74 protein-coding genes and 1 pseudogene (1 of these 75 cut by a window edge) are annotated in these 96,925 nt (G+C 48.2%); 34 read left to right on the top strand and 41 right to left on the bottom strand.

Going from position 1 to position 96,925, the window contains the following annotated elements; all coding sequences use genetic code 11:
* Positions 1-338, bottom strand: a pseudogene (locus tag B9A32_RS21055) (IS4 family transposase); the annotation flags it as partial.
* A gap of 416 nt (positions 339-754) precedes the next feature.
* Positions 755-1,102, bottom strand: coding sequence for a DUF3088 family protein (locus B9A32_RS05800; RefSeq protein ID WP_084067428.1), 348 nt, complete (start codon positions 1,100-1,102; stop codon positions 755-757).
* A 530-nt stretch (positions 1,103-1,632) separates the two neighbouring features.
* Here B9A32_RS05800 and B9A32_RS05790 point away from each other — a divergent pair.
* On the top strand, positions 1,633-2,856 hold the full coding sequence (locus B9A32_RS05790) for an L-serine ammonia-lyase, iron-sulfur-dependent, subunit alpha (RefSeq protein WP_084067426.1): 1,224 nt from the start codon (positions 1,633-1,635) through the stop codon (positions 2,854-2,856).
* A gap of 122 nt (positions 2,857-2,978) precedes the next feature.
* Here B9A32_RS05790 and queF read toward each other — a convergent pair whose 3' ends face one another.
* The 8 genes from queF to B9A32_RS05750 all read right to left on the bottom strand — a co-directional run bounded on the left by queF (position 2,979) and on the right by B9A32_RS05750 (position 8,319).
* Positions 2,979-3,824, bottom strand: coding sequence for an NADPH-dependent 7-cyano-7-deazaguanine reductase QueF (gene queF, locus B9A32_RS05785; protein WP_084067425.1), 846 nt, complete (start codon positions 3,822-3,824; stop codon positions 2,979-2,981).
* A 473-nt stretch (positions 3,825-4,297) separates the two neighbouring features.
* Positions 4,298-4,957: a 7-cyano-7-deazaguanine synthase QueC gene (gene queC, locus B9A32_RS05780; RefSeq protein WP_084067424.1), complete on the bottom strand. Its 660-nt coding sequence runs from the start codon at positions 4,955-4,957 to the stop codon at positions 4,298-4,300.
* Between the two features lies 1 nt (position 4,958).
* Entirely contained in the window at positions 4,959-5,588 is a 630-nt protein-coding gene (locus tag B9A32_RS05775; RefSeq protein ID WP_232367059.1) for a 7-carboxy-7-deazaguanine synthase QueE, read from the bottom strand.
* Positions 5,589-5,679: 91 nt separating this feature from the next.
* A complete protein-coding gene (locus tag B9A32_RS05770; protein WP_084067423.1) occupies positions 5,680-6,084 on the bottom strand; it encodes a 6-carboxytetrahydropterin synthase in 405 nt (134 codons plus the stop codon).
* 164 nt (positions 6,085-6,248) lie between these two features.
* Positions 6,249-6,380, bottom strand: coding sequence for a hypothetical protein (locus tag B9A32_RS22300; RefSeq protein WP_269749001.1), 132 nt, complete (start codon positions 6,378-6,380; stop codon positions 6,249-6,251).
* 47 nt (positions 6,381-6,427) lie between these two features.
* Positions 6,428-7,003, bottom strand: coding sequence for a C-GCAxxG-C-C family protein (locus tag B9A32_RS05760; protein ID WP_139795725.1), 576 nt, complete (start codon positions 7,001-7,003; stop codon positions 6,428-6,430).
* Positions 7,004-7,008: 5 nt separating this feature from the next.
* Positions 7,009-7,545: a rhodanese-like domain-containing protein gene (locus B9A32_RS05755; protein ID WP_084067421.1), complete on the bottom strand. Its 537-nt coding sequence runs from the start codon at positions 7,543-7,545 to the stop codon at positions 7,009-7,011.
* A 279-nt stretch (positions 7,546-7,824) separates the two neighbouring features.
* The gene (locus B9A32_RS05750) at positions 7,825-8,319 is read right to left on the bottom strand and encodes a MauE/DoxX family redox-associated membrane protein (protein ID WP_212637785.1); all 495 of its coding nucleotides are present in this window, start codon (positions 8,317-8,319) and stop codon (positions 7,825-7,827) included.
* Positions 8,320-8,704: 385 nt separating this feature from the next.
* Here B9A32_RS05750 and B9A32_RS05745 point away from each other — a divergent pair, with 385 nt between their 5' ends.
* The 4 genes from B9A32_RS05745 to B9A32_RS05730 all read left to right on the top strand — a co-directional run bounded on the left by B9A32_RS05745 (position 8,705) and on the right by B9A32_RS05730 (position 15,073).
* On the top strand, positions 8,705-9,115 hold the full coding sequence (locus tag B9A32_RS05745; RefSeq protein WP_212637776.1) for a MarR family winged helix-turn-helix transcriptional regulator: 411 nt from the start codon (positions 8,705-8,707) through the stop codon (positions 9,113-9,115).
* Between the two features lie 208 nt (positions 9,116-9,323).
* Entirely contained in the window at positions 9,324-10,523 is a 1,200-nt protein-coding gene (locus B9A32_RS05740) for an efflux RND transporter periplasmic adaptor subunit (protein ID WP_139795724.1), read from the top strand.
* Positions 10,524-10,534: 11 nt separating this feature from the next.
* On the top strand, positions 10,535-13,672 hold the full coding sequence (locus B9A32_RS05735; protein ID WP_084067418.1) for an efflux RND transporter permease subunit: 3,138 nt from the start codon (positions 10,535-10,537) through the stop codon (positions 13,670-13,672).
* On the top strand, positions 13,673-15,073 hold the full coding sequence (locus tag B9A32_RS05730; RefSeq protein WP_084067417.1) for an efflux transporter outer membrane subunit: 1,401 nt from the start codon (positions 13,673-13,675) through the stop codon (positions 15,071-15,073). It begins immediately after the preceding gene.
* 76 nt (positions 15,074-15,149) lie between these two features.
* Here B9A32_RS05730 and B9A32_RS05725 read toward each other — a convergent pair whose 3' ends face one another.
* The 5 genes from B9A32_RS05725 to B9A32_RS05700 form a co-directional block, all read right to left on the bottom strand.
* Positions 15,150-15,890, bottom strand: coding sequence for a cytidylate kinase-like family protein (locus B9A32_RS05725; protein ID WP_232367058.1), 741 nt, complete (start codon positions 15,888-15,890; stop codon positions 15,150-15,152).
* A gap of 915 nt (positions 15,891-16,805) precedes the next feature.
* A complete protein-coding gene (locus tag B9A32_RS05715; protein WP_084067415.1) occupies positions 16,806-18,515 on the bottom strand; it encodes a uracil-xanthine permease family protein in 1,710 nt (569 codons plus the stop codon).
* 179 nt (positions 18,516-18,694) lie between these two features.
* Positions 18,695-19,933 carry an MFS transporter gene (locus B9A32_RS05710; protein ID WP_170923717.1) on the bottom strand — a complete coding sequence of 413 codons (1,239 nt, stop codon included), beginning with the start codon at positions 19,931-19,933 and terminating at the stop codon, positions 18,695-18,697.
* 582 nt (positions 19,934-20,515) lie between these two features.
* Positions 20,516-21,910: a sigma-54-dependent transcriptional regulator gene (locus tag B9A32_RS05705; RefSeq protein WP_084067413.1), complete on the bottom strand. Its 1,395-nt coding sequence runs from the start codon at positions 21,908-21,910 to the stop codon at positions 20,516-20,518.
* Between the two features lie 64 nt (positions 21,911-21,974).
* Positions 21,975-24,467 carry a GAF domain-containing protein gene (locus tag B9A32_RS05700; RefSeq protein WP_232367057.1) on the bottom strand — a complete coding sequence of 831 codons (2,493 nt, stop codon included), beginning with the start codon at positions 24,465-24,467 and terminating at the stop codon, positions 21,975-21,977.
* A 545-nt stretch (positions 24,468-25,012) separates the two neighbouring features.
* On the opposite strand from B9A32_RS05700, the gene B9A32_RS05695 reads away from it, so the two are divergent.
* On the top strand, positions 25,013-26,560 hold the full coding sequence (locus B9A32_RS05695; protein ID WP_232367056.1) for a trimethylamine methyltransferase family protein: 1,548 nt from the start codon (positions 25,013-25,015) through the stop codon (positions 26,558-26,560).
* A gap of 175 nt (positions 26,561-26,735) precedes the next feature.
* Positions 26,736-28,295 carry a BCCT family transporter gene (locus B9A32_RS05690; RefSeq protein WP_084067411.1) on the top strand — a complete coding sequence of 520 codons (1,560 nt, stop codon included), beginning with the start codon at positions 26,736-26,738 and terminating at the stop codon, positions 28,293-28,295.
* Between the two features lie 365 nt (positions 28,296-28,660).
* Here B9A32_RS05690 and hutI read toward each other — a convergent pair whose 3' ends face one another.
* The 3 genes from hutI to B9A32_RS05675 are packed head-to-tail and all read right to left on the bottom strand — an operon-like array spanning position 28,661 to position 32,981.
* Positions 28,661-29,914, bottom strand: a complete 1,254-nt coding sequence (gene hutI, locus B9A32_RS05685; protein WP_084067410.1) for an imidazolonepropionase — start codon at positions 29,912-29,914, stop codon at positions 28,661-28,663.
* 56 nt (positions 29,915-29,970) lie between these two features.
* Complete coding sequence (locus tag B9A32_RS05680) at positions 29,971-32,007, bottom strand: urocanate hydratase (RefSeq protein ID WP_084067409.1); 2,037 nt, start codon at positions 32,005-32,007, stop codon at positions 29,971-29,973.
* Positions 32,004-32,981, bottom strand: a complete 978-nt coding sequence (locus B9A32_RS05675; RefSeq protein WP_084067408.1) for a MarR family winged helix-turn-helix transcriptional regulator — start codon at positions 32,979-32,981, stop codon at positions 32,004-32,006. The genes B9A32_RS05680 and B9A32_RS05675 overlap by 4 nt, the downstream gene beginning before the upstream one ends.
* A 693-nt stretch (positions 32,982-33,674) precedes the next feature.
* Between B9A32_RS05675 and B9A32_RS05665 the strand changes: the two genes are divergently transcribed.
* From B9A32_RS05665 to B9A32_RS05610, 12 genes are all read left to right on the top strand, one after another.
* Positions 33,675-34,013, top strand: a complete 339-nt coding sequence (locus tag B9A32_RS05665) for a P-II family nitrogen regulator (RefSeq protein ID WP_084067406.1) — start codon at positions 33,675-33,677, stop codon at positions 34,011-34,013.
* A gap of 135 nt (positions 34,014-34,148) precedes the next feature.
* Positions 34,149-35,678 (top strand): ammonium transporter, encoded by a 1,530-nt coding sequence (locus B9A32_RS05660; protein ID WP_232367055.1) that lies wholly within the window; start codon positions 34,149-34,151, stop codon positions 35,676-35,678.
* Positions 35,679-36,197: 519 nt separating this feature from the next.
* Positions 36,198-36,956: a 3-oxoacyl-[acyl-carrier-protein] reductase gene (gene fabG, locus B9A32_RS05655; RefSeq protein WP_084067405.1), complete on the top strand. Its 759-nt coding sequence runs from the start codon at positions 36,198-36,200 to the stop codon at positions 36,954-36,956.
* 36 nt (positions 36,957-36,992) lie between these two features.
* Positions 36,993-39,986 carry a transporter substrate-binding domain-containing protein gene (locus tag B9A32_RS05650; protein ID WP_084067404.1) on the top strand — a complete coding sequence of 998 codons (2,994 nt, stop codon included), beginning with the start codon at positions 36,993-36,995 and terminating at the stop codon, positions 39,984-39,986.
* 370 nt (positions 39,987-40,356) lie between these two features.
* The gene (locus B9A32_RS05645; RefSeq protein ID WP_084067403.1) at positions 40,357-41,292 is read left to right on the top strand and encodes an NADH-quinone oxidoreductase subunit B family protein; all 936 of its coding nucleotides are present in this window, start codon (positions 40,357-40,359) and stop codon (positions 41,290-41,292) included.
* An 11-nt stretch (positions 41,293-41,303) separates the two neighbouring features.
* Positions 41,304-42,896: a nickel-dependent hydrogenase large subunit gene (locus tag B9A32_RS05640; RefSeq protein WP_084067402.1), complete on the top strand. Its 1,593-nt coding sequence runs from the start codon at positions 41,304-41,306 to the stop codon at positions 42,894-42,896.
* A 3-nt stretch (positions 42,897-42,899) separates the two neighbouring features.
* A complete protein-coding gene (locus B9A32_RS05635) occupies positions 42,900-43,379 on the top strand; it encodes a hydrogenase maturation protease (protein WP_084067401.1) in 480 nt (159 codons plus the stop codon).
* A 56-nt stretch (positions 43,380-43,435) separates the two neighbouring features.
* Positions 43,436-46,504: a response regulator gene (locus B9A32_RS05630; RefSeq protein WP_170923716.1), complete on the top strand. Its 3,069-nt coding sequence runs from the start codon at positions 43,436-43,438 to the stop codon at positions 46,502-46,504.
* 51 nt (positions 46,505-46,555) lie between these two features.
* Complete coding sequence (locus tag B9A32_RS05625) at positions 46,556-47,512, top strand: GGDEF domain-containing response regulator (protein WP_139795723.1); 957 nt, start codon at positions 46,556-46,558, stop codon at positions 47,510-47,512.
* Between the two features lie 150 nt (positions 47,513-47,662).
* The gene (locus B9A32_RS05620; protein ID WP_084067399.1) at positions 47,663-48,313 is read left to right on the top strand and encodes a GntR family transcriptional regulator; all 651 of its coding nucleotides are present in this window, start codon (positions 47,663-47,665) and stop codon (positions 48,311-48,313) included.
* 184 nt (positions 48,314-48,497) lie between these two features.
* Positions 48,498-49,826: an efflux RND transporter periplasmic adaptor subunit gene (locus B9A32_RS05615; protein WP_084067398.1), complete on the top strand. Its 1,329-nt coding sequence runs from the start codon at positions 48,498-48,500 to the stop codon at positions 49,824-49,826.
* Entirely contained in the window at positions 49,823-53,053 is a 3,231-nt protein-coding gene (locus B9A32_RS05610) for an efflux RND transporter permease subunit (protein WP_084067397.1), read from the top strand. Before B9A32_RS05615 ends, B9A32_RS05610 begins: the two co-directional genes overlap by 4 nt.
* Before the next feature lie 146 nt (positions 53,054-53,199).
* Here the strand turns inward: B9A32_RS05610 and B9A32_RS05605 are convergent, their stop codons facing one another.
* From B9A32_RS05605 to rsmA, 6 genes are all read right to left on the bottom strand, one after another.
* The gene (locus B9A32_RS05605) at positions 53,200-53,874 is read right to left on the bottom strand and encodes a thermonuclease family protein (RefSeq protein ID WP_170923715.1); all 675 of its coding nucleotides are present in this window, start codon (positions 53,872-53,874) and stop codon (positions 53,200-53,202) included.
* 46 nt (positions 53,875-53,920) lie between these two features.
* Positions 53,921-54,070, bottom strand: coding sequence for a hypothetical protein (locus tag B9A32_RS21565; RefSeq protein ID WP_212637774.1), 150 nt, complete (start codon positions 54,068-54,070; stop codon positions 53,921-53,923).
* On the bottom strand, positions 54,051-55,985 hold the full coding sequence (locus B9A32_RS05600; RefSeq protein WP_084067395.1) for a molybdopterin biosynthesis protein: 1,935 nt from the start codon (positions 55,983-55,985) through the stop codon (positions 54,051-54,053). Before B9A32_RS05600 ends, B9A32_RS21565 begins: the two co-directional genes overlap by 20 nt.
* Before the next feature lie 204 nt (positions 55,986-56,189).
* Positions 56,190-57,419 carry a molybdopterin molybdotransferase MoeA gene (locus B9A32_RS05595; protein WP_084067394.1) on the bottom strand — a complete coding sequence of 410 codons (1,230 nt, stop codon included), beginning with the start codon at positions 57,417-57,419 and terminating at the stop codon, positions 56,190-56,192.
* A complete protein-coding gene (locus B9A32_RS05590) occupies positions 57,416-58,642 on the bottom strand; it encodes an LL-diaminopimelate aminotransferase (protein ID WP_084067393.1) in 1,227 nt (408 codons plus the stop codon). The genes B9A32_RS05595 and B9A32_RS05590 overlap by 4 nt, the downstream gene beginning before the upstream one ends.
* A gap of 307 nt (positions 58,643-58,949) precedes the next feature.
* A complete protein-coding gene (gene rsmA / locus B9A32_RS05585; RefSeq protein ID WP_084067392.1) occupies positions 58,950-59,795 on the bottom strand; it encodes a 16S rRNA (adenine(1518)-N(6)/adenine(1519)-N(6))-dimethyltransferase RsmA in 846 nt (281 codons plus the stop codon).
* Positions 59,796-60,118: 323 nt separating this feature from the next.
* Between rsmA and B9A32_RS05580 the strand changes: the two genes are divergently transcribed.
* Together B9A32_RS05580 and B9A32_RS05575 are read left to right on the top strand one after the other, a co-directional pair.
* A complete protein-coding gene (locus B9A32_RS05580; RefSeq protein ID WP_084067391.1) occupies positions 60,119-60,496 on the top strand; it encodes a hypothetical protein in 378 nt (125 codons plus the stop codon).
* Positions 60,474-63,509: an insulinase family protein gene (locus tag B9A32_RS05575; RefSeq protein WP_332308493.1), complete on the top strand. Its 3,036-nt coding sequence runs from the start codon at positions 60,474-60,476 to the stop codon at positions 63,507-63,509. Before B9A32_RS05580 ends, B9A32_RS05575 begins: the two co-directional genes overlap by 23 nt.
* A gap of 418 nt (positions 63,510-63,927) precedes the next feature.
* Here B9A32_RS05575 and B9A32_RS05570 read toward each other — a convergent pair whose 3' ends face one another.
* The 3 genes from B9A32_RS05570 to panB all read right to left on the bottom strand — a co-directional run bounded on the left by B9A32_RS05570 (position 63,928) and on the right by panB (position 67,055).
* Complete coding sequence (locus B9A32_RS05570; protein WP_084067449.1) at positions 63,928-64,803, bottom strand: Rossmann-like and DUF2520 domain-containing protein; 876 nt, start codon at positions 64,801-64,803, stop codon at positions 63,928-63,930.
* A 179-nt stretch (positions 64,804-64,982) separates the two neighbouring features.
* Positions 64,983-65,987 carry an MDR family oxidoreductase gene (locus tag B9A32_RS05565; RefSeq protein WP_084067390.1) on the bottom strand — a complete coding sequence of 335 codons (1,005 nt, stop codon included), beginning with the start codon at positions 65,985-65,987 and terminating at the stop codon, positions 64,983-64,985.
* Positions 65,988-66,263: 276 nt separating this feature from the next.
* Positions 66,264-67,055, bottom strand: coding sequence for a 3-methyl-2-oxobutanoate hydroxymethyltransferase (gene panB / locus B9A32_RS05560; protein WP_084067389.1), 792 nt, complete (start codon positions 67,053-67,055; stop codon positions 66,264-66,266).
* Between the two features lie 360 nt (positions 67,056-67,415).
* Here panB and hisS point away from each other — a divergent pair, with 360 nt between their 5' ends.
* The 4 genes from hisS (at position 67,416) to B9A32_RS05540 (ending at position 72,498) form a co-directional block, all read left to right on the top strand.
* Positions 67,416-68,678, top strand: coding sequence for a histidine--tRNA ligase (gene hisS / locus B9A32_RS05555; RefSeq protein ID WP_084067388.1), 1,263 nt, complete (start codon positions 67,416-67,418; stop codon positions 68,676-68,678).
* 30 nt (positions 68,679-68,708) lie between these two features.
* Entirely contained in the window at positions 68,709-70,496 is a 1,788-nt protein-coding gene (aspS, locus tag B9A32_RS05550) for an aspartate--tRNA ligase (RefSeq protein ID WP_084067387.1), read from the top strand.
* A gap of 168 nt (positions 70,497-70,664) precedes the next feature.
* Positions 70,665-71,246 (top strand): xanthine phosphoribosyltransferase, encoded by a 582-nt coding sequence (gene xpt / locus B9A32_RS05545; protein WP_084067386.1) that lies wholly within the window; start codon positions 70,665-70,667, stop codon positions 71,244-71,246.
* A gap of 409 nt (positions 71,247-71,655) precedes the next feature.
* Positions 71,656-72,498 carry an HD domain-containing protein gene (locus B9A32_RS05540; RefSeq protein ID WP_212637772.1) on the top strand — a complete coding sequence of 281 codons (843 nt, stop codon included), beginning with the start codon at positions 71,656-71,658 and terminating at the stop codon, positions 72,496-72,498.
* A 71-nt stretch (positions 72,499-72,569) separates the two neighbouring features.
* Here the strand turns inward: B9A32_RS05540 and minE are convergent, their stop codons facing one another.
* The 5 genes from minE to B9A32_RS05510 all read right to left on the bottom strand — a co-directional run bounded on the left by minE (position 72,570) and on the right by B9A32_RS05510 (position 77,339).
* Positions 72,570-72,890: a cell division topological specificity factor MinE gene (gene minE, locus B9A32_RS05535; protein WP_084067384.1), complete on the bottom strand. Its 321-nt coding sequence runs from the start codon at positions 72,888-72,890 to the stop codon at positions 72,570-72,572.
* A gap of 13 nt (positions 72,891-72,903) precedes the next feature.
* Entirely contained in the window at positions 72,904-73,701 is a 798-nt protein-coding gene (gene minD, locus B9A32_RS05530) for a septum site-determining protein MinD (RefSeq protein ID WP_084067383.1), read from the bottom strand.
* A 114-nt stretch (positions 73,702-73,815) separates the two neighbouring features.
* Positions 73,816-74,502 (bottom strand): septum site-determining protein MinC, encoded by a 687-nt coding sequence (locus B9A32_RS05525; protein ID WP_084067382.1) that lies wholly within the window; start codon positions 74,500-74,502, stop codon positions 73,816-73,818.
* A gap of 226 nt (positions 74,503-74,728) precedes the next feature.
* Positions 74,729-76,366 carry a hypothetical protein gene (locus tag B9A32_RS05515; protein WP_084067380.1) on the bottom strand — a complete coding sequence of 546 codons (1,638 nt, stop codon included), beginning with the start codon at positions 76,364-76,366 and terminating at the stop codon, positions 74,729-74,731.
* A gap of 1 nt (position 76,367) precedes the next feature.
* Positions 76,368-77,339 carry a thioredoxin family protein gene (locus B9A32_RS05510; protein ID WP_084067379.1) on the bottom strand — a complete coding sequence of 324 codons (972 nt, stop codon included), beginning with the start codon at positions 77,337-77,339 and terminating at the stop codon, positions 76,368-76,370.
* Between the two features lie 436 nt (positions 77,340-77,775).
* Here B9A32_RS05510 and B9A32_RS05500 point away from each other — a divergent pair, with 436 nt between their 5' ends.
* The 3 genes from B9A32_RS05500 (at position 77,776) to B9A32_RS05490 (ending at position 82,394) form a co-directional block, all read left to right on the top strand.
* Positions 77,776-81,213: a UvrD-helicase domain-containing protein gene (locus tag B9A32_RS05500; RefSeq protein ID WP_084067377.1), complete on the top strand. Its 3,438-nt coding sequence runs from the start codon at positions 77,776-77,778 to the stop codon at positions 81,211-81,213.
* A 2-nt stretch (positions 81,214-81,215) separates the two neighbouring features.
* Entirely contained in the window at positions 81,216-81,578 is a 363-nt protein-coding gene (locus B9A32_RS05495) for a hypothetical protein (protein ID WP_084067376.1), read from the top strand.
* Positions 81,579-81,794: 216 nt separating this feature from the next.
* Entirely contained in the window at positions 81,795-82,394 is a 600-nt protein-coding gene (locus B9A32_RS05490) for a lytic transglycosylase domain-containing protein (RefSeq protein WP_084067375.1), read from the top strand.
* Positions 82,395-82,441: 47 nt separating this feature from the next.
* Here B9A32_RS05490 and galU read toward each other — a convergent pair whose 3' ends face one another.
* The 5 genes from galU to B9A32_RS05460 form a co-directional block, all read right to left on the bottom strand.
* Positions 82,442-83,338, bottom strand: coding sequence for a UTP--glucose-1-phosphate uridylyltransferase GalU (galU, locus tag B9A32_RS05485; protein WP_084067374.1), 897 nt, complete (start codon positions 83,336-83,338; stop codon positions 82,442-82,444).
* Positions 83,339-83,686: 348 nt separating this feature from the next.
* Positions 83,687-84,043, bottom strand: coding sequence for a NifB/NifX family molybdenum-iron cluster-binding protein (locus B9A32_RS05475; protein WP_084067372.1), 357 nt, complete (start codon positions 84,041-84,043; stop codon positions 83,687-83,689).
* A gap of 68 nt (positions 84,044-84,111) precedes the next feature.
* Positions 84,112-84,474: a NifB/NifX family molybdenum-iron cluster-binding protein gene (locus B9A32_RS05470; RefSeq protein ID WP_084067371.1), complete on the bottom strand. Its 363-nt coding sequence runs from the start codon at positions 84,472-84,474 to the stop codon at positions 84,112-84,114.
* Positions 84,475-84,753: 279 nt separating this feature from the next.
* Entirely contained in the window at positions 84,754-85,635 is an 882-nt protein-coding gene (locus B9A32_RS05465; protein ID WP_084067370.1) for an ATP-binding protein, read from the bottom strand.
* A complete protein-coding gene (locus B9A32_RS05460; protein WP_232367053.1) occupies positions 85,632-86,522 on the bottom strand; it encodes a nucleotide-binding protein in 891 nt (296 codons plus the stop codon). The genes B9A32_RS05465 and B9A32_RS05460 overlap by 4 nt, the downstream gene beginning before the upstream one ends.
* A gap of 436 nt (positions 86,523-86,958) precedes the next feature.
* Between B9A32_RS05460 and B9A32_RS05455 the strand changes: the two genes are divergently transcribed.
* Complete coding sequence (locus tag B9A32_RS05455; protein ID WP_084067448.1) at positions 86,959-87,768, top strand: YkgJ family cysteine cluster protein; 810 nt, start codon at positions 86,959-86,961, stop codon at positions 87,766-87,768.
* 116 nt (positions 87,769-87,884) lie between these two features.
* Here B9A32_RS05455 and dapA read toward each other — a convergent pair whose 3' ends face one another.
* Complete coding sequence (gene dapA / locus B9A32_RS05450; RefSeq protein ID WP_084067368.1) at positions 87,885-88,919, bottom strand: 4-hydroxy-tetrahydrodipicolinate synthase; 1,035 nt, start codon at positions 88,917-88,919, stop codon at positions 87,885-87,887.
* A gap of 452 nt (positions 88,920-89,371) precedes the next feature.
* On the opposite strand from dapA, the gene B9A32_RS05445 reads away from it, so the two are divergent.
* From B9A32_RS05445 to B9A32_RS05425, 5 genes are all read left to right on the top strand, one after another.
* The gene (locus B9A32_RS05445) at positions 89,372-90,034 is read left to right on the top strand and encodes a tetratricopeptide repeat protein (RefSeq protein ID WP_084067367.1); all 663 of its coding nucleotides are present in this window, start codon (positions 89,372-89,374) and stop codon (positions 90,032-90,034) included.
* A 498-nt stretch (positions 90,035-90,532) separates the two neighbouring features.
* Positions 90,533-91,861 carry a dissimilatory-type sulfite reductase subunit alpha gene (gene dsrA, locus B9A32_RS05440; protein WP_084067366.1) on the top strand — a complete coding sequence of 443 codons (1,329 nt, stop codon included), beginning with the start codon at positions 90,533-90,535 and terminating at the stop codon, positions 91,859-91,861.
* Between the two features lie 15 nt (positions 91,862-91,876).
* Positions 91,877-93,025 carry a dissimilatory-type sulfite reductase subunit beta gene (dsrB, locus tag B9A32_RS05435; RefSeq protein WP_084067365.1) on the top strand — a complete coding sequence of 383 codons (1,149 nt, stop codon included), beginning with the start codon at positions 91,877-91,879 and terminating at the stop codon, positions 93,023-93,025.
* Positions 93,026-93,131: 106 nt separating this feature from the next.
* The gene (locus tag B9A32_RS05430) at positions 93,132-93,389 is read left to right on the top strand and encodes a dissimilatory sulfite reductase D family protein (protein ID WP_084067364.1); all 258 of its coding nucleotides are present in this window, start codon (positions 93,132-93,134) and stop codon (positions 93,387-93,389) included.
* 24 nt (positions 93,390-93,413) lie between these two features.
* Positions 93,414-94,934 carry a cobyrinic acid a,c-diamide synthase CobB gene (locus B9A32_RS05425; RefSeq protein ID WP_084067363.1) on the top strand — a complete coding sequence of 507 codons (1,521 nt, stop codon included), beginning with the start codon at positions 93,414-93,416 and terminating at the stop codon, positions 94,932-94,934.
* Positions 94,935-95,411: 477 nt separating this feature from the next.
* Here the strand turns inward: B9A32_RS05425 and B9A32_RS05415 are convergent, their stop codons facing one another.
* From B9A32_RS05415 to B9A32_RS05405, 3 genes are all read right to left on the bottom strand, one after another.
* Positions 95,412-95,876, bottom strand: a complete 465-nt coding sequence (locus tag B9A32_RS05415; RefSeq protein ID WP_232367052.1) for a cytochrome c3 family protein — start codon at positions 95,874-95,876, stop codon at positions 95,412-95,414.
* A 101-nt stretch (positions 95,877-95,977) separates the two neighbouring features.
* Positions 95,978-96,760 carry a twin-arginine translocase subunit TatC gene (gene tatC / locus B9A32_RS05410; RefSeq protein ID WP_084067361.1) on the bottom strand — a complete coding sequence of 261 codons (783 nt, stop codon included), beginning with the start codon at positions 96,758-96,760 and terminating at the stop codon, positions 95,978-95,980.
* A protein-coding gene (locus tag B9A32_RS05405; RefSeq protein WP_232367051.1) for a twin-arginine translocase TatA/TatE family subunit crosses the window boundary here: on the bottom strand, positions 96,757-96,925 show its final stretch. It continues 260 nt past the right edge of the window; only the last 169 of its 429 coding nucleotides appear in the window; the start codon falls outside the window, past its right edge — the gene reads right to left on this strand; it ends in the stop codon at positions 96,757-96,759. Before B9A32_RS05405 ends, tatC begins: the two co-directional genes overlap by 4 nt.

Genomic DNA, 96,925 nt, shown 5'->3' with positions numbered 1-96,925 from the left:
CAAAGTTCCTCAAAGACATATTGAAGTTGTTCGAGTCCTCGATCATTAATGGCTTCACAAAAACTGCTGAGACTGATACCACCATCAGGCGCTATGTTATTTTTGGCAAAATCATCTTCTTTCATGCACTGGACAAGATCTCTTGCAGACTCATGCTCTTGAAGGTGATAGAATAATAAAGCATTGAGTTGGTCTTCAAACGTCATTTTCAATGGCCGATACCCCCTTGAATTAAGCGCAGGGGTAGTGAGCAGAATTTTTTGTAAAGGCAGCAGATATTGTATAAAGGATTCAGCATCAAATTTGATCTTTTGTTTTTTGCATTGGGCTATGGGCATTAACTTCTCCTTGTTATAAAATCAATTATAACAAGATAAGTGCCATGCTTAATTAGCTCTCATTTATTAATAAATCAAGTATTTTATATTGTTTTTTTTAACATGCAAGAACCTAACCGGACATCACTGAAAATTTTTGTGTTATAGATAGACTTTCATATAGAAAAGCTACATGATTTATCAAAATAAGAATGAAAGTTTTTTAAAACATTGCAAATAAAGGCTGGAAGCTTAAGTTTACACTTAATGGGGCACCTTAACCGTTCTAACCATTACCAGTATTAAAATTGTAAACTTTAGGGTGTAAAATATTTATTTTACACCCTTTTTTTATTTATCCTTAAAATCCATACTGTATTCTGCAATCACATTTAAGAATATCATTATGGAATATAAATTCTATCCCACCATGCACATCACGGATGGGGTCGAATACCGTCAAATGTTTTACCCAGAAAATCACAGATTCCCACTGGATCATCAATGAAATATCTGCCCGTGGAAAAACTTTTTTTTGCATTTTCTGGGGGCTCTAAATCCCGGCCAAGGACAAGAACCGGACATTCCTGGTTTTCCAATCCCAATTTTTCAACAACCTTTTGACGTGGCCTTTGAAAATCCACATAAACAATATCAATGGTCGCTTTCACCGCCATGGAATAAGCAAAAAAACCTTCCACAACACCGCAACCCGGACAATAATAAGGGCCTTGGCCATCGGAATCCATCCAGGGATTTAACATAAAAAGAATATTTTGTTCCATTTTTATTCTCCTGTTAACAGTTGAAATACACTTCAAATTTTTTTTATAACTGCCGCAGGCAGATCGTATCCGGCTCTGCCCACAACAAAGGTAGAAATATCCCACAGGTTTGCGGAGTGTTTCATATAACCGCCACGGGCGGACCGTATTCTGTCCTCGCTCCGCCCACAAAAAAGCTTGAAATACACCCCTGATTTGCGAAGTGTTGCATATAAAAAATAACGATATAATTTGTCGATATAATCCTCAAGAAGATTTTTCATCAAGTAAAAATGGCAAGATTACCCAACGCTGAACCTAAATAACTAAATTAATAAAATTCATATCCTGATAGTTTTAAACTTGACAGGAGAAATCATCATCTCTATAGTTGAGCTTTTCTTAAAAAGATAATATTTTTTAAATGGAAAACATTATTATTTGAACAAAAAATATCTGAATTCAGCATTGTTATAAAATACCCAAAATCAATTTAACCCAGGTGGCAGGCCCCTATTTTTCTGCTGCCACCATGCACCGGGAGCCGCCCCATGGAATCATTAAAAAAATTATACAGGATCGGTCTTGGTCCTTCCAGCAGCCACACCATGGCACCCAGCCGGGCGGCCAAAGAATTTTTAACCCGATATCCCCATGCTCATGGGTATCGGGTTACTCTGTTTTCCAGCCTGGCTGCCACAGGTAAAGGGCACCTCACTGACAAAGCTATTGAGGAGGCCATTGTGGACAAACCCCTTGAAATTGTGTGGAAAGAGGAAGCCTCATTGGAGCTGCATCCCAATGGCATGCGCTTTGAAGCGCTGGACAAAAACGGAAGTTGCCAGGGAATGAGCGAAGTATACAGCATCGGCGGTGGTGCATTGATGGAAAAAGACTTACCGGCCATTGCAAAGCCTGTCTATCCGCTGACCACAATGAAGGCGTTTTTGGATTATTTTCAAACTTCAGGACAATCGTTCTGGGAATATGTGACCGATCACGATGCACCGGATATCTGGGAACACCTGGAAACAGTATGGAATACCATGACCCGATCTTTGGAACGGGGCCTTAATAAAGACGGCAAACTGCCCGGCAGTCTCGGCCTGGCCCGTAAAGCAAGTGCACTGCACACCAGGGCTGGCATGCTCAGGCCTGATGTGCGTAATGACGGCCTGGTGGCAGCCTATGCCTATGCCGTGGCCGAAGAAAATGCAGACAAGGGTATCATTGTCACTGCTCCCACATGCGGGGCCTGTGGGGTTCTCCCCGCCGTGCTTTACCATTTATCCCTGACATTAAAATCCCGTAAAACAGCTATTTTAAAAGCATTGGCCACAGCCGGTCTTGTGGGCAACTTGGTGAAATTTAACGCCAGCATCTCCGGGGCCGAAGTGGGCTGCCAGGGGGAGATTGGCACGGCCTGCGCCATGGCTGCGGCCGCAGCCACTCAATTGCTGGGAGGAACCGTGGGGCAGATAGAATATGCCGCAGAAATGGCCCTGGAGCACCATCTGGGCCTGACCTGCGATCCTGTGGACGGCCTGGTGCAGATTCCCTGCATTGAAAGAAATGCCCATGCCGCCACCCGTGCCCTGAGCTGCTGCCATTTTGCCCTGTTATCCGACGGGGTCCACAAAATCAGCTTTGACCAGGTCACGGCAGTTATGAAAGAAACCGGACAGGCCCTACCCTCCCTTTACAGGGAAACCGCCGCAGGCGGCCTTGCCAAAGCTTACCGGGCAAACAATGGGTCTAACCGGAACAAAATTTAACATCATTCCCCCTGGATAAAGACTCAAAATCCCCATTAACGGGTATTGGGCTCAAAAAAATATCAAGCTGATTTTAAGGTTGAATCTCTTCAATCATAAGGGACTTAGACCTTATTGGTCATTCACTGCCGGGCAAGCCGGATATTTGAAAAAGGAATCTCATGGCTGGAGCGGCAGGGATTAATATCAAGACCGCCCCGCCGGGTAAATCTGGCCTGCACAGAAAGAAAATCCGGAGCACATTGATGTAAAATATCCATGAAAATAAGCTCAACGCAATTTTCATGGAATCCCTGGTGCTGCCGAAGGGAAATAATATACCGAAGCAATCCTTCGTGATCCATGGCATTGCCCTTATAATCAATCTTCACGGTTGCCCAGTCCGGCTGTCCGGTCACCGGGCAATTGGTCCTCAAAAGATTTGAAAAAAGCGTTTCTTCAACCCCGGCGGAATCGGTTTTCAAATATGACGGATCAAGCGTATACTGGTCAATGTCATCTTTAATCTCAATTAAATCAATGCATATTCCCCGGGGGGCTTTGATATCAAGCATGGCAAAATCCCGGGGCACAAAGATATTTACCGCCACATCCCCCACAGTTGCCCCGCTTAAATCCCTTATAATGGTTTCTTTAACTTTGTCCGTTGATTCAAAACGGGTAAAATTAAACGAATTGAGGTAAAGTTTAAGGGATTTAGACTCAATAATGTTTTCACCGGTACTGGAAAACATTATTTCACCCATGGCCACACAGGGTTTTCCCTTTTGATCCAGCCATGACAGTTCATAGGCATTCCAGATATCAACACCGAAAAAAGGAAGTTCTGTGTTAATCCCCAGGGTTTTTCTGGCATCTTTGCGTGCTACACAAAAAAGCTGGGAAGGATCGTAGGTTTCACTATGAGCGATCTGCCTGCCAAGGGGAATGCCGGAGGGGCTGTTTTCTTGTATGGGATCATTGATCATTTTTTATTTCTTTCTTTTTCATTGTTCGTTGTGACTGGTGGTTACAGCCATGTGGGGTTTTTATTAGAAACTCAACTTTCGGTGTTCGCATTTCGTGGTGGGGTCAGGCTTTCGTTATTGACATTATCGAGGCTTTTTTCGTTGGCAAAGGCCTTGGTCGATAACATCAATAACAAAATCCTGACCCCGTCGGCACACGGACCCCATCGGTACATTTAAAAATGCCGGCTTTGAAATGAAGCCCGAAAGTTGAGTTAGAAAATAAAACTTCTGGACAACCTCAGCAGAGCCCCCCCGAGGGGTAATAGGAACCGGCCAATCGAGCTGTCTACAGTTCCGGGCCGGGACCATTGCCTCTCGGGGGGGGGCGGCATAATACCGTCTTCAATATTCATTCTATGTAACCAAGGTCAAAAAAAATAAAGCCCGTCCGTCCACAGCGGTTATAAGGGCTGGAAAATCTGATGGACAACTCACACAAGATATCGTGTAACATCCAGCCCTTGTTCATGTCGCAGGGCATATTTTCTCTCATCACAGGCCCCGCAGGTACCGCAATGAATCCGACCACCCTTGTAACAGGTCCAGGTTCGCGAAAAATCAACTCCCAGACGTCTTCCTATATCTCCGATGTCCCTTTTATTAAGATGGGAAAACGGAAAACGAATATCAATTTTTCCGTCGGTGCCCACATTCACCGCATGGGCAAAGGCATTGTTAAATTCCGGGCGACAGTCCGGATAAATATGATGATCCCCGGAATGGGAGCCTAACAACACTTCTGAAGCCTCCACAGATTCAGCATACCCGGCGGCAATGGAAAGCATGATCCCGTTTCTAAACGGCACAACAGTACTCTTCATGTTTGATGCCATATAAGCACCATCCGGAACATCTTCGCCACTTGATAAAAGAGAGGATGAAAAAAGTTCATTGATAAAGGGCAGTGGGATAATTTCATGGTCAATCTTGAAGTGTTCGCACAATTCCCGGGCCATGGGAAGTTCCCGGCCATTGTGTTTTGAACCATAATCAAAGCTGATGGCCTCAACTGTTTTCCCCTGCTCCAGGGTATCAGCCAGAAGTACGGCAGAATCCATACCGCCGGACAAGACAATTATTGCATCAACCATGTTAAACTCCTTGCTGGTTGTTAAAAAACAATGTGTGAAGGCGCGGGGAAAAATTATAATGATTTTTTACACAAAAATCCCAGATCCTGGAAGAATGTTCAAGCTGTTCATGCCGCAGCGCCCCCATGGGCATGACCCACACTTTATTTGCAGGAATATGGTGTTCTTTTATAAAGGCATTCACCTTTGTAAAATCATCTTTCACAACAAATTTAAAACAGTGTGCAAGGCTTGTATTTTCAGGAATGAAATGCCAGGTATCGGCAAGATATTTGGGAGAACAGACCTTAAATCCCCTGGAATCCGACGGAATTAAAACTTTACCGCTGGTTTCATATTGAACGGTCAAGCCCTGTTCAATGAGATATTTTTCCAAAAAATTCAACCCGGCATTCCACTGTAGATAAGGCTCTCCCCCTGTGATCACACAAAGCTTGTTTTCCAATGCCACTATCCCGGCAGCCACCGTTTTGATGGATATCCATTCACCCGGTTCCCAGGCATGCCGTGTATCGCACCAGGGGCAAAGGGGGGGCAGGCATTTACTTAATCTTAAAAAAGAGGCAGGTCGTCCCAGAAAAGGACCTTCTCCCTGAATGGATGTAAATATTTCAGAAACTTCAATCATCATATCAGGCAAGGATTCTACCGGGGAAAAACGAAAATCAGGGCCAGGATCAGGGGGTAATGAATTTTGTGAGAAGTTCCCGCCACATTGGGGATCAGACATCAGAGGTCACCGTTGCCCATGAATCCGGGGTTTCATAAAGCACCACACGGGTCAGCGTCAGGTCCCTGGATTTAAGGCAGGGGGAGAGCGCCTTAAAAATATAAAGGGCCATGTTCTCCGCCGTGGTGGGTAAATCCTTATATTCATCAAGATCATTAAGGAAACTATGATCATAACGGTCAATAATGCGGGTTTCAACAATTCTTTTAAGATCTGTAAAGTTGAGGATCATCCCGGTGGGCTGGACCTTGCCGGAAATGGTGATTTTTAAACAATAGGTGTGTCCATGAACCTTGCTGCACTTGCCAAATATGTCATGGTTTTCCCGGTGGGTGAGATTTTTGAGGAACAGCCGATGGGCCGCATCAAATTTAAACTGTCTGGTAATTGTAAGCATAGCCACCTTTTACATGTTGCCCAGGCACCGACAACATGACTTAAATATCATTAGTGAGGGAGAATTTATAAGGCGGGGTTCCACTCGTCCGCCGAAAAAATGAGAAGTATACACCTTTTGAAAAAGGAATCAACTATTTTTTATCACATTCCACGAGCATTGAATCAAAAAACATACCATTTTTCGCAACTTTGAATGCAGAAAACGAATATAACTACCACGGGCAGACCGTATTCTGATCCGGCCCTGCCCACAACAAAGTTTGAAATCCCCCCCTGATCTGCGGAGTATTTCATATAAAAAACAATCTCAGCACACAGAATGGATGAAGGACAATAGATGATCAAAACCACCGGGACAGATACGCCATCATCCCCCCCAGACGACCATGTTTTTTTAATGTTACCGGGCTGTCAAAGGCCTGGAGCAATTCAGGGCGTTTATCCAGAATCAGCAGAGCCGCCATTTCCGTGGCATCTGCTGTTAAACCGGCGCACTGTTTAAAATGTGCTTTTTTATCATGCTTGACCTTCCTGGACAACACCCGGCAACAGGTGGCACCATTGGCAGCTTTAAAAGCATTATGAAGGGCAAGCCCGCTTTTTCGCATCTCCCGGCGATGGGAATAGGGGCGGCTGTTTCCAATGAACAGGCCGGCCCCCAGAACAGCGCCACTTAAGGCACCGCACAGGCAGCCGCTGTCACCCATGGCCACACAAAACGGTGCAGCCATGGCAACGGCCTGCTCTTCGGTTAATCCCCCGTTCAACCCCTTGTTCAAGGCCACAAGCACCGCTTCCGAGCATAAAAGCTGCCGGGTCTCATAGAGATTTCTGGCATACTCCTTCAGGGAAACAACAAGATGGGCCGCAGCGGGATTGCAGTTATCTTCCATGGAGTTGAGTATCAAAGGGGTCATGGCGATTATTTCATGCCTTCCACAGAAAAACCGGCACCCTTCCAGGCAAAAATGCCTCCGGTGTACCGATATACATGCTTATAGCCCAGTTTTGAGGCCCAGGCTGCACCGTTGTGGCTTCGGGTACATTTAACAAAACCGCAATAAATCACAAGAATTTTATCTTTATTTTTTCCCAAAAGATTAACATAATCAGCCTGGGATTTTCCATCTGTTTCTTTGCTGTCCCATTGATCCATATCCGGAATGGGAAACAAAAACTGAACCGCTCCCGGCACATGATTCTTTTTGTAACTGGCTTCATAGGGCATGGTATCCACGATGAGCATGTCCTTACCTTCATCCATCCACTTTTTAAGCTCTTCCGTTGTCACCACATCATAATTGCCCCGCTGGATTTCACGTACCAATTTCACAGCCCCGGCTTCTTTTTCCAGTTCTTTTTCAAATTTATTACCAAACAAGGCAAATGCAGGGGTGGAAACACCCACCACAAGACATGTCAATACCATCCACTTAAAAACCTGTTTCACAAGCTTCATTTTTTCTCCTGTTAATATTCAAAATCATTTTTTATATGAAAAGGCAGCCTCCAAGGCAACCTCAGCAGAGCCGCCCCCCCGATGGGTAATAGGAACCGGACAATTGAGCTGTCTACAGTTCCGGTCCGGGACCATTGCCCATCGGGGGGCGGCGGTATAATACCATTTGGCTCCGCGTCTACGACCCTATATTCGTTGTGTCCCACAGTACATGCCCGTTATATGAAATACTCCGCAAATCCGGGGAGTATTTCAACTTTTGTTGTGGGCGAAACGGGATCAGAATACGGTCCGCCCGTGGCGGTTATATAAAATACTCCGCAAATCTGTCACAAAATCACGCAAAAATCGGGGGGCAATACCTTGATACCTGCGCCAGATGTAAATAAATAAAATATCCAGCAACATGAAAACATCCCGTATAAATGCCTGTCTCAATCCATGAAAGGCTCGGGACTCAGGGTCTTCAGGCCCAAAACATCCACAATCCACATCCAGTCCCATGTGAATACCATAGCCAAGAATTATCATAAAAAAGATGGTTAATCCGCAGATGACAGCAAGACTTCCCCTGATGTCAAAAACAATAAAAAGCCCTGCCACCACCTCAATAAGGGGCAGCAACACCGCCGCAGGAAAAATCAATCCTTCCGGCACAATGCCGTAGGCCTCAATTAAAACGGCAAAAACCCGGGGGTCCATGAGCTTAGTAATTCCGGCATAAATAAAAATAATGCCCAGTGCCCACCTGCTCCATTTATATATCTGATTCATGATTTTCATTTTCAAAGGAGTTACCACAGATACCCATCACGATCCAATTGATAATTATAATGTGCATTCAGACTCAAAATCGATATGCTCTATCATAGATGCATCTCAACACAGCATCGGGTTCAATGTCCTGGTCCGCTTATATTTTTCAAATAAATCCATGGTTAATTTCTCACCCCCCCACACACAACCCATTGTTTAAAATAGAAAAAACTAACAAAAGCATAGTTAAGCCTCATCTTAAAGCTCCTAAAAACAAAATAATGATATTGACCGGTCATTAATTTGTTGCTATAGCAACGTTGCTATGACAACAAAAAACATACAACTCAAAAATTTTGAACTTTTCGACAACCCTGCTTTTCCAAATCGAGATGCCAAAGGAATGATTATTCATTTGATGGATCTTGAAATCGGTGCAGCAATCAGGCGGCGGTTTGAAGCTGCGGGAGCTGCCATTACCCCGGAAAACTTTATGGTATTGGGCGTACTTGCGGCAAAAAATGGAACCCATCAAAGTCAGCTTGCAAGACTCACCCACAAAAACCGCCACAACATGACCCGCATCATCGCATCCCTTGAACAAAAGGGCTATGTCCAGCGACGCTCCGATGAGGGGGATAAAAGGCGGTTGCTTGTGTTTCTCACCGACGCGGGGCGTGCGGTTCTGGAAGAGTATGCCCCCATTGTGGCTGAATTTTCCGCCCTGCTGTTCAACGGATTATCCGAGGAGGAACTTAAGGTGATGCAGCAAGCCCACCTTCGAATCCTGTCAAATTTGGGGTTCAAGTTTTAATAAACCCAGAAACCACAATTGAATTCACACTGAATAGAATTGGCCTCCGGTGCCATTGCCGGGGGCCAATTTTTTTGAGATACGGGCTGTTTGCCCACAATACGAACCCAAGTGCCCATCAGGCGTGGCCATAAGCGGTTCATCATTTACACCCCCGGTTTTATCAGGGGTGTGCATCATAAATTGCTTAAATATTTGGAGAACAATTATGAGGATTGGAATAATAAAATCCCCGTTTTATCATTTACATCTCCCCTCAGGTGTCAAGGGACTGTTTGCTCCCATGATCCTGGGTTTTGTTTTGATTACCTCTTCTGCCATGGCGCAGGAGCCGGGAAAAGCGGGAGGTGGGGCTTTCAAAGCCCCGGTTTCAACCATAACATTGAAAAAACAAGCCATTCAATATACCCAAACCGTTCCCGGGCGGGTCAACGCCTTTAAAGTGGCAGAAGTCAGACCCCAGGTCACAGGAATTGTGCTTGAGCGCTTTTTTGAAGAAGGCGGAATGGTAAAAAAGGGGCAGCCCCTTTACCAGATTGACCCGTCAACCTACCAGGCTGTGTATGATTCCGTCCGGGCCGATCTTCTCAAGGCCCGGGCTCAGTTAAAGGCGACCCGGGCCCGTGAAAAAAGGTATGGCAGACTGGTGAAAGACAAAGCGGTGAGCCGCCAGGAATACGATGATGCCCATGCCGCGCTCCTCCAGGCCCGGGCCGCCGTGGCCGTGGCCAATGCCTCGGTTGCCCGGGCAAAAATCAACCTGGATTATACCAGAGTCTATGCGCCCATCACGGGGCGTATCGGCAAATCAACGGTTACTGAAGGGGCTCTTGTAACGGCCAATCAGGCCAAAATGATGGCTGAAATTACCCAGCTTGACCCCATTTATGTGGACATGCAGCAGGCCAGAAAAAAATTATTTGAACTCAAGAAAAAAAGCAGCCACACCGACAAGGTCATGGTCAGGCTCGATTACGGGGACAACCAGGGGCTTTACGGCCACACAGGAGAACTTAAATTTTCAGAGGTCACCGTGGATCCCACCACCTCTTCCGTGGTGCTGAGGGCGCTGTTTCCCAACCCCACGGAAGAGCTGTATCCCGGTTTTTTTGTGAGTGCTACGCTTTTTCTGGATAAAGCCCAGGTACTTTTAATTCCCCAGCAGGCGGCTATTTTGCAGCCCAGCGGGAAAATGGTGGCCTGGGTGGTGGACAAGGAGAACAAGGTCCGCCCCAAGCCCATTGAAGTGGAGGGGTCTTACGGGAACAGCTGGATTGTGAGCACAGGCCTCAACGAGAACGACACCATTGTCACCGAGGGATTTCAAAGACTTGGCCCCGGCGTTGAAGTGGAAGCATCTCCGGCAACCCTGGCCCTTGCCCATGGGTTTTACAGCACCATGCAATAAGGAAGCATATCATGTCACGTTTTTTTCTTGATCGCCCGGTGTTTGGCTGGGTAATCGCATTACTCATAATGCTGGCGGGGATACTGTCCATCCCCCAGATGCCGGTGGAACAATATCCGACCCTGGCACCGCCCCAGATTTCCGTAAGCACGTTTTACCCCGGGGCGTCTGCGGATACGGTTCAAAACTCGGTCACCCAGGTCATCGAACAGCAGCTGACCGGCATCGATAACATGCGGTATTTCAGCTCGTCCTCCGATGCCACCGGTAAAGTGGAGATCATTGTCACCCTGGAGCCGGGCACCGATCCGGACATTGCCCAGGTCCAGGTGCAAAACAAGGTACAGACCGCCATGCCGCTGTTACCGGCGGCCGTCCAGGCCCAGGGAGTGGTGGTGGAAAAAGCCTCAACCTCCTATCTGTTTGTGACCAGTTTCCATTCCACCAACCCGGAGATCGGCCAGACCTATCTGGCAGACCTGGTGGCTTCCCGCATCCAGGACCCCATCTCAAGGGTGAAGGGTGTCGGTTCTGTAAGCACCTTCGGCTCTCCCTATGCCATGCGGGTGTGGCTGAACCCGGAAAAGCTGTTTGCCTACAATCTCTCCACCAATGAGGTACTGCAAGCCATCTCCGAGCAGAACATCGATGTTTCCGCCGGACAGTTCGGGGCCCTGCCCGCCGTCCGGGGCCAGCAGATCAACGCCACCATCCTGGCGCAATCCCGGCTGAAAAATACGGACCAGTTCCGGGAGATCATTCTTAGGGTCAATGAGGACGGATCCCAGGTACGCCTCAAGGATGTGGCCGACATCTCCCTGGGCCAGGAAACCTATGGAACCGTCGTAGAGCGCAACCAAACGCCCGCCGCAGCCTTTGGCGTGAGCCTTGCCACCGGCGCCAACGCCCTGGATACGGCCAAGCGTGTGAAGGATAAGCTTGCGGAGCTGTCACAGTACCTGCCGGACGGCGTGGGTTACTCCTTTCCCTATGACACCACGCCCTTTGTGGAAATATCCATTGAATCGGTGGTCCATACCCTGTTTGAGGCCATTATCCTGGTCTTTTTTGTGATGCTTCTGTTTCTACAGAATTTCAGGGCAACCTTGATTCCCACCCTGGCGGTTCCGGTGGTCCTGCTGGGCACCTTTGCGACCCTGCATCTTTTTGGATTTACCATCAACACATTGACCATGTTTGCCATGGTTCTGGCCATTGGCCTTTTGGTGGACGACGCCATTGTTGTTGTGGAAAACGTGGAACGTGTGATGGCCGAAGAAGGCCTGTCGCCCATGGACGCGACCCGCAAATCCATGGACCAGATCACCGGCGCCCTCATCGGCATCGGCATGGTACTGTCCGCCGTGTTTATTCCCATGGCGTTCTTTTCCGGATCCGCCGGTGCCATTTACCGCCAGTTCTCGCTGACCATCGTGTCCGCCATGACTTTTTCGGTGATTGTGGCCCTGATTCTGACCCCGGTGCTGTGCGCCACCATTCTCAAACCGGTGGCCCCGGGCCACCAGGAGAAAAGGACCGGCTTTTTCGGGTGGTTCAACCGGATATTCGACCAGGCCCGAAACGTCAGTCACAGCGCGTCAGGCCGAATCACGCGCAACTGGAAGCGCTCCATTGCCGTCTATCTGATGATTTTTGTGGGGTTGGGCTATTTGTTCGTTCGTATTCCCACGGGCTTCCTGCCGGATGAAGACCAGGGCGTGCTCATTGTTCAAGTCTCCACCCCCGCTGCCTCCACTGCGGCCAGGACCGCCTCGGCCCTTGAGAAGTATACCGATTACCTGGACGGCAATCTGGCAGATCAGTTCCGGGAGTACATGACCGTTGTGGGCTTCAGCTTCGCCGGTTACGGTCAGAACACCGCAGTTTCCTTTGTCAACCTCAAGGACTGGGAGAACCGGGACGAGTCGGTGATGTCCATTGCCGGGAAGATCAACCGGGCCATGTCCCGGGTCAAGGACGCCATGATTTTTGCTTTTTATCCGCCGCCCATCATTGACCTTGGAACGGCCTCCGGGTTTGACCTCCAGCTCATCGATTATGTGGGCGCGGGCCATGAAAAACTCATGGATGCCCGCAACCGGCTGCTGGGCAAGGCCCGCCAGAACCCTAAGCTGGTGGGGGTTCGAGCCAACGGGCTGAATGACGTGCCCCAGTACAAAATCGAAATCGACATGGAAAAGGCCCGGGCCCTGGGGCTCTCCATCAAGGAGATCAACGCCACCCTCCAGACCGCGTGGGGGTCCGCCTATGTCAATGACTTCATGGACAACGGACGTGTAAAAAAGGTCTATGTCCAGGGCCAGGCCAGGGATCGGATGCAGCCCGGTGACATCGAAAAATGGTATGTAAAAAACGGCAGCGGGAAAATGGTGCCCTTTACCTCCTTTTCCACAGGCCACTGGACCTATGGGTCTCCCCGGCTGGAACGTTTCAACGGATACGCTTCCATCAACATCCAGGGGGGAAATGCCTCCGGTGTCAGTACGGGAGAAGCCATGGCTATAATGGAAAAACTGGCAGAAGAACTCCCCGAAGGCATCGGCTACGCCTGGTCAACCACCTCCTATGAAGAGAAGTTGTCCGGCTCCCAGGGCCCTGCCCTGTATGCCATATCCATTATCATTGTGTTCCTGAGCCTGGCCGCTCTGTATGAAAGCTGGGCCATCCCCTTTTCCGTGCTGCTGGCGTTGCCCCTGGGGATTGTGGGATCGGTGATCGCCACCCTGGCCTTTGGTATGAGCAATGATGTCTACTTCCAGGTGGCCCTGCTCACCACCGTGGGGCTGTGCGCAAAGAACGCCATTTTGATCGTGGAGTTTGCCAAAGAGCTTTATGAATCGGGAACCCCCCTGGTTGAGGCGGCGCTGACCTCATTCAAGCTGCGGTTTCGACCCATAATCATGACCTCCATGGCCTTTGTGCTCGGGGTGTTGCCCCTTGCAAAATCCACCGGTGCCGGTGCCGCCAGTCAGAATGCCATAGGTCTTGCCATCATCGGCGGGATGATCGGGGCGACCTTTCTGGCCATCTACTTTGTGCCTCTGTTTTTTGTTCTCATCGAGCGCATCTCATCCCTGAAAATCAAAAACAAAAAAGCGCTGGAACCCGGCTACAATGAGGTGAAATAAATGAAAATAATTGCATGTTTGGTCGTGGCAGGTGCCCTGATGATCTCAGGGTGTTCCTTTGGCCCGGCATATCATCGCCCGGAAAATGTGACCGCCTCGGACTGGTCGTCGATTCAAGGTGAGGCAACCTCGGATAAAATGAAAACCGATCAAGGACTTACCACCGATATTCCATGGAAAACGTTTTTCCAGTCCCAGGATTTGCAAACGGTGATTCAAACGACCCTTACCAACAATCGGGACTTGAAAAGTGCGGTGCTCAGTGTTCAGAAAACCCAGGCCCTCTACAACATTGAACACTCCAAGCTGCAGCCGGAACTCAATGCCGCCGGCACCGGGGACTATCAGAGCGATTTTCACGGCAACACCGGTGAAAAGTATCGGGCCAGCCTTGCCATGCCGTACTATGAAATCGATTTTTTCGGTCGCATCAAAAGCCTGGGCCACGTCGCCTTGAACAAGTATCTGGCCACCGATGAAGCCCGGAAAAGCATCACCATCTCATTGATCGCCCAGGCAGCCAATGCCTGCCTTCAACTGACAAGTGACCTGCAAACCCTTAAAATGTCAAAAAATTCCCTGGAAACGCGTCGGCAGACATACGAGTTGGTGAACAAAAGCTACCAAAACGGCGTGGCCACCAAACAGGATCTGTCCCAGGCCCGCATTGCCCTGGAGTCTGCCCGGGTGAATACGATCCTGTTTACACGCCTGGTGCAATTGGATAAAAACGCCCTGGTGGCCATTATGGGAACCAAGGGGCTCTCTGGAATTCCCATGTCAACAGAGCTTGATAGGGCCGCAGTCATGGAGGAGATCCCAGTGGGGCTCTCATCAGAGGTGCTCCTCAAACGCCCGGATATCCTTGGGGCCGAGTATTCACTAAAAGCGGCCGGAGCCAATATTGGTGCGGCACGGGCCGCCCTTTATCCCCGTATTGCGCTCACCGGTAATCTTGGCTACTCAAGCTCCGATCTTGGAAACTTGTTTTCCTCCTCTGATAATGCGGGATGGGGGCTCGGGCCATCCATCTCTGTCCCCATTTTCAATGGTAAACGAAACAAAACCCTGGTAAAGGCAGCAGAAATTGACCAGAAAATTGCCGTGGTTCAATATGAAAAAACCCTGCAATCGGCGTTTAAAGAAGTGGCAGATGCCCTGGCCTTCAAAGAGACCCTGGGAAAGCAGCTTAAAGCTCAACACATGCTGGTTCGGGCAAGTCAAAATGCCTGCGATCTCTCCATGAAAAGGTACAACGAAGGCATTGACTCCTTTTTAAACGTGCTGGATGCCCAGCGGTCGTTGTTTGCTTCCCAAATCGCCGAAATTGACCTGCAGCGCCAGGAGCTGGCCAACAGGGTCAGCCTGTACAAAGTGCTTGGAGGGGGGCTTGCCCACTAAGCGCATCCCCCTTCAGAACCGGGTCAAAATACGGTCTGCCCGTGGCAGTTTTTATATGAAAAGGTAAGCTTCAAGCTTACCCTTTATTGAACTTACGTTCATAGGCACAGCCCACCACAGCAGCCGCATCTTCAGGATTGGAGATATAATCCCTGTTTATCACCAGATCAAATTCATAGGGGCTGGCATCTTTTTTCTGGTAGATGCGTTTAAAAAAATCGCGCTGCTCTTTATCAATCTCACTGAGCCGTTCTTGGGCCGTTTTTCGGTCAATGCCCAGTTGATGGGCCAGCCGTTTCTCCCGAAACTCCTGGCTACAGATACACCGTACCGCCAGCACCCGTTCCCGGGGAAGAATCAGATGCAGTCCCCGACCCACAAATATGGTGGGTTCAAGGTCGGCAAGGGCAAGGGCCGATTTGGCAAGCTCACGGGCATAATCACTCTTGATAAATGATTTTTCCGTGGTGAGCATGGCCAGCAGCTCGCTCATCCTGCCTGGATACCTTTCATCAAAAAAAGCCACTGTCTTTTCTGTGAGATTGGCCTGGCTTGCCATGTGTTCAAGAATCTCCCGGTCAATGACCCGAAAATTGATTTTTTCCGCCAGAATATCTGCAATTTCCAGAGCTCCCCCACCGATTTTTCGCGAAAAGCAAATCACTGGATGATCCTTAGCGTCTGAGCTTTTCGAGGTAAGGGCTGCCTGGCGAGCTGCCCATTTTTGAATGTGTGCATCTCTCCACTCCGCAACTGTTAAGTGTTTTTTTCCATATTGTCCGGGGGTGTATACCATGCTGTCCGATTTTTTTTTCATGATCTCCTCCTTGCATTTCAATAATTGAATCAATGATGACCAAAGGGTGGAAAAAAACACCCAGCTACCACCAGCTGAGGCAGAATGACGAGGAAACATAACGATCATGCCTGCCCTTGCTATCCTGACAAAAGGCAAATGTTGTGCCACCTAATGCCTTTTTATCAACAACAAGCAAGAACTGCCCCTGTTCTTCAATCCTCGATTTTCCCAAATGAAAAAGGATTAAACCCGTGTCATTTTTTTTTACAATTTGTAAAATCATTCGACCCAGATTAGACGGCATAAAAGGCTCAAGGAAAAGCCCCCTCCCCTTTATCAGAATCTTACACCTTTTGAATCTGCATTTTTTCCCGGTAATTAATCCTTGACAGCTTTTACACCAGAAGGGTATGTAAAAAAACAGTTCAAAATTCGCCTTGTTCATCTTTATATAAGGGCATCAAAGGAGTTATGATAGTATCAAATATTTCTTCCATGGTGAAAAAAATGTGAGGAAAATGCAATAAATCTTTTTGATCCATCCGACGGAAAAAGCAATCATTTAGAACTCAACTCTCGGGCTTCATTTCAAAGCCGGCATTTTTAAATGTACCGATAGGCTCAGTATGCCGACGGGGTCAGGCTTTTGTTATTGATGTTATCGACCAAGGCCTTTGCCAACGAAAAAAGCCTCGATAATGTTAATAACGAAAGCCTGACCCCACCACGAAATGCGAACACCGAAAGTTGAGTTTAGAACAAAAAACGTAAATCATTTAAGATTTATTACTTAATCAACACCTTAGCTAATCTTATTCCAGTATATATTGTGCTCTATATATCCATACTCAAAAAATCTTGCAAGCACAATATATAGTGTTTGTTCCTGATAATTTAAAATTTGGCAAAGGTGTTGAATATGAGTTATCATTTTTAATGATCAAGGTGAATACGCAATATCGTTTTTCCCTGGAATTCTTCACATTTCATGCGGTCTACAGTTTTCCGGATAATTGCCGTGGAGAGTCGTCGCAGGGATTCGTCATCATTTACAATATCATCAATGCAAGGCGCATCCGCTGAAAAATCCAACGGCATTCCATGATAACTCAGCTTAAGATCCAGATTAAATTCATCAAAACGCATATCAACAACAATATCGCTTTTTGCGAGATCGGAACTTACACAAGATTCGAACAATTCAGTAAGAATACGGGTAGCACGGGCAATAATTTCATTACGAGCCCCCCATTCTCGACCACAGGTATCTGTAAAATTATAAATTGCCTGTCCGGAAGCCACTCCTGGTTTAAGGACCAACGTCTTTTTGTTAGCAATCCCGATTCTAAATAAAATGTTTAAAATAACAACAGAAATCGTGGCCAAGGACAATGAAGAACTGAAAACCGGAGCAATCCACGAGGGCACGCCAGCATACACCCCCGGTACCATGTCGACACTCAGGCCAAGAATAATCGAAATTCCCACCACCAGCATTTTCCGAGCATCCAGCATGCGGGAGGTAATTATCTGAAGCCCCACAACGATCATAAAACTCACTGCAAATACAAGGGTAGCGCCGATGACCGGTGCAGGCATTATGACAAATATGGTCGCGAATTTGGGGAAAAAGGCCAAAGCAATCAGCAAAAGCCCCACCGACCAAGCGATTATCCGGCTGGTGGCACCCGTAGCCAAAGACAAAGCCACATTGCTCGACGATGAAGATTGCGCCATTCCTCCGAGGAGTCCAGCACTCATAGCGCCAGCTGCGTCCGCCAGCAGACCGCCTTTCATTGAATCCATATCCATATGTTTCCAGTCAGGATCATTGATTTTTTGACAGGTCACAAGATCACCGATGGTTTTAAGCGACGAGCACAACGATGCCACCACAAATGGAATCACCAGATCGCACCTGACCGTCCATTTATGAAAAATGGGAACGGGAAAATCAATATAATGCGCGGAAGCCAGCCGGGCAGTCTGCTCGGTGGTAAAAACACCGAAAACAAATGATAACAAATAGCCGAACATCATGCCGATAATAATGTTATAAAGACGCAGCTTTTTTTTACCCCAAATCGTAACCGCACAGATAACGCCAAGTGTTGTTACGGCGATTATTACGTAATGAGCCCTGATGGTGGGACTGGTTTCATTGAGACCGAAGAAACGCGTCATGGCAAAAGGAATCACGGTGATGCCCACCATGGCCACCACTGTGCCGGTAACCTCCGGCGGAAAGAACTGGCGCAATCGCTTGATCACTCTGGAAAAAACGGCTTCAAAAAAGGCACCGAAAAAAGTCCCTGCAAACACAGCCCCAAGGCCTGCTGTTTTTCCAGCCAAAATAGATGCGGAAAGAAAAGATGGTCCACAAACCTGGGGACATAGATAGCCGGAGCCCATGGGGGCGTTCTTTATCGATTGAAGAATTGTACCCAAACCGCCGGCAATCATGGACATTTGAATCATAACCGCAGCTTCTTGCATAGAGCCGCCGGATTCCTGCACAATGATCACCGGAAAGACAAAAGCCAATGTCATGACCGAAATATGTTCCAGCCCCAGTACGACTATCTCATAGAAAGATGGTCGATCATCCACGCCATAAATCAGATTGGAAGGTTTTTTTGCCATAAACACCCCTTTACAATTTATCAATTAAGGTTTTAGAAGCGTAGATGAAATAAGTTTGACAGAAATAGCGCGGACCAAGTCTATTAAACCTGATGGTTCATCCACAAGGCACATTAGAGGCCATTTGCAAAAATTTTACATATTTAAAATCCCTTGGGGAAAATCTGTGTGCAGAACTGTCAGGACAGGGATAATTTTTTTTTCACCATAAACGGTGCCATGAAAAACCATGCAAGTCCAAGAAGTTGAAGCAGAAGCATCAAACCAAAGCCCGCCTGGTATCCCACAGGCGCGTAGCTGTCTGCCATGCCGGTTTCCCACACATTAATGATGGCACCAATGACCCATTGGCAAGCAAACGCCGCCAGAAAAACCATCAGATTGAGCCCGGTGGTGACCCGCCCGGAAAGCTCCCGGGGGAAGTAATGGGAAAGGCCGGAATAGGCGATGATACCCGATGTGCCGAAAAAACCAAACAACAGCCACATCAGGGGGACCATGGTGGGCACCCCTGCAATGATGCCTCCCTGGATGAGCATGAAAATCACCATTCCGCCAACGGCGGTTTTCAGGACATTAATACCAATTTTACTGAGCTGTTCAGCAAGATAGCCCAGAATAACAAACCCGGACATCATGGAAAGGGCAATTGCCGAAAGAAGCATGGCCGCTTCCATCTGCGCCATATTGCCAACGTCCCGGAGCCAGGGCCCCACCCATAATCCCTGGATGGAAAGAAAGCCCGCCTGGGAAAAAATGGTCACCGGAGCCGTGCGCAGGAACTGACCACTGGTAAATATAGTTTTAATTCCCCTCAGCTGCTCGGCTAATGATTCAGATTTTTTCTTCTCTTTTTTTTCAGGAACCACTCCACATAAAATGGCTGCCACACACAGGCAAAGCATGGAAAGTAGCATGAAAATTCCCCGCCAATCGGTTATTTGAAGGGCCCAGGCCACAGGGGTGGTGGCAGTCAGGGCACCCATGGCTCCTGCAGCCATCTGGAATCCATTGATTCTGGGCCACATTTTCTCCGGAAACCAGATCACATAGGCTTTGAATGCAGACATAAGACAGGCTGACACCCCGAATCCAATAAAGGCCCGCCCAATGATCACCCCAATAAGGGTATGGGACCGTGCAAAGATAAAAGCGCCAAGGGCTGCAACAACAAGAAGCAATGCATTGATCATGCGTGGACCGAACCGATCCAGCAGCAACCCCAATGGCAGCTGAGAAGAGGCAAATGAAATAAAATAGACACTGGTGAGCAGCCCCAGTTGTGAGGGATCCAGATCAAGATCCATCACCAGATCCGGGGCAATGACCGCATTGACCACACGAAAAATATAGGAAATGAAGTACCCCATGGCAAAGGGGATAAAAATGGTGATTATTCTACGTGGGGTTCCAGACATGATCATCTCCTTTTATAACTGCCACAGGCAGACCTTGTACTGATCTCGCTCTGCCCACAACGAAGCTTGAAATACGCCTCTGATTTGTGGAGTATTTCATATAACCGCCACGGGCGGACCGTATTCTGATCCGGTTCCACCCACAACAAAGATTGAAATACACCCCTGATTCACGGAGTATTTCATATAAAAAAAAATTAAAAAGAACCATATCATATCTTAAGATCAATGGTCGAGTTAAATGGATATTGATGATGGATACATGGCCATGCCATCAAACTTTCTTGGATATTTGCCATCTCGTGCCCTGCTTCCGGCAAATGAATTACAGATCAAATGTAAACACCTGAATAGTTGTGGACTTATTCAATACTTATTTGCTATCGTATGTACGTTGTTAAAATGCCCAAGCCTGGAATCAAACCCCAAGGATAAAATGGAGCATGTAATAATATGGAGATAATCGCCCCCAGCAATTAAATGACAAGTTAATCAACAGAATTCTAATTGTTTCAAGTATCTCGTCCATCATTGCATTCACCTGCCGAATTTAGTCACAACATGGGCACTTCTCCTTGGTTATCAATCCAAGTGCTCTTGATCATTAATATTTTTTTTGTATTGATACCTGAACGCATGGTGCTTGAGTTTCAGCAGTCTGGCTGCCTTTGTCTCATTACCCTGGGCAAGTTCCATGGCCTGGGAAAAGTAAAATTTATCCATGTATGATCTCATGGCGTTTAAATCCACACCCTCCGGGGAAAGGGGGAGCAACGCCAATGGTTCATCTTTCCCCCCGGGGACGCCTCGATCCCTCAACCCCAGATCCTCTGGAGTGAGTTCCGGTCCGTTGGCCATGAGAACCCCACGTTCCATCATATTTTTCAGCTCCCGGACATTGCCTTTCCATTGAAAGCGTTCCAGCATCACCCTGGCTGTCTTGTTGATACCGGTGAGGTCACGGCCAAATTTAACATTAAACATCTGGAGAAAGTACCGGGCAAAAATTAATACGTCTCCCCCCCGTTCGTTCAATGATGGAACCTGAATTTTGATCACCGAAATACGGTAGTAAAGATCACTACGGTATTTCTCATTTTCGATCATTTCTTCCAGATTTTTGTTGGTGGCCGATACAATGCGGGCCGTGACATGGCGTTTTTCCGTACCACCCACTTTATAGAATTCACCGTTTTCCATGAACCGAAGCAGCTTGGCCTGGGCCTCCAGATTGAGATCACCCACTTCATCCAAGAATAGAGTGCCTTTGTCTGCCATTTCAATAAGCCCTTTTTTACCGTTGGCCGCCGCACCGCTGAAAGCCCCTTTTTCATAGCCGAACAGTTCGCTTTCAATGAGATCCCTGGGGATGGCGGCGCAGTTAACCGTAATAAAAGGCCCTTGAAAATTGGGGCTTCTGTGATGAATGGAGGAAGCGATCAATTCTTTGCCGGTGCCGGTTTCCCCCAGGATGAGCACAGGTGTGTCAGGGCTTTTGGCCACCCGCTCAATGTAATCCATGATGTCGTGGATGACCTGGCTTTCACCGATAAAACAGGGCATATTTTTGCGAATCTGTTTTTCCTGGAGTTGTTTAATTTCTTTTTTAAGACGGATGGTTTCCAGGGCATTTCTGATGGTGACATCCAGCCCTTCCATCTGAATGGGCTTGACAATATAGTCGTAGGCACCCTTTTTCATGCACTGTATGACGGAGTTGACATCCTCATAGGCTGTAATCATTATCACCAGCAAATCAGAACGTATTTCCCTGAACCGCTCAAGAGCTTCAATACCGTTCATTCCCGGCAGCCCAATATCCAGCAGCACCAGATCAGGTGAACGGCGGACAAGATCATCCAACGCATCCTCGGCAGTTATGTAGGAATAAAGGGTATATTCTTCTTCCAGGTATGCAGTAATGCCTTCCCGGATGGTTTGTTCATCATCCACAATAAACAGGGTATAATCAGTCATGATATTTCCTTAAGGAATTTGTACTACCGGTTATGAAAAAGGTCCCCCCCTTAATGTGAACCCTCTACCGGGCCCCGGAAGGGGACACCGGCAATTTAATGATAAATGCCGCGCCATCCCGACTGGAGTGCTTCAGCTCCAGCCTGCCCTTGTGATCTGTAACGATGCGGTGGCACAGGCTCAAGCCAATACCGGTGCTGTGTGCTTTTGTGGTAAAAAAAGGATCAAATATTTTTTCCCGTAAATCCCGGGGAATGCCCGGCCCGTTGTCTGCCACCTGAATCACTATGCTCTCCCCGGTGGAATGGCTTGAAATCGTAATTTCACCGCCATCGCGAACCTGGGAAAGGGCATCGGCGGCATTGTTGATAAGGTTCAGCATCACCTCTTCGATGAGATGGGGCTCTGCATGGCAGCGGGGAAGCTCATCATCGAGGTTCTGGGTGATGTTTATCCCTTTTTTATTCAAAGAAAAATTCGTCAATTTGATTGCCTCCCGCACCGGTTCATTGATATGGATAAAGGCAAATCTGGGTTCCGTGGGTTTGGCAAAATTCATCACCCGCTTGATCACAGATTCTATTTTGCCCGAAGCGGATCTTACAGCCTGGATGGAGGCATCTATTTTATCTGCTTTATCCGGATTTCTGAAATATTTTTCAATGGTGCCAAGATAAATGTTGATACCGGACAAAGGATTTCTTATTTCATGAGCAATCCCGGCGGACACATGCCCCAGTGAGGCCATCTTGTCCTGAATAATGAGCAGATGTTCCAGATTTTTGGCTTCGGTCATATCAATGAAAATGAGCAGATAAGCTGCATGGTCATTATAATCAATGGGGGTGGCAATGCAGGTAACCCAGGTGGGGGGATACCGGGATTCATCAGCGGCTTTGCCGTAAAAACGAAATGCCACTTCAGATTGCTTCAGTTCATCCTTTGTAATTTGCCGGAAAAACGCCTGGACTCCGGCCAGATCATCCTGGTGAAATCTGGGGGTTCTACCTGGATTCAGGAAATTGAGATCTCCCATCAATTCTCGCTGGATGGTGTTCTCATACACAACTTTATTGTTCTGAACGATGGCGATGCCGTTGGGAGAATATTCCAGCAGATCATGAAATCTTTTTTCACTTTTCTGCATGGCGTATTCAGCTTTTTTACGCTGAATCATACGCCACATCCCATGGGCCAGAAGGCTCAGCTGACGAAGGTCAGACAAAGTATAATCGCTTTCCTTGTTCCCCATACCGGCCACCACTACTATTTCTCCCCGGTTAAAAATAGGCACGTTCATATAGCGGACAATCTTCTTGTGGGCCGCAGGTATCCCTTTTAATTGGGGGTTTGACCGAAGGTAATCATTGGATATCATAGGCTTGCGACGATTAACGGCTTCTCCCCAGAATCCTTTTGTTTCGCCACTGAAACCACCTCCGTGATTCAAAACCCTGAATTGTCGACCGGCATCAGGAAGGCTGTGATCCACAACATAGGTGATGCCGTCTTGATCCTCCAGGGCAAGGTATCCAAAGCGGCTTTGGGTCAATTCCAACATCTGTTGAAATGCAAATTCAATGATCTCCCGTATGGAACCATGGGGTCTTTCATTCAGAGCCAGCAAGGCTTCAAGCCCCACCTCGTTGATCCGAAGGGCCTCGGTGCGCTGGTGTACCTGACGTTTTAACTGCATATTCCAAATCAGGACAGAGCCGATGAGAAAAAAGGCCACTCCAGCCACCCCCAGCATGGTGTACCAGAAAGCCCGGGTCTGATAAAAAACCGGGGTACCCAGCCGCATCCACCTATTGTATATGTTCTTGTGTTCCTCTTCAGTGACCGTGGCCAGGGCTTTTTCAATGATGGTGCTAAAAAGGGGCCAGTCCTTTCGGATGCCCATGCCATGGTGAAGTTTAAAGCCGGTATCTCCTCCCAGGTGAAGATTGGGAATTTTTTCCATTTCAATAATATGGAGGGCATTGGGCAATTCAGTGATCATGGCATCCAGTTCTCCAAAGCATACCATGCGAATGCCTTTTACGGAACTTGGCACATCAATCATGGTGAGCTGGGGATAAAATTCCCGGATAAACTCGCCCACTGCATACTGGTGGACAACACCTATTTTCATTCCCTTCATCTTTTCAAGGGTGAGTTCACCCCTGTGCTGTTTTTTGACAATAATAGTGGTTTTGAGATTTAGAAACGGCGTGGACCAGCTCATGAACTCCCTGCGCCCACGGGTTTCCTGGCCGGCGCTGATGACATCAATGGTTCCATCTTTTGCCATTTCAAGCATTTGATCCCAGGAATTAACCCGGACGATTTTAAATCTGAAGTTCAGCTTTTTTTCAATCAAACGGATATAATCAGCCACCATGCCCGAAGGGGTACCGTCTTGTCCCAGAAAATCCATGGGGGGCCAGTCCGGGGTATGGGCCAGACGAACCTTGCGATCGTGGGTGATCAGCCATAGGTTTTCTTCCGGTGTCAAATCTGGAACTGCAGCGTTCAACCCGGTGCACAGGAATAATCCCGCCCATAAAAAGAGCATTCCAGTGCATATTGTTTTAAAAAATTTATTCATTTAATTTGAAAATCATTGTTATTATTTTTTTTATATGACACTCCATCCAACGACCTGTAATTGTTGGAGTATCATTTTTCGTTGTGGGCAGGGCCGGATCAGAATATGATTTGCGCAGGCCGGCAGCCGTCGGGTGCTCTGCTGTCTATGATTTAAGCCTGCCTTCTCGTACAAAAAACAATCCTGTGAAACATTCTCACAATCAATAATCATACCACAATCTATATTTAAACTAAAAATTGATAAAAGGAATCTGGATTGTGTTGTCATCACTTTTGATAACCAACTGAACATAATACAGATGCTCACAAACACAACAAAGATGCCAGCCTGCCCCCATCCCCACCAAACATCCAGAATTAGAATATGATAATTTTCTTAAAATACAGCCCCTGATTTAAGAAATTTATTATTTTTCCTTCCACATCAACCCCATGTCATCCTTTTACAACAAAAAGATAAGCATTTAAAATAAAAAGATATTAAAACAAACATTTTATCTGGCACACCTATTGCTAAACAAAATATCCATTGTTCCCCACAGGGTAAAAAATCCAGGGAAAACAAAGAATTTCAAGGCGGTGTCTGATGTGACACTGCTGTTTAATATCAAAAAAATCATTTTAAGGGAGCAGCCCATGCAAAATAGACTACAGCCGTTAACAGGCGAACAGATTCAGATCATTCACAATGCAGCCATGCGTATTCTCAACCGGGTGGGGGTTGCATTCAAGGAGGCCAAAGCCATTGAGATCTTTAAAAAGCATGGTTTTAAAACAGAGGGGGAAAAGGTTTTTTTTGAAGAATCCCAGATTTTCAACGCCCTTAAAAGCGTTCCCTCAGAATTTATCATCCAGGCCAGAAATCCGGGAAAAAACATCAAAATAGGTGGAGAGCATTTTGCCTTTGGTCCTGCATGGGCTGCCCCATTTGTGATTGATCCTGACGGCACCCGCCGCACCGGGACCCTGACGGATCAGAAAAATTTTTGTAAACTGCTCCAGACATCCCCTTATCTGGATTTTGCAGCCGGTTCCATTGCCATTCCTGCGGAATTAACCCCGAAAAATGCAGCCACAAAAATGCTGGAAGCGGCCTTTACCCTTACGGACATGCCTTTGGTTTCCAACCCCTGCTGCCGGGAAAACGGCAGAGAGATCACGGAAATGGCATCCATTGTTTTTGGAAAACCCGCAGCTGAACTGGATCATCCGATTTCCATCGTGTCTGTGAATCCGCTGTCTCCGCTCTCCTATGCCGACGATACCCTCCAGGGACTTATTGAATTTGCCCAACAGGGCCAGGCTCTATTGATTTCCTCCATGGTTCTGGCCGGTATTACAGGCCCCATCAATATTGCCGGTACAGCTGCTTTGGAAATGGCAGAAAGTCTGTCCGGAATTGTCCTGGCCCAACTCATCAATCCAGGTGTCCCCTGTGTTTGCGGAGGAACTTCATGTGCCTCGGACATGCGTACCGGCGGTGTCAGCCTGGGGGGGCCCGAATCACTCCAGCTCATGGGCATTGCAACCCAGATGGCGGCTCATTACGGTCTGCCCTGTCGGTACGGCGGTAACCTCACTGATTCCTTTTCCATTAATGCCCAGTCCGGCATTGAATCAGCCCTGCTCATGGCAACACCTGTGCTGTCCGGAACCCATTTCATCCACCAGGCCTGTGGTATTCTTGGCTCCTATGCAGCTGTCAGCTTTGAAAAATTCATTATTGATGAAGAGGTATGCGGCATGATCAAAAAGGCGGTGACTCCCCTGGAAATCACCGATGAAGTCATAAACACAGATCTCATTGAGCGGGTGGGCCCCGGAGGCAGTTTTATGATGCAGCCTGAAACCGCAATGCACTGCCGCACTGCATTTTTCCCGTCCAAAATCACACGTAAATGCACCTATGAAGAGTGGGAGGCAAAAAACAACGGTGATATGGTTGCCCGGGCCACCGCACATGTAAAAGAACGCATTGATGCCTGGAAAAAACCGGACATGGATCCAGCTATGGAACAGGACCTCAAGACCTATGTCAATAAGAAGATAAACGCTTAACCCGTTGCGGGTGATAGGAACCCCGTTGTGCAACAAATTATCCAGCCGTTTCTACGTGATTATGGGGCACTGTCCAAATATTTACATTTTTTCGGTTTAAAATAATCAGGTTTTGTTGTTTTCCCGTCAGGAAATGGTTCTAAACCCGCACAATCAATTTTAAAAGGAAACAAAAATGGATGAAAATCAAAATTATCTGAAACGTCTGTTCGGTAAAGAAGTGGATCCCATGGTTTTTTACCTCACCATCGCCCTCACCGTACCCTTTGTAGTCATGGGGCTTTTCATGCCGGAACAGCTGGCCAAAGTCAGCAACGCCATGGTGGGTGGCATCTGTCACTACATGCAGTCCATCTATCTTTTAGGCGTCACTGCTTTTCTTTTGTTCTGCATTGCCCTGGGAATGTCCCCCCTGGGGAAAATCAAGTTGGGCAAAGATGACGAAAAACCGGAATTTTCCACCATAAGCTGGTTTTCCATGCTGTTTTCCGCAGGCATGGGCATCGGCCTGTTATTCTGGTCCATTGCTGAACCCATGAGCCACATGGCCAATCCTCCCATGGGAGAAGCCGGTACCAGAGAAGCCGCAAAGCTGGCCCAGGAAATTTACTTTTTCCACTGGGGTTTCCATGCCTGGGCCATTTATGCGGTTGTGGGCCTTTGCCTTGCCTATTTTAACTTTCGTAAAAATCGGGGTTCCCTTGTTTCCGGCTGTCTGGTCCCTATTTTCGGCGAAAAGGCCTGCAACGGTCTATTCGGTAAAATAGTGGATACCTTTGCCGTCTGGGCCACTCTGTTTGGGGTGGTGACAGGTCTTGGCACCGGGGCCATGCAGATGACCGGTGGACTCTCCTATCTGTTCGGTTTTGCCAATACCCCGGCTGCAGTTGCAGTTGTCATCACCTTTATCACCATCTGCTTTGTTATTTCCGCCATAACCGGCATTGGACGGGGCATCAAGTTTCTGTCCAACCTGAACATCGTTCTTATGCTCATTTTGTTTGTCTTTTTTCTGATTTTTGGCCCCACCTCATTTTTGTTCAAAAATTTCGGAGCCACGATCAGTGCCTATTTAATGGACCTGCCCAAACTTTCCTTTTCCACTGTATTGTTTGAAAATGAAGGCTGGACCCGGGGCTGGACTGTATTTTACTGGGCGTTCTGGATCGCCTGGGCACCCTTTGTGGGTGGGTTCATTGCCAGGGTTTCCCGCGGTCGTACCATCCGTGAATTTATTTTCATGGTATTATTTGCACCGGCGGTGTTCTCATTTGTTTTTTCCACCGTCATCGGCGGTACCGGCATATACCTGGATCTGTTCCAGGGCACAGCCATCGGTAAAGTGGCCCTGGAGCTCTCTTTATATGAAACCTTAAAACAGATGCCCCTTAGCATACCCATGTCCATTGTGGGGGTTTTGCTGGCCACCTCTTTTGTGATCACATCTGCTGATTCCGCCACCTATGTCATGGCCCGGCTTTGCACCAAAGGACAGGATGCTTCCGATGCCAAGGCAGGCAACCGGCTCACCATTGTCTGGGGAGTGCTTTTAGGGGTTCTCACCATAGGATTTTCATTTTCAGGTGGTCTTAACGGTTTGAAAGCCGCCACCATCATTGGCTCAGTACCTTTTATCATTATCATGTTTCTTTGTATCGTGGCCCTTGTCATGGCATTGCTCAAGGAAAAAACAGTGCCGGGAATTGCTCCCGAGGCCGAAAAGCTCAATTTCTAAATAACCGCCACGGGCGGATCGTATTCTGATTCGGTTCCGCCCACAACAAAGTTAGAAATACTCCCCGGGGTTGCGGAGTATTTCATATAACGGGCATGTCTTTTCGGACACAACAAATATAGGGTCGTAGACGCGGAGCCAAATGGTATTATACCGCCGCCCCCCGATGGGCAATGGGCCCGGACCGGAACTGTAGACAGCTCAATTGTCCGGTTCCTATTACCCATCGGGGGGCGGCTCTGCCTTAGCTTGGCTTGGAGGCTGCCTTTTCTTATAAAATTGCCGCGGGCAGGCCGTATTCTGACCCGGCTCTGCCCACAACAACGCACGAAAAAGCTAAGATCAGAAAACCGAGCCCAAAAAACTTATAAATTCCTGGAAAAAACCACATCCCCTTTTTTGATAACCGTCTCAACGGTGTTAACACCCACATGATAGGGAATGAAGCGATAAGATGGAAATTCCAAAATAACCAGATCGCCCTGTTTTCCTTTATCAATACTGCCAATTCTGTCAGCACGGTCCACAGCGGCAGCCCCGTTAATGGTAAGGGCCGTGATGGCCTCCTCAGGGGTCAGGTGCATGTACAATGTGGCAAGGGCAACAATAAGGGGAATGGATTCAGAAAAACAGCTGCCGGGATTTAAATCCGTTGCCAGGGCCACGGCACATCCATTGTCAATCATATATCGTCCCCGGGCATAGGGTTCCTTTAAACTGAATGCGGTTCCCGGCAAAAGGGTTGTCACAACACCGCTCCCGGCCATATCCTTTATCCCCTGATCCGATGCCTGGAGAAGGTGATCCGCAGAAACCGCCCCCAGCTCGGCGGCAAGTTCTGCCCCGCCAAACTGAACAATCTCATCGGCATGGATCTTGAGCTTAAAGCCAAGCTCTTTGGCCCTTGACAGCAGTTTTCTGGATTGTTCCACTGAGAAAACATTTTTTTCACAAAAAATATCGCAAAATTCCGCCAACTGCTGTTTTTCAATTTCAGGGAGCATCTCCATGACAAGATCAATGAACTGATCTGTTCGTCCTTTGAATTCAGGGGGGGTGGCATGGGCCCCTAAGAAAGTGGGTATAATATCCATGGGATGGATTTTTCCAAGTTCTTTCATTACTTTAAGCTGCTTTATTTCCGTGCCCAGATCCAGGCCATATCCGCTTTTTCCCTCCACCGTGGTCACCCCGAAACTGAGCATGGAGTCCAGGCGCTTTTGCCCCACCTGCATGAGCTCCTCTGGGGAGGCGTTTCTGGTGGCCTGTACAGAATTGGCAATGCCTCCCCCCCGGTTCATGATATCCATATAGCTGTCCCCCCGGAGGCGCCAGGCAAATTCATCGGGACGATATCCCCCAAAGACAAAATGGGTGTGGGAATCCACAAACCCGGGTAGCACCGCCTTTCTTGTGGCATCAATCACCTCAAATTCCCGGGTATCAAATCCTTTTAACAAGTCAAAGGAGTCCCCCACAGCTTTAATTTTGCCCGCCTCAATAATCACAGCACCATTGTCAATGATGGAAAGATCGGACATTTCCGGGCCCTGTTTTGCCTTAAAACCACTGCAGGTGACCACTTGCGCAGCATTTTTTACAATCAAATTTCCATTCATTTTTTCCTCCCGATTCCGGGGTCGGCAGCACTGGGGTCAAGCCTGCCACTGCATCCCTATTTTTTATATTTGTCGTCCACAAGATCATCAATCATTTTTTCATCGGTGAGATAGGGAATTGTGATGTGGGCCTCCCCCCGGCACATGTCATTGAACTCTGCACAAGTGGCCATGGAATTTTCGTTCCTGGCCCAGGAGCGCCTGGCCACCCCGCCCATGACATCCCAGAGCATGGCCCGTCGAATGATGTCATCCACCCGGGAACTGCCGTCCAGAACCAGACCGAACCCGCCGTTGATGGCCTTGCCAATACCAACCCCGCCGCCGTTGTGCAGGGCCACAAGGCTCATGCCCCGGGCACAGTTCCCGGCAAAACACTGGATGGCCATGTCCGCCATGATGTTACTGCCGTCCTTTATGTTGGCCGTTTCCCGGAAGGGAGAATCTGTGCCTCCGGTGTCGTGGTGGTCTCTTCCCAACATCACAGGGCCTATTTCTCCTTTTCTTACCATATCATTGAATTTCAAGGCAATGTTCACCCGGCCCATGGCGTCCTGATACAAAATCCTGGCCTGGGTGCCCACCACCAGCTTGTTCTTTTGGGCATCCCTTATCCAGATATAATTATCTCTGTCCTGGAATCTCCTGTCCGGGTCAATGCAGTTCATGGCCGCCTGATCGGTCTTTAAAAGGTCTGATTCCTTGCCGGAAAGACACACCCACCTGAAAGGCCCATACCCATAGTCAAACATCAACGGCCCCATGATATCCTCCACATAGGAAGGAAAGATAAATCCATCCAGTGTGTTTTCACCGTTTTTACAGATCTCTTTCACCCCGGCATCAAAAACCGCCCGCATAAAAGCATTGCCGTAATCAAAGAAATAGGTTCCCCGCTCCACCAGGGTTTTAATCAATTTATAATGGTGCACAAGGGAGAGATCCACCCTTTTTGTAAATTCATCAGGATCACAACGCAACATTTCCGTACGCTGTTCAAAGGTAAGCCCCTGGGGACAATATCCACCGCCATGGGCCACATGGCAGGATGTCTGGTCCGATAGAAGATCAATGGAAATATTGTTGTCAACAGCATATTCCAGAAGGTCCACCACATTGCCATGAAAGGCAATGGCCACAGCCTTTTTTGCTGCCACGGCTTTTTCTGCCGCAGCAAAGGTCTCAGCCGGTTCCCGGGTGACTTGGCTCACCCAGCCCTGGTCATGACGGGTCTTGATTCTGGAAGCATCCACCTCGGCAATGATGCCCACTCCGTTGGCAATCTCAATGGCCTTGCCCTGGGCTCCGCTCATGCCGCCAAGACCCGAGGTGACAAAAAGTTTTCCTGTCATATTCCCGTCTTCCGGCACCCCAAGCTCCATGCGGGCCGCATTTAAAAGGGTGCCGTAGGTTCCGTGAACTATGCCCTGGGGACCTATGTACATCCAGCCACCGGCGGTCATCTGTCCATAATTGGCAACCCCAAGAGACGTGGCCCGTTCCCAGTTTTCCTGATCATCAAAAAGCCCCAACATCATGGCGTTGGTGATGATGGCCCGGGGGGATGTGGGGGATGATTTAAAAAGTCCCAGGGGATGACCTGATTCCACCACCAGGGTCTGATCCCGGGTGACATGTTCAAGGTATTTTTTAATGATACGGTATTGCATCCAATTTTGGCACACCTGGCCGGTTTCCCCATAGGTGACAAGCTCATAGGGATAAAGGGCAATGTCAAAATCCAGATTATTTTCAATCATCACCTGAAAGGCCCGTCCTTCCACACATTTTCCCCTGTACTCATCAATGGATTTTCCCCGGATACGTCCCGCCGGTCGAAAACGGTATCCATAGATACGACCCCAGGTGAGAAGTTCATCCAGAAACTCCGGTGCCAGTTTTTTATGCCAGGCTTCGGGGAGGTATCTTAAGGCGTTTTTCAGGGCCAGGGCAATTTCAGACTTATTCAGATGCAGGGGCCTCTTAGGAGCTCTTCTAATCCCCTCCACAAAATCAGGCATGTCTGGAAGTGTTGTAAATATTTCATCCATTTTGATGGTCATTGCATTGGATACATCCATATTTTGCATCATGATTTTATTCCTTTTTTAAAATTTCTGGATAAACACATGCAGGTGCCATGGCCTGCGGCACTCTTTTCCACTTCTCTTAATTTAAACCCGTTTTTCTGCAATATTTTTAACAAGGAAGAATGGGTGATGTCAGTCCGTATGATTGCATGAAAAATCCCTTTTTTTTCCAGTTGTTCATTCATCTGATCCCAAAGAGCCTGAACAAGATGGGTGGAAAACCGGTCAACTTTAAAAACAAGGGAAAGTTCAGCACTGTGATTCCGGGAATCAGGCATGGCAACACAGGCACATATTACCTCTTTTTGATGAACTGCCATGAGAATCAGGGGCATTTTTCCCCCGGAAACCGTAAAAGGCATCTGATGCATCCAGTTGACATCCCGGTGAAGGGTGTGGGGATTGTCAGCAATCCATCCCAGCACCAGAGCCATAAGCGCATCATGCAGTTCAGCCAGGTAAGGCACAATTTCAATCTCATCCAGAAACTGATTAAATAAAAGCCTTTTTTCCACGGTCATAACAAGATCCATGCGGGCCATGCCTGCCTCCAACTCTTCCAGAAGGCCCAAAACCCTGGATCGCTGCCCTTTGGGTGAAAGCAGATCATCCATACTTTCCCGAAGTGCTCTCCACACCGGTTTGATCTCTTTTAATTTGGCCTTTCCCCGGGCCGTGAATGCCACGGTTTTCAAACGCCTGTCTTGGCAAATCCGGGATATCTCAACAAAGCCCTTTTTTTTCAGGGAGGTCACCATCTGACTTGCCCCGGAATGGGTTATCTCCAACTGTTTTGCAATGCGTGAAATGGTCACATCCTCTGTGGTATCCAAAAGATAAAAAATGGGAAACCAGGTGGGTTCAAAGGAAATTCCCGCCCCTTCATAAATTTTGCCCAGATCAGATAAAAACTGATCACTCAATCTTTTTAAACGACTTCCCAGAAACAATGTACCCGCATTTTCGTAGATAGACATGTCAGTCCTTTTATTAGTCCTTAACTATATTTAATTTATCAACCATAAACACCTTTCAGTCAAGCCTTTTATAAATATTTCCAACATTTTACTTCTCCCTGTCAATTTCCAGTTACTTTCTTACTCAACTTTCGGTGTTCGCATTTCGTGGTGGGTTCAGGCTTTCGTTATTGACATTATCGAGGCTTTTTTCGTTGGCAAAGGCCTTGGTCGATAACATCAATAACAAAAGCCTGAACCCATCGGTACATTTAAAAATGCCGGCTTTGAAATGAAGCCCGTTGAGTTTCTTACCCCTACCCTGACCCATTATATTTTTCCCATCCAGCCAATGTAATACACGCCATTAAACACCAAATTCATACCTACGCTTTTATATAACAACAAAAAAGTAATTATAAATACAAAGTGATACTTTTTTGCAATTAAATAGAAAATAGAATTTATCTACAGCAAAATCAATTCAAAAACCAACCCCAAATTTTACTATTATTTCAATAATATATAAAAATTAAAAACAAAAACACAACACATGGCATCTATTATGCTTTTAAAGATTTACAAGAACAAAAAAGCAATAGGCAAAAGAGAGCAAGGGATTCACAGTCTGAAATCTTGCTTCCTTTTAAGTAAACAAACCAGGCAATGAAAACAACTTAACGTTAAACCGGACCACCCCAGGAGACAAAAAAAATGAAAAAAATTGAGGCCATCATAAAACCCTTTAAACTGGATGAAGTCAAAGAAGCATTAAACAGCCTTGGCGTAACAGGGATGACCCTTTCCGAAGTCAAGGGATTTGGCAGGCAAAAAGGTCACAAAGAGATTTACCGGGGCGCTGAATACCAGGTGGATTTTGTTCCTAAGATTAAACTTTCCATTGTGGCAGCAACAGACATGGTGGAAAAAATTATTTCCATCATCATGGAGAAAGCCGGTACCGGTAAAATCGGAGATGGGAAACTGTTCATCCTTCCGGTGGATGATGCCATCCGTATCAGAACCGGTGAAACAGGGGAATCTGCCATCTGATTTTCCCAGGCACCCGTGAATCCCCACCTGACATAACAATGTGACCCAGAACCAGAACCAAAATTAACTGCCGATACAATTAATAAATACAAAAAGTTATCATTGACAAAATTCTAATTCAAGGAGACCCGAAACATGAAACCCAAAGCCCACTTCCCCGTAACCCCAGGGGTTAAAAAATTTTTTTTATTGATGAGTCTTTATTTGTGTATGTTGTGGTCAGTCACATCCGCCTCCATGGCCTGTGCCAATGACAACGCCACCTTAAACAAAGCCGTAGCCACCTATCCGGTTTACCTGTTCCAGGGAAAAACCCAGGAAGAGATCCGCAGGGAGCTGCCCGTATCCGGAGCTTACCGGGATGAGACCAGCCCCATTGAAGAGGAGGTGGAGATAAACATAAACGGTGTTCCCACAAGCACCACCATTGTACGGTACCTCACAGACATGGAAATTTTTCAGTACAGAGGGGATGTATTGTGGACCTGCATGGCTGCTTTTCTTGTTTTTTTAATGCAGGCAGGGTTTGCCATGGTGGAATCGGGATTCACCCGGGCTAAAAACGCTGTGAATATTATGATGAAAAACATCATGGATTTTTGCATGGGAACCATCGCATTCCTGGCCGTGGGATTTCATATCATGTTTGCAGGTCCGGATGAGTCTTTGTTTTTCCTTGGTAGCACCGGTGCCACCCAGTGGGGGTTTGCCTTTTGGCTGTTCCAGTGTGTATTTGCCGCCACCACTGCCACCATTGTTTCAGGCGGCGTGGCAGAACGCACCAAATTCACCAGTTATCTTGTTTACAGTGCCATCATATGCGCCTTTATCTACCCCACATTTGGCAGCTGGGCCTGGGGCAGCCTCCTGGACGGGGAGGGCTGGCTGGAAAGTGTTCTTGGCGTTGGTTTCTATGATTTTGCAGGTTCCACTGTTGTACACTCCATTGGCGGATGGCTGGCCCTGGCCGGTGCCATTGTCATTGGTCCCAGAATTGGGAAATTTGACGCTGACGGTAAACCCCGGGCCATCCCCGGGCATAATCTTCCCTTTGCCGTCATCGGCGGATTCCTCCTGTGGCTTGGGTGGTTTGGATTCAACCCGGGCAGCACCACCACCTTTGACGGTAACCTTGCCCGCATTGCCGTCATGACCAACATTGCAGGGGCCGCCGGCGGTATTGCAGCCATGGCAGCTGTATGGATGGCATTTAAGAAACCCGATGTGGGCATGACCGTCAATGGATTCCTGGCCGGTATGGTTTCCATCTGCGCAGCTGTTGATGTGGTAGGTGTGTGGGATTCCGTGATCATCGGCGGTGTGGCAGGTGTTCTGGTGGTATACAGTGTTCTTTTCATCGAGCGGATATTAAAGATCGATGATCCTGTCGGCTGCATCAGTGTCCATGGTGTCTGTGGTGCCTGGGGAACCCTTGCCTACGCCTTCTTTGGTGTGGAAACATTCAGCACCACCACTCTCATGGCCCAACTCATGGGCATCGGCGTGGGATTTGTCTGGGCATTTGGTACGGGTATGGTTCTTTTTCTTGCCATCAAACATACCATTGGTCTCAGGGCCTCCCAGGAAGAAGAAGTCACCGGTCTTGATATCACAGAACACGGTAATGAGGCTTACTGCGGATTTCCCATAGATAACCACGCATAACATGTCACTTTCCCCATGCGATGCAAATATCCATCCCTGAGTCCCACATTGAACAATACTTCTCCATTCCATAACAACCGGTGAAACAGACCAAATGACCTGCTCAAAAAGAACAGTTATTGTTATTAAAATTTCTTTATTTTTGCTATAATTGCCACGGGCAGACTGTATTCTGATCCGGCTTTACCCACAACAAAACTTGAAATACGTCCCTGATTTGCAGAGTATTTCATATAAAACCCACATGGCTGTAATCTCCAGCCACAACAAATATAGGGTCGTAGACGCGGAGCCAAATGGTATTATGCCGCCGCCCCCCCGATGGGCAATGGGCCCGGACCGGAACTGTAGACAGCTCAATTGTCCGGTTCCTATTGCCCATCGGGGGGGCGGCTCTGCTGAGGTTGCTTTGGAGGCTGCCTTTTAATATAAAACCGCCACGGGCGGACCGTATTTTGATAAGGTCTGCCCGTGGCAGTTATAAAAAAACAATGGTCTCAAAAAAGGAAATTTAAGCACATGAATTCATCTTTAAATTCACAAAAAACCGTCGAATGCAGTGAAATTGCCCTGGTAACAGGTGCCAGCCGGGGAATAGGGCGCTTTGTTGCATTGGATCTTGCAGCAACAGGCAGACATATACTCATTAATTATATCAAGAATGAAGCCGCAGCAAAAGATACCTTATGCAGCATTGAAAATGCCGGAGGAAGTGGAGAAATCATCTGCTTTGATGTGGCAGACCGGGATCAGACAGAAACAACTGTAAAAAATATTCTGGAAAAACATAAAAAAATTGATATTCTGGTGAACAATGCCGGAATCACAGACGACACCCTCATGGTACGGATGAAACCGGAGAAATGGCAAAGGGTTCTGGATACAAACCTCACAGGATTTTACAATGTCACCCGGTTTGTGGTAAAATCAATGATTCGAAAAAATTTTGGCAGAATTGTAAATATCACCTCGACCTCGGGACAAATGGGCCAGGCAGGTCAGGTTAACTACTCAGCTTCCAAAGCGGGGCTCATCGGTGCCACCAAAGCGCTTTCCAGGGAAGTCTCATCAAGGAATATAACGGTGAATGCAGTTTCTCCGGGTTTCATTGACACCGAAATGGTGAAAAACCTCTCCCTGGAAGAAATAGCAAAAACCATTCCCATGAAACGGGCAGGAACGCCCCGGGAGGTTGCTTCAGCCGTCACCTTTTTTTGTTCCCACCAGGCGTCTTACATCACAGGTCAGGTTCTCGGTGTCAATGGAGGCATTGCATAAAAAAACAAACACATTAAGCATAAGGACAAATCTAAAATGACAACCTCCAGGCAGGTCAACCGCTTTCATGGCAAGTGGCCCCATATTTTGTTCCTGCTGTGTCTACTGTCCTTTATTTTTGGGATAAAACCCATGGCATGGGCAAAACAGCCCCCGGTGAAATTGAACTTATCCCCGGAAGAGCAGGCGTTTATCTGGAAACATCCAGTGATCCGGGTGAGCAACGAGCTCGATTGGCCCCCCTTTGACTTTGCCATTGGGAATCAGCCATTTGGGTTCAGCATTGACCTTATGAATATTGTGGGACAACGCCTGGGAGTAGAAATTAAATACATCAACGGATATTCCTGGACAGAATTGATAAACCGGTTCAAAAACGGCCACATTGACATCATCCAATCTGCATACAAAACCCCCAAAAGGGAAACCTTTGCTCTTTTCAGCAGCCCCTATTACAAAGATAAAACGGTTTTTATCATACCAAGATATGCCCAGGCCGTTTCCGGCATCAATCAATTCCGGGGAAAAATTATGGCTGTCCCCACAGGATATGCCCATGAACATTTTCTAAAAAAACATCACCCTGATATCCATATACTGAGGCTGACAAATATGGAAGAAGCCTTCCAGGCAGTCATTGACGGACGGGCAGACGGAACCATTGAACTTTTTGCTGTGGCCCGATTCATGTTTGAAAAAAACTATGTGGACGCTCTTAAAATTTCAGGTTGGTTCAAAGAATATGATCAGGGAAAAAAAAGATCCCTCCACCTGATGGTCCCCAAAAAATTCCCCCTGCTCCACGGCATGTTGGAAAAAGCCCTGGCCTCCATTCCCCCCGGCGAACTCATCGAACTTGAAAAAAAATGGCTGGGATATCGAAACATTCATCCCAGTCAAAAACTCTCCCTGGCTCCGGAAGAGGTATCTTTTCTACAAAAAAATCCCCTTATCCGGGTTGCCAATGAAATGGACTGGCCCCCTTTTGACTACATGAGAAACGGAAAACCTGCAGGATTTGTCATGGATTACCTGGATCTCATCGGAGAAACCATTGGAATCAAATTTGACATCATCAACGGTTTTTCATGGCCCCAACTCCTTGAAATGGGCAGGCAAAAACAGATTGATCTTTTTCCAGGAATCTGGAAAACCCGGGAGAGAGAATCTTTTTTAATATTCACCCAGCCTTATATGAAGCTTGTCAAAGTACTGGTGTCCAAGGATTCCACATGGAATCGTTTTAAATCGCTGTCTGAATTAAAAAACAAAAAAATTGCCCTGCCCAAAGGATATGCCCTCACCGAACTTATCATTCAGGAACATCCAGGCCCCGAGTACATCATCGTAAACAACACCACCCAGGGCTTAAATCAGCTGGCTTTGGGCATGGTTGACGGATTTGTGGGAACCCTTGGCGTCATTAATCACATTATAAAAAGCCATTTCATTAATGACATCAAGGTAATCATGGAAGTTGAAGTCTCCCGGGAACTGCCCCTGCAAATGGCCGTGAGAAATGACTGGCCAATGATGCAAAATATCCTTAACAAAGCCATTGCAATCATTACACCGGAGCAGTTCAATGAACTTACCTCCAAATGGATGGCCCCCCAGGAAGATTCGGCAACAATAAAGAATCTGTCCCTGGCGGAAAAAAAATATCTTCAACAAAAAAAAGAATTTACCGTCTGCGTTGCAAACCCCCATCATCCTCCCTATGAATACATTACCAAGGAGGGAGATTACCGGGGAATTGTTGCAGAATATTACAAACATCTTTCAGACAAAATAGGTCTGCCCTTTAAATGGTATATACAACATGACACCCCCAAAAACCATTCCGAAGGTAGATACCGGCATTGCGATATTATTTCCATGATACAGACAGGGGATGTGGTGTCTGCTGACGTCCAGACAACGCTGCCCTATGTCGCATATCCCCTGGTCATTGCCACGGACAACAAAGCCCTTTACATCAACACCCTTGAAGGACTTTCCCAGAAAAAAATCGGTATTTGTCGCAACACATCTTTCTATTCAATCCTCCGGGGAAAATACCCGGAAATGCAATTCGTTCCCGTGGATAGCGTTGAACAAGGCCTTGCCATGGTCCAGAAACAATCCCTTTTCGGATTCATCCACACCGCCCCTGAAATCGGTTATTATATTCAAAAGCAACAAATTCTTGACATCAAAATATCCGGCGAAATTCCCATGAAAATTCATTTCAAATCCGGGGTAAGAGGTGACAATGCCGTCCTATCTGCCATCCTGGAAAAGGCAAACAACTCATTGACCCGGGAAGAGCACCACCGACTGTTCCAGAACTGGATGCAGCTAAATTACCAGACAGGAATTGATTATGCTCTTATATGGAAACTGGGGGCACTGGGGGTGCTGGCAGGGACATTTTTAATTTACCGCCAACGCTACATGTCCCAGTACAATGAAAAACTTGCCACCTTAAACCATGAACTTCTCCAGGCCAACAGAAAACTTGAAACCATGTCATACATAGATGGACTCACCCAGATTTCCAACCGCAGACGATTTGACATGGTTCTTTCAATGGAGTGGCAACGATGTGAACGCAATCGACACCCGCTGACTCTGATCATGATAGACATTGATTATTTCAAACTTTACAATGACCGTTATGGCCACCTTGCCGGTGATGACTGTCTAAAAAAAGTGGCTCGGACATTAAGCCAGGCATCGGGACGGGCAGCAGATTTTGCGGCACGATACGGTGGAGAAGAGTTTGCCGTCATTTTGCCGGACACCGATGAAAAGGGCGGCCAAGCCGTGGCAGAAAAAATCATGGCTGACATTAAGGCCCTTGAAATCCCCCATGAAACCTCCCTGGTGAAAAAATATGTTTCCGTGAGCATGGGAGTGGCTTCCATGGTACCCATTGCCACCCTTGCTCCCATGCACATCGTGGATTCAGCAGACCGGTTGCTGTACCGGGCAAAAAAACAAGGCAGAAATCAATATGCCTTTTCCACAATACCCGCTGAAACATGAAGGCAGATAATAAGTATTCGGCTTGGTTATGTAAATGTTTGGGCAGTGCTCACATTTACGGCAGATAAAAGCAGGCTTGGGCTTGGAACGGTATGCATCCGGGCTTTGAAAATCAAAGGGCTATCTTTTGTCAGGCCCATGCACTCCTCTTTTACTTTTGTCCGTGACTTGAAAAAAACCACATGCTATAACCGCCATGGGCGGGCCGTATTGTGATCCGGCTCTGCCCAAAACAAAACTTGAAATACACTCTCATCTGCGGAGTATTTCATGTAAAATGCGGTTTAGCCTTGGAACTCAGCCTTTGGCAAACCCCAATATGCTGCCGACACAAACTCGAAAAACACCATCAACAAATGGGGGAAAGCCCATGAAAACAGTTTACTGGCTTCAGGCAGGCGGATGTGGCGGAGACACCTATTCGCTTTTAAGCAGTGATTTTCTGGATGTCAATGCGCTGTTTAACACCCTTAACATTGATCTGCTGTGGCACCCTTCCCTTTCCAGCCTTTCCCATACCTCCCACCGGAAAATGGTGGATCAAATCACATCTGGAAAGATTGAGCTGGATATTCTGGTGGTGGAGGGTGCCATTATCTGTGGACCTGCCGGCACCGGCATGTTTGACACCCTCAATGGGCGGGCCAAGAAAGAGCTGTTCCACCTCCTTGCCCACCAGGCCCAAGTGGTGGTGGCCCTGGGCACCTGTGCCGCCTTTGGAGGGTTTGGTGTGGACCATGCCATTGAAGCCACAGGCCTGCAATTTCGAAAAAAAGAAAAAGGCGGTGCCCTGGGTGCCGGATTCAGGGCAAAATCAGGCCTTCCGGTGATCAACCTTGCAGGCTGTCCCTGTCATCACGATGTCATTGCCGGGACCCTCATGGCCCTGGCCGGGGATACCCCACTGGAACTTGACAAATTCCAGCGCCCCCTGGAGTGGTACAGCACCATGGTTCACCAGGGATGTACGCGCAATGAATACCACGAATATCGCATTGAAGAATCGGATTTTGGCGAAATGGGGTGCCTTTTTTTTCACATGGGTTGTGCCGGTCCCCTGGTTCCCGGTCCCTGCAATAAATTGCTCTGGAATCGCCATTCCTCAAAACCCCGGGCCGGGGTTCCCTGTTTTGGATGCACAGACCCTGATTTCCCCCGGGCGATTTCCTTTTTTCACACCCCAAACATCGAAGGAATTCCCCTGGAACTTCCCCGGGGGGTGAACCGGGCGCACTACATGGTCTACAAGGGAATGGCGGCCGAAGCTGCCCCGGATCGCTTGAAAAAACGAAGTTCCAAAGTCTGAGGAAAATATAGATGTCCCAAATTATTAAAGGTTTAAACATCCCTGTGAACCGGGTGGAAGGAGATCTTGAAGTCCGGGTGGATGTTGTTGATCACCGCATAGACAACGCCTGGAGTGCTGGCACCATGTTCCGGGGATTTGAATCCATGATGGTGGGAAGGGGCCCCTTGGACGGCCTTGTCATCACCCCCCGCATCTGTGGTATCTGCAGCCTGACCCATCTTTCTGCGGCGGTAACAGCCCTGGATAGCATCACCGGTATCACCCCGCCGGACAATGCCATTCGCCTTCGCAATATTGCGCTTATTGCAGAAACCATCCAAAGCGATATGCGCCAGGCCATTCTCATGTACATGGCCGATTTCACCAATGCCCAGGCCTACCGCCACCATCCCCTTTTTAAAGAGGCCGTGGATCGCTACCAGATGCTCAAAGGTACCAGCGTATTGGAAGTCATCCGAAAAACCAAACGTCTCATTGAGGTCATTGCCATCATCGGAGGCCAGTGGCCCCACACCTCCTTTATGGTACCCGGCGGAGTTACCTCCATTCCTGATACGGCCAAACTCATGCAGTGCCGTCTCATCATTGAGCAATTCAAAGAGTGGTTTGAATCCCGGGTTCTGGGCTGCACCATGGAACGATGGCAGGCCGTAAGTAGCTTCAAGGACCTTGAAAACTGGCTTGGGGAATCCCCCTGCCACCGGAACAGCGAAGTGGGCTTTTTTCTGCGATTTGCCTGGAAAGCCGGCCTTGACACCTTTGGCAGGGGAACGGACAATTATATTTCCTTTGGTAATTTTCCCTTTCCCCGGCACACCGGTGTGGTTCCCCTGAATCAAATCAATGATAAAGATGAGCCGGGAAAAAGGCAAAATCTTGTTCTCACCGCACCCGGATTTGCCACAGGTATCACCCCCCGGCCCCTGGACCCAACCAAAATAACGGAAGATGTGTCTGCGGCCTGGTTTGAACAGGAAAAAACCACCCTCCACCCCTTTGACGGCATCACCCGGCCCTATGCTTCGGGCAGCAGCGGTGAAAAATACTCCTGGGTCAAAGCGCCCCGGTATAACAGTGTTCCCGCCGAAACCGGCCCCCTGGCAGAGATGATCATGGACAAAGTGCCGTTGTTCCATGACATGATCCAACAAAAAGGGGCCAGCGCACTCATTCGCCAGCTGGCCCGCATGGTACGTCCTGCCTCATTGCTTCCGGCCATGGGCACCTGGCTCAATGAACTTATGACCCATCGTGACGCGCCTTTTTACACCTCTGTTAAAAGCATCCCCGACGGTGAGGGCGCAGGCATGGTGCAAGCCCCCCGGGGGGCCCTGGGTCATTGGGTAAAAATAAAAAACCGAAAAATCAGCCACTATCAGATCATCACCCCCACAGCCTGGAACGGTTCTCCCCGGGACAAAAACAAACACCCAGGCCCCTGGGAAAAAGCGTTAAAGGGTGTGGCGTTAAAAAATCTGGAAAACCCTGTGGAAGCAGGACATGTTATTCGTTCCTTTGATCCATGCATGGTGTGTGCCGTACATACCCTGAAAAAAGACGGCACCCCCCACAAAAAATTCCACACCGGATGGACATTCTAATCCATGCAAGACAGAATCATCTGTCTGGGAAATCGGCTCAAACAAGAGGACCGGGCCGGTCTTCAAGTGTATGATCGTCTGTTTAAGAGAAAATTACCCCAACAAATAGAACTCATTGAAGGGGGAATTTCAGGGCTTAATCTGCTCTGTTTTCTGGAAAATGTCGCAACTGTGGTGTTTGTGGATGCAATTTCGGGATTCACCCACCCCGACGGGGTGGTGGTCCTCACCCGGCACCAGATAGAAACAGCATCCCAGTGCCTCCATTACGGCCATGATGCCGGTGTGGCCTATCTTCTGGCCATGATGCCCCGGGTATGTACCCCCCCCTTGCCCCGGGATATTTTTCTGGTGGGTCTGGAAGGGCAATGCAGTGAAAAGACCATTGAACATGCCGCAGATATTGCCCAAGACATGGTTCAAACAGGTAAATATGGGGCACTGCCCAAACATTTACATTACCAAACAGGTAAAATTTACTAATAATCCCCCATCACAAAAAAAACAACATGTCAGGGAACCCGTTCATGCATATGTACATGGAAACAAAAAAAACCAATGCAGAACTTGAAGCAGAAAACCAGATGCTGCGCCGGGAAATCAAAGTGGCCCGGGAAGCTGCAGCCATAACAGCCCGTCTGGTGGTAAAACAATTTGAAAAAACCGACCAAACCCTGCACCATCTGGAAGCCGCCAACGCCCAGCGCCGGGCAGTTCTGGATGCCGCCACCCAGTTGTCCATCATATCCACCGACCTTGAGGGGAATATTACCCTTTTCAACAGCGGTGCCACCAACCTTCTGGGCTTCTCCCGGGAAGAAATGGTGGGCACACAAAACATCTCAGCCATCCATGATAAAAAAGAGTTAAGGCAATATGCCCATGTGTTAACCGGTGTCATGCCCGTGGAACCCGTTGCCATTGATATTTTTGCCCAGCATGTAAAACAGCAGATTTTCAAAACCCACGAATGGACCTATGTGTGTAAAAACGGCACACTTCTTCCTGTGAATCTATCCATCACCCCCTTTTACAATGTCCGGGGTATCATGCGGGGATATTTATTCACAGCCATGGACATGAGCCGCCAGAAGCAGATGAAGCAGGAATTGATCCAGGCCATGGAATCGGCAGAGTCTGCCAATGCCTCCAAAGGTGATTTTCTGGCCCGCATGAGCCATGAAATCAGAACCCCCATGAACGGCATCATCGGCATGGCCCATCTTATGGCAAACACATCCCTGAACACCACCCAGAAAAATTACCTTGATAAAATTCAAACCTCTGCCCGGACCCTTCTCAATCTGATCAATGATATACTTGACTTTTCCAAAATTGATGCCGGAAAATTGACCCTTGAATCCATTGATTTTCGCCTGGAAGAGGTGATGGCCAACCTGGTCAACACCATTGGTTTCCAGGCCGAAGACAAGGGCCTGGAATTTCTATTCCGGCTGGACAAAAAAATTCCCTCCCGTCTCAAGGGAGATCCCCTGCGTTTAGGGCAAATTTTGATGAATCTGGCAGGGAATGCCATTAAATTCACCGAATCCGGAGAAATAATTATCTCTGTCACTCTTGAAGAGCACGATGATTTTGACACCACCGCAATGCCCGGGCCGGGGATTAAAAGCCCCCTGGAAAAAGAAAAACACCATGAACCGTCCCCTTGTTCCCTGTCCCAAAATTCACAGGTTATATTAAAATTTTCCGTCAAAGACAGTGGGGTGGGGCTACGTTCGGAACAAATCGATTCTCTTTTTGATGCTTTCAGTCAGGCAGATGACTCCATCACCCGGAAATATGGGGGTACCGGCCTGGGTCTTTCCATATGCAGTCAGCTCACCCGGATGATGGGGGGCAACATCTGGGTGGAGAGCACACCCGGGGAGGGCTCCACCTTTATTTTTACGGTAAAACTCCAGTACTCCCAAAACCGGATCTCTTCCCCCGCCACTGAGCAAAAGCGACTGCTTGGACACCGGGCCCTTGTGGTGGATGATAATCGCTCTGCACGGGAATTACTGGTTTCCATGCTGGAATCCTTTGGCATGCAGGTGGACAGCGCACCCGGGGGACAAAGGGCACTGGACTGCCTGGGACAGGCCCTTAAAGCTAATATGCCCTATGATGTGGTACTGCTGGACTGGATCATGCCCGGAATGGACGGCATTGAAACAGCACGCCGCATCAAAGCCAACGGAGCTCTGGCCAAAACTCCTGCCATGCTCATGGTGACAGCCAATGGAAGAGATGAGGCACGTATGGCAGCCCAAAAAACCGGGATCAAAGCCTTTTTATTAAAACCGGTGTATCCATCGGTGATGTACAATACCCTCCAGGAAACCCTTGGCATCCCCCCCATGCCCCATGACATATCATCCCGGTCACCATCCAAGGCCTCTTTTGCAGCGTCCGCCCAAAAAAACATCCGAAAAGCCCATATTCTCCTGGTGGAAGACAATGCCATCAACCAGGAGGTGGCACGTATATTTCTTGAAGATGTGGGTATGCAGGTGGACATTGCAGAAAATGGCCAAACCTGCCTTGATATGATGGAAAAAAAATCCTATGATCTGATCTTCATGGATATTCAGATGCCGGTACTGGACGGCCTGGAAACCACCAGAATCATTCGAAACAAAAAAAAACTGCACCAGATTCCCATCATTGCCATGACGGCCCATGCCATGGCAGGGGATCGGGAAAAAAGTCTTAAAGCCGGCATGAACGGTCATTTAAACAAACCGGTTAACCCTCAAAAACTATACCAGATCCTCCAGCATTTCATCCCTAAAAAAACGGAGCACCCCCCTTCTCGAAAAAATACATCAAAAAGCGCATCCCCCGGCATAAATGATGGGCCAACCAAAGAGAATACCCCCAAAAGTACACACATATCTCAGGAAGAATATCCAAATTCCATCCTGGACTCCATACAGGGAATCAATCTGTCCAAAGCCCTTGAAAATCTGGGACAGAAACCGGAACTGTTGCTCACTATTCTCCGGGATTTTAAGAAAAATTATGGAAACCATGGCAATTACCTGGATGAATTACTTAAACAAAAAAAGTTCAAAAAAATCAGGGAGTGCGCCCACACCATAAAAGGTATATCCGGATATATGGCGGCAGATGAACTGTTCCACAAAGCCTCAGCTCTGGAAAATCACCTGAAACGCATTGAAGCTGAGAGTCAAACACCCCCCAACAATCCATCATCCCCCGGGGTGGTGGATGTTTCCCCGGTTCATGGGTTTATCCATGAAATTGAAATCATGCTAAAAAACCTGGAACAGCTGCCTGATAAAAAAAGAGTTATCTGTGTGAATCCCTCCAAAGAAAAAAAAGATACTCTTGGACAAACCGGTCGGAATATCTCAGATATGGACGAACAAAGCCATAGTATTCTCAAAGAATTCCATGCCCTTCTGCTTAAAGGAGAATTCATGGCCATGGATCTTGCGCCGGATGTGGAAAAAATCTTGAATGAATGGGGTCATGGGAATCTGTTCCGGGAAATCATGGACCTTCTGGATGATATTGAGTTTGAACAGGCTGCAGACAAAATGAAACAATGCATTAAAAAGTACCCATATGCAAAATAAAAAGCCCAACGCCATGAAGCCCGGATGTAAAAACAATGAAAGGTGGAAACCTTGGAAACTGATAAAAAATCGCGCATTTTGATTGTGGATGACGAAAAGATGAACCTGAAGGTACTGGCGGACCTTTTAAAAGAAACCTATGCACTAATTCTGGCCAGGAATGGCAAACAGGCCCTTAAGTTTGCCTTTCAGGAACCGCCACCGGATCTGATATTACTGGACGTTATCATGCCTGAAATGGGGGGCTATGAGGTAATTAAGCAACTCAAGGAAAATGAAAAAACAAAGGATATCCCCGTGATTTTCATCACAGCCCTGAACTCCATGGAAGATGAAGAACATGGTCTGAAACTGGGGGCAGTGGATTATATTGCCAAACCCTTTTCTCCCCCCATTGTTAAAATGCGAATCCACAACTATATCCGCTTTGTCCATCAGCACAAACTACTGGACAAGCTGGCCTACCTTGATGCCCTAACAGAAATCCCCAATCGCCGACGGTTTGATGAAGTTCTGAAAAATGAATTTGCCAGGGCCAGACGAAATGCCACCCCCTTGTCCCTTGGCATGGTGGATGTGGATTTTTTTAAACAATACAATGACCATTACGGCCATGCCATGGGAGATAAAACATTGTATCGCATTGCCTCGGCCCTTGTAAAAAGCATAAAACGTCCCGGTGATATGGTGGCCCGGTATGGCGGGGAAGAATTTGCTCTGATTCTGCCGGACACAGGCCACCGTTCCTCCCTTCAAGTGGGGGAAATGGCCAGGAAAGCAGTGTTGAAAGAAAAAATCCCCCATATTGACTCCACAATATTTCCCCATATTTCCGTGAGCATCGGCATGGGTACCATTGATTTTCCACAGCATCATGCTGTGGGTGTCATACCTTCCACCACAGCCCCGGAAAACGGCAACATTGAATATACACCGGAATTTCTTATCGAAATGGCAGATCAAAACCTGTACAGAGCCAAACAAAATGGCAGAAATCAAGTGTATTGAAAAAAGCGCCTGCCAATCCAAGAAGTGGAGTGGTTTCGATTGGATAAAGACATTGACAGGGAGAAGAGGGCTTGGTATGTCTTTTGTTTTTCAGTAGTGTTTTTATGGTATACAAAAAAAATAAATACACATATCAAGGATAATAAGTTAATGAACCAATCCATCTATACAATATTAAAAGAAAGAATTTTATTCCTTGAGTACAAACCGGGAGAAATTCTCAACGAAAATGTTCTGGCCAAGGAGTTTGGCGTCAGCCGGACCCCCATGCGGGAAATCCTTAACCGTCTGGAATGGGAAAAGCTGGCCCGGGTGATTGCCCGCACCGGAACCATGATAACAGAAATTGAATTTCAGCAGATGATGAACCTTTACCGGGCAAGATTTGAAATTGAGGGGCTTGCCGGACGACTTGCCGCAGAAGGGTTTACCCCTGAACATGGCCGGAAGATCGAAAAACTAAGGGCAGCATGCGGCGTTTTGGAAAAAAACAACAATCGGGAAAAAGACAAAAAAAAGCTGGTGCTGCTGGATCATGAATACAGGAGCATTCTTTACGATGCCGTTAATAATCCCGTGGTGACAGAAGTTTCCCAGGGGCTCTACGAACAGACATTTCGACTCTGGTACATCACCCTTGCCAGCGGCGACTGGCAAAATGAAATCGCCTCCGTTATCCAGGAATTTGGTGCTGTCAATGACGTACTTTTGTCGGGCAATACCCAGCAAGCCTATGATTTGAGAAAATCATTGCTGGTGGATCATTTTGACAGAATTAAAACAAAATTCCTGGGTATTTGAAATAAAGTGCATAGTCAAAACCGGTATTCAAAGAGATACATCCCCAGGTGCTTTGCATCACCTGCCTGTTAAAAATCAATCTTCCCAAAACCCAAATATGACATTGCACTGAATTTATGGTACTGAATTCTGACTGCCGGGTGCTGGCAGTGGATGATCAATTAAAAATGAAGAGGTGCAGTTCATGGCGCAGGAAAAAATAAAATCTCCCAAAGTAAGGGTACGGTTTTTTTTCAGTATATTGATTCTCATTGCCGGGGCCGGGGCCATGATGGGTCTGAAAGCCATGAAGGTCCCCCCCCGGGAAGCAGTGCGACCGGAAAAGATCATGCGGGTTAAAACCCTCATGGCCCAACCCCGGAATGTGGCAGTATTGATCCAGGGGTTTGGGGAGGTACGCTGCCTCAATACCCTGGACATTGCACCGGAGGTATCCGGCAAAATTGTTTCCGTCCACCCCCGTCTGGAGGTGGGGGAAATTGTTGAAAAAGGCGATCTTCTTTTCACCGTGGACCCGGTGAACTATCAATCGGCCCTGGACCAGGCCCGGGCCACGGTAAAAAAGCAGGAGCAAACCATCTCCCGCCTCACAACAGAACTGAAACTGGAAAAAAAACGCCTTGCCACCCTGGAACGAAACCGTGATCTGGCCGGGACTGAATTTCAACGGGTGGCATCCTTGTTTCGTAACGATCGGGTGGGAACCCGTTCCAGTGTGGACAGGGCAGAACAGACCTATAACACCACCCGGGATCTTGTGGATCAGATGACCCGCATGCTGGCCATTTATCCCATTCAGATCCAGGAAAACAAAAGCGCCCTGGCCGGGGCCAGAGCGGCCCTTTCCACAGCCCTTGCCAATGTAAAACGATGCCGGGTGACAGCCCCCTTCAAAGGACGATTAAAATCGGTATCTGTGGAACAGGGTGCCCATGCCACCCCCGGAGTAACCCTCCTTACCCTGGCTGATGATTCTTTGCTGGAAATCCATGTTCCCCTGGACAGCCGGGATGTGAACGACTGGCTGGAATTTGACACAAAGGATACCGCCCTTGACCAGGCATGGTTTTCCGGCATCCGTCCCGTTGATGTGGAGATCCATTGGACTGAAAACCCCCGGGGAGCTGCCTGGGTGGGCCACCTGCACCGCACCGTGGCCTTTGATCCGGCCAGCCGCACCGTCACCGTGGCTGTGCGGATACCAGCCCGGAACGCCATGGCCGGTAAAAATCTGCCTTTGGTGGAGGGGATGTTTTGCAGGGTTGCCATACCGGGGAAGCAATTGCACAATGTGGTGGCCCTTCCCAGGTGGGCCGTCACCTTTGAAAATACCGTTTATGCCGTAAAAAACGGACGTCTTAAAACCCTGCCGGTGAGCGTGGCCCGGACCCAGGGGGAAGAGACCTATGTGTCCCATGGTATTTCTCCGGGGCAGGAAATTATCATCACCCGTCTGGTGGCCCCCCTTGAAAACACCCTGCTTGATATTGTCTCTTCCCGGGAGGGGTCATGAAAAAAATACTTGCCGCCTTTGCCGCTAACACTGTTTTTGCCAATATTTTACTGTTGTTGATTTTTCTTGCTGCGGGCTTTGCCCTTAATTCCATGATCCGGGAAATTTTTCCCGAATTCTCCCTGGATATGATCTCCATCTCCGTACCCTACCCCGGGGCTGATCCAGAAGAGACCGAAGAGGGCATCAGTCGCAAGATAGAAGAGGCCATTGAAGAAATTGAGGGCATTGATCAATACACCACCCGCTCCTCAGAAAACATTGCCACGGCCCAGATAGAGGTGGATGAAAATTATGATGTCCAGGAGGTGCTGGACAAAGTCCGAAGCAAGGTGGACGGTATCTCCACCTTTCCCGTGGATGCCGAAGAGCCCGTTATTTCAGAAATCACCCTGAAAGAATCGGTGCTCATGCTGGCCTTGTCCGCAGATATGTCTGAACGACGCCTCAAGGAGTGGGCCTATGGCATGGAGGACGAAATCCAGCAGCTGCCCCAGGTGTCCCAGGCCACCATCTCCGGCACCCGGGACTATGAGATCGGCATTGAGGTGTCGGAATCACGCTTGCGGGAATATGGTCTCACCTTTGACCGGGTGGTGTCTGCGGTGCAAAAAAGCAATATAAACCTGGCCGGGGGCACCCTTCGCACCCAGGGAGAAGAGATCCGGGTGCGCACCCTGGGTCGAAAATACACCGGCCGGGATCTTGCCGACATTGTGGTGCTGGCAGGTCCGGATGGGGAACGCATCACACTGGACCGGCTGGCAAAAATTGATGACGGATTTGCCCAGGACCCCATCAGGGCCAGGGTGGATGGAAGGCCTGCGGTGCTCATCAATGTGCTGAAAACCCAGGCAGAAGATGCCCTGGTGATTTCCCGGGCCGTTCACAAATTTGTCATTGAAAAACAAAAAATTCTTCCCCCCGGCGCTGAAATCTCCGTGATTTATGATGCCACAGACATGCTCCAGGACCGCATTGATCTTTTGATGAAAAACGGCATCATCGGCCTTGGCCTGGTATTTTTTCTGTTGTGGCTGTTTCTGGATATTCGTCTCAGTTTCTGGGCCGGCATGGGTATTCCCATATCCCTTGGGGGCGGTGTGGTGATTCTGTGGCTCCTGGGGGGGACCATTAACATGATCTCCCTGTTCGGACTTATCATGGTGCTGGGGATTGTGGTGGATGATGCCATTGTGGTGGGAGAGGCGATCTTTGTCCATCGCAAACATGGAGAACCTCCTTTAAAAGCTGCAGTTGAAGGGGTGTGGGAGGTGGGTATGCCTGTGGTGGCGGCTGTTATCACCACCATTGTGGCATTTTCACCCCTGGCCTACATCAGCGGCATCATGGGAAAATTCATCTCCATTCTTCCGGTGGTGGTCATTGCCTGCCTTGTGATCTCCCTTGTGGAGTGTCTTGTTCTATTACCTGCCCATTTAAGCCATTTGCCCGACCCCAATGCTCCTAAAAAAACAACCCGGATATTTCTTTTTTCATGGATCACAAAACTTCACAGCGCTGTGGCCCGGGGGCTTGAGTGGTTTGTGCTCAGGGTGTATTCTCCCTTTTTGACCAAGGCCCTTCGCTGGCGATATCTATCCTTGTGTTCTGCCCTTGCCCTTTTCATGGTGATATTGGGATTCATGCAGGGGGGGCTGCTTAAATTCAAGGTATTTTCCGATCTGGACGGTTTTATCATTACCTCCACCGTGGAATTCCCCAATGGCACCCCGCCGGAAGTGACCCAGGCGGCCATGGAACAGGTGGAGGCGGCCATGATTCGTCTCAATGGAAAAATCAATACCCTTTCCGGAGAACCCCTGCTGAAAAAAAGCCTGGTGCTGGTGGGGGTCACCGCCGGGGAGATGCCAAGCTTCGGTCCCAATTACGGAAGCATGCACGCCGTGCTACTGCCCTCGGAAAAGCGGGGCATCCACTCAAAAGAGATTATGGTGATGTGGGAAAAAGAGGTGGGGACCATTGCCGGTGTAAAATCCCTCACCTTTGAGGGCATGGCAGCAGGCCCCCCCGGGGCCCCCATTGAGGTGTGGATACAAGGCCATGACATGGATGCCATTCGAAAGGCCTCCCGGGATCTCCAGGACCGACTGGCCTCCTTTGACGGAGTTTTTCAGATTCGATCGGATTTTTCACCGGGTAAAAATGAGCTGCGCCTGGCATTAAAACCCGAGGCCCGGAGCCTTGGCCTTACAGTGGAAGCACTGGCCCGCCAGGTGTATGCCGGATATTTCGGCCAGGAGGCGGTGCGTCTCCAACGGGGCCGGGATGATGTTAAAATCATGGTGCGATACACCGAAAAAGAGCGCAGCCGTTTATCGGATTTTAAAAAAATTCGCATCCGCACCCCCCAGGGCCGGGAAGTGCCTTTATTATCTGTTGCCACCGTGGCATTCGGACCGGGCTATTCCACCATCACCCGTACCAACGGCATGCGCCGGGTGGCGGTGAGTGCAGATGTGGACAACAACCGGGCCAATGCCAATGAAATCATGGCAGAGCTCTCCTCCGGCTATTTTAAATCCCTGAATAAAAAATATCCCGGGCTATACATTTCCCTTCAGGGGGAAAAGAAAAAAATGCGGGAGTCCTTTTCCAGCCTCATGGTGGGCTTTCCCATGGCCATAGTGGGTATTTTTATCATCATTGCCACCATGTTTCGCTCCTATGTTCAACCCTTTGTGATCCTGATCACCGTACCCTTTGGCATTATCGGAGCCATTCTGGGGCATCTGGCATTGGGATATGATCTGTCTTTGATGAGTATTTTCGGCATGGTGGCCCTCACCGGGGTGGTGGTCAATGATGCCATTGTGCTCATTGAACGCATCAATGAAAACCTTGCTGAAGGCATGCCCTTTGAAGAGGCTCTGCTGATGGGGGGAAGACGACGATTCCGGGCCATTTTGCTCACCACCCTGAGTACAGTGGGGGGGCTTGCCCCGTTGATCATGGAGACGGACCTCCAGGCAAAATTTCTCATCCCCATGGCCCTGTCCCTGGCTGGGGGGGTGGCCTTTGCCACGCTGTTGACCCTGGTGTTGATTCCCAATCTATTGATGATTTTAAATGATTTTCGCCGCCTTGTTTCCAAGGTACGGTTTGGCACCTGGCCTTCCCGGGAGGATGTGGAACCGGCCCGGAACCGCCGACTGGACAGAATGAACGAGGATGCAGGCGTTGGAGCGATTCAACCCAAAACCTAAATTTTCAAATTACTAAGGACTACAGAAATAACGCAAAATTTTGGTTCATCCACAAGGCGCATTAAAGGTTTAATTTGGCCTTTAATGCAACTCAGTAGATGGGCCAAAAGGCAAGCTGTTTCGTTCGAATTATTTCATCTGCGGTTCTAATTTCTGGGGTGTTTTCTTCGCCACAAGCGCGGGCTTTCATAGGCTTTTCCCAGGGACCAAATTCCCCTGCGGTGTAATCTTGCTTCTTTCTGTGCAGCAAGGTACGCTTTTTTATCAAGCCCCGGCTGCATTTTTCCCCGGTACACCTCGGCAAGTCCCTGGCGAATCAATTGAAGATTAATGTTTTGATTTCCCACAAACAGCTCTGCCAGAACCCTGTTATATCCTCCGGTGCCATAACTTTTCAGGGTAAAAGGGGTATGGGAGATCATCCGGGAAAAGGCATTTTTTGCCTTGCGGCTGAAGGGCTGGGGAGAATGTTTTCCCCCACCGGTCTCCGGGGCATCAATGCCCACCAGACGAACCATGAGCGTTAAACCTGCGCCGGAGACTTTTAAAGAATCGCCATCATATATTTTTACAGCCTTAAAAAGAATCCCATCCCGGGTACCGCTGGGAAGGCTTTGATATTTTGCGCCATCTTCCGGAAACGATTCCACATTTACACCGGAGGTGGAAGGGGCCACATTGCTGTAATGTCTAATCCCCTGCTTATCGATCCAGGAATAAATCCCCCCGGCACCCAGGCAAACAGATCCCCCTGCAATGACGACAAAAAAAACAAACAAGAGCAGCAGATACGTTTTTATTTTGTTGATGTGACCGGTCATGTGAGCTCCCCTGCCCTTGTTTGTACAAAACCATCTTAAGATCGGTTTAATAAAATACCACATTGTGCTTAAAAAGCATTTTAAAAGGGCTGATCTGGCTTAAAGCAGACATATCTCCGGCAAAATTGCTCAAATCCACCCCTTGGAAATAATTCTTAAACAGACGCTTAAAGCCATCAATTTTTCCAAAGGACATCCCCGGTTTTTTCCGTACCGTATCCGCCAAGGGCCGCCACCCGTTTTTTAAACTGACTGGAAGCAATGGTATTGAGCAACACCTGCACCTTGTCTGTGGCAAAAAACCGATCCGGAATCACCAGATCATAGGATTCAGTAATCACCGGGATAAAATCCAGATCCAGGGCCTTGGCCGCCGCATAGATACCAAGACCGGCATCTGCCCGGCCGGACAGCACCGCCACAGCCACGGACATGTGGGTGTACTCTTCGTTGGTATATCCCTTGATCTGATCCCGGGTAAGGCCAAGCTTATCAAGCTGGTAATCAAACAGAATCCGGGTGCCGGAACCGGGCTGACGATTGATGAAAGCAAGAGACTTTTCCGCCACATCCAACACCCCTTTGATTTCTTGAGGATTGCCCCTGGGCACGATCAATCCCTGCTCTCTCATCACAAGATTGACCAGATGCACCTTGGTATCAGGCAAATATTTTTTAAGATAGGAAATATTATAGGAGCCGTCCTCCGGGGCAAGCAGATGGGCACCGCCCATGTGGCAGCTGCCTTTTTTAATGGCCATGAGCCCCCCCATGCTGCCCACATGGCTTGAGGAAATACTGACTTCCGGATTGGTTCGACGGATGTGATCGGCCAGAACATCCAGTGTGTTGTCATGGGAGCCGGTGATCACCACTGTATTTTTAATGGATTCCAGGGGTCTTAACAGCTCTGCTGTGACGATTTCTCCCTCGGCAATGCCCTCCACATGGGTGGGAATACGGATAATACCGTCCGCCTCGGTGATGGTGGTGATACTGCCAGCCCCCCGGGGAAGCTGGGAGGCAATGAGGCGATCATCCACAGCACCGATTTTCACCCGTAAAAATTCTTCCATGCCAAGTTTTGAGGCCATCTTCCGGGCTGGCTGTACCTTCACAATATCCCGATCCATGACTCCCCGGCCCTGCATTGTCAAAAGCAGAGGACCTGCCAGCTGTTCAAAGGCCACAATGGCAGACACAGGGTAGCCTGGAATACCAAACACCGGTTTTTGGTTCACCTTTCCAAAAAGCACGGGTTTTCCAGGCATCATGGTCACCCCATGGACAAACACCTCCCCCAGGGTGGAGATCACCGGCCGGGCAAAATCCATGGAACCGGCAGAAGAGCCGCCAATAATCATGATCATGTCATAATCGGATTTTGTGGCTTCATCCACCGCTGTGGTGATCCATTCAAGCTTATCTTCCACCATGGGACGGCTTTCGGCCCGGCAGCCATACTCTTTGCAAAGGGAAAGAAGCACCGAGGAGTTGGACTCAATGACATCCCCCGGGGTAAGCCCCTTGTCCCTGGCTGTTTCCCAGGTAACCAATTCATTCCCTGTGGGAATAATCATTACCTTGGGTTGTTTGCGAACCTTAACGGAAAACACCCCACCTGCAATAAGCGCCCCCACTGAATAGGGAGAAATCTGATGCCCCCGGGGGAAAAGAAGTTCTGTGGCCACAATGTCTTCACCCATTTTTCTCACATTCTGCCATGGAAACGCCGGAACCTCAATCTCCACCAAGTTCTCATCCATTTTATGAACATACTCAATCATGATCACCGCATTGGTGCCTTCGGGCATCACATGACCGGTATTGATCCAGAACATATCCTTACCCGGCACCAGGGATCTGGGGGATTCTTCACTGGCCCCAAAGGTATTTATGGCATCCACGGCAATGCCGTCCATGGCAGCTGCATGGAAATTGGGTGAAGACAGACCTGCCACTGCAGGCTCAGCCAGAACCCTGCCCAGGGCATCGCAGGAGTTAATCTCCTCCCACGCCACCTCTCCTGTGGGAGGAAAGGCATCAAAGAGAATGTTTTTCGCCGTTTCAACGGATTTCATGTCCAGATATACATTTCGTTTTACAGTCATTTTTTTCTCTACACTTTTCTTATATGAAATACTCCGTGAATCAGAGGCGTATTTCAAGCTTTGTTGTGGGTGGAACCGGATCAGAATATGGTCCGCCTGTGGCGGTATAATACCATTTTCAATATTCGTTGTGTTCGCCGGGACAAAACCGTTATTTTGGAGCATGCCCCGGCAGGCACGATGAAAATTTATTCAAGCCCTCTATCACATGGGCAGCACATTGACCCTGGTGTCCTTTTCCACACCTTCCACATTTTCTCCAATTTCAAGAAGGGCCCGGGCCATGACCATGGTGCGAATAAGACCGGACTTACCCAGCACCGGAACCGCATAAAGCTTGCCGTCTCTTTCCTGTAAATCCACCCGAACAAAATCCGTGCGCCCCTGGGCTGAAGCCACATTGCGGGTGAGCGTGGCAGGTATGGTAAGGCCCTGGTCGGCCCAGTCCTTTTTTCCCATTATTTTTTTTAAAAATGGCAACACCACCACCTTGAACACCACCATGGCAGACACCACATGGCCGGGAAGTCCCCACACCGGTTTTTGCCCGGCACGGGCCAGAATGGTGGGTTTCCCCGGACTGATGGAAATACCATGGACCAAAAGCTCTGTCTGGGGAAGATCAGAAAGTACATCCACTGTAAAATCCCTCATGCCCACGGAGCTGCCCCCGGAAATCAACACCATGTCCGCCTGGGCCACGGCCCGGCTACAGGCCTCAAAAAGATCATCCCTGTTGTCCTTGACAATACCCAGTTGCATGGGAATGCCACCGGCATCAGAGATAAGACCTGCCAGGGTATGGGAATTCATGTCCCGGATTTTACCCGGAGCCGGGGTCTCTTCCACCGGTACAATCTCATCCCCCGTGGAAATAATGGCCACAACAGGACGTTTAAACACCTTTACATCTGTCATGCCAAGGGCTGCCAAAACACCACTTTCCTGGGGACGAATCAGGGTTCCGGCCGTTATGATCTCCTGCCCCTTCCCATAATCTTCGGCCCGGTCCACCACATGCTGCAAAGGTGCCACGCTTTTATAAATTTCCACAGTGGCATCATCAACGGGCTCGGTGTGCTCCACCATAACAACACTATCGGCCCCGTCGGGCAGCATCCCCCCGGTGGAAATGGGGGCCGCCTCATCCGATGCCAGGGAAAAGGTAGGGGTCTGCCCCATGGCAATGGTATCTGTCATGCGCAACCAGGCAGGATTGGCCTCGGAAGCCCCAAAAGTAGCCCTGGACTGCACAGCATAGCCATCCATGGTGGATCTGCGAAACCCCGGCAGGTCTTGATCCGCAGTGATATCCTCCCCCAGTATCCGGGCAGATGCCCGGGACAAGGAAAGCGTTTCCAAAGGCACGGCCGGAAAACCGGGGACCAGCCCCATCACCCGGTCCAGCCCCATCACCTTGAAAAAATGGTTCATTTTAAAGCCTCGGCAATGCGAACCATTGCCTTTTCCACATTTTCACGGCTGTTAAAGGCACTGATACGGATATACCCCTGACCACAACGGCCAAACCCGGCACCCGGGGTGCACACAACGCCTGCCTTGGAAAGCAAAAGATCAAAAAACTCCCAGGAGTCCCGACCCTGGCCGTCAACCCAGATGTAAGGAGAGTTATCCCCCCCCACAAAGGTAAAGCCCAGTTCTTCCATGGCCATGCGGATGAGTTCGGCATTTTTCAGATAATAGGAAACCAAAGCTTTGACCTGGATCTGACCTTCCTGGGAATACACCGCTTCCACTGCCTTTTGCACGGGGTAGGAGACCCCATTAAACTTGGTGCAGTGACGTCGATTCCACAGGGCGTGCAAGGAGACCTTTTCTCCGGCATCATCATAAACCATGCACGCCTTTGGTACCACGGTGTAGGCGCATCTGGTGCCGGTGAAACCCGCTGTTTTGGAATAACTTCTAAACTCCACAGCCACTTGTTCTGCCCCTTCAATTTCATAGATGGAATGGGGCAGGTCCTCATCCCGGATAAAGGCTTCATAGGCGGCATCAAAGAGAATCAAGGCCTTATTATCCCTGGCATAATCCACCCACTCTTTAAGGCCTGCCTTGGTGATGGTGGTGCCGGTGGGGTTGTTGGGAAAGCAAAGATAGATAAGATCCACAGGCTCTTTGGGCAACTCCGGCAGAAAATTATTTTCCCGGGTGGATTCCAGATAAACAATGCCCTGATACCTGCCGTCCTCAAAAATACCGGTGCGGCCTGCCATGACATTGGTATCGAGATATACAGGATACACGGGATCGGGGATGGCTATTTTAATATCCTGGGCAAACAGCTCCTGGAAATTACCGCAATCACATTTGGCCCCGTCACTGACAAAAATCTCATCAGCATCAATGTCGGCTCCACGGCTGTGGAAATCAAATTTGGCAATTTTTTCCCGCAAGAAATCATATCCCTGCTCCGGTCCATATCCCCGGAAAGTGGCATCATCTGCCATCTCATCCACGCCTTTGTGAAAGCCTTCAATGCAGGCATTGGGCAATGCCCTTGTCACATCTCCGATGCCAAGACGGATCACCTCTTTATCGGGATTTTCTTCCTGGTAGGCTGCCACGCGTTTGGCAATGTCTGAAAAAAGGTAAGATGCTTTTAATTTTTCATAATGTCTATTTGCTCGTATCATAATTTTTTTCCTGAATTTTTATATTTTTTTATATGACAAGGTAGCCTCCAGGTCTACCTCAGCAGAGCCGCCCCCCCGATGGGCAATAGGAACCGGACAATTGAGCTGTCTACAGTTCCGGTCCGGGCCCATTGCCCATCGGGGGGGACGGCGGTATAATACCATTTGACTCCGCGTCTACGACCCTATATTTGTTGTGTCCGACAGGAGATGCCCGTTTTATATAAAATACTCCGAAAATATAAGGCGTATTTCAAGCTTTGTTGTGGGCAGCGCCGGATCAGAATACGGTCCGCCCGTGGCGGTTTTATATGAAACTGTCTCGACACACCTTAAAAAGAGCAATAAATTCTTCAACAGTGAGGGTTTCTGCCCGTCGCACAGGATCAATGCCTGCCCCTTCCAGGGCCTGGGCCGCCTGGGTGGTGTTAATACCCAGCTCTGCCCCGGCCAGTGAGTTTCTAAGGGTTTTCCGGCGTTTGGAAAAAGCAGCCTTCACCACCCGAAACAGATATTTTTCCTGATCCTGTGGAAACTGGATGGTATCAAAAAAATCAACCGCCACCACCCGGGATTCCACTTCAGGTTTAGGGAAAAAAAGCTGTCCTCCCACATCGGTGACCGTGGACACCCGGGAGCAGTACTGCATCACCACGGAAAGTCGTCCATAATCCCGCCCCCCCGGGGGGGCCACAATTCTCTGGGCCAGCTCTTTCTGGAACATCAGGATGGCCCGGGGAACAACATCTCTGTTTTCCACCAGCTGAAAAAGCACCTGGGAAGAGATATTATAGGGCAGATTTCCAATGACCAGAAGCTTCCCGTCCCCGGCCAATTGTCTGATGTCCACCTTAAAAATATCTTTATTGATCAAGGTGACATTATCCACCCCTTCCTGTTCCAGTTCCCCTGTGATCAGGGGAATCAGCCGGGTATCCTTTTCCACGGCATACACCTTGTGAGCCTGTCTGGCAATGTGCACAGTGAGTGCCCCAAGTCCAGGCCCGATCTCCAGCACAGTGTCCTCTTTTTTAATACCGGCACGCTGGACAATCATGGCCGCGGCCTGGGGATCTGCCAGAAAATTCTGCCCCAGCTCTTTTTTGGCAAACAGGCTGGATGATTTTAAAAGTACTCCCGGATAGGTCGTCATAACATCTTTTTCTCCACATTTTTACGGATCATCACTTGACTTTCACTTTTACTACAAGTAATTATGAAGTAATGATACCCATGGTGCCCCACAACAGTGGTGAAAATCATCACCAACCTGCCCACCTGGAACATAATTAAACTGCCCATTTTCCACTGCTGAAACCGCCACAAAAAACATGCAGCACCATGTACACATATCAGGTTAAACCAACTGAATCAATATAAGGAAAAGGAACTTAGCATGTCCCTGGCAGATTTTCAACCAAAGGGTTTTGCCCACCTGTTCCATTTTCCAGATCCACAACCCATCTGGAGGAGACCATGGCACAAAAACAGACTTCCCCGGTATTTGTCTGGGAAAACATTTTCCAATCCCTTATGAAACGCCTTGATATCCCCACACGCAAAGAAATAAACCACCTTAATGCAAAACTTGACAGAGTGGAGAAACTCCTTTATCAAAAACAATCTGGACATGGTTTTACCTCCCATGGGACGGTCCATGAACCGCCCCCCAGAAGTAGAATCGCTTCCACGGTTGTGCTGGAAATCATAGCTGCGCACCCCCATGGCACCGATTTTAAAAGCATCAAAGAAAAGACCGGGTTCAATGACAAAAAATTACGAAATATTATCTTTCGCCTGGACAGGACAGACAAAATAAAAAGGATAAAACGTGGCATCTACAAAAAAGCATAACACCACAGAGAACACAAACATCCCCCGGGATGACAACAATCCAGAAATGAAAACAGGAGACTCCCTGCTTAACTACACCATTGTTCAAATGGAATCCCTGGAGGATATTGACGGCGTTTTCTACCTGCTGGAACATACACCCACAGGTGCCAGGCATATCCACATCAGCAACAAAGATAAAGAAAACACCTTTGGGGTGGCCTTTAGAACGGTGCCCACCGACTCCACCGGTGTTGCCCATATCCTTGAACATACGGTTTTATGCGGATCAGAACAGTTCAATGTCAGAGATCCCTTTTTTTCCATGCTAAAAAGGGGCCTGTCCACTTTTATGAATGCCTTTACCGCATCGGACTGGACCATGTATCCCTTTTCCACCCAGAACCGAAAAGATTACTATAATCTCATGTCAGTGTACTTAGATGCTGCCTTTTTCCCCCACATTGATGAGCTGAGCTTCAAGCAGGAAGGCCATCGCCTGGAAACCGTGACATCTGAAAATAAAGAAACCACCCTGGAGTACAAAGGGGTGGTGTACAATGAGATGAAGGGCGCCATGTCCTCTCCGGGTCAGGTCATGGGCCGGGCATTGATGCAGGCCCTTTACCCTGATACCACTTATGGTTTTAACTCCGGAGGAGAACCCTCGGTGATTCCCACCTTGACCCATGAGCAACTCAAAGCCTTCCATGCAAGGTATTATCACCCCTCCAATGCCTATTTTTACACCTATGGAAACCTTCCTTTGGAGGCACATCTTAAATTTATCCAGGACAAGGTGCTCAACCGTTTCTCCCGCATTGATCCCAACTCTGCCGTATCCCCCCAGCCCCGGTGGGACAAACCAAGGGAATTCACGGCCCGATACCCCCTGTCCGTGGACGAAGCACCGGATAAAAAATATCAGGCCTGTGTGGGATGGCTCACCAAAGACATCCAGGACTCTTATGAAGTTCTCATTGCCTCTGTTCTGGAAGAGATATTGCTGGGCAATGCCTCATCCCCGTTAAGACAGAAACTCATTGATTCCGGCCTTGGAACCGCCCTGAGTGACGCCAGCGGATTTGATCTGGACCTGAGGGACACCATGTTTGCCTGCGGACTCAAGGAAATTGAAAAGTCCGCTGTTAAAAAAGTGGAAACCCTTGTGCTGGAAACATTGGAAGGGATCGTTGAAAAGGGTATTGATCCAAGATCCGTGGCCTCGGCCATCCACCAGATAGAGTTCAATAAAAAAGAGATGACCAACACCCCCTACCCCTTTGGCATCAAACTTGTTATGGCCTTTGCAGGTCCATGGATACATGACGGTAATCCTGTGTCCTGCCTGAACCTCAATGAGGATCTCACCCGGTTAAAAGAAGACGTTAAACAAAAGGGATTTCTGGAGGGTAAAATAAGGGAATATTTTCTTGATAATCCCCACAGGGTACTCTTTACCCTGGCCCCGGACACGGAAATGGAAGCTGCCGAAGCCAAAAGAGTGAAAAAAGAGCTTGCCCAGATACAGGCCCGCCTGACTCCGGAAGAGCTGGATAAAATCAACTCCGATGCAGCCATGCTCAAAAAACTCCAGGAGAGCGAGGAGGATCTTTCTGTACTGCCCACCCTGGCCCTGGAAGATATCCCCCCGGACACGGAAATCATCCGTCCTGACAGCATCAGCACCACCACGTCTGCCACCTGCTACAACAAGGCCACATCGGACATTCTCTATTTTACCTGTCCCATGGTGCCCACGGATCTGCCTGACGCCCTGATTCCCCTGGTGCCCTTTTTCTGCATGGCCTTTACCGGCACAGGTACAGAAAAACGCGATTATGCCGATCTTGCAGCCCTCATGGATCTTTACACCGGGGGAATCGGTCTTTCCGCCTTTTCCGGCAGCGGGTTTAATCATGACAAAAAGCTCATCACCTTTATGTCCCTCCATGGCAAAGCACTGAACCATAACATTGACAAAATGTTTGACATCATTGCAGAGCTTGTATCCAGCGCAAGTTTTAAAGATCTCACCCGACTGAAAAGTCTTTTATTTCAATACAGAGCCGGACTTGAATCCTCCATTGTGGGCAATGGTCATCGATATGCCATGTCCCTGGCGGGTCGGAACTTCAGCCCGGCAGCCACCCTGGGAGAGATGTGGCATGGAATCTCCCAATTCCAGTTCATCAAAGGCCTCACCGAAAAAATAGGAGATGCAAAAGAGGGACAGACCCACCTGGAACAACTTGCCCATGACCTTGACACCATGGTTAAATGCCTTTTCAAACGGGAGAACCTTTCTCCTGCCATTGTGGGGGATAAAGAAGGTCTGAAACAGGGGGATAAAAACATTGCCCGGCTGCTCAGCCTTGTGCCCCAAGGGGATACCGCCCCGGGTGCTCCATTGAGTATTCCTGTAAAAAATGAATTTCCCCGGGAAGGGTGGAGCACCAGCACCTCGGTGTCCTTTGTGGCCCAGGCCTTTACCACTGTACGCATGGGCCATGAAGATGCCCCCTGTCTAAGTGTCATTGCCAAACTTCTGCGCTCCATGTATCTTCACCGGGAAATCAGGGAAAAGGGAGGCGCCTATGGCGGTTTTGCCGTTTACAGTCCCGAAGAAGGCACCTTCTCCTTTGGGTCCTACCGGGATCCCAACATTGAAAGAACCCTGGATGTGTACACCAATGCCTGTGAATTCATCGCCGGTGATGTGGTGACAGATGAGGATGTCAAAGAGGCTATTTTGCAGGTGTGCTCGGAAATTGATAAACCTGAAACACCGGGGCCGGCATCCATAAAGGCTTTTTACCGGGAGAAAGTGGGCCTTACCGATGAAATCAGACAACAATTTAAAAAAGCGCTGTTGGCTGTGAATCGGCAAAAGGTGGCTGAGGTGGCCCGGAAATATTTCAAGGCAGATGATAAAAATAAAGGCACCGCCGTCATCTCCAGCCGGGAAAGCCTGGAGGCTGCCAACAACGCCCTTGAACAGGAAGGTAAATCCCTTAAGTTGATAAAAATTTAACCCCATTGTCCTGCCGGACACAACGAATATAGGGTCGTAGACGCGGAGCCAACCGGTATTATACCGCCGCCCCCCGATGGGCAATGGGCCCGGACCGGAACTGTAGACAGCTCAATTATCCGGTTCCTATTGCCCGTCGGGGGGCGGCTCTGCTGAGGTTGCCTTGGAGGCTGCCTTTTCATATAACTGCCACGGGCAGATCTTATTAGAATTTGGCCTGCCCACAACGAAATTTGAAACTCCAATCATTACGAGGCTTTGGACGGAGTTTCTTATAAAAAAAACGCAGGGGCAAAATCTATCTTGTTCTATGTTGAAAAAAATAGACTCTGCCCCCTGCATTTAAAATAAACCCGAAAAAATTTTTAATATCTGTTATGGACGGCCCAAGGCCCGGACAAGGTCCACCCATGGCAGTCTACTGGGCAAAAAGTTTTGACAGACTCTGGATGGCCTCTTTGTCCAGTGTTCCCCCTTTTTGGGCCAGCTTTAGGGTGTATTTACCCATCATCTTATAAAGTGCCACATACTCCGGCATTTTCTTTTCAAGATCCCCCAGATGATCCGCCACCACAGCCGCATCCCCCCGGGCCACCGGACCGGTCAAGGCCCCTTGGGTGCCCCGGTTTTTAATATTATTCAAGGTACCTGTGATCAAAGGCTCCAGTATGGGATAGGCTTCTTTTTCCGATAGATTGGCAGCTTTAAGCAAATCCAGGGCAAAATGCTCCAGAGTCACCAGATAATTGGACGCCACCACTGCGGATGCGTGGTACAGGGTTTTGGCATGGGTGGGAAGGGTAAAGCAGGCCCCTCCAAGGTTCACTGCCATCTCTTTTCCCGCCGTCACTGCCCGGTCAGAGCCCTCAACGGAAATGTGAATGCCCTGAAAAGGAGATGCCTGTCCAGGCACATAGGGGGCAAAGCTCTGGAGGGGATGGATTGATCCCACATCTGCCCCGCAGGCCCGGGCAGCAGATAAAATTTCAGAAGAAAGGGCCCCGCTGCAATGCATGACCATGCGCTTGTCCAGCAGCCCTTCAATGGCAGCAAGTTCTTCACAAACCCCTTCAATGAGCTGATCCGGTGTGGTGATAAATACAATGTCTGCCACTGTCACGGCCCCTTGCAGGGTGTCATACACCTTGCCTGTGCCTGCTGCTTTTGCCGCTTTTTCAGCCGATTCAAGATGTCTGCTGAAAAAGCCTGTGACAGGATATCCTGCCCGGGAAAGAAATACGGCCAAGGCCGTGCCCACCCGACCGCAACCGATGATGGTAATATCTGGTTTCATATAAAATAACGGCAAAAACTTTCCCGGATATCTAAGTCCTTAAAAAGCCTGCCTCCTCCCTGAAAATAGTTTTTATAAAAAATCTTCGCAAAACCGAAAAATTTTAAAGTTTTGTCGTGGACATGTCTGATTTTGATTTGTCCCGTTGCTCCTTTTGCATTTGGGGGCTTATTCACTGGTCATGCATTAACATCCACCACGATATGGCCTGTGATATTGCCCTGTAGAATTTCACCGGCATACCGGGGCACCTCTTTAAGGGGGATGATTTTATTGATATGATCCAAAGCCTCATGGGAAATATCAGTGACCAGCCGATCCCAGGCGGCAATGCGTTGTGGGGTGGGGCAGGACACCGAATCCACTCCTTTTAAACTCACCCCCCTCAAGATAAAAGGCATCACCGTGGCATTGAGTTCAAATCCGCCTGCCAGTCCACAGGCCGCCACACATCCACCATATTTCATTTCAGACAATAACCGGGAAAGCACCACACTGCCCACCGTATCAACGGCCCCTGCCCATTTCTGGGATTCAAGGGGGGCAGGCTTTTGGGTCCATTCATCACCGCAGGCAATATCCCGGGCTCCGATCTTTTTTAAATAATCGTGTATGGAAGCTTCCCTGGACCGGGTAAGGGCTGTCACCTCATAGCCAAGCCCGGCAAGGATGGCCACAGCATTGCTGCCAACCCCCCCGGAAGCACCGGTCACAATAATGGGACCTTTGTCATTTGTTATACCGGCCTCTTCAAGGGCCATAACCTGGAGCATGGCAGTGTAGCCGGCGGTACCAAGGGCCATGGCTTTTTTTGTATCCATACCCTTGGGCAGGGGAATCAAAAAATCAGACTTAATCCTGGCCATCTGGGCATAGCCGCCCCAATACCTTTCCCCCACGCTCCAGCCGTTTAAAATAACCTGATCCCCGGGCTTGAAATCTTCAGATTTTGATTCCACCACCGTACCGGCAAGATCCACCCCGGGTACCATGGGAAAAATACGAAATATCTTATTGCGATTGGCAAATCCAAGCCCTTCTTTATAATTCAAGGTGGAATAATCCACTTTGATCAGCACATCTTCATCAGGCAAGTCCTCAATCTTAAGCTGTTTCAGCTCCGCCACCAGGTTTTTATCTTCTCTTTCCACCACAAGCGCTGTAAAGGTCTCTTTTTTTGTCATGTTCTATGTTCCTCCTGATTAAACGTTGCTTTCAATATTTTCTGCCGTGACAGTTACTCAACTTTCGGGCTTCATTTCAAAGCCGGTATTTTTAAATGTACCGATGGCTCAGTGTGCCGACGGGGTCAGTGTGCCGACGGGATCATGTGCCGACGGAGTCAGGCTTTTGTTATTAATGTTATCGACCAAGGCCTTTGCCAACGAAAAAAGCCTCGATAATGTCAATAACGAAAGCCTGACCCCACCACGAAATGCGAACACCGAAAGTTGAGACAATTATTTATATTCGAACTCAGAAGTGGGGAATTCCCCCTTACGCACCGCATTGAGATAATCTTCCAGTCCCTTTGCAGCCACGGCATGGACATCGGCAAATTTTTTGACAAATTTGGGAAGATGCCTGTCATTGATACCCAGCATGTCATGGAGCACAAGGATTTGACCGTCACAATGGGCACCGGCACCGATACCGATGGTGGGAATGGTTAAAGCCTTTGTGATCTTCTCTGCAATGGGGGAGGGTATACCCTCCAGCACAACGGAAAAAGCCCCTGCAGACTGCACCTCCATGGCATCTGCCATGAGTCGATCTTCATCCCGCTGCACTTTAAATCCACCCATTTGATGGACACTCTGGGGGGTCAGTCCGATGTGTGCCTGCACAGGGATTCCGGCAGATGCCACAGCCTTGATCACATCACACACATCTGCCCCGCCCTCAAGCTTCACAGCCCCGGCCCCGGCTTCTTTTAAAAACCGACCGGCATTGTCCACTGCCTGATCCAGGGAAGATTGATAGGACATAAAAGGCATATCCCCCACCACCATGGCTGTTTCACAGGCCCGGGTGACCATGGCGGTGTGGTAAAGCATTTCATCCATGGTCACAGGCAGTGTGTTTTCCTTTCCCTGGACCACCATGCCAAGGGAGTCCCCCACCAGAATCATTTCAATGCCCGAGGCATCAACCATCCTTGCAAAAGGATAGTCATAGGCGGTTAATGCGGTTATTTTTTTCCCTTCTTTTTTCATCTGGAACAAGCTGGTGGTGGTTATTTTTGATGTCATATCATTCCCCTTAAGGTTCAAATGTATTGAGTTAAGAAATAAATTAAAATAACCAGGGAGTTTTAAGAGCATATGAAGGTGGTATATTTTTTTCCCATCGGTCAAGTCAGGTTAAAATTCCCTGTGTCGGTCAACGTATCATTGATTTTATAAGCCTTCAACCATTTTAAAGCCAGGAAAATCGCATGGCACCGAATGTAAATCTCAATTTTAATTATTGACTATTGAGCACCACAGCGGATATATATAAGGTTTAACTTTATGGCCTGAAGGCCCGGGGACAGGCCCAGACATTGGACGGGATCAGGCATTTTTCACTCCCAATTTAAGACTTTTAAAAGACAGGCAGGCAAGAGGTAAATGATACAGACCATCAGAGGATTCAGGGATATATTGCCGGAAGAAACGCCAATGTGGCAAAAAATTGAAACCATCGCCGCTGAAATTTTCAGGAATTTCGGGTTCCAGGAAATCCGTATTCCCATCATGGAAAAAACAGAGCTCTTTGCAAGGAGCATTGGCGAAGCCACAGACATTGTTGAAAAGGAGATGTACACATTTCCTGATCGAAAGGGCGATAAACTCACCCTGAGACCCGAAGCCACCGCCTCCATTGTACGCTCTTACATCCAGCACAAGATGTATGCAGCAGATCCTGTCCGGAAATTCTACACCGTGGGTCCCATGTTTCGCCGGGAGCGCCCCCAGAAAGGACGATACAGACAATTTTATCAAATTGATGCCGAGGTATTCGGCATTGCATCCCCCTATATTGACGCCCAGCTCATCCAGATACTTAACGAACTTTTTAAACGTCTGGGATTGTCAGGCCTAAAAGCCCATATCAACTCCCTTGGCTGCCCGGAATGTCGACCCGGTTTTCAAAAAGCCCTGCTGGAATTTCTATCTGCCAGAAAAGATGTACTTTGTGACAACTGCCTCCGCCGCATGGAAAAGAATCCTTTAAGGACCCTGGACTGCAAGGTTCCGGCCTGCCGCAAGGCCCTGGAGGGTGCCCCCACAACCCTGAATCATCTCTGCCCGGACTGCAGCACCCACTTTGACACCGTACAGTCCACCTTAAAGGCCCAGAATGTGGAATTTGTTGTGGACAATACCCTGGTCCGGGGGCTGGATTATTACTCCCGCACTGCCTTTGAAATCCTGACCACTGCACTGGGGGCCCAGAGCGCCGTGGCCGGTGGCGGCCGCTACGATGCCCTGGTTCAGGAACTGGGAGGCCCCCAGATTCCAGCCATTGGATTTGCCATTGGATTTGACCGACTGGTCCACATTGTGGAACAGCTGGAACAGGAAAAACCCAAGGATGGACCGGATCTCTTTCTGGTGGCATTGGGGGACAAGGCCATGGAAAATTGTCATTTGTGGTTATCACAACTAAACCTGTCCGGCTTAAAAGCTGAGATGGATTACAGTGGAAAAAGCCTGAAAAGTTTAATGAAACGGGCAGATAAACGCAATGCCCGCAATGTGCTCATTGTCGGGGATGAAGAGATTAAAACCGATGCACTGGTGCTGCGAAACATGGAAACCCGGACCCAGACCACCATTTCCATGGATGATCCGGTGGCTGAGATAACAAAACTGATATCGAACATATAATAATATTTAATATATATAATGAGGACAAACGTGACTGATTTACTTGGAGAAATGAGAAGAACCCACAACTGTGGTGAATTAAGGGCAACAGATGCCGGAAAAGAGGTTGTACTCATGGGATGGGTCCAGCGCCGGCGGGACCATGGTGGGGTTATTTTCATAGACTTCCGGGACCGCGGAGGAATTACCCAGATCGTTTTTAATCCTGAACATTCACCGGCATCCCATGAAAAAGCCCAGGTGATCCGCAGTGAATATGTGCTGGGGGTCCGGGGCAAGGTTCTGCTTCGTCCCGATGACATGCTCAATGACAAAATGGACACCGGTGCCATTGAAATCATGGTGGATGAGCTTAAAATTTTCAGCCATGCCGAAACCCCTGTATTTCCCGTTGAAGACCGGGTGGAAGCCTCGGAAAGCATCCGGTTAAAACATCGCCACCTGGACCTGAGACGTCCCCAGCTCCAGAAAAATATCATGGCAAGACACACCGCGTCCCAGGCCATCAGAGAGTATCTCAATGACCTTGGGTTTCTGGACATTGAGACCCCTTTTCTCACCAAAAGCACCCCGGAAGGTGCCAGGGATTATCTGGTTCCCAGCCGGGTGAGCCAGGGTAATTTCTATGCCCTGCCCCAATCCCCCCAGCTGTTTAAACAGATGCTCATGATCAGTGGATTTGAACGGTATTACCAGATTGTCCGTTGTTTCCGGGATGAAGATTTAAGGGCAGACCGCCAGCCGGAGTTCACCCAGATAGACATGGAACTGTCCTTTGTGGGAGAGGACGACATCATGGAAATCACCGAAGGGTTGATCAAAACCGTGTTTAAAAAAGTGCGCGATATTGATGTCAATACCCCCTTTGACCGCATCACCTATGCGGAAGCCATGGAGCGATTCGGCCTGGATCGCCCTGATCTCCGATTTGGCATGGAGCTTTGCAATGTGTCTGACATTGTTAAGGACACAGGTTTTAAAGTCTTTGCCAGTGTGGTTAAAAACGGAGGCATGGTCAAGGCCATTAATGCCAAGGGCTGCATTAATTTCTCCCGCAAGGAAATTGATTCACTGACGGATTTTGCCGCCATCTACCGGGCCAAGGGTCTTGCCTGGATCAAGGTAAAAGAAGACGGCTGGCAGTCCCCCATTGCGAAATTCTTCACCCAGGAAGAAAAAGACGTTCTGGCAAAACGCATTGATATGGAAACAGGGGACCTTATTTTCTTTGTTGCAGATACCCCCCAGATCACCAACGAAGCATTGGGACAGCTCCGAAATGAGCTTGCCCGGCGTCTTGACCTCATTGACAGCAACACTTACCGCTTTGTGTGGGTGACCCATTTTCCCCTGCTGGAGTATGATGAGATGGAAAAAAGATACCAGGCCCTGCATCACCCCTTCACCGCCCCCCTGGAGGAAGATCTGGACAAACTGGATACAGATCCCTTGAATGTACGTTCCCGGGCCTATGACATGGTGCTCAATGGAACGGAAATCGGCGGCGGCAGTATTCGTATTCATTCCCAGGAACTCCAGGAAAAGGTATTAAAAACCCTGGGAATCAGCGAGGAAGAGGCCCATGAGAAATTCGGGTTTCTCCTGGATGCCCTGGCATCGGGTACACCACCCCATGGAGGACTTGCCTTTGGGTTTGACCGACTGGCCATGCTGCTGTGCCAGGAAGAGTCCATCCGGGACGTCATTGCCTTTCCCAAAACCCAGAAGGCTTCCTGTCTGCTCACCGATGCCCCGTCCCAGGCAGGTGTAGCCCAGCTCCAGGAACTGGCCATTAAAGTGGTAAAAATAGAAGAATAACTGCTGCGGGCAGACCGTATTTTGACCCGGCTCTGCCCACAACAAAGCTTGAAATACATCCCTGATCTGCGGGGAATTTCATACAAACATACATGGCTGTAACCATCATCCACAACGAATAAGGAGTTGGCAATCCACCCCCTACCCAGGGAAACTTGCCATATTTTTATGAAGGCACTTAAGACAGAAATAGAAAACAATGCCCAATACCTGGGAGAGGGCATCATAAAGGCTGATGCCTTTATCAATCACCAGCTGCTTCCCGGATTAACCACAGACATGGGCCTTGCCTTTGCTGAAAAGTTCAAAAACGCCGGGGTCACCGGCATCACCCGCATTGTCACCGCCGAGGTCAGCGGCATTGCCCCGGCCTTGGTGGTGGCCCAGGCCATGGATGTGCCCATGGTGTTTGCAAGGAAAAAAAAACCTGCATTCATGACCGGCGGCCTGTTCTCTGCCCATGCCCGGAGTCGCACCAAGGCAGAGGCAGTAACATTGTACATCTCCGACAGATTTCTTGGACCCGGGGATAAGGTCCTTATAATTGATGATTTTCTGGCAACGGCTTCCACCCTCAAGGCCCTGGTTTCCATTGTGGCGGACAGCGGTGCACAGCTTGCCGGGGTGGGATGCGTCATTGAAAAGGCATTTGAAGGGGGGCGGGAACAACTGGCGTCCCTTGATATTCCCATCATATCACTTGCCTGTATCGATCTTGTGGACCAGGGGAAATCATTCATTGTATCCTGATTTCACAGAAACGCTATGTTCAAAGCCCTGGCTGGATTCCCCCGGAACCACTTTTCTATTTTTTTTGTGGGGTGAATAATTCGCAAAAACAAAGAATATCAATTTTTATATTGACATATATTCTGAAGAGGTACATTTAAAATATAACTGCCATGTCCCGGTGGACACAACGAATAGAATATTGAAAATGGTATTATACCGCCGTCCCCGATGGGCAATGGGCCCGGACCGGAACTGTAGACAGCTCAATTATCCGGTTCCTATTCCCCATCGGGGGGCGGCTCTGCCGAGGTTGCCCGGAAGTTTTATTTTCTAATAAAAAATATCGGCACCCTTCATTTCTACTTTACACTTTCATGGGGTGATTGCCTATTTTTCAGTGCTCGTCCTTAAAAAGTGCAAAGTACTTTTGAAGAGATCTGAAGGACGCCAAAATATCGAGTATCACACAGGGAGGAAAAATATTAACCGATCCCCTAAGGAAAAATTCTCAGAAATTTATCTTAAATGGCGAAACCGGGCACGACAAATCGTAAAAAATCTCCCGTCTCCCCATTTCCATCATGTTTGTGCCCGCCAGGTATCGATTTCCCGGGAAATGCTACAGCAAGATGCCCTTATCCAGCAAATAAAAGCCAGAATCTATCCACTACTGGACAATGACTTTGGCCATGGCATTCTCCATTCGGAACTGGTTTGCGTGGATGGTGCTGCCATTATACAACGGGAAATGAATTCTCCGGAAAAGGCCCCTGAACTCCCCCGGGAAGTCATTCGAAACATGCAGCTTATACAAATTGCAGGCTTGTTGCACGATACCAAAAGAAAAGAACAGGATCATGCCGAAAAAGGGGCAGAATTTGCCCAGCAGTTCTTAAAAAACAAAGAATTTGGAATCACATCCCTGGAGATTGAAACTGTCAGCAGCGCCATTGCACAGCACGAAGCCTTTCAGATAGTCTCTCCGGAAGCTGCCACTGCATCTTTGATTTCAGATGCCCTTTATGATGCAGATAAGTTCCGGTGGGGTCCTGATAATTTAACCCACACCGTTTGGGATATGGTGATCTACAAGAACGTCCCCCCAAGACAATTTTTGAACAAATTTCCCACAGGTCTGGACAAAATGGCCCAGATCGGACAAACCTTTCGCACCGATACCGGCAAACAGTTTGGACCTGACTTTATCAACATCGGCATGGCAGCGGGGGTACATCTATTCAAAGAAATTAATTCTGAATCAATGCAGTGAGCACCACATCATGACAGGTCTCAGCCCAATGATAACAGGAGCTGCCCGTGTCCATTACAACATCCCGGCAATTATTTTTTTTTCTTTTTATAACTTTTCTTCCCCCCTTTGTTACCGGGTACAGCCGTGGCAATCTCTTTTTTAACACAGAGAATCGGGGTATTAAATACAAGGGCGGAAACCTCTTTATCCCTTTGAACCTCAAGCTGAAGTGCTTCCCGATCAATCTCAAAATATCTGGAAATCACCTGGATAATATCACCTTGAAGGTTCTTTAATGTGGAATCATTCACCTCCAGCTGGTCGCAGACCAAGGTAAACTTTAATCTTTTCTTGGCAGCATCTTTGGTGGAGGTTTGACCCGTAAATCGTTTGAATAACGCATTTAACATGGAATTTTCCTCACTATTTTTTACCGAATTTACGGGTTAACATGCCCCACATTCCCTTTTTGTGGGACGGTACCTGGATGGGAAGATCAGACTCGCCGTTTAACCGCCGGGCAATGCGACGAAAAGCCTGACCGGCTGTGGAGTCATTCTGCATGACCAGGGGCAGTCCCACATTGCTGGAGATGACCACCTGCTGATCCATGGGAACCAGCCCCACCAAAGGCACAGAAAGCACATCAATGACATCTTCATGACTGAGCATGTCCCCCTTGGCCACCATTTCCGGTACAATGCGGTTCACCACAAGCTTGGGGGTAATGGAACGGGCATACAACAATCCGATGACACGATCGGCATCCCTCACCGAGGATACATCCGGAGTGCAGATCACAACGGCTTCATCAGCACTGGCAATGGAGTTTTCAAACCCCCTCTCAATGCCGGCAGGGCTGTCCATCAACACATAATCAAATTCTTTTTTAAGCAATCTTCCCACCCGCTCCACTCCGGCAGGGGTAAGAATATCTTTATTGTCACTCTGGGATGCAGGGATTAAAAACAAATTTTCAATGCGACGATCCCGAATGGCGGCCTGTCTAAGCTTACACTTTCCGTTAACCACATCTACAATGTTAAATACAATTCTATTTTCAAGCCCCAGGACCACATCCAGGTTTCTAAGACCGATGTCCATGTCAATGACGGCCACCCGTTTCCCCTCCAACGCAAGGGCAGCGCCAATGGAAGCCGTGGCCGTGGTTTTCCCTACCCCTCCCTTTCCCGAAGTAACAACAATAATTCTTCCTTCCAAATTTACACCTCATATCCCCCTAAGTATTATTAATATAAAATGTTTGATGACAAAATCAGCCACCCGACATTGCTTTTCCAAATAATAAAAACAAAAGTCACTTTAACAAAACAGCTACATAACCTCCGGCCATGGCAGAGCGTCAAAGAGATTGGATTCCAGATAGCTTTGTACCACAATACGCCCTTTCTCAACAACGGCAATTTCAGCCTTTCCATTTCCAGCACTGTCCAGCCCCGCTGCAGCCACTCCTCCAATCTGTACATGGGTTGGACGAAACTCAAGGGCAACAACCGTGGCTGTTTCATCCTCTGATATACCTGCATGCACCCGGCCCCGGAGCTGTCCCAGAACAATCACATGACCACCGGCCAGAATTTCAGCACCGGGATTCACATTACCCATGATGACAATGTGTTTTCTGGATTCAATTTTCTGGCCGGATCGTACCCGTCCCCGTAACATCAACACATCACTTCTATGGTGTTTCCAACCCCTGGAGAGGTCCCGCTGACGGGTACGTTCCACAGGAATGGACCTTTTTTCCGGAGGCAGCGTTACCACTCCAACTTGGAATGTTTCCTTTAAAAAAGCGGTCAAGCGGGTCACCAACTCATCACATCCCGTTGCCCCCCCCATGTCCAGGGTTATTCTGGCATTGATGGCCAGATGCCGAAGACGCTGAAACAGCAGGGTTAATTGTTCTTCTATTGTCTCTTCCGGTGCCTGGGGGTCCACTGTGATCCAGAAACCGTCCCCCACTCCCTTTAACTTCACCGGTGGCATGTCATTTGTTCCCATAAATCCTTTCCATATTTGCATAACTGCCATGGGCAGATTTTAATTCTGATCCCGGTCTACCCACAACAAAGCTTAAAATACATCCCTGGTTTGCGGAGTATTTCATACAAAAAACCTCCACATACGCCCCCCCAAAAATCACCAGAAAAGAAGATAAAAATGCATCCTTATGTGACAAAAACGCTATAAAATATAAATATATCTATAAGATAAGCCCATCAAAGTGTCAAGGAGTAAGTTTATTGCGACACGCCAAGGCAAAATCTTCGGGATAATGTCCTGTTATCCACCGCAGCTGGGCTTCACTGAACGCGCCGGGGGAATGGGGGAGTCTTGGTAAAAAGGCATACAACAGCTGCTGATCCGCTGAACTGTCATCAAAACGCTTGGCATACTCCAGACAGGTGACCATGCGGGCACCCAGTTTTTCCAAGACATTCAGGGCGATAAAAATTCCCCGGTCCAGGGATTTTCGCATGGCATCATCTGCCTCCAGAATGTTACCACAGGGCCGCAGGGGCATCATCTGAAGCTCCCATTGGGATGTCTGGGCCTTGGGAACAAAAAGCAATATATTTTCATCTTCAAACACCTCCAGACGCCGGGGCCCGTTTTCATTACCATCCACCCTCCCGTTGGTGCGAATGGCGGCAAGATAATTTTCAAAAAAACTGCGTTGGGTGCAGTTCCGGTAATCCTTGATAAAATCTGCCACCATATCCCCACAGGCATAGGAGGAAAGAAAACGCCCATGGTCTTTTCCGGGCACCTCACAGGGAATCATGGCATACTGCTGGTGGATCTGCTGGTGGGAAGCATGGAGACGGTATCCTGACTGGGAGCAGCTGAACCCAAAATTCCATCCCCACAAACTGCCGTTAAACCCCAAGGGGTTGTTGCTGTCCATTGATTCAATGGATGCCATGAGCTTTATCCGCAATTTTTCAAGCTCTTCCCGGGATATCCGCTGCCGGGTCCGGGGAATATCAATGCCCATCTGCCGGGCCAGCATCACGTAAATCCTCTGGTAACACAGATGGCGCATGCCTTCCATGTCTGTAAGACTCAAATCGGCAATGCAATACCGCACGGTATCATCGGCGGTGTTGGCTGCAAAATGTCCCCAGGGAATGTAACTATTCTGTCTTAAATATTCAAATACGTGACTTTGATCCTTTTTGTGGTGCCATTCTGCTGTGATGGCACTGTCTCCCTGTACACCGGGACAAAGCACCATGGCCCGCTTGTATGGGTCCGGCAGATGGGGGTTGTTGGCCACCACCTCAAAAAGTTCATTTTTTTTGATGGCAGGAACCATTTTGCCCTGTTTTCTTTCATACACAAGTCCCAGGGGAATACCGTTGGTATCAAATTCAAAGGTACACGATATTTGTGCCAGCCTGACAAGATCATGGGGATCGGTGCTTGATTCTGCAAGGGCAATTTGAAGCGTCCCCGGCATCTTCTTGAAAAGTGCTTCAATATTTTTTTTTGCCACCCTGTTTTCCCGGCCCCAGCCGTCCAGGGTACCCCACAGGGAGGTGTCTTGTCTGGGGGAAAGCGCTATGTTTTCAATGTTTTCGGCAGTGGCATCGGCCCACCGGGAATTAATATAAGTGGTTCCCTTAAAGGGAAAAGCGTTGGGAATTTCATAAATAGTGTCGGCATGGGGCGCACTGACACCCTCTTTGGGAAAATTTACATGATTGGTGACCACCCGGCCATCTGGAGAACTCCCAAGGGAAGTAACGTAGTCGTGCTCTCTGAAATTATCCACAAAAAAAGAAGGGGTGTGAATTCCAATTTTAAAAACACCCTCCCCGGTCACACAGGTGCGAAGCTCTTTTATTTCTTTTTTCTGCATTTCACGCCCTCTCTTTTATGGCAGCCAGGGCATCTTCAGCAGCCTCCACAAGGGCTTCATCTTCAAATGTTGCCATCATCCGGGCAATGGTGTCTGCCACAGACAGATCCCCCACTTCCCCCAGGGCATAAAGAATATCTCCCTTTACAGTGACATCGGCACCCTCAAATCCGGGCAAAATAAGGGGTACCAGTTGCAGTGCCAGATCAGGGACATCCTGGGCCAGCTCCTCCACCACCACCATGGCCCCCAGACGAACAGACCATATTTCATGGATGAGAAGGCCGATAAAACCGGGAAAAATGACATTGGCGGCTTTCATTTTTTCAAAAATCCAGGCCGCATTACCCTCTTCCAGAACTCTCCTCAAAGAGGCCGTGGTAAGGGTTGCAGGATCACGACGGATCATCATCTCCACCACTTCTTTCATGGACACATCACCCGTCCACCGGAAATCATTGTCCAAAATTAAACAGGGGGCTGATAAAACACCGTCATCGGCAGCTGCTTTGTCAAACCATGTACCGTCAATGACATGGAGATGCACCTGTTTTGAGGCGGCGGCCAGGTGAACCATGGAACGAATCACCCCGGGACAGTGGGGGCATTGGCTTGCCACATAAAGTTTCAGGTCCACGGGCATGTCAATGTTTGAAAGCAGCGCTTTAACCCCTTGTTCCATCACCGCAGGGCTCCCTCCGGCAAGGTCCAGACTTTCCAGAAAAGGGGGCAGCAGTTTTTCCAGGGGAAGGGCGGAAAAAGAAACATTTTCCATCACCTGGATTTCCGGGAGCAGTTTTCCCTTATTTTCCAGAGATTTCACAGTTATAAAAGGCGCTGTTTCCATGAGAGAACCACAAAATTTTTCCAAAACAGCATCTTCGGGGGTTCCCAAAAGCACCGTTCCCAGTTCAATGTTGTCTTTTCTTTGTTTTACCCACATCTCAATGCCGGCACGATCCTTATCATTCAATATCCATCCCCCTGTTTCCTGTTAATGCTCATACGGTTACGCACTTAAATACATGGACTAAAATTTTTCCTTGTTAAGGTTTTAAATAACACCTACCATGAAGACAATTATTGATGCGTCAAGAGAAAAAAATTTATGTCCCACCACTTAAAATCAGTTTAAAAACAGATCACCCCACATCACACTATTGGACACACCTTGTCAAGCAAGAGCTGGAAAAACAGACAACTTTACAGCTTTCCCCCCTGTTCTCCCGGAAATTCCCCTTGAATTCACTCCTTGTTATTGATATTTTCACCCATGCTCCCATTCCGAGGACGGCAACATTAAAACCAGACAAAAAGACTTGATGACACGTTTTTTTATGTTGACCTAAATATTGGGAAATTCCCAGAAACCAAGCCCCATAATATATCATCGAGCAACAGAGACAAGCATGGAATTCATAGCAGATTTACATCTCCACTCTCACTTTTCCAGAGCCACTGCCAAAAACCTTACCCTTGAAAGTCTGTACATCTGGGCCCAGAAAAAAGGCGTTACTCTGGTGGGAACAGGGGACTTCACCCACCCCGGATGGATCAAAGAGATTGAAGAAAAACTGGAACCCGCAGCCCCGGGATTATTTAAATTAAAGAAAAAATTTACAGCTCCCCTGGATGCCCAGATCCCAGGCAGCTGCAAAAACAAGGTCAGATTCATTCTACAATGTGAAATCAGCTCCATATATAAAAAAAACAACCGGGTGAGAAAAAACCATAATCTCATCTACTTTCCGGATTTAGAAGAAGTAAAAAGATTCAATGTCCAGCTGGATAAAATCGGCAACATTGCCTCGGACGGACGGCCCATACTGGGCCTTGATGCGGAAAAACTCCTTGAAATCATGCTGGATATCTCAGATGAAGCCTTTCTCATCCCGGCCCATATATGGACCCCCTGGTTTTCCATGTTAGGTTCCAAATCAGGTTTTGACACCATCGAAGAGTGCTTTGGAAATCTTTCCCGCCACATCTTTGCCGTGGAAACCGGCCTCTCATCAGACCCGCCCATGAACTGGCGGGTGGCCGACCTGGACCATGTGCGACTGGTGGCAAGCTCCGATGCCCACTCCCCCATGTATCTTGGCAGGAATGCATCCATGTTCAACACCGGGCTTTCCTATTACCATGTGAGAGAAGCCCTTAAAACAGGGGATTTGACAAAATACAAGGGCACCATAGACATGTTTCCCCAGGAGGGAAAATACCACCATGACGGCCATCGAAAATGCGGTATTTCATTTGATCCTGTGGAAACCCTTCGGCATGACAGCATCTGCCCGGTGTGTGGAAAGCCCTTGACCCTTGGGGTGCTCTACCGGGTCCAGGAACTTGCTTCACGTCCCCCTGGCTATGCCCCCACAGGCCGCCAGGGATACCAAAGCATTATTCCCCTCACCGATATTTTATCGGAAATTTTCAATGTGGGCCCCAAAACAAAAAAGGTGAACACCTTTTATGAAAGGGCTCTGGAATCCTCGGGGCCGGAACTGGATATCCTTTTAAAGCGCCCCCTGGATGAAATTGATGCCCTGGGTATCCCCCTTCTGGCACCGGCCATTGAAAAAATGCGCACCGACCGGGTGGATGTGGCTCCGGGTTTTGATGGGGAGTACGGCCGGGTATGCCTGTTTACTGACGATGAAAAAAAACGTCTCAAGGGCGAACAGGAGCTGTTTGCGCCGAAAAAAACAAAACGCGTCCCAAGCAAACCTGTGCCGGTGGGGGCAAGACCCATGCCCGAAAAAAATCCTGCTCCGGTGAAAAGAAAAATAAAAGGATCACCATCTCCCCCACCGGCAGACCTCCTGGGCTCTTTAAATAAAGAGCAGCACCAGGCCCTTTTATGTCACAACCGCCCCCTTATCATGGCAGCAGGCCCCGGCACCGGCAAAACCCGCACCATCACAGCAAAAATCGCCTGGCTCATCAAAGAGCAAAAAATTTCTCCAGATGCCATTCTGGCTCTGACTTTCACCAACAGAGCCGCCCGGGAAATGAAAGAAAGAATACAAACCCTTCTCCCGGAATCTCCGGCCCAGGTGTGTGCCTGTACCTTTCATGCTTTTGGCCTCATGATTCTTAAAGAGTACACCGATTTTTCATCGGCCATTGTGGATGACACTCTGCGCCTGTCCCTTTTGGAAGAGACACTGACCCACCAGGCATTTTCCCGGCAGGCCCTCTCCCTTGACCAGGCAGATACCCTTATTTCCCGGGCCAAACAACAGGGGCTTCAACCGGGAGACCCCCTTGATTTTATCCAAGACATTGCCATGGAAAAGATGGTGAACCAGGTGTGGCAAGAGTACCAGAAGCGTCTGGAATCTCTTGATCTGGTGGATTTTGAAGATCTGATTAATAAGGTGCTGGCCCTTTTAACCCATGATCCCAGTCTTGTCACCACCCTGCAGAAGCGGTTTCAACACCTGTTTGTGGACGAATACCAGGACGTCAACAAAGGCCAGTATCTTCTGACAAAATGCCTTGCCGGAAATGGAGACACGCTTTGTGTCATTGGGGACCCGGATCAATCCATTTATGGATTCAGGGGATCAGACAATCGTTATTTCCGGCAATTCATAGAAGATTATCCCAGGGCACTTAACATTTCCTTGAAACAAAATTATCGATCCACAGAAACCATTCTTGAGGCCTCCCACCAGATGCTCACCCAACGCGGAAAGCAAAGGGATGAAAAAGAGAGCCGTGTAAAATTATTCTCCAACATCCACGGCAAGGACACCGTTATGATACTCAAGTCTGCTTCGGAACGGGCCGAGGCCGTGGCCGTGGGAAAAACCATTGAAAAACTCACTGGCGGACTTTCACTCTTTTCCATGGATACCAACAGAATTGATGCCTCCCAAGAAGAGGACTTTTCCTTTTCTGATTTTGCCGTTCTCTACCGCACCAGAAAACAGGGGGCAGTTTTTGCCGAGGTTCTTGAAAAAGCGGGAATCCCCTGCCACATGGCCCACCGGGAAAACACCCTTTTACAACCGGGCATCAAAGAGCCCCTTGCTCTCATGAAAATAGGCTGTCAAAAAGGCACCCTCACAGACTTTGAGCTGCTGCTGGATTATTTCAAGACCGGTACCGGGAAAAAAAGCCGAGAACACCTCAAACGCTGGTTCCAGGAGCAGAACTGCCCTTTGAACACAGCCCTTGGTCGCTTAACATCCTTGCCGCCCAAGGGCATGCGCCGGGATATCCATGAAAAAATATGCCACTGCACCGCAAAAATTCTCACTGCGGCTGAAGCGGCAAAAGAGCAATCCAGCCACCGGGCTCTGGATCATTTTTCCAATCTGTGGGATCTTTCCCACCTCATCAAGGCCGAGAAAAAACGAACAGATACCCTGGAACGACTTCTCATGGAGGCCCAAGCCATTCCGGATCCTGCTGCTTTTCTGGATCATGTGTGCCTGGTGGGGGATGTGGATACACTGGCCCCCCAGGCAGAAAAGGTGGCACTCATGACCATGCATGCCTCCAAAGGCCTTGAATTTAAAGTGGTGTTCATCACCGGATGTGAAACCGGACTCATTCCCTTTTCCCGGCCGGATAAAAACGGTGCCCCCACACCGCTTTCCGCCCTGGCCCTGGCCGAAGAGAGACGTCTTTTTTATGTGGCAATGACCCGGGCCCAAAGTATTTTATGCGTTTCCCATGCAGACAAACGGCGAATCTATGGAAAAACAATAAAAACTTCAAAATCGCCCTTTGTCTATGATATAGAAGAAAAATTAAAGGCACAGAGCCAAAACCGATTTAAACCCCAACCCAAAAAAGAAAAAAACAGACAACTTGAGCTGTTTCAGGATGCTTGATCATGGAAGAAAAAATTGTAAAGACCATTCCCCTTGCCCACGACCTCACTCTGGAAATCCTTGATCTGTCAAGAAAAATAAGTTCAGATGCCTTTCAGGTAAAAATGACAGCCAGGGTAACCATACCTGTAAAAGAGTCCATTTTTACACCGGAAAGTTTTACAAATTTTTCCTTGGAAAACATCATCAGTAAAGTGGGGACCACCACCACCTATGAACATAAAAAGGAACGCAATTTTATCATGGCTCCAGATAAAGACACGGTGTTTGACCAGCTGGTGGCCTCCTTTGAGGGGACCCTTTTACCCTATGTTTCTAAACCTTCTTTTCCGAGAAAATATATTTTAAAATGCTATATGCAATGATTATTGTTTTTCTAACTTTTTTCAAAAAAATCCACGCGAGCCAAAATTTTCTCAAACTTTGTTGTAAGAGGATCAAGGTCTGAATGAAGAAAACTCAAAAAGCATAATTAACAAGGGAATAAAAAAACATATTTAAAGCCAACCACACAATCAAACATTACCATTTATACCTACGCTTGATTTGTTCAAATTACAGGAATATGAGGAAAATATAAAATGAAAAAAAATTGCAATAAACTGCTTTTACAATGGGGAGTAATTTTATTGATATTTTCCCTGATAACTCCAACCAATATAATGGCCACAACTATTTACATGTTTGTGGACAAAAATGGGACCAGGCATTTTTCTGACACCCCGACATCTCCAAAATCCAGAATATTCATCAAAGGCAAAGCCAAACGCTACAAAGCTCCGTTGAATAAAAAATGTTATGACCACCTCATAAAAAAAGCTGCTCGAAAATTTAAAGTGGATTTTTCACTGATAAAAGCTGTCATTGAGGTAGAATCCGCTTACAATCCCCGGGCCATATCCTCTAAGGGAGCCCGGGGTCTCATGCAGATAATGCCCTTTAATTTCACAAGCCTCAACCTGTCAGACCCGTTTGAACCCTCACAAAACATCATGGCAGGAACCCGATACCTCCATCAGCTGCTTCATCAATATAGAGGTAATATTAAACACGCCCTGGCAGCCTATAATGCAGGACCAGGAAATGTGGACAAATACAATGGAGTTCCCCCTTTCCAGGAAACTCGAAACTATGTCCAAAAAGTCATGGCATTACACCGCATCTACCGCCCGAACTCATAATTCAAAATCACAAGTACAACTATCCAGATGCAATCGCTTTTAAATATTTAATATGTATCTTTGTTTCCAGGAGATAAATCATAGTCCATATTTCTGATAAAATGGGATAATTTCCCCCTTATATCCGGCCGCTCCATGGCAAAGGCCAGATTGGCCATCTGAAATCCTGCCTTATCCCCGCAGTCAAAACGCTCCCCCTCAAATTTATACCCGAAAACCGGCTGATCGCTGAGCAATTTTTCCATGGCATCTGTGAGCTGGATTTCCCCCCCTGCCCCCAATTCTTTTTCCCCCAGATAATCAAAAATTTTAGGGGTTAAAATATATCGGCCCACAATGGCCAGATTGGAGGGCGCATCTTCAGGATCCGGCTTTTCTATCATGCCCCTGACCCGCACCACATTGTCCTCTATCTCCTGGGCATCAAGGATACCATACCGATTGGTTTGCTCTTTGGGAACCTCCATGACAGCGGCAATGGTGGCCCGTAACCGATCAAAGCGGTTAATCATCTGGGAGAGCACCGACACCTTTGACTTAATCAAATCATCGGCCAGGAGCACGGCAAAGGGTTCATCCCCCACAATGTCCCGGGCGCACCAGATGGCATGGCCCAGCCCCCGGGGTTCATGCTGACGGGTATAGACAATGGTTCCGGTGGGGGGAACCAGTTTTTTAATCTGCCCCAGAGTTTCATCCTTGTGCTTGTTCTTCAGGGTCATTTCCAGCTCAAAGGATCGATCAAAATGATCCTCCAGGGCTTTTTTCCCCCGTCCGGTGACAAAAATAATCTGTTCAATGCCAGCAGCAAAGGCCTCTTCCACAGCATATTGAATAATGGGTTTATCCACAACCGGGAGCATCTCCTTGGCCATGGCCTTGGTTGCCGGAAGAAACCGGGTGCCAAGGCCTGCCACAGGAAATACCGCTTTTTTGATTTTCATCTACCCTCCGTTCACTCAATGCATTTCACCTTGATAATCATGGCTTGAAATCCAGTATGCTGAAAGGCACCCATGGCAGCCAAAACCGGAGACAACATGAGCATTGAGATTCAGATATATATTTTTATGAAGCAACGCGACTGAAAACAATGATACATCATATTTAAATATGCACTGTTCCCAGCGTTTCAGCAAGGTCTTTTTGGAAATAGGATTTAGGAATGCAAAATCACGGCAGGATCTGATATCAGGGGCAAACCCGTGTAAAAACACCGGGTCTGCCCGAAACCATACTTTAGAGTGCAAAATCATGGATGGGATTTCCAACCACAACCCAACACATTTTTATCAATGCTGGCAAGGAGAATTGGGATCATGGCCACAGGCATTTTCACCGGTGACCAATGTTTTTTCAAGATAGGCCTTTACAAGGGTTTCCGGCGCTTCTGCCGGGGCACCTGTCACCACATCAATACCGGCCTGGGCAAAAAGCTGCTTGGCCATCTGTCCCATGCCGCCGGTTATAATAACATTCACGCCTTTTTCATGGAGCCATTTGGGCAACACCCCGGGTTCATGCGGGGGGGGCTCAAGCACCTGGGTGTCTGTGATGTTGCCGTCCTCAACATCCATGATACAAAATTCCCTGCAGTGCCCAAAATGTGTGGTCAATTTACCCATTGCCATTGGAATTGCAAACTTCATCTTTGATGTCCTTTCAATGTTTAAAAATCATTTTCAAATTTGGAGAAAGTGTTGATATTGTAAATCTTTTAGACCCAGTGTCCTTCCACATTGGGGCCGCCGGCATAGCTGAGTTCCCCGGCATTAAATTTTTCCACAACCCCTTTCACCGTGCCCTGGATGCCGGTGATGACATGAATACCGGCAGTTTCCAGCACCTGGAATGCTTTGGGACCGCAATTTCCGGTGAGCACGGCTTCCACACCCGTTTCAGCCACGGTTTTTCCGGCCTGGATACCGGCTCCCTGGGGCAGGTTCAGATTCTGGGTGTTTTCTTTAACTTCAAAATCCATGCTCTTAGTATCCACCACGATGAAATATTTGGCCCGTCCAAAACGGGGATCAAGGTCTGCATCCAGATCTTTTCCACTTGATGTAACAACAACCTTCATGTTCTTCTCCTTAAATATTAATATTTCTTAGCTGACAATCTCAACTTTCGGTGTTCGCATTTCGTGGTGGGGTCAGGCTTTCGTTATTGACATTATTGAGGCTTTTTGCGTTGGCAAAGGCCTTGGTCGATAACATCAATAACAAAAGCCTGACCCCGTCGGCACACTGAGTCCATCGATACATTAAAAAATGCCAGCTTTGAAATGAAGCCCGAAAGTTGAGTGACAATCAAATACACACACAATATTTTTATATTTTGCCCACAGGTCTGAAGCTGACTACATGATTCGTTCCAGCGTGGTTCCCATAAACTGCTGAACCTCTTTCCAAATGGATTTCACGGCCTTTGCTGCGGCCCCCTGGGAAAACTGAACAAGACTCTGGCTGGCCTTCATGGCATCAATCACCTCTCGATCAAAGGGGATTTCACCCACAAAATGAATGCCGTTATCCTCTGCAAAATTTTTGATACGGCCGGCTGTTTCCGGGTTTAAATCTGCCTTATTAATGCACAGCATGGTGGGAATGTTCATCTGATCGGCCAGGGCCTTCACCCGTTCCATGTCATGCAGACCGGATAAGGTGGGCTCCGTGACAATGAGCAACGCATCGGCATTGGTCACCGCTGCAATCACAGGACAGCCAATACCCGGAGGGCCATCGGTTATAATCAGGGGAATCTTCTTATCCTTGGCCAGCTCCCTTGCCTCCTGGCGAAGTTGACTCACCAGCAGACCGGAATTTTCCTCGGCAATGCCAAGGCGGGCATGGATCATGGGCCCCCAGGGGGTTTGGGAGACAAATTTCTCACCGCACACCTGCTGCTCAAAGGCAATGGCTTTTTCCGGACAAAAATAAGCGCACACGCCACACCCTTCACAAGCGATGGGGTCAATGATAAAATCTTCGGAAATGGCGTCAAACTGGCATCGTTCCCGGCAATCTCCACATTCAATGCATGCATCCTTATCTATGCAGGCCTTGCTTCCCCCTTTAAAATATGAATTTTCAAGGGTCTTATGCTCAAGGGTTAAAAAAAGGTTGGCCGCATCCACATCCGCATCCACCACAATTCTATTGTCGGCAAGGGTGGCAAAGGATGCTGTCACACTGGTTTTTCCTGTCCCACCTTTGCCGCTGATAACGGTTAGCTCCTTCATTTTCCCACCTCCCCGGCCTCTTTAGATTCTGTCAACAATTGATTTAATCTGTTAAACAGCTGCTGAAACAAGGCTTTCATTTCCGGCATTTCATTTACCAATAATTTCCCCCGGGAGCAGATGGAGGCAGCCTCCCTGCTGAACGGGAATCGCTGTAAAATTTCTATGCCCTCTTTTTTGGCGTATTCCTCCACAATACCCGGGGCATCATCGGCCCGGTTGATCACAATACCTGTGGGCACTTTAAGCTTTTTCAAAGCTTCCACTGTCAAGGCAAGATCGTTGAGCCCAAAGGGAGTGGGCTCTGCCACAAGCAGGGCATAATCCGATGACCTAAGGGCCTCAATGGCAGGACAGGAAGTGCCGGGAGGGGCATCCACCAAGGCAATGCCACCGGGATTGATTCTATCTTTTACCTGGCTGATCAAAGGGGGCGACATGGCTTCTCCCACCCTCAATTCTCCCCAGGTAAGATCAATGCCCCGGGCATTTTTGCCCTGATGCACTGATCCTAACACCCGGGAATCTTCTTTAACGGCATCTTCCGGACATACCATTTCACATCCCCTGCAGGAGTGACACATTTCCGGAAACGTCATGATTCTTTTTGCCACCAGGGTAATGGCGCTGAATTGACAGATTTCTTCACAGGCACCGCACAGGGTACATCGCTGGGTGTCGACCTTTGGAACCATGACGGAAATGGGTTCACTGGAGATATTTTCCGGTTTTATGAAAATATGGGAATTGGGTTCTTCCACATCACAGTCAAATACCGTTACATCATCGCGATTGATGGATGCTGCCAGGTTCACCGTCACTGTGGTCTTCCCGGTTCCTCCTTTTCCGCTTGCTATGGTGATGATCATTGCGTTGTCCTTACACATGGGTTTTGTCATATTTGAATCAAACGAGCATATGCTATAAATAAACCAAGTTGCCACACTTGTCAAACTTAATTTTCAACGCTTTCATTAAAAGCATGGATTTCATGGAAATTGTCAGGCTCAAATTTACATGGCAGTAATTCACCGGGCCATGGAGCAAAGAATCTGCGTGGCGGGGAAACATTGACATTGCACCCGGTTTTATATATTAATGTGCTGAATTTATTTGGGCTTATTTTTTGTTTTGATCAGCTTTCGGCCAGGGTCAGGCGGGGGAAAAATTTGTGCATTCGCTATTTTTCAACCCAATCCCGCAATGGAGTATAAAAGCCGTAACAGCGCATTGATCTGTCCACCCGACATTTTTTTAAAGGGCTGGAAATAAAGAACAAATCCATTGATTTAATCCTTAAGGAGTTTAAAAAAAATGAATGAAATGAGCGGGAACGGCAGTGAATCCGAAGTATTACCGGTTCAAATGGGATATGAAAGTAAATTTAAATTCAAATGCCATAAAGGGGTGGAGTGCTTCACAAAATGCTGCAGAGGCATAGACATCATGCTCACCCCCTATGATATACTGACCATGAGAAAACGGCTGGACCTGACGTCAGAACAATTTTTGTCCATATATACGGATCTTCATCTTCTGGAAAGCGCAGATTTACCCGTTGTCACACTGAAACTTCTGGATGATGAGCGCAAATCATGCCCCTTTGTCCAAGATGAGGAAGGGTGTCTCATATACGAAGACCGTCCATCCACCTGCCGATACTACCCCCTTGGCATGGGATCATTGAGTTACACCAGTGACCAGGAAGCAGGCGAGGACGACGACGCCTTTTTCTTTACTGTCAAGGAAGAGCATTGTCTGGGATTTGAAGAGGATGAACAGTGGACCGTTGCCCAATGGCGGGAAGATCAGGGCGTGGATATCCGGGACGAGGTCAATGCCGGATGGACCAATCTCATTGTAAGAAAAAAATCTGTTCCCAAAACCATAAAACTGTCCGAACAGAGCAAACAGATGTTTTTTCTGGCCTGCTACAATATTGATAAATTCAGAAAATTTATATTTGAAAGCACCTTTCTCAAACGATACAAAGTGGACCCCAAAGTGGTGGAAGAAATCCGCACCGATGACATAAAACTGCTTCAGTTTGGTTTTGAATGGCTCAAGGCCACCTTTTTCAAGGACGGAGAAATCATGCAACCGGGCCAGCCCCCCCGGCCACCTCAAAAATAAGATAAAATAACAAAAGGCGCTTTTGTCGGTAAATACCGACTTTAAAGCGCCTTTTCTCTAAAATTTAAAACATCCCATATGGTATGCAAAATAAGGTATTCAGCCCCATGGGAGCATTAATAATTATACCATAAATCTTTCTGATATTCGGGATTATCAAGCCGTTCCCACACATCAATGTCAAAAAAATCAGCCAGGGGCTGTAAAATTTCCGGATTCTTTTTCTGCACTGTTTTGGCTGCCTCCACAACAATGGCAATACCTTTTTCCGTCATTTTACCCAAAGGCCTGCGGCAGGGTCCTGACGGAACCCCCAGAATCTGCATAAGGGTTTTAAGTGCCAGGGGATTTCGTGCCCTGCACACCACTTCCCCATGGGGGGTCATTTCCTTTGTGCTCACAGTAACCAGTCCCAGAAGGGGTGCCAATGCCTGATTTAGTTTTTCCGCTCCGGCCCAATCACCCTTGTCCAAAAGCATCACCAGTTCCACAAGGGGGCCGGGAATAATATTGGACAGCACGGAAATACCGCCGCAGGATTTTATGGTAGGATCTTTCATGATCTGGGTCACCAGACCGTCATCACCGGAAAAAATTTTAAAATCCTCACCACAGCACTCCCGGGTGCGACGCATGTTTTCCAGATTTCCGGTGGCTTCTTTCACACAGGAGATATTTTTATACTTTTCAGCCAGAATGGCCAGGTCCTCAGGAAGCAATTGAGCCCCTGTACGTCCGGGAATAATATAAGGAATAATCTCCAGGGACGGAAACGCCTTTGCCACCGGCTCAAGATATTCCCTACGGATTTCAAGGGAGCTGGGTCCATTGTAATAAGGATCCACCATGAGAACAGCATCCACCCCCACCTCGGCGGAATGGGCCACACCGCCCATGGCTTCCTTGGTATTGTTACTTCCTGAGCCTGCAATACAGAGACATTTTCCTTTGGACGCTTTTGCCACATCAGCGATGACATTCAAATGATCTTCCCATTTAAGTGTGGGACTTTCCCCTGTGGTACCGGCAGCCAGAATGCCTGTTATCCCATTTTCAATCTGAAACTCAATAAGCTGATCAAGCCCTTCACCGTCCAGCGCGCCATTACGGGTAAAAGGTGTGATCAAGGCAGTATAACATCCTGTTTTCATAAATACTCCTTAACATATTAACGCAAGTGCCCACATTGGTTTTGAGTCAACCTTCCAGGCGGGCATAAAATTTTATCAGCGGGTGGTTGCTGCCCCTGTTTTGAAAGTCTTAAAATCAGACAGATTCAATCCCCAGTTTATGACATGAGGATGTACCATATACACAAAAGGGGTTCAACCTTCTTTTTCCTTGACACAACCAGCCCATAAAAATAGTATAGGGAATTTATCTACCAAAGAGGTGTCGGCTGGTTCGTTTAATTGGCGTGGGCAGTGACCCCTGTATTACAGGACTGACCACAACAAAATTAAAATTTTCTGTCGGCGTGGGGATTTTGTTAAAAAATTCATGGATACGCCGATATCTCGATCTGGAACCGCCTCAAACAGAAACATGGATAATCAGCCATACAAAATAGGGCCATGGCCCATCACATACAAAAGGATTTTTCATGACAACGGTACCAAAAGCAGAAAATGCAGAAGCGCACATTGCACACCTGAGATCCCAGATCACAGAAAACACAGAATGTGGAAGTAATCATTATAACCTTGCCGTGGCCCTCATGGGGCAAAAGGAATATGATGCTGCAGAAGAAGCCCTTCACGACGCCGTGGACTGCAGCCCCACCCTTGCCGAGGCCTATGTACTGCTCGGCGGCATCTGCCTCCAGCGCGGAGATGTGGAAGGATGCCTCAGATACAACAGATATGCCGTAAAAGCCCGGGCAGGATTTGCCGAAGGCTATGCCAACATAGGCTTTATTTTGCTGCAACTGGTGGATGGCAAAAATGAAAAGGATGATCAGGAAAAAATTGACACCGCCATTAAGAACCTGCGCAAGGCCGTGGTACACAACGCCAAATTTGTGCAGGCCTTTACCACCCTTGGCAATGCCTACTACATGAAAGGGCTTCTGGAAGAAGGTATCAAGGCCAACCTTGAGGCCGTAAGAATCCAGCCTGAATTTCCCATTGCCCATAACAACCTGTGTGTGGGATATCTTGAAAAGAAAGAGTATGCCAAGGCCATCGAACATTGTGACATCGCCATTTCCCTGGGTTATGAAGTCCCCCAGGGACTCCAGGATGAGCTTGCACCCCACAGGAAATAGATAAAATACCACCCCCCACGTTTTTCTGTCGCAGCGGTTTTTCCGGCACACCGTTTTCCCGGAACACCGCTGTGCCATCCCCATGGAAGATAAATTGTTCAAAAAAACCTTGATTCCCATGCCAAAGATTTGTACCATGCCATCTGCATGATGGGGAAAAACTGATTTTTTATTGACAAGGTTGTGTGAAAATCTTATAGGAGCACTAATATTTTCACATGAAAAGTAGATTTTGAATTTTGGATACCAAAATTTCAGACATTAAAACTTCAGTCTTTTTTATCACAATCTCCCAATCTGTATTCATCAGGAGATTTCCCACGGCTTATGAAGGCCCGTGTTTTGAAATAGTGATCAGATGAACCCAAGGGATCATCACGGAAAGATAGCTGTGAAGCATGACAATTGATTAAGAACCGATCTATATCTCTTTTATAGAAAGGGGCTATAGACATTTGATCAAGAGAATGTAATTTAACTTTTAACGGAGGTAAGTAAATGGCAAAACATGAAACTCCCTTTCTGGACCAGTTGGAATCTGGCCCATGGCCGAGTTTTGTCTCTGACCTGAAGCAGCAGGCCGAAGTCAGAGCAAAGAATGAAGCAGGTGTTGAGTTCCAGATTCCAGTTGATTGTGTAGAAGATCTTCTTGGTGTTGTAGAACTCTCTTACAAACATGGCCGTACCCATTGGAAACACGGTGGTATTGTTGGTGTTTTCGGTTATGGCGGTGGTGTTATCGGTCGTTACTGCGATCAGCCAAAACTGTTCCCCGGTGTTGAGCATTTTCACACCATGCGTGTTGCTCAGCCCTGTGGTAAATACTACACCACTGACTACCTTAGAAGCCTGACAAAACTGTGGGATCTCCGGGGTTCCGGTATTACCAACATGCACGGTGCCACCGGTGATATCATCTTCCTTGGAACCACCACTCCCCAGCTGGAAGAAGTTTTCTATGAGCTGACCCACAACCTGAACCAGGACCTTGGCGGCTCCGGCTCCAACCTGAGAACCCCTGCTGACTGTCTGGGCTCTTCCCGTTGTGAATATGCCTGCTATGACTCCAACGCACTTTGTCATTTCCTGACCAACGAATACCAGGATGAGCTCCATCGTCCTGCTTTCCCCTACAAGTTCAAATTCAAATTTGATGCATGCCCCAACGGTTGCGTGGCTTCCATTGCCCGTTCTGACATGTCCTTCATCGGTACCTGGAAAGATGACATCAAAATTGATCAGGATGCCGTGGCCAAATACATTGCCAACGATGAAGCCTATCCTGCCAATGCCGGTGCATTCCGCGGCAGCAGAGACTGGGGTCCGTTTGATATCAATAAAGAAGTCATCAACCTTTGCCCCACCAAATGTATGTGGATGGAAGGCGATGAGCTGAAAATTGACAACTCCAACTGTACCCGTTGCATGCACTGCATCAACACCATGCCCCGGGCCCTGAAGATTGGTGACGAAAGAGGTCTGTCCATTCTTGTGGGTGCAAAAGCGCCTATCCTTGACGGTGCCCAGATGGGTTCCCTGCTGGTTCCCTTTGTTGAAGTCAATCCCGATGATGACTATGCTGCCATCACAGAAATCATTGAAAGCATCTGGGACTGGTGGATGGAAGAAGGCAAGAACCGTGAAAGACTTGGTGAGCTGATCATGCGCCAGGGATTCCAGAAACTTCTGGAAGTAACCGGAATCGAAGCACAGCCCCAGCATGTGGCATACCCAAGAACCAACCCCTACATCTTCTGGAAAGAAGACGAGGTTGAAGGTGGCTGGGAACGTGACGTGGTTGAATACAGAAAACACCATCTGAGATAAGGAAGGAGACGCATAATGGCATTTATATCATCTGGTTACAATCCAGACAAACCGATGGAAAACAGAATCACCGACATCGGTCCCAGAAAATATGATGAGTTTTATCCTGAAGTAATTAAAAAGAATAAAGGCAAATGGTCTCACCATGAGATCCTGGAGCCCGGTGTTCTGGTTCATGTGGCAGAGTCCGGAGACGAGATCTACACAGTAAGAGTTGGTGGTGCCCGTCTCATGAGTACAACCCACATCAACGAAATTTGTGAGATTGCCGACAAACACTGTGACGGACATCTTCGGTTCACCACCCGTAATAACATTGAGTTCATGGTGGATTCCAAGGATAAAGTTGAGCCCCTGAAAAACGATCTCAAGAGCCGTAAGTTTGCTGGCGGCAGCTTTAAGTTCCCCATTGGTGGAACCGGTGCCGGTGTTACCAACATCGTTCATACCCAGGGTTGGATTCACTGCCATACTCCTGCAACTGATGCCTCCGGTACAGTTAAAGCCACCATGGATGAGCTGTTTGCCGACTTCCAGGACCAAAGACTTCCTGCACAGTTGAGAGTTTCCATGGCCTGCTGTCTGAACATGTGTGGTGCGGTTCACTGCTCTGATATCGCCATCCTTGGATATCACAGAAAACCCCCCATGATTGACCATGAATACCTGGACAAACTGTGTGAAATCCCCTTGGCCGTGTCTGCATGCCCCACCGCAGCCATTAAACCTGCCAAGGTGACCCTGGAAGACGGTACAGAAGTAAAATCAGTTGACGTAAAGAACGAGCGCTGCATGTTCTGCGGTAACTGTTACACCATGTGTCCTTCTCTCCCCCTTGCTGATACAGAAGGTGACGGTATTGTTCTCATGGCCGGTGGAAAGGTTTCCAACAGAATCAGCGATCCCAAGTTCTCCAAGGTTGTTGTGGCCTTCCTTCCCAATGAGATGCCCCGCTGGCCCTCCATGACCGACGCCATCCACAAGATGGTTAATGCTTACTCCAACGGCGCCAACAAATATGAGCGTCTGGGAGACTGGGCAGACAGAATCGGATGGGAAAAATTCTTTGAGGTATGTGAACTTGACTTCACCCATCACCTCATTGATGACTTCCGTCAGCAGGCTTACATGTCCTGGCGTCAGTCCACTCAGTTCAAATTCTAATCCAACCCATTGGAATTGGAACTAACTGAATGACTTTTCAGCCGGAGTACCTGGTTTTTGTATCGGTACTCCGGCTATTACGTTTAAAGTAAAAGGGGAAACGAACATGAGTGACCTTCTTAACGATACCGCAGCTGCAGAAAAACTGGTTGTTGATTTTTTGACCAAAAAATCAAAAAACAAATCCAAATTCTACATCAAAGATTTTTACAAACTTTTTCCCGATGACAAACCCCGGATGATCAAGAAAGTGATCAACAAAATGGTTGAGCACGAAATTCTTGAGTTCTGGTCCAGTGGAAGTACCACCATGTACGGCCTCAAGGGTGCCGGCAAACAGGCTGCCTCCGAAGGCGAAGATTGATATAAAAGACCCAGTCCCTAATCCATGCAATATTCCAACAAAAAAATACCCGGTCTTGTAATTGCAGGACTTAGGGGGGGAAACGGTAAAACCGTTATCTCTCTTGGTGTCACAGCTGCATGGCGGGACATTGGGATCAACGTCGCCCCTTTTAAAAAAGGGCCGGATTATATTGATGCCGGCTGGTTGTCCAAGGCAGCTGGCCGGTCCTGTTATAATCTTGATACTTTCATGTGTTCCACGGATCAGGCAGAAAATTCCTTTCTTAAAAATTCTGCCATGGCTGACATTGCCCTGATAGAAGGTAATCGAGGCCTTTATGACGGCATTGATATCCAGGGACGTACCAGCACCGCAGAAATTGCAAAACTCCTCAATCTACCCGTTGTCCTTGTGTTAGACTGCACCAAAAGCACCCGAACCATGGCAGCCCTTCTTCTGGGATGCATCCACTTTGACCCCCATGTCAATATCATGGGTGTGATTCTCAATAGGGTGGCTGGCAAACGCCATGAAAATAAAGTAAAAGACAACATTAAACAATTTTGTAATATTCCGGTATTTGGGTCTGTTCCCAAACTCAAAGCCGAGGATTTTCCGGAACGTCACATGGGGCTTGTCCCTTCGGCGGAACACGAACTGGCACTGGAATCCATCAAGGCTGCGGCCCGGGTGGCCAGAAAATACATTGATCTGGACGGCCTTTACCGTGCCTGTATCAATGCATCAAAGATTCCTGCTGCATCTTTATCGTCATCCACGCCCCCCCACAATACCTTGTGTGAAAAATGTGGCCAAAAAACATCCATGGACTGCGACACCGTTGCTGACGGTTCTTGTGGAAAAGGGGGAGGAAAAACACAGCTTCAAACAGCCCCAATTCCCCACATCCCAAAACAAGAACGTCCCATAATAGGGGTTATCCGGGATTCTGCCTTCCAGTTTTACTATCCTGACAACCTGGAGTCGTTGGAAGAAAGCGGTGCCATTCTCCAGGAAATAAGTCCCCTTAAAGCCTCTGACATTCCACCGGTGGATGCCATATACATGGGGGGAGGTTTTCCTGAAACCCATGCGGCCCAGCTGGCTGACAATGAGAGCTTCAGAAATCAATTAAAAGCCCTTGCCATGAAAGGACTTCCCATATATGCCGAATGCGGTGGTTTGATCTTTCTTGGTAAAAGCCTTACCCTGGATGGTGTTACCTATGCCATGTCAGACATTCTCCCCGTCTCCTTTGGTCTATCCAAACGTCCCGTGGGCCATGGCTATACCCAGGTGCGGGTGATCCAGAAAAACCCCTTCTTTCCCAGGGGAACCCTCCTACGGGGACATGAATTCAGATATTCCCACATCATGGACATTGACTACCGGGAAAACGAGATGGTCTTTGCCATGGAAAGGGGCAAGGGAATCATTGATAAAAAAGACGGTTTTTGCCGTTACAATGTCTTTGGTACTTATACCCACACCCTTTCCTCCTGTGCATCATCATGGTCCCATGCCATGGTAAAACAGGCCCTCCAATACAAAACACAAAAATAATTACCCCAGACTCACCAAGCTTAGAATACGCTCATCTAACAGGCATCTCTGTCGGACACAACAACAAATATAGGGTCGTAGACGCGGGAGCCAAATGGTATTATACCGCCGCCCCCCGACGGGCAATGTGCCCGGACCGGAACTGTAGACAGCTCAATTGTCCGGTTCCCATTGCCCGTCGGGGGGCGGCTCTGCCTTAGCTTGCCTTGGAGGCTGCCTTTTCATATAAAAAACCCACATGGCTGTAAGCTCCAGCCACAACGAATAATGAAAAAGTAGTTGTTGTGAACACCCAGAACCTAATACCCAGCACCCACTTTTTCATATAAAAAAACAAAAAAGGCCCTGTAAACAGTATAATACTGATACAGAGCCTTTTTTTAAATAAACCGTGCATCCTGATTTCTCAATTGACGATTTAATCATCTTGAAATACGATTTAAACCGCTAAACGGCAAAGTGCACAGCTGACTTTAATCAACCTTTCTTAGGATGGCAAGACTTGCAACTCTGGGGAGCTGCCTTGGGATCTTTGGATTTGAGCCCGTTTTTCTTGTTAAAGGCTTTGTGACAGCCAATGCAGTTGGCATGAAGTGCTTCTTTGTGATATTTGGCGATTTTATCTTTTTTACTCAGTTTTTCACCCTTGGGCTTTTTACCGGTGTCTTTATGACATGCCACACATGACTGAACATCTTCACCGCCCTTCAGCGCCAATGGCGTCCCTTTATCATCATGATGGCAATCGCCACAGGAAATCCCATATTCTTCGGCATGCACCTTGTGGGAAAAGGTAACCAGGCCTTTGGTGTGTTTGGCATACGCCTTGGTATTCATGGTAATGGTGTCTGCTGCCTGGGTTCCCGCATAAACAGCCACAGATACGAAACACACAGCCATTAACGCTGCCACCAAAGATGTTACAAGCTTTCTTTTCATCATCACTACACTCCTTTTACATTGGTTTAACTATAAAAACACGGAACTCCATATGGCAATTCCGGTCAACTTCCAGTCAAAGATACTGTAGCGGCCGTATTGAATTATTCAGCCCCACCGGTCTCTTCATATTCCTCCCGCTCTTCCCCGCCGTCATCCACATCCTTTTTTTTCTGGAACATCCTGGCCCCCACAATGCTGATTTCATAAAGAATCATCAACGGGATGGCCATCATAATCTGGGTTACCACATCAGGGGGGGTAATAAGGGCTGAACCTGCAAAAAATATCAACACGGCATATTTACGATTCTTACAAAGAAATTCAACAGTCACAAGTCCCATACGTGCCATGAATGTGAGCACCAGGGGCAATTCAAATACAAATCCAAAGGCAAGCAGCATTTTGGATGCAAATCCAAGATACTCTTTCATGGAAGGCATGGCCTGGATGGTATCAGATGAGAAGCCCAGAAAAAATTGAAACCCATAGGGGAATACAATGAAATATCCAAAGCTGGAACCGATGATGAAAAAAACGATGGAGAGAAGCACCACCGGTATCAGGAACTTTTTTTCCCGGCGATAGAGCCCCGGGGAGACAAACATCCAGAATTCATAAAAAAGAACGGGAACGGCCACAACAATTCCCGTGAGAAGAGACACTTTCAGATAAGTAAAAAATGCTTCCGGCAAACCTGTGAAAATCATCTTGTGATTTTCTCCCATGGCGGTGACCAGGGGTGCCATGAGAATGTCAAAAAGCTTTTCCTTAAAACAATAGGCCACAACAAATCCCACACCAACGGCAATGAAGCAGCGAACCAGACGATCCCTTAATTCGGTTAAATGATCGGTAAAGGGGGTTTTCTCTTCTTCCTGGCTCATATGCCCTTTTCATCCTTATCTTTCTTCAATGGGGTGGGAGAAGTATCGGTATCAGGGAGATCCTTAGCGGTTTTTTTTTCCGGAAAAGGGTCCAGGGAATCCGGCACAGTTTTTTGTTCGCTGTTTTCCACGGATTCAGACACAGGATCGGCCCCAAGGGAGCTC

The organism is Desulfocicer vacuolatum DSM 3385, assembly GCF_900176365.1.
GTDB lineage: Bacteria > Desulfobacterota > Desulfobacteria > Desulfobacterales > Desulfobacteraceae > Desulfocicer > Desulfocicer vacuolatum.
The sequence above is the reverse complement of the archived record's forward strand: the minus strand, read 5'-3'. Positions and strand labels throughout refer to the sequence as shown.

Bases quoted from the DNA above. Each gene is read 5' to 3' on its own strand.
- B9A32_RS05800 (WP_084067428.1), bottom strand. From the start codon at position 1,102: ATGGAACAAAATATTCTTTTTATGTTAAATCCCTGGATGGATTCCGAT.
- B9A32_RS05790 (WP_084067426.1), top strand. From the start codon at position 1,633: ATGGAATCATTAAAAAAATTATACAGGATCGGTCTTGGTCCTTCCAGC.
- queF (WP_084067425.1), bottom strand. From the start codon at position 3,824: ATGATCAATGATCCCATACAAGAAAACAGCCCCTCCGGCATTCCCCTT.
- queC (WP_084067424.1), bottom strand. From the start codon at position 4,957: ATGGTTGATGCAATAATTGTCTTGTCCGGCGGTATGGATTCTGCCGTA.
- B9A32_RS05775 (WP_232367059.1), bottom strand. From the start codon at position 5,588: ATGATGATTGAAGTTTCTGAAATATTTACATCCATTCAGGGAGAAGGT.
- B9A32_RS05770 (WP_084067423.1), bottom strand. From the start codon at position 6,084: ATGCTTACAATTACCAGACAGTTTAAATTTGATGCGGCCCATCGGCTG.
- B9A32_RS22300 (WP_269749001.1), bottom strand. From the start codon at position 6,380: ATGAAATACTCCGCAGATCAGGGGGGGATTTCAAACTTTGTTGTGGGC.
- B9A32_RS05760 (WP_139795725.1), bottom strand. From the start codon at position 7,003: ATGACCCCTTTGATACTCAACTCCATGGAAGATAACTGCAATCCCGCT.
- B9A32_RS05755 (WP_084067421.1), bottom strand. From the start codon at position 7,545: ATGAAGCTTGTGAAACAGGTTTTTAAGTGGATGGTATTGACATGTCTT.
- B9A32_RS05750 (WP_212637785.1), bottom strand. From the start codon at position 8,319: ATGAATCAGATATATAAATGGAGCAGGTGGGCACTGGGCATTATTTTT.
- B9A32_RS05745 (WP_212637776.1), top strand. From the start codon at position 8,705: ATGATTATTCATTTGATGGATCTTGAAATCGGTGCAGCAATCAGGCGG.
- B9A32_RS05740 (WP_139795724.1), top strand. From the start codon at position 9,324: ATGAGGATTGGAATAATAAAATCCCCGTTTTATCATTTACATCTCCCC.
- B9A32_RS05735 (WP_084067418.1), top strand. From the start codon at position 10,535: ATGTCACGTTTTTTTCTTGATCGCCCGGTGTTTGGCTGGGTAATCGCA.
- B9A32_RS05730 (WP_084067417.1), top strand. From the start codon at position 13,673: ATGAAAATAATTGCATGTTTGGTCGTGGCAGGTGCCCTGATGATCTCA.
- B9A32_RS05725 (WP_232367058.1), bottom strand. From the start codon at position 15,890: ATGAAAAAAAAATCGGACAGCATGGTATACACCCCCGGACAATATGGA.
- B9A32_RS05715 (WP_084067415.1), bottom strand. From the start codon at position 18,515: ATGGCAAAAAAACCTTCCAATCTGATTTATGGCGTGGATGATCGACCA.
- B9A32_RS05710 (WP_170923717.1), bottom strand. From the start codon at position 19,933: ATGTCTGGAACCCCACGTAGAATAATCACCATTTTTATCCCCTTTGCC.
- B9A32_RS05705 (WP_084067413.1), bottom strand. From the start codon at position 21,910: ATGACTGATTATACCCTGTTTATTGTGGATGATGAACAAACCATCCGG.
- B9A32_RS05700 (WP_232367057.1), bottom strand. From the start codon at position 24,467: ATGCTCTTTTTATGGGCGGGATTATTCCTGTGCACCGGGTTGAACGCT.
- B9A32_RS05690 (WP_084067411.1), top strand. From the start codon at position 26,736: ATGGATGAAAATCAAAATTATCTGAAACGTCTGTTCGGTAAAGAAGTG.
- hutI (WP_084067410.1), bottom strand. From the start codon at position 29,914: ATGAATGGAAATTTGATTGTAAAAAATGCTGCGCAAGTGGTCACCTGC.
- B9A32_RS05680 (WP_084067409.1), bottom strand. From the start codon at position 32,007: ATGATGCAAAATATGGATGTATCCAATGCAATGACCATCAAAATGGAT.
- B9A32_RS05675 (WP_084067408.1), bottom strand. From the start codon at position 32,981: ATGTCTATCTACGAAAATGCGGGTACATTGTTTCTGGGAAGTCGTTTA.
- B9A32_RS05665 (WP_084067406.1), top strand. From the start codon at position 33,675: ATGAAAAAAATTGAGGCCATCATAAAACCCTTTAAACTGGATGAAGTC.
- B9A32_RS05660 (WP_232367055.1), top strand. From the start codon at position 34,149: ATGAAACCCAAAGCCCACTTCCCCGTAACCCCAGGGGTTAAAAAATTT.
- fabG (WP_084067405.1), top strand. From the start codon at position 36,198: ATGAATTCATCTTTAAATTCACAAAAAACCGTCGAATGCAGTGAAATT.
- B9A32_RS05650 (WP_084067404.1), top strand. From the start codon at position 36,993: ATGACAACCTCCAGGCAGGTCAACCGCTTTCATGGCAAGTGGCCCCAT.
- B9A32_RS05645 (WP_084067403.1), top strand. From the start codon at position 40,357: ATGAAAACAGTTTACTGGCTTCAGGCAGGCGGATGTGGCGGAGACACC.
- B9A32_RS05640 (WP_084067402.1), top strand. From the start codon at position 41,304: ATGTCCCAAATTATTAAAGGTTTAAACATCCCTGTGAACCGGGTGGAA.
- B9A32_RS05635 (WP_084067401.1), top strand. From the start codon at position 42,900: ATGCAAGACAGAATCATCTGTCTGGGAAATCGGCTCAAACAAGAGGAC.
- B9A32_RS05630 (WP_170923716.1), top strand. From the start codon at position 43,436: ATGGAAACAAAAAAAACCAATGCAGAACTTGAAGCAGAAAACCAGATG.
- B9A32_RS05620 (WP_084067399.1), top strand. From the start codon at position 47,663: ATGAACCAATCCATCTATACAATATTAAAAGAAAGAATTTTATTCCTT.
- B9A32_RS05615 (WP_084067398.1), top strand. From the start codon at position 48,498: ATGGCGCAGGAAAAAATAAAATCTCCCAAAGTAAGGGTACGGTTTTTT.
- B9A32_RS05610 (WP_084067397.1), top strand. From the start codon at position 49,823: ATGAAAAAAATACTTGCCGCCTTTGCCGCTAACACTGTTTTTGCCAAT.
- B9A32_RS05605 (WP_170923715.1), bottom strand. From the start codon at position 53,874: ATGACCGGTCACATCAACAAAATAAAAACGTATCTGCTGCTCTTGTTT.
- B9A32_RS21565 (WP_212637774.1), bottom strand. From the start codon at position 54,070: ATGTCCTTTGGAAAAATTGATGGCTTTAAGCGTCTGTTTAAGAATTAT.
- B9A32_RS05600 (WP_084067395.1), bottom strand. From the start codon at position 55,985: ATGACTGTAAAACGAAATGTATATCTGGACATGAAATCCGTTGAAACG.
- B9A32_RS05595 (WP_084067394.1), bottom strand. From the start codon at position 57,419: ATGAACCATTTTTTCAAGGTGATGGGGCTGGACCGGGTGATGGGGCTG.
- B9A32_RS05590 (WP_084067393.1), bottom strand. From the start codon at position 58,642: ATGATACGAGCAAATAGACATTATGAAAAATTAAAAGCATCTTACCTT.
- rsmA (WP_084067392.1), bottom strand. From the start codon at position 59,795: ATGACGACCTATCCGGGAGTACTTTTAAAATCATCCAGCCTGTTTGCC.
- B9A32_RS05580 (WP_084067391.1), top strand. From the start codon at position 60,119: ATGGCACAAAAACAGACTTCCCCGGTATTTGTCTGGGAAAACATTTTC.
- B9A32_RS05570 (WP_084067449.1), bottom strand. From the start codon at position 64,803: ATGAAACCAGATATTACCATCATCGGTTGCGGTCGGGTGGGCACGGCC.
- B9A32_RS05565 (WP_084067390.1), bottom strand. From the start codon at position 65,987: ATGACAAAAAAAGAGACCTTTACAGCGCTTGTGGTGGAAAGAGAAGAT.
- panB (WP_084067389.1), bottom strand. From the start codon at position 67,055: ATGACATCAAAAATAACCACCACCAGCTTGTTCCAGATGAAAAAAGAA.
- hisS (WP_084067388.1), top strand. From the start codon at position 67,416: ATGATACAGACCATCAGAGGATTCAGGGATATATTGCCGGAAGAAACG.
- xpt (WP_084067386.1), top strand. From the start codon at position 70,665: ATGAAGGCACTTAAGACAGAAATAGAAAACAATGCCCAATACCTGGGA.
- minE (WP_084067384.1), bottom strand. From the start codon at position 72,890: ATGTTAAATGCGTTATTCAAACGATTTACGGGTCAAACCTCCACCAAA.
- B9A32_RS05525 (WP_084067382.1), bottom strand. From the start codon at position 74,502: ATGGGAACAAATGACATGCCACCGGTGAAGTTAAAGGGAGTGGGGGAC.
- B9A32_RS05515 (WP_084067380.1), bottom strand. From the start codon at position 76,366: ATGCAGAAAAAAGAAATAAAAGAGCTTCGCACCTGTGTGACCGGGGAG.
- B9A32_RS05500 (WP_084067377.1), top strand. From the start codon at position 77,776: ATGGAATTCATAGCAGATTTACATCTCCACTCTCACTTTTCCAGAGCC.
- B9A32_RS05495 (WP_084067376.1), top strand. From the start codon at position 81,216: ATGGAAGAAAAAATTGTAAAGACCATTCCCCTTGCCCACGACCTCACT.
- B9A32_RS05490 (WP_084067375.1), top strand. From the start codon at position 81,795: ATGAAAAAAAATTGCAATAAACTGCTTTTACAATGGGGAGTAATTTTA.
- galU (WP_084067374.1), bottom strand. From the start codon at position 83,338: ATGAAAATCAAAAAAGCGGTATTTCCTGTGGCAGGCCTTGGCACCCGG.
- B9A32_RS05475 (WP_084067372.1), bottom strand. From the start codon at position 84,043: ATGAAGTTTGCAATTCCAATGGCAATGGGTAAATTGACCACACATTTT.
- B9A32_RS05470 (WP_084067371.1), bottom strand. From the start codon at position 84,474: ATGAAGGTTGTTGTTACATCAAGTGGAAAAGATCTGGATGCAGACCTT.
- B9A32_RS05465 (WP_084067370.1), bottom strand. From the start codon at position 85,635: ATGAAGGAGCTAACCGTTATCAGCGGCAAAGGTGGGACAGGAAAAACC.
- B9A32_RS05460 (WP_232367053.1), bottom strand. From the start codon at position 86,522: ATGTGTAAGGACAACGCAATGATCATCACCATAGCAAGCGGAAAAGGA.
- B9A32_RS05455 (WP_084067448.1), top strand. From the start codon at position 86,959: ATGAGCGGGAACGGCAGTGAATCCGAAGTATTACCGGTTCAAATGGGA.
- dapA (WP_084067368.1), bottom strand. From the start codon at position 88,919: ATGAAAACAGGATGTTATACTGCCTTGATCACACCTTTTACCCGTAAT.
- B9A32_RS05445 (WP_084067367.1), top strand. From the start codon at position 89,372: ATGACAACGGTACCAAAAGCAGAAAATGCAGAAGCGCACATTGCACAC.
- dsrA (WP_084067366.1), top strand. From the start codon at position 90,533: ATGGCAAAACATGAAACTCCCTTTCTGGACCAGTTGGAATCTGGCCCA.
- dsrB (WP_084067365.1), top strand. From the start codon at position 91,877: ATGGCATTTATATCATCTGGTTACAATCCAGACAAACCGATGGAAAAC.
- B9A32_RS05430 (WP_084067364.1), top strand. From the start codon at position 93,132: ATGAGTGACCTTCTTAACGATACCGCAGCTGCAGAAAAACTGGTTGTT.
- B9A32_RS05425 (WP_084067363.1), top strand. From the start codon at position 93,414: ATGCAATATTCCAACAAAAAAATACCCGGTCTTGTAATTGCAGGACTT.
- B9A32_RS05415 (WP_232367052.1), bottom strand. From the start codon at position 95,876: ATGATGAAAAGAAAGCTTGTAACATCTTTGGTGGCAGCGTTAATGGCT.
- tatC (WP_084067361.1), bottom strand. From the start codon at position 96,760: ATGAGCCAGGAAGAAGAGAAAACCCCCTTTACCGATCATTTAACCGAA.